Origin of the sequence: Leucobacter sp. PH1c, assembly GCF_000633415.1 — a bacterium.
Lineage (GTDB): Bacteria > Actinomycetota > Actinomycetes > Actinomycetales > Microbacteriaceae > Leucobacter.
Genome location: NZ_AYMV01000018.1, coordinates 1 through 113355 on the forward strand (window position 1 = coordinate 1; position 113355 = coordinate 113355).

Here is a 113355-nt window from a genome sequence, read left to right on the forward strand (position 1 = left end):
GATCCCGACGGCGCAGCGGGTGCCGCTCCCCGGAATGCAAGAAGCCCCCTTCCGAAGAAGGGGGCTTCTTTGTTCACGTGCGCGGAGGGGGACTTGAACCCCCACGCCCTAATACGGGCACTAGCACCTCAAGCTAGCGCGTCTGCCATTCCGCCACCCGCGCGAACACTGTGACTTGTTCTTCCCGGTTTCTCACCGGCCGAACAGATAGTAATTTAGCACGGAATCGCGGCGGGCTTCCAATTCGGCCGGAAACTCGCGCGCGTCGCGCATGATTCCGCCGTTCTCCGCGATCACCCTCGCGGGCCGATCCGGGCGCGGGCCTCAGCGTCCGATCTCGGCGAGCACCGCATCCGTGGCACGCTGCAGGTCCGCGGGCGCAAGCTCCAGGTCGAGCCCGCGCCGTCCGCCGGACACGAGCACGGAGGGGTGCGCGAGCGCCGAGGCGTCGAGCACCGTGCGCAGGCGGGTGCGCTGACCGAGCGGGCTGATCCCGCCCACCACGTAGCCCGTGCGGCGCTCGGCGACGGCGGGATCCGCCATCTGCGCGCGCTTCCCGCCGAGCGCTGCGGCGAGCGCTTTGAGGTCGAGCTTGCCCGAGACGGGCACGATCGCGACGGCGAGTGCTCCGTCGACCTCGGCGAGCAGGGTCTTGAACACGCGCTCCTCGGGGACGCCGAGCGCCTCGGCGGCTTCGCCGCCGAAGTCGGTGACCGCGGGGTCGTGCGTGTAGCTGCGCGACTCGAAGGGGATACCGAGAGCGGTCAGTGCGACGGTCGCGGGCGTGGATCCCGCTGCGGTTTTCTTCGCCATGCCCCCACTCTAGGGGCGGAGTCGGCGCCTCAGCAGGTCGATGCGCTTCTGCAGCTGGGTGACGGAGGACTGCGCGACCGGGGGGCCGCCGCACACCCGGCGGAGCTCATTGTGGATCTCCTTGTGCGGCTCCCCCGACACCTTCGAGTACATGCCCACGAGGCTGTTCAGCAGCTTGCGCTGCTCACCGAGCGTGCGGTGGAGCGCTTCGGGCTGCTGGGCCCGATCCGGCGCGTGCTCGAGGATCCCCTGCTTCTCCGCGCTCGATCGCGCCTGCCGCGCCTGCCGCTGCTGCAGGAGGGCGCGTACCTCCTGCGGTTCGAGCAGGCCGGGGAAGCCGAGGAACTCGAGCTCCTCCTCGCTCTCCACCTCGGCGTAGCCGCCAAACTCGGCGCCGTCGAAGACCGCGCGGTCGAAGTGCGCGTCGGAGGAGAGCGCCTGGTAGACGAAGCCCTCGCCCTCGGCGAGTTCCTCGGAGGCGCGGTCCTCGCGCTCCGCGTCGGCCATGAGCGCGGCCTCGGCGTCCCACATCTCCTCGGCGCTCTTCGGCCCTTCGAGGACGTGTCCGCGCTCCTTCTCGAGCTCTGCGGCGAGCTGCATGAGGGCCGGCACGTTGGGGATGAAGACGGAGGCCACCTCGCCGCGTCTGCGAGAGCGCACGAAGCGGCCGATCGCCTGCGCAAAGAAGAGCGGGGTCGAGGAGCTCGTGGCGTACACGCCGACGGCGAGGCGGGGCACGTCAACGCCCTCGGACACCATGCGCACGGCGACCATCCAGCGGGAGTCGCCCTTCGAGTACTCGTCGATCCGCTCCGAGGCCCCGCTGTCGTCCGAGAGGATAAGCGCGACCTCCTCCCCCGTAATCGCCTGCAGCTGCTGCGCGTACGATTTCGCCGCAGCGTGATCCGTGGCGATCACGAGTCCGCCCGCGTCGGGGATCTGCTGCCGCACCTCGGAGAGCCGGCGATCGGCGGCGCTCAGCACCTTCGCGATCCACTCGCCCGCGGGATCGAGCGCGGTGCGCCACGCCTGCGAGGTGATGTCCTTGGTGTTGCCCTCGCCGAGGGCGGCCTCCATCTCCTCGCCGGCGGAGGTCTGCCAGCGCATCTTGCCGGCGTAGACCATGAAGATCACCGGGCGGACGATCCCGTCGGCGAGGGCGCGACCGTAGCCGTAGTCGTAGTCGGTGAGCGACACGCGCGAGCCGTCGCCCTGCGGCGCATACTGCACGAACGGGATCGGCGCCTCGTCGGAGCGGAACGGGGTTCCCGTGAGCGAGAGCCGGCGCTTCGCGGAGCCGTATGCTTCGCGGATCGCGTCGCCCCAGCTGAGCGCGTCGCCGCCGTGGTGCACCTCGTCCATGATGACGAGCGTGTCGGTGCTCTCGGTGAGGAGACGGTGCTGCACGGGTTTCATCGCGACCTGCGCGTACGTCACCGCGACGCCGTGGTAGTGCCGACCGTAGCCGAGGCCGTCGGCGTTCGAGTAGTCGGGGTTCAAACGGATGCCCGCTCGCGCGGCGGCGTCCGCCCACTGCTTCTTCAGGTGCTCGGTGGGCGCGACGACCACGATCTGGTTGACCGTGTGGTTGGCGCGCAGGATCGACGCGAGGCGGAGCGCGAAGGTGGTCTTGCCTGCGCCGGGGGTCGCGGAAGCGAGGAAGTCCCGAGGCGCCGCCTCCAGGTACTTCCTGATCGCCTCCTCCTGCCAGGCGCGCAGCGTGCCGGCGGTGCCGTGCGCCGCGCGCTCAGGATAGGCGGGCGGCAGGTGCTCGGCGGCGCTGGTCCCCGGCAGGTGGAGGCCCGGGTCCGAATCTGTCACAGCGCCCTAGACTATCGGTACTACGTGCGCGCCATTCCCGGTGCGCCGCGGGAGAATCAGGAGTTTCGCATGGCACAGGATGGGACGGGAGTCGAGCTTCCCTGGTCGCGTTTCGTCGCTATCGGCGATTCCTTCACCGAGGGCGTTGGCGATCCGGACGCGGACAGCCCGGGCGGGTTGCGCGGCTGGGCAGATCGATTCGCCGAGGTACTCGCGAGCAACGACCCTGAGTTCTCGTACGCGAACCTCGCGGTGCGGGGGAAGCTGATCCAGCAGATCACGGATGAGCAGGTCGCGGTCGCGCAGGATCTCCGACCCGACCTCATCAGCGTCTGCGCGGGCGGCAACGATGTGATCCGTCCCGGCACCGATCCCGACGAGGTCGCCGAGAAGCTCGAGCGGATCGTCGTGCGTCTCGCGGAGACGGGCGCCACGATCCTCCTTTTCACGGGCGTGGACACGGCGTTCCAGCCGGTCTTCCGGAGTATCCGCGGCAAGGTCGCCATCTTCAACGAGAACGTGCGCAAGGTCGCGCAGCGGCACGACTGCGTGGTGGTGGATCAGTGGTCCCTCTCCGAGCTGCAGGACAGCCGCTTCTGGGCGGGCGACCGCCTGCACCTGAACGCGCTCGGGCACCACACGATCGCGCGCGCGGCGCTCGACGCACTGAACGTGCCGCACACGCTCGGCCCGCTCGATCCGCCTCCGCTCCCCGAGCGCAACTGGCGCGAGGCACGCAAGGAAGACGTCGTGTGGGCTCGCGAGCACCTCGTCCCGTGGGTGATCCGGCGCATCAAGCACGTGTCCTCGGGCGACGGGATCGAGCCGAAGCGACCGCAGCCGGGGACGGTACTTCAGCCCCGCCACGGGGCTGACGCGGCGGAGGATGCGCGCTAGGCTGGCGCCATGGCATCTCTCACGAAGCAGCTCGCAGACACCGTGACGCAGGTCGGGGTGCACTCCGCATACGGTGATCCCGTCGAGGTCGACGGCACCACGATCATGCCCGTCGCCTGCACCACCTACGGGTTCGGTGCCGGCGAGGGCTCCGGTGACGGCGAGGGCGACCTCTCCGGCACGGGCGAGGCCTCGGGCGGCGGGGGCGGTGGCATGTCGATCCCCGTGGGCGCGTACGTCACGCGCGAGGGGCAGACGCGCTTCGAGCCGAACGTCATCGCGCTCATCGTCGTGGCGGTTCCCTTCGTCTGGGTCGCCGGCCGGGCCCTCTCCCGGATCATCCGCGCGCTCAAGCGCTAGCCGCCGAAGCGCGGTCGCAGGATCACCTCCGAGCCCTTCGCCGCGCACTCCCGGCTCAACTCAGCCACGGCGAGGGCGTAGTCCTCATTGGTGTTGAGCTCACCCCGAGCCGCGGCGTCGCCCACCGCGGCGAAGCCGGCACGGAGGACCATCGTGTCGTCTTCACCGTAGACGGCCCAGTGCTCGGCCAGGCCCGCATCGCGTTTCCGCAGCGTGTCCTCGGTGATCTCCCCCGCGGCGAACTCGGAGAGATCGTCGGAGCGCCAGGACAGCAGCTTCCCGACCAGCTCGCACTCCTCACTCAGCGGGATCGGCAGGGCCGCGGCGTGTGCCACGGCCTCCTCAGATTCCGGCGCGGAAGCGACGCCGCACCCCGTGAGGAGGAGCGCTGCGGCGGAAAGGGCTGTGGCCGAGCGGGCTGCGAGCGCCCCGGCGGTTGTGGGGCGGCGGGTGGCAGCGGGGACGTTCGGGACGTGCTTCATCAGAGACCTCAACTCGTATGACGGAAGTGCCCAGTCACGGGTCGGTCCCCCCGCAGCTGACCATAGCAAGCGCGGGTTTCGGCGGCAAGCGGGTCAGCGCGTCACGGCAACTCCGCACCAGGTGCGACCGGTGCGACCGGTCTTCCAGGCGCTCCGAGCTCCTCGGTCTCATCCGGCTCCCCCGGCAGCCAGATGAGCGGTTGCCGCGGCAGCAGATCCGGATCGAAGCGGGGCACCAGCTGCTCGGCGGTGACGCGCTCGCCGGGCGCCGCGAGACCGAGCGCGACCGCGAGCTCCGTGAGCACCTCGGCAGGCTCCGCCCCATGCGCCTCAAGTGCCGCGAGCGTGACCGCGCCATCGCGCTTGGCAAGGCGCTTCCCGGTCGGCCCGAGCACGAGCGGCACGTGCGCGTACTCCACGACGGGCGGGCTCGGCAGCTCGAGCAGGCGCTGGAGCAGGATCTGCCGCGGCGTCGAGGAGGCGAGGTCGTCGCCGCGAACCACCTGGTCCACCCCCATCGCGGCGTCGTCAACGACGACCGCGAGGTTGTACGCGACCGTCCCGTCCCCGCGCCGGAGCACGAGATCGTCGATCTCACCGTGCGCCTGCTCGCCGAGCACGAGGTCCCTGAACCACGGTGCCGCGGTGCCCTCCGGAACGCGCAGACGCAGCGCGGGCGTGCGGGGCAGGATCCGCTCTCGTGCGGCCTCCCGCTCGGCCGGGCCGAGATCCCGGCACGTGCCCGGGTAGGCCCCGGGCGGCGCGTGGGGCGCGGTCGGCGCGGCGAGGATGTCCTTCCGTGTGCAGAAGCACTCGTAGACGAGGCCAGCGTCGGCGAGCCGGGCGATCGCCGCCTCGTGGTCGGCGCCGCGCTCGGACTGCAGCACGGGCGCGCCGTCCCAGTCGAGCCCGAATGCGGCGAGATCCCGGAGCTGCCGCTCGGCGCTTCCGGCGTCACGCGCGCGGTCGAGGTCCTCGATCCGGATGAGGAAGCTCCGGCCGCTCGCACGCGCGAAGAGCCATGCGAGGAGCGCCGTGCGCAGGTTGCCGAGGTGGAGGTCTCCGGACGGGCTCGGCGCGTAGCGGCCCGCCCCCGTGGCGCGTTCTGGCATGCGCCCATCCTCCCACGCCACCGGTTGGGCGACACGCCGCCGGGATCCCTAGACTCGGAGGCAGTGCGCCGCGCGCCGGAGCCCCCGGCTCCGCCCGGCGCCGCACCGTGCCGACAAGGGAGACGACCATGGCTGACCTGCAGGATCTCGAACGACGCTTCGGCGACCGCCTCATCCGCGAGCCGGAACGGCTCGCCGAGCTCGCGCACGACAGCTCGCGCGTGGGCCCCGAGGGCGCGCCGATCGCGGCAGTGCTGGCGGAGAGCACCGAGGATGTCTCCGCGGCGCTCGCCTGGGCCGATGCCCGCGGCGTGCGGGTGAGCGTGCGCGGCGCGGGTACGGGGCTTGCGGGCGGCGCGAACGCGTACCCCGGCGGGCTCGTCGTGTCGCTCGAGCGCATGACCCGGGTGCTCGGGATCGATGCCGCGAACCGCACCGCGACCGTGGAGGCCGGCGTCATCACCGCGCAGCTCGATGGGCGGGCGCGCGAAGTCGGCCTGTTCTTCCCGCCGGATCCCGCGAGCGCGCGCACCTCGACCGTGGGCGGCAACATCGCCACGAACGCGGGCGGCCTCCGCTGCGTGGCCCACGGCGTCACGAGCGACGCCGTCGCCGCGCTCGTCGTGGTGCTCGCCGACGGCCGCGTGATGCGCACGGGCGCGCGCACGCGGAAGAACGTGGTCGGCTACGACCTCACGAGCCTGTTCGTGGGCTCGGAGGGCACGCTCGGCGTCATCACGGAGGCCACCGTTCGGCTGAAGCCGATCTCGCCCGGCGCGCCCCGCACGTTCCGGGCGAGCTTCGACACGCTCACTGCCGCGGGTGCCGCCGTGACCGCGATCGTGAACGGTGACGCCCAGCCCGAGGTGCTCGAGCTCATGGACGCGCTCAGCGTGGAGATCATCGAGTCGTTCCAGCCGAGCGGGCTCACGGTGCCGGCCGGAGCGATGCTCGTCGGCCAGACCGTGGGGCTCGATGCCGCGGCGAAGGCCGAGTCGATCACCGCCGTGTGCCGCGAGCTCGGCGCGAGCGACACCGAGGTCTCGGAGACCGACGCGCTGCTCGAGGCCCGCCGACTCTCGAACCCGGCACTCAACGCGCGGGGGCTCAAGATCGGCTGCGACGTCGGGGTCCCCGTGGCCGCTCTCGCGGAGGTGTTCGCGGGGATCGCCGAGATCTCGGAGCGGCATGGGAAGCGCGTGTCGACCGTCGCGCACGCCGGCGACGGCAACCTCCACTGCACCGTGGAGGCGCCCGACGACGCGACGGGGATCGCCGCGGCCGATGCCGTGATCGATGACATCACCCGCCTCGCGATCTCCCTCGGCGGCACGATCTCGGGCGAGCACGGGATCGGCTCGGTGAAGCGGCACGAACTCCCCTGGCAGCTGGACGCGACGGCGATCGACGTGCAGCGCGCCATCAAAGCGGCGCTCGACCCCCGCGGCACGTTGACCCCGGACCGCGCCATCTAGGGCGCGACCCGGGCCCGGCAGTGGTCCACTCGGCGGAAGCGATACTGGTCCATACGCTGGGCCAGTGGGAGGATCGGCGCATGCGCATCCTCTCGATCCAGTCCGCGGTCTCGTACGGCCACGTGGGCAACTCCGCAGCCGTCTTCCCGCTCCAGCGCCTCGGGGTCGAGGTGATGCCCGTCTTTACCGTGTGCTTCTCGAACCACACGGGCTACGGGGCATGGCGCGGGCCTATGCTCACGGGCGATGACGTGCGCGAGGTCGTGCTCGGCATCGAGGAGCGCGGCGGGCTCGCGGGCGTCGACGCCGTACTGTCGGGCTACCAGGGCGGCGACAGCATCGGCGACGCGATCCTCGACGCCGTTGAGCGGGTGAAGCGCCACAGCCCCGAGGCGATCTACGCGTGCGACCCCGTGCTCGGCAACGCCGTCTCCGGCTGCCACGTCGCCCCCGAGGTGCAGAACCTCATCCGGGATCGCGTGGTGCCGCGGGCCGATCTCATCACCCCGAACCAGTTCGAGCTCGGCTTCCTCACGGGCACCTCCCCCGACACGCTCGAGTCGACGCTGGCCTCCGCCGACCTGGCCCGCGCGCAAGGCCCGAGCACGGTGCTCGTGACGAGCGTCGCCCGGCCGGAGGCGCCGGCGGACACGATCGAGATGCTGGCCGTGACGCCCGAGGGCGCGTGGATCACCCGGACGCCGCGGCTGCCCATCACGGCGAATGGATCGGGCGACGTCACGGCTGCGCTCTTCACCGCGCACCTGCGCCGCACCGGCGATCCCGCCGAAGCGCTGACGCGGACCGCGGCGAGTGTCTACGAGCTCCTCGAGACCACGCTCGCCTCGGGGCAGCGGGAACTGCAGCTCGTCGCCGCGCAGAACGCCTACGTCGAGCCCCGGCACCGCTTCACGGCAGAGCGGGTCCGCTAGCGCGCGGCCGCGAGAGCTCGTCCGCTCGCGCGCGGCCGCCCGAGCCCGGCAGGCGCGCAGCCCCTAGAGCCGACTCAGCGCGTCGCCGAGCAGGATCCCGAGCAGCGCGAGCCCCACGCCCGCCGCGAGCACGCCGATGCCGTTCAGCAGGGCACCGATCGGCCGCCGCTCGAGCACCATCCGCGCCGTGTCGAGGCTCGCGGTGCTGAACGTCGTGTACCCACCGAGCACGCCTGTCGCGAGCACGGCGAGCCACGGCTCCCCGAGCGCCAGCCCCACGAGGACCCCCATGAGGAGCGAGCCCGTGAGGTTCACGACGAGGATCCCCCACGGGAACCGCTCGCGGAGCGGCACCGGGACCGCCTGGTCCACCGCGTAGCGCGCGGCGGCACCCACGCCGCCGCCGAGCGCGATGCCGAGCGCCGCGAGCCAGCCGGCGCCCCCGGCGCCCCCGGCGCTCACGCCGCTCCCTCCGCACGGGGGCGCAGCTGACGGCCGACCCAGATGCCGAGCAGGCTCGCGAGCAGCCCGCCGAGCACCGTCACGGCGGCATAGGCGAACACGAGCGCGTGCTCCCCCGCGATGAGCCGCTCCGCGAGCTGCGCGGCCAGCAGGCTGAAGGTGGTGAAACCGCCCAGCACGCCCGTGCCGAGGAAGAGCTGGGCGCGCCGGAACCGGGGTCGCCCGGCGACGGTCTCGACGAGCACCCCGAGCAGGGCGGCGCCGAGCAGGTTGACCGCGAGCGTGCCGAGCGGCCAGCCGCCGCGCTCGCCGAGCCAGAGTGCCACTCCCGCGCGCGCGAGCGAGCCGAGCGCCCCACCAAGAGCGACGAGCGCCAGATCAGCCGGGCGCGGGCCGCGCCGCGCCGCAGCACCCGGGGCCAATCCCCTACTGCCCCGTGTTCCGCCGTTCATCAGCCCCTATCCTGCCACCCGCACCGCTCGCGCGCACGGCTCGGGTCGGCTCATCCCGGCGAGGCGCCCCCTCTCGGAGCGCCTCGGATTCGCTTTTTCGCGCCTTCGATGTTTAAAGTTAGACACGCCTAACTTTTCACTTCGACTACAAGAAGGACGTTCACATGCCCCGCACCCGCCCCCACGGCGCCGCCCTGCTCGGCGCGACTCTCCTCGCCGCGAGCGGCCTCCTCCTCGCCGGCTGCGCGACGCCCGGCGGCACCGGATCCGGCGCGGGCGCGGCGGACGCCCCGCACGCGGGAAGCTCCTCGACCCGCGACGACGACCGACCGGTCGTGCTGACCACGTTCACGGTCCTCGCGGACATCGCGCAGAACGTCGCCGGCCCGCACCTCCGCGTCGAGTCCATCACGAAGGTGGGCGCCGAGATCCACGGCTACGAGCCCACGCCGGGCGACATCGCGCGCGCCACGGAGGCCGATCTGATCCTCGACAACGGGCTCGGCCTCGAGGCCTGGTTCGCGAAGTTCGTCGACCAGCTCGACGTCCCGCACGTCGTGGTGACCGAGGGGATCGAGCCGCTCGAGATCACCGCAGATGCGGACGCCGGCAAGCCGAATCCGCACGCGTGGATGAGCCCGCGCGTGGTGCAGCAGTACGTCACCGCGATGGCCGACGCCTTCGTGGACCTCGATCCCGCGCACGCCGAGGCCTACCGCGCGAACGCCACCGCGTACCAGGCGGAGCTGCAGGCGGTGCAGGACGAGCTCGTCGCGGAGCTCGCCACGCTGCCCGAGCAGCAGCGGGCGCTCGTCACTTGCGAGGGCGCGTTCTCATACCTCGCCCGCGACGCGGGCCTCACGGAGCAGTTCATCTGGGCCGTGAACGCGGAGCAGCAGGCCACGCCGCGCCAGATCGCCGCCACGATCGAGTTCGTGCGCGCGAACGAGGTCCCCGCGGTGTTCTGCGAGTCGACGGTGTCGGACGCCCCCATGCAGCAGGTAGTCTCCGCGACCGACGCACGCTTCGGCGGCACGCTCTACGTCGACTCCCTGTCGGAGCCCGACGGCCCCGTGCCCACGTACTTGGAGCTCATCAGGCACGACGCCGACACCATCACCGCGGCGCTCACGGGTGCCGAGCGATGAGCGGGGCTCCTGCATCGCGCTCATCGCTCGCGCAGGACCCGCCCGCGATCAGCGTGCGCGACGTGACCGTGCGCTACGGCGAGGTGCTCGCGCTCGATGGCGCGAGCCTCGCGGTGCACCCCGGCCGGGTCACGGGCCTCATCGGGATGAACGGCTCCGGGAAGTCGACCCTCTTCAAGTCGATCATGGGGGCCGTACGCCCCGATCGCGGCGAGGTGCGCATCGCCGGCAGCACGCCGAGCGCGGCCAGGAAGAACGGACTCGTGGGCTACGTCCCGCAGTCCGAGGCGGTCGACTGGGCATTCCCCGTCTCCGTGCGCGACGTCGTGATGATGGGCCGATACGGCCATCTCGGGCCTGCGCGGCGTCCCCGCAGCGTCGACCACGAGGCCGTCGCCGAGGCGCTCGCGCGAGTCGAGCTCACCGAGTTCGCGGAGCGGCAGATCGGGCAGCTCTCCGGCGGCCAGAAGAAACGCGCGTTCGTCGCGCGCGGCATCGCGCAGGGCGCCAGGATCCTGCTCCTCGACGAGCCCTTCGCCGGCGTCGACAAGCGCTCGGAGGCGATGATCGTGCGCCTCCTGCGTGAGCTGGCGGCCGACGGGAGCACGGTGCTCGTGTCGACGCACGATCTCCACGCCCTCCCCGCGCTCGCCGATGAGGCAGCCCTGCTGCAGCGCCGGGTGCTCTTCCACGGCGATGTGCGCGAGGCGCTCACGCCCGAGCGGCTCGCCCTCACCTTCGGCCTCGGCGCCCACACCCCCGATCTCGACCCCCGGAGCCTCGTATGACCCCCCTCGATTTCCTCCTCGAACCGCTGCAGTACGAGTTCATGACGCGCGCCCTCATCACCACGGTGATCGCCGCCGTCGTCTGCGCGCTGCTGTCCTGCTGGCTCGTGCTCGTCGGCTGGTCGCTCATGGGCGACGCGGTGTCGCACGCCGTGCTGCCCGGCGTCGTGCTCGCCTACGTGGTCGGAGCGCCCTTCGCGATCGGCGCGCTCGTGTTCGGCTTCCTCGCGGTGGCGCTGATCGGGGGGATCCGGAACACGAGCCGGGTGAAGGAGGACGCGGCGATCGGGATCGTGTTCACCACGCTCTTCGCGCTCGGCCTCGTGCTCATCTCCGTGACCCCGAGCGAGACCGACCTCAATCACATCATCTTCGGCAACATCCTCGGCGTCGCACCGGCCGAGCTCACGCAGATCGCGATCCTCGCGGCGGTCGCGTTCACCGTGCTCGTCGTGAAGCGCCGAGACCTCACGCTCTACGCGTTCGACCCCACGCACGCGCAGGCGATCGGACTCAACCCGCGCATGCTCGGGGCGCTGCTGCTCGGTCTCCTCGCGCTCACGGCCGTTGTTGCGCTGCAGGTGGTGGGCGTGATCCTCGTCGTCGCGATGCTCATCATCCCCGGCGCGACCGCCTACCTGCTCACCGACCGCTTCGGTCGCATGCTCGTCATCGCACCGATCCTCTCGGCCGGCTGCGCGGTGCTCGGGATCTTCCTGAGCTACTGGCTCGATGCGGCCTCGGGCGGGCTCGTGGTCCTGGTGCAGGGGGCCGCGTTCGCGGTGGTCTACCTCCTGAGCCCGCGGCACGGCCTGCTCGGCAAGCAGCTCACGCGCGCCCGGGCCCGGCGCGCGGAGGCGAGCCGGGCCGACGGCCCCGAGCCGGATCTCACCGCGCGCGCCGAGCACCCCGCTCAGGCGTGATCCGCGTCCGCACGGCGGCACCCGCGCAGAGGATCACGGCGACGCCTCCGAGCAGCGTCGCGACGCTCACGGCTTCGCCGAGCAGGAGCGCGGCCCACGCGATGCTCAGCACGGGCTGCACCAGCTGGACCTGGCTCACGCGGGCCATGGGCCCGATCGCGAGCCCCCGGTACCAGGCGAAGAAACCGAGGTACATGCTCACGATCGCGAGGTAGGCGAACGCGAGCCACTGCACCGGGGTGGCCGCGGGGATCCCGTTCGGAACGGAGACCAGTGCGCCGATCAACATGACCGGGAACGCGAGCACGAGGGCCCAGGAGACCGTCTGCCAGGCGCCGAGCTCGCGGGCGAGCAGGCCGCCCTCCGCGTAGCCGATCGCCGCGAGGAGCACGGCGCCGAAGAGGAGCAGATCCGCCCAGCCCGGGGTACCGAGGCCGCCGGCGTGCACGGCGACGAAGGTCACCGCCGCGAGCACGCCGAGCACGGTCGCGATCCAGAAGCCCCGGCTGGGCCGCTCCCCCGTTCGCCAGACCGTCACCACCGCGGTCGCCGCGGGCAGGAGCCCGATCACGACGGCGCCGTGGCTCGCGGGAACCGAGGTCAGCGCGTACGAGGTGAGGAGCGGGAAGCCCACCACCACGCCCAGGGCGACGAGCGCGAGGCGCGCCCACTGCGCCGCACGCGGAAGCCGCTGGCGAGTCAGCGCGAGCGCCGCCGCGGCGAGACCGCCCGCGACGACCGCGCGCGCACTGCCGACGAAGAGCGGCGGGAGCCCCTCGACCGCGACGCGAGTGAGCGGCACCGTGAACGAGAAGGCGACAACCCCGAGGAGGCCCCAGCCGATTCCCGCCCAGCCACCGCCGCTGGCGATGCGGCCGCCGTCGCTCCGCGCGGAGTCGGTGGATAGCACCGGGGACACTGATTCGATAGCGCTACTATTGCTTTTCATGCACCAGAGTAGCACCGAGCGGATCGTCGCAGCACTCGAGCGCTGGATCGCAACCGCACCACCGGGAGCGCGCCTGCCCTCGAGCCGCGCGCTCGCCGCAGCGCACGGCGCGGGCCCCGTCACCGTGCAGCGCGCGATGCACGCGCTCACCGAGCGCGGGCTCATCGAGAGCCGCCCGGGCGTCGGCACCTTCGTGCGGCGGAGCGCGGCGCCCGCCCCCGCGGACTACTCCTGGCAGACGGGAGCGCTCGGCCCGGCACAACCCGGCGACCCCGTACTCCCGCACACCCAGCGAGCCGTCGCCCCCGGCACGATCGAGCTCCACTCCGGCTACCCCGCGCCCGAGCTCCTCCCCGCCGCGCTCGTGCGCGCCGCCGCCGGCCGCGCCGCGCGCTCGCGCTCGGCACTCACCCGTGCCCCGGCAGCCGGGCTTCCCGAACTGCAGGACTGGTTCGCCGCCGAACTCGGAACCGATCCCGCAAGCGGAGCGACGCACGCGGCCCGGGAAGCGCTCATCGTGCCGGGCAGCCAGGCCGCACTCAGCTCGGTGTTCCGCTCGCTCGTCGGCCGCGGCGGCGCACTCGTCATCGAGTCACCGAGCTACTGGGGCGCGCTCCTCGCTGCGCAGCAGGTCGGGGTGCGACTCGTGCCGCTCCCCGTCGGCGCAGCCGGCCCCGACCCCGCGGAGTTGGATCGCGCACTGCGCGAGTCGGGGGCACGCGCCTTCTACGCGCAGCCGACGTTCGCCAACCCGATCGGTGGGCAATGGGGACCCGAGCGCGGGCGCGCCGTGCTCGACGTGCTGCGCACGCACGGCGCGTTCCTCATCGAGGACGACTGGGCGCGGGACTTCGGGATCGCACCCCCGGCGCCACCGCTCGCGCGGGCCGACGCGGAGGGGCGGATCGTGTACATCCGCTCGCTCACGAAGAGTCTCTCCCCCGCGATCCGCGTGGGAGCCGTGATCGCCCGCGGCCCGGCCCGCGAGCGCATCCTCGCCGCGCTCCTCGCCGAGACGATGTACGTGAGCCCGCTCCTCCAGGCGACGGCGCTCGACGTGGTGACGAGTGCGGGCTGGCGCACCCACCTCCGGAGCCTCCCCGAGAAGCTGCGCGAGCGCCGCGACGCGCTCCTCGACGCGCTCGCGAGCCACGCGCCGAGCGCACTCCCCGTCGCCGTCCCCCAGGGCGGCCTCAACATCTGGCTGCGTCTCCCCGACGGCGCGGAGGCCGCCGCGGTCGTGCGCGACTGCGAGGCACGCGGCCTCGCGCTCGCCGCGGGTGAGGCGTGGTTCCCCGCCGAGCCACCCGGCCCGCACCTCCGCCTGAACTTCGCGGGCCCCGAGCCCGAGCGCTTCGCGGATGCCGCAGGGATCCTCGGCGCCGTGCTCGCCGCGGGCTAGGCTGGGCCCATGACCGCCGACGCCGGGCGCACCGCAGCGCCGCTCACCGCCCTGCTCTCCTTCCGCGCCGACCCCGCTGTCGCAGCCCCCGCGGGCCAGCAGCTCCGCGAGCGCATCCTGGCGGACGTGCAGAGCGGGGCGCTCCCGCCCGGCACTCGACTGCCGACCGTGCGTGCGCTCGCCGAGGCCGCAGGCCTCGCACCGAACACGGTCGCCGGCGCCTATCGCGCGCTCGACGCGGGAGGGGTCATCGAGGGGCGCGGCCGGGCCGGGACCTTCGTGTCGCTCGCGGCGCGCGGTGACGCCGCGGCGAACGCCGCCGCACACGACTTCGCGGAGCGCGCGCGAGAGCTCGGCCTGAGCGACGAGGACGCGGTCACGCTCGTGCGGGAGGCGCTCGCCGCGCGCCGCACCACAGATAGTTAGGCGCCTGATAATCTGGGGCCATGGAACCCCGGATTGACATGAAGCACGAGCTCCTGCTCGAGCACGCGGGCGAGCGCTCCCCCGCGGCGCGCGCCGTGATGGCCGTACTCCAGACCGCCCAGCTCATCGACCGCGCGTGCGCCGCACGGCTCGCCCCGCACGCGCTCTCGGAGGGGCGGCTCGCGGTGCTCCTCGCGGCGGCGCGCCGAGGCACCGCGACCCCCGCCCAGCTCGCGGAAGACCTCGGGGTCACCCGCGCCGCGATCACCGGCCTGTGCGACAGCCTCGCGCGCGCCGAGCTCATCACGCGCGCGCCTCACCCGAGCGACCGACGATCGCTCACGATCGCGCTCACCCCCGCGGGTGATCGCGTGCTCGAACGGCTCCGGCCCGAGTACGGCGTGTGGCTTGCGGAGCTCGCCGAGGCGCTCGACCCGGCGGACCTCACGAGCGCACTGCGCGCACTCGGGGCGCTGCAGGCGCGGCTCGAACAGCAGCTCGCCGCGCCGAGCGAGGCCCGGGCGTGAACGCCGGAGCGCGCAGCACCACGACCGTGCCGCCCGAGCACCTTCACGCCCTCGAAGCCGGAACTGCCGAGGCGCGCACCCTGAGCGAGGCACTCGCGATCGACCACCGCGCACTCCTCGCAGCCGCGGTGCCGCACGCCTCGCGCGAGCTCACCGAGGCGACGGCGGCCGCGCAGCAGCTCGGGATCCTGCGTCGCATGAGCGCGATCGGCGACGCGCTGCGACTCGCGCTGCCGAACGACGAGCTCGCGGAGCTCGCCGATCATCCCTCGGATACGGTGCGCGGCTGGTGGTGCTTCGCACTCGGCGCCGAGCCCGACCTCCCGATCCCAGCGCGCCTCGAGCGGGCCGCCCCGCGGGCCGACGACGCCTGCTTCACGGTCCGCGAGTGGGTGTGGATGGCCCTCCGGCCACGGCTCACCGAGGATCTCCCGCTCGCGGTCGAGGTGCTCGCCACATGGACGAAGGATCCCTCGCCCCGGATCCGCCGCTTCGCGAGCGAGTCGCTCCGGCCACGCGGGGTCTGGGCCCGCCAGATCCGGGAGTTCACCGAGCGGCCCGAACTCGGCGAGCCCCTGCTCGAGCCGCTCCGAGCGGATCCCGAGCGGAGCGTCCAGGATTCGGTGGCGAACTGGATCAACGACGCCGCGAAGACCCGCCCCGATTGGGCAGGCGCGCTGACCGAGCGCTGGCTGCGCGAGAGCCCGGGCGCCGCGACGGAGCGCATCGTCGGCCGTGCCCTGCGCTCGCTCCCCGAGACCCGAGAGCGGCTGCTCGGCCGCTGACCGCGGGGGCCCGGCGACCGGGCGCGCTCGGCGACCGAGTGCGCCCGGCGACCGAGTGCGCCCGGCGACCGAGTGCGCTCGGCGACGGGGGGTTACCCCGCCGGGAGCGCCACCTTCGGCTTCGCCCAGGAGCGCCCCTGCGTGTCCTTCAGGATGTCGTACTCGACGTCGACGTGCGGCTCGATCGCGCTGTACTTGTCGTTGGGCGCGCCGATGATCAGCTGGAAGCCGAGCCCCCGCCAGGCGCCGATCGCGCGCTTCGTGAAGTGGGCATCTGCCTTGATCAGGGCTTCATCGAGGAACACCGGGGCGTAGCGCGGCCGCTCGGCATCGGCGTCGCCGAGCTGGTAGCGCAGCGCGGCACCCACGATGAACGCGATCAGCTCCTGCGATTCGCCGCCGGACTTCTCGCCGATGTGGTCGTAGAGCGCCGCGTGCTCCCGCGTCACGGCGTGCACCTTCTCCGCGCTCACCCGCACGTGGTTGCGCACATCGATGAGGTCGGCGAAGTCGGGCGCCGTGCGGCGGATCCGGGCGATCAGCCGGGCCATCCGCTCGTAGACATGGGCCCGCTCGGCGTCGGTGCCCGCCGCATCGATGAGCGCGCGCACTTCGCGGAGCTCCGCGCGGAACCGCCGGCGCGGTTCCGTCTGGTGCTCGCGCGGCGTGATCTGGAGCCGGTGCTCGTCGTCGTAGAACGGGAGGTCCTGCATGATCCGGTTGACGGGCTCGATCCGCTCGCGGATCTCGCGCAGCGCGCGCCCGAGCGCCGAATCGAGGTTGGCGAGGTCATTCCCGGAGAGCCGCAGCAGGCTCTCCTTCCACTCCGCCTCGAGCTCGTGCAGGCCGCTCGTCTCGAGTTCGGCGAGGATCCGCTCGAAGTCGGCGAGCGAGGCGTCCGGATCCGCGCGCAGCGTCGGATTCGGCCAGGCCTCGAGGAACGACTCGAGCGTGCGCCGCAGCGCCTCCCGCTGCTCCTCGAGCGTCGCCTGGGCGACCGCCTGATCCTCGATCATGCGCCGTCCCGCCGAGTCGAGGGCCGCGTCGAAGCGCGCGAGCGCGGACGCGCTCCCCGCGGGCGCGCCGTCCTCCAGCTCGAAACGCGAGCGCAGATAGTCGAGGTGCCCCGAGCCGACGACGCGCTCCGCGTCCTCGGCCTCGTCGAGTGCGAGCTGGGCCGCATCGACCTCATCGGTGATCCTGGCCCACTGCTCGGCGACGCGCTCCTGCTCGCCCTTGGCACGGCCCGTCTGCTCCTGCAACCCGGCGACGCGGGTTCGGAGCGCGGCGAGCTGCTGCTGCACCGCCGCGATCTCCGGGTTGCCGTCGGTCACTTCCGCGATGATGCCGGCCCACCGCTCCTGCTCCCGCTCCACGGCGGCGACGTCGAGCTCGTCCCAGGTGGCTTCCCGGACCGCGGCGTACGCGGCGAGCCGAGCCTCGAGCGCATCGAGTGCACCATCGGCGTCCTGCTCGGCGCGGGCGGCTACCGTAAGTTCCGAGTCGATCGCTGCAATCTCCTCGTCAAGTTCCGTGATCCGGCGCTGGCTGGAGAAGCCGAGCACGTTGCGACGCCCCTGCCCGCCGTGCGCGCCGCGGCTGCCCTGAGAGAGCTGCCCCGTGAGCGTGAGGGCCTGCGCGTGCTCCGCGAGCTCCGCCGCGCGGTCGACGCACACGAAGTCGTACTGGCGTTCGAGGCGCTCCTGCAGCCACCCGGTGAACGGCGTGTCCCGGTAGTCGAGACGGCCGGGGAGCGTACCGGGAGCGAGCCGAGCGCTGCGGGGTAGCCCCGTCGGAACGCCCTCGTAGCGGAGCCGCACGGGGGTGCGCACGGTGTCGATCGCCGCGCGGAACTCGGGCAAGCGCGCCTCGTCGATGAGCACGGTCGTCGCGAAGCCGCCGAGCGCGAGATTGAACGCGTCGCGCCAGGGCTCGAACTCCGTGCGGACCTCGACGAGCTCGCCGACGAACGGCAGATCTGCGGCGGGGATGCCGGCGGCCTCGGCGAGCAGCTCCCGACTCTCGTGGAGGATCGGGGAGATCGCGTCGCTGCGGTCGAGCGTCTGCTCCCGCTCGCGCACGAGCGCATCGCGCCGTCGCCGGAGCACGTCCGCCGCACCGCGGGACTCGGCGTAGGCGGCGCGGGCGGCGCTCTTCGCGGAGGCGTCGGAGAGCGCGTCCCGGGCGCGCGTCGCGAGGGCCGCGAACGCCCGCGCGGAGGAGATCTCCTCGCCGAGCACGGCGGTCGCCTCGTCGAAGCGCTCGCGCTGCAGACGGACGGCGGCGATGCGTCGCTCCACGCGACCGAGCTCCCGCTCCGCCGTCTCCAGGCGGTCGCCTCCCGAGTTCCGGAGGACCTCGGCGAGGGCGCTGCGCTCGGCCTCGGCGGCATCGGCGAGGGCGAGCTGCGCGCGCACCTCGGCATCAGCGTCGCGCTTGCGCTGCTGCAGCTCCGCCTCGACGTCGCGGAGGAGCTCCAGCCGGCGACCCGTGCGCCAGAGCGCCGCGATCGACGCCGGGTCCGTGAACCGCCCCACCTCGTCGATGAGCCGCAGTCGCTCGGCGGCGGCCTCGATCCGGCCCCGCATGTCGCGCACCGGGCGCAGCGCGCGCACCTGCTTCTGCGCCGTCACCATGCGTGTGCGGGTGCTCTCGAGCTCGTCGAAGTGGCTCACGACGGCGTCGGCGATCGCGAGCGTCTCGGGCTCTTCGAGCACCATGCGCTTGTACAGCTCGTCCACCGTGGTGATCTGCTGGCCCGCCTGGATTCGTGCGAGCAGGCTCATCGCCTTGGCGCCGGCCCCCGCCGCACCGATCCCGAGTACCGAGTGGATCCGGGCGGAGAACTCGCGGTCCGTCGCGATCGATTCGAGCCCGGCCGCGCGTACCGCGGCGTCGGAGAGCCGCTGCGCCGCCGCGGCCTCGAGGCTCGCGAGATCAAAGGGACCGTCGATCACGGCGCGCACCTTCACCGTGTCCTCGAGCACGCGCGCTGCGGCGGGGATGTACCAGGCGCGCACGGCCGTGAACCGGGAGCCGTCGTGATCGAGCCAGGTCATCGAGATCGCGGTCCAGGTGTCGCTTCCGTCGCCGCGGAGCACGCGCACCTGCGTGCCCTCCTCGGTGCGCGACTCGTCGATCTTGCCGCGCCCGTAGGAGAGCACGTTGCGCTGCTCCTCGCCGCGGGGGCGGCCGGCCACGCCGCCGTTCGACGCCCCGTTGAACGGCGTCGTGTGCGGCATCATGAGCGCGATGTAGGAGTCCATCAGCGTGGACTTGCCGGATCCCGATCCGCCACAGAGCAGCGTCGCGGTCGGCGAGAAGCGCACGCGGTGCGCCCCGTCGTACCCGCCCCAATTCACGAGCTGCAGCTCATCGGCCGCCCACTGCTGCCCCCGGGACTCGGCGGGGATGAGGCCGAAGAGGGTGTCGAGCATGGTCACAGTGCGGCGTCTCCTTCGTCGGATGCGGTGGTCGAGGCGTGCCCGGCGTTCTGCGCGCGCAGCCACTCCGCGAGCTCGCGCAGCCGCTCGGCGCTCAGCACGATCTCGATGAGCGAACTGATCCGGAAGCGTCCCTCGGACTCCTCCTCGATGATGCCCTCGTGCCGCAGCCGGCCGAGCGCCGTGCGGATCGCCTTCTGCCTGCGGGCGACATCGCCGTCCGCCGCGGTGAAGTAGCTGAGCACGGTCTGTTCGACCTCCTCGACGTCCACGCGCACCGCGGGCTCCCCCGCCGTGGACTCGCGCTGGTACACCGTGCGGAGGTACACGAGGACGAGGGTCTCGGCACGGGTGTAGGCCTCATCGCGGAGCAGGATCGGCGCGTCGAGCTCGTCCGAGCGGATCTGCTGCTTGTACGCCACGCCGCGGGCCGGGTCGACCACGAGGCGCACGAACAGGTCGTGCAGCCGCGACTCGATCACCTGCTGGTGCTCGAGCAGCACTCGCCACTCGTCGGGGTTGCGCTCGGCGAGCAGGAAGCGGCGCTGTAGGAGGCGCACGAGCACCCGGCGCACCTCCAGGTCGAGCACGCCACGGTCGCCCGCGAAGCTCTCGTCGGGGTCGCGCTCCATCGCGACCGCAGCGATGAACGCGTCATCGGGATCCTGGGCGGCCGGCTCGTGCTCGGGTGCGGGGGTGTCGCTCATGCGGTGCGGTCTTTCTGGGTGCTGGCGGTCACGGCGCCGAAGGCGAAGGAACGGACAGTGCCGTCGGGGCGGAGCGCTTCGACGATCGACACGTCGCTGCCCTCCGTCATCCCGTTCCGGTGGGCGATCTCGAGCAGACCGAGCAGGTCGACGGGACGGCGCGTGTCCGCATCCGTTCCGGCGAATGCCGTCGCGAGATCGAAGCTGTCCGCGTCGAGCCCGGCCACGTAGGCCTCGAGCTCCGGGTAGCGGGGCCCGCCCCACGCGCGCGTGTCGGCGTCGACGAACTCGACCCCGCTGTCATCGGCGCGCAGGGGCTCGGGGCCCGCGGGCGGGCGGGGATCGCTGAGCGACTGCCGCAGGTGCCCGATCTGCGCGGCGGGCAGGCTGCGGAGGGGCTCGGCGCGATCCGCCGGCCGAGAGTGCTGCATCCAGCTCTGCAAGCCGGACATGACGTTGCGAAGCAGCTCGTCGACCTCGCGATCGCGCACCGGGTCGTGGGTGCGCACCTGCGCGGTGATCACGTGCGACGCGCGCCGCTGCGCCGTCAGTACCTCCTGGACGCCCTGCTCGACGCGGCTCGCGATGGCGCGGAGCTCGCTCCGCTGATCCTGCGCGAGCATGCCGGCGAACGGCTGTGCGAGCACCCCGGTGAGCTGATCGGTGAGCTGATCGATGTGCTCAGCGTCGCCGATGAGCGTGAGAGCTCCCGAGAACGCGCGCCCCTCGGGCGTCGCCTGCATCACGTGCTGTCCGCGTCGCAGGTACTCGCGCAGCACCTCGCCCGCCGGGCGCACATCGCGGCGCAGCTCGGCAACGACGTCTCGCTGCATGGCGTTGATCGACTCGGCGACGCGGGCGAAGTCGGCGGGCAGCTCGCGCGAGAGGTGGAGCACGTTCTCCGCCTCTTCGAGCAGCAGCTCGTCGTCGACCGGGTCGATCTCGCCCGCCCGCAGGCGCGCGATCTCCTCGTCGATCGCATTGCGCTCGGCCTGGAGGGCCGCGAGCCGCTGCTCGGGATCTGTTTCAGCGCTCTGCACGAGCTGTTCGACCGAATCGAGCAGGGTGCGCACGCGCGACCGCGACACGCGCGCCCGCCCGGCGCCGGCCCGGCCGACGATCTCGAGCGCCCCGACCGCCTGCGCGGAGAGCCGGTAGACCTCGACGCCGTCGTCGATCTGCGGCACGAGCCACCCCACCCGCACCCAGTACCGGCAGATCTCCCGGCCGCTCCCGGCGGGGAGGCGCCGCTCCCCCTCGTCGAGCCCCGCGGCGCGGAGTTCATCGACCGCGTCGCCCACCTCGACGTGCGCGTCCGAGATCGCCACGGTGGGCCGCTCCGCGGTGAAGATCTGCGAGAGCGCGGCCACGACGAACGGGGCGTAGCGCCCGTGCAGCAGCTCGAGCATCGGGTTCTGGAACGCCGCCGCCGCCTGGCGGTAGCTGGTCGTGGCCCGTGAGTGTGACATATCCCTCCAGAATACCGCCCGGTGGGGCCGCGGCGCACGTCGGCGGGGGCCGACTCCGTGCTTGCCGGGCGCCGCCGCGAGTCGCTAGGTTGGGTGCACCGGTGACCACGCTGGCTTCCCTTCGCCCCAGATCACTGTCAACACCACAGCCGTCTAGGGAGCCAGAATGCACAGAAACGCACGAATCAGCGCGGGAGCGAGAGTCCCCGAAGACATGGAGTTCGTCCCGCAGCTCGATCCCCGGTGCCTGCGGCGTGACGCACAGTAGAGACCGCGCACCGGCATCGCGCGTGGGGACTCGCCCTTCAACCGCACAGCGGCCTGCGGGCCGGCCTCGACCCCGGGGCGCGCAGTTTCTCGGAGTGCTCCTCCTCGGACTGCTGGCCGCTGGGGCGCTCGGCACCTCGGTGGGTTGCTCCGCGACACCTCGAGGCGCGACGAGCGCGCAGGCATCGGAACCGAGTTTCTCAGGCCCGTACGCCGCCGAGTATGCACGGAACTACCGGGAAGCCCCGAATGACGAAGTCCGCCAGATCCTCTTCGATGAGCATGTCAGCGAGGCGGAAGCCCAACAGATCATCGAGGAGTATCGGGACTGCCTCGAAAGCCGCGGGATCACACTCGTGAAGTACGACGACACGGGTTCTCAGCTCGAAGGAGATCCGGCGCGCATGGAACCGGGCGACATGGAGGACCTCATCGAGGGATGCAGCGAATCATCGGGTGAACGGCACGTGCTCTCACTCTTTCAGATCACTCGCAGCGTTCCTGGCAACGACTTCTCCCCCGCGCTACTCGTCTCATGCCTCATCCGCGCGGGGATCGTTCCCGAGGATTTCACCGCACAGGACTACGAGGAAGGGCTGCTCGACAGCATCCATCCGCCGGCGGAATTGTACGAGCCGGCAGGGCAGGAGACCCGCGAGAAGATCGAGGCGTGCAGCGCTTCGCCGGAAACGTCGTTCAGGTAGCCCTGCCGCGATGCGTGGCAGCGCACACAGCTCGGCCCGCCGCACCACCCCGAATAGGGGCTGGTGCGGCGGGCCGAGCTGCGCGGATCGCTGCCGCTGTCGCCTAGCGGTTCTCGGCTGTCTCGCCGCCCGCAGCTGCCTCCTGCTCGGCAGCCTGCTTCGCCACCTGGGCGCGCACATCGTCCATGTCGAGGCCGCGCACGCCGTCGATCAGCTGCTCCAGCGCCGGCGCGGGCAGCGCGCCCGCCTGCGAGAATACGCCGATGCCGTCGCGGAACGCCGCGATCGTGGGGATCGAGGTGATCTGGAACATCGCAGCGATCTCTTGCTGCGCCTCCGTATCGATCTTGCCGAAGACGATGTCCCCGTGCTGCTCCGATGCCGCCTCGTAGACGGGTGAGAAGGAGCGGCAGGGGCCGCACCAGTCCGCCCAGAAGTCGAGCAGCACGATACCGCCCTGGGTGAGGGTCTCCTCGAGGTTGTCCTTGGTGATCTCAATCGTGCTCATCGTGTGTCGCGCGGAACGCGCTCCCCTTCCTTCTGCGTGATCGGGTGTCTCGCGCACAGCGCACGGCCCCCGCTCTGCCGCTCCCACCCAGTGAAACGGGCGCGGACACGCGGGTCAACCGTTTCCCGCGGCGCGCCCGAAACGCACGGGCGGCTCCCAGCCCGTACCGACAGCATGGGCGGAGGGGCCCGGGCCGCGTCTGCACCGGCACTCTGCCCCTCCCGCGTCCGCCTCATCACCCCGCACAGGAGCCACCGTGAGCCTCACCGCCCCCGCATCCCGCCGCGTCGCTCGACCGCGAGCGGCGGAGCTCGTGTTCCTCGGCCTCGGCGCAACGGTCTTCACTGTCGCAGTCAGCGCCGCCGCAAGCTATTGCGTGGCGTGCGTGGCGCCGGCCATCGTCAGCTCGGTCGGCTGACGACGGACAGACCGAAGGCGCGCTTCCCGGCGTCGCGAGCTGGGAACCGCGCACACTCGTGAACGTCAACCACATGTTGACAGTCACACGCCCGGCCCACTAGCCTCGGGGGCATGACCCGCCCGACCGACCCCTCGTCCGAGCCGAGACTCGACGTGCTCGCCGCCGAGGTGAGCGCTGCCCTGAGCGAGCACACGCCCCGGGACGACGCGGCAGCGGGCGAGGCGATCCGGTCCGCTGACGCGCTCACACGCGCGTCCCACTCCGCCCTGACGACGATCGTCGTCGCCGCGAGGCACGCCGGCGTCTCCTGGCAGGTGATCGGCGATGCCCTCGGCGTCACCCGACAGGCCGCGTTCAAACGATTCGGCCCCGCCACGGAGGCCACGAAGGAAGGAACAGACATGACTGATCAGTCCATCAACCTCATGGAGCGCACCCGGGACGTCTTCGAACGACTCAACGCGGGCGACTACGAGGCGGTCCGCGCCGAGATGACGTACACCTGCGCGCGCAAGCTCACGAAGCGCACCGTGATGGCCGTCTGGGATCAGGTGGTGCGCGACACGGGACAGCTCGAAGCCTGCGACGAGCTCACGGTCCGCACGCCGGATGGCACGAACGCACTCGGCAAGTTCGCGAATCGGCACCTCAGCACGGGGGCGATCGTGCAGACCACCCTCCGCCACGAGGCGGGAGACTGGCTCGGACGCGTCGCCTACAACGGCTCCGGCAAGATCACGGGACTGCTCATCGCGCCGCTCGGCGCGGAGGACCTGCCGTTCTAAGGGCGAGTGCCCGCGCAGTCACCAGTCGCGCGGGGCGATGAGCTCCTCGACGTCAGCGTGCTCGAAGCCGTAGGCCCGGGCAATGAACTCGAAGTCGCTCGCAATCGTCTCGCGCGCGACAGTCTCGATCTCGCTGCCCTCGTCATCGAAGGCCTCCTGGAGCCGATTGAACGACTCGGTGGCCTCATGGGTGAGTCGCGTGAGCGCGACGAGGTCCGCCGGCTGCTCGAGCTCGATCCGCTCGCAGAGTTCCCGGAGCACGGCGACCCCTCGCCCGACCAGGTGGTTGGGGAAGTAGGGATCACGGACCATCTCGGCCAGGAACTCGCGCTTCGCGAGGATCGGATGCGCGATCATGTCAGTGTCCTCCCCTGCTGTGGTGCGTTCACCGATTCAGGATAGCCTCCAAACCGTTCTCACTGAGTACCGAGGACGCACCTCACTCATTGACGGGCGGGAACCGAGCCCCGTACAGTGCGGTGCAGTTGCCCGGTGTGTCTCGTCCGCCCCGCGTACGCCAGGTGCGCGGGTTCGGGCGTCCACCGGTTTCCCTTCGCCCCGTGACCGCACGAGCCCTCGTGCAGGAAACGGAGGAGCAATGACCCACACGAATACCCTGCTCGCGAAGCACCCCGCCGGCGGATGCAGCGTTCGCCGCACCGGGATGCGGAACGCGATAAGACGACCCCGTCAGCGCCCTGAACTCGAGCCCCGGCTGCGCGCAGTCGAGGGGGCTCTCGTGGAGCACCCAAGCAACTCCGCAACTGCACAGATCACGAGCCCGGTGACCGAGCAGTTCGAACCGATGTGCGCAGATCGGGTTACCGCAGAGCCTCATTCTCACGGACTCCCCACGCTCGAACGCCTCAGCGCACCAGCCCGCTCTGTCACGCTCCCCTCCGGGCACCTGGATCGTCAACGAGCGAGGAACTTCTGGCAACTCGAAAACCAGTTCCGCGAGCGGTGATCACATGTCCCAGACGCGAGGTTTCACCCGCGCAATTGATCTGGAAACCCCTGTTCACCAAGTACCTCCACATGGGACGGGTCTGGCCGCAGCTCCGCGCGCCACTGGCGTGCGTGGTGATCGCCGAGTGCCCACCGCGTCGACACCTGTCCCCGCTCGACGTGCTCCCCCATGAGCTTCCCGCTGGACTGACCCAGAGAGCGCTCGACGCCGCGGAACGCATGCATCGCGCATACAAGATTGAGGCACCCCGGGTGACTGCGGAGCGCGTTCAACATGAGTGGCAACGCTCAGTTAGCGCGGCGCACGACATCATGCGCACCGCCACCGGGGACACCCGTGCACGGACCGAGCACGTTCTCTGCGCGTCGACTGATGATCAGGAGCCTGTTCTCCAGACATGTCACGTGTGCACGCGTCAGCATTCACTCATGACGGACCTCCGAACCGGCGCCAGAGCCTGCGTCACGCTGTTCGAGACGGAGCGTCGTCTCGCTGCAGCCTGGAGATCGACGTTCCTCGACCGTGCTCACAGAACAGCCTGGCTCCATTCTCACCGCGCAGCATGGTCGGCAGGCCTGCACGCACAGCTGAACGACTCCGAGGCGTGCACGAGAGACCTGCGGGCGCTGATCATCGATGAACTGAGGTGTCACCTCAACACCCGAGCGCCCAACCCCAAACAGAAAGTCGTCCAGCTCGTCGCCGCGAGCATGCGCTGTCCTCGGTGACAACACCCCGCGCGGCGTATCCGAACTCAGAAGGGAGCGGAAGTGCGGCAGAACGATCCAAAACCTTCCGTCCCGACGGGCCGGATACTCGAGGAGCGACAAGCTACCCTCCGATGAAGATGAGAACAGCACCACAGGCCGAAACGGCCGATGCCAGGAGTTTCGGCCGGATCCCAACACGTTCCTTCAACACGAGAATTCCGGCAACCACGAAGATGATCTGGCTGCTCTGCGACACCGGCACGACCACGCTGAGCGGCCCAGACGCCATCGCCAACAAGAGACAGTAGTAGCCAGCAGAGCCCGCGATTGCAGCACGCAGAGCCGACGGTGCGAGCCGCCGCAGGTGCAACCAAGCGGTCTGTCGGTTGAGCGCAGCACCAGTGATCGAAGAACCGGCAAAGCCGAGAAAGAGCACAACAGGTGCGCTCAGAGATTCAAGCAACAGCTTGTCAAGCGCGAGCGCCATCGAGAGCGCGAACGCCGCGAGTGCGGCGTACAGCGTGCCCGCAGTACCGAACCGCACCAGTGGAGCTCGCTGGAGGACAACCTGCGCACCCACCACGGTGAGGAGGCCCAACACCTGAATCCACGACAGAGACTCCCCGAAGAGCACGACCCCCAAGAGCGCGGCCCAGATGAGCTTCGAGCTCCCGATGGTGGCGGTGATGGAGAGATCAAGCACCGAAGCGCTTCGAAACGTCGCCACTCCGTACAAAGACCATGCCGCCATGGCTGCAATCACGAGAAGCCATGCGCTGGGAGCAAGCTCGCCGAGTGGGCGCCGGGCCGCATCAGGAGAGAGCACTGCAATGATTGCCCCGGGGAACGAGATGGCGAGACAAGCAAGTTGGTAGACCAGCAAGTATGCGTCAGGGCGCGCCGAGGAGCTCAACGCGCGGCGAGAAGCAAGCTTGTCAATTGTGTTGCAGAGGATCGCTCCCCCAAGCGGTATCAGATAGTTCACCCAGGAAACCGCTCATCGACATGCACCGCTGACGACGACAAGTACAGATCACGCACGCGGAATGGAGCTCCGGCAGCACCCCCCAGGGCCGCCGGTCCTTTGTAGATCGCCACGTGGTGGGCATCGATGTGAACACGCTCGATGAGGCTGGGGTGTCGGCACTGGATCAAGAGAACTTCAAGTACGAGTTTGCTCAGCGGCTCCCCGACAAACCACTCGTGCTCAGTGAACGCGCGAGGCCAGTGCGCCCACCCCCAGTCCTCGATGATGTAGACGCCGCCTGGGCGCAGGAACGGAAAGGCGAGCTCAAACGTCGCAAGGCTCTTGGCATAGAGATGGCTCGCGTCATCAATGATCAAGTCGGCAGGAGCGTCGAGGAAGTGGCGCACCAACACAGATCTCACTTTCGCGCGATCCGCTTGGTCAACTTCGAGATAGGGGAACAGGCGGTGTTCTGCGTCCCGAGCGCGAACATATGAGTCAAACGCACTCATCTCTGAGCGCGCATCGACCCCAACCGCAAGTTCAAGACCGTAGAGAGCGTCCAAGAGCACCAGGCTTCCGCCCTGGTAAAGCCCGAACTCAAGAACTCGCTGCACCTCGATGCCGTCGAGAATCGCGCGCATCGACTGTGCGAAGGGAGCATCTTTGACGAGAACAAACCGATCGGCAGTGCTCCGCCGCTTCGGGCTCCCCCACGTCACAAGATCGAATCGGAGGTCTTCGACCTGGAGACGATCGGGCGCGATCCATTCAATCCGGTCCCACTCATTGCGCACCTGATGCTCTCGCGATCCCACTTCGGCTCCCTTCGGACGCTCGCTGCAACGCAGCCATCAGCCTGAGGCTAACTCGCGCATCGGCGCACCTAGCGGCGAAGGGACACCGCAGTAGGTGCCGGGGGGGCGGACGCGTATCGCCGCGCGAAAGCGGAGCGCGGATCAGGCCACACGAGTGCGCGGACACCGGGATCGGCGGGCCCGCCATCCACCTCCCGATCCGCGGCAGAAACGAAGAAATCCCACCTGCGGCCGGATGACCGAAGATGGGATTTCTTTTCCGAGTGGATCTGAGGGGACTCGAACCCCTGACCCCCTGCATGCCATGCAGGTGCGCTACCAGCTGCGCCACAGACCCGTGGAAGTCGGAGGAATGCTCCCCCGACAACTCCTCTACTCTACCGCACACGGCCCGGGTGAGCGCAAATCGCAGGATCCCGGGCGTGCCCCGCGGCGGAGGCTAGGCGTCCGAACCCGCGGGCGCCGAGGCGGCAGCAGCGGGCGTCTCGAGCATGCCCGAGACGTCGATCACCGGGCAGTCCTGCCAGAGGCGCTCGAGCTGGTAGAAGTCGCGCTCCTCCTGGTGGAAGACATGGACGATGAGGTCACCGAAGTCGAGGAGGACCCAGCGGCCGCTCTCACGTCCTTCGCGACGGATCGTGCGCACGCCTGCGTCGTTGAGCGCGTCCTCGACGGCGTCCGAGATGGCCTGCACGTTGCGCTCGACGGCGCCGGTCAGGATGAGAAAGGCGTCCGACAGCCCAAAGTGCTCGGTCACCTCGAGCGCGACCGGGGCGATCGCGCCCTTGCCGTCTGCCGCGCGGACCGCGAGCTCGAGGTCAGCGCGAACATCGGTGCGCGGAGTGGTCTGCGTGTTCAGTTCAGTTCCTTTGATCGTGTGGGCGTCGGCCGACTAGCCGAACATCCCGTTGCTCGCACCCCAGATGCCGAGCGCAACCACGGCGAGCAGCAGCCCGCCACCGGTCAGCGAGAGGATCAGGGGCAGTTTGCTCCGCTCCTTCGCCGGCTTCGCGACGACGGGGATCGTCGAGTCCACGCGCGCGCTCACGGCGTGGCGTGCGGACACGGGCGCGGGGCCCTGTCCGGTCGTCTGCGGGTCGCCCGTTTCGACGCCCGTGATGGGGTCGAGCTCGATCGAATCGTGCAGGCTGGAGTGGCCGCCCGTCTCGCCGAGCGACTTCGGAAGCTTCAGCGAACCCGTGACATACAGGTCGCCCGTCCCGCCGAGCGGGCCAGTAAGGCCGCCGGTGGTCTCCTCCGGCATGGTGGGGAGGATCAGCGCGGAGGTGTTCGTGGTGCCTGCCGCTCCCTCCTGCGCGACGGCGCGGGAGATGAGGTCGTCGAAGCCGCCCTGCGCATCACCGTTCTGAGCGGGCATGCTGCGGGTGGCGGGATCGTCGAAGACCGAGCGCCACTCCTCCGGCGGAGCGATGTCGGGGAACGAGTAGCTCGGCTTCGCCTCGACGGCGGGAGCCGGGGGCTCCTCGTCGATCGTCGGTTCAGTGGCCGGGGCCTCGGGGAGGTCGGCGGGCTCGTCCACGGGCACGATGACGTCCGCGACCTGGTCGGTCTCGGGGACGGTCGGCTCGGCGTCCTCAGCCACGGCGTCGGCGGCAGGCGCGTCGGCGTCCTCTGCCTCTGCCGTGTCCTCGGCAGCGTCCGCCTCGGACGCACGACCGCGCGACCAGGGGAAGCGTCGCTTCGTCTTGCCTGCGGGCTCTTCGTCCTCGTCAGCCGGGGCCACCTCGGCCGCTTCCTCGGGCTGCTCGGGAGGCTCGACTGCCTCCGACACGTCCTCGGCGGCCGGGGCCTCTTCGGTCTCGGCGCTCTCGCGCTCTGCCTCGGCGTCGCGCAGCTCGTCAACCGTGAACGGCTCGGTCGGCGGGGAGATGAGCGAATCGAAGTCCATCTCGCCCGTCAGCGGGGCGGCGGGCTCTGCGGGCTCCGTTTCGGCAGCAGCCTCGGGAGCCTCGGCGGCATCTGCGGGAGCCTCTTCAGGGCTCTCCGCGGGAGCAGCCGGCTCCGCGTTCGATGCAGCGGTCTCGTCTTCCGAGGCCTCGGTCGAATCCTCGGCGGGAGCGGGATCGGTGTGATCCTCCGTACGCTGCGCGGGGACCGCCTCGGCCTGGGCCGCTGCGCGCGCGGCGAGCGCCTCCTCGCGGAGCTGCCGCATCTCGCGGCGGCTCCGCGGCGTTCCATCCTCGTTCACCGGCGAGATCTCGATGTCACCGGTCGCCTCAGCGACGGGCGCAGCTGGCGCCTCGCTCGCGGTGGGCTCCGGAGCCGCAACCGCGTCCGAGACCTCGGAGAGGTCAAGCGCACCGGTCTCGCCCATCTCCCGCAGACGCAGCTCGCGCCGCGTCAACGGTCGTTGTTCGTCGTGTTCACTCATCCTCTGTCGCTTCCTCGGTGTACAACTCGTGCTTCGCAATGTACTGCACGACACCGTCCGGCACGAGATACCACACCGGATACCCCCGAGCTACCCGCGCACGACAGTCCGTCGAAGAGATGGCCAGCGCGGGAACTTCCAACAAGCTTACGTGCTCGCCCGACAAACCCGAAAGCGAGAGCTCATGCCCCGGCCGTGAAACGGCGATGAAGTGAGCAAGCTCCCAGAGCTTGTCGACATCCTTCCAGTTCAGGATCTGCTCGACCGCGTCCGCCCCCGAGATGAAGTACAGCTCGGCATCGGGCATCTGGGCCCGCAGATCGCGCAGGGTGTCGACCGTGTAGGTGGGGCCGTCGCGATCGACGTCGACGCGGCTGACGGTGAACCGGGGGTTCGAGGCCGTCGCGATCACCGTCATGAGATACCGATGCTCGCTCGGCGAGACGTTGCTTTTCTGCCAGGGGCGGCCCGTGGGCACGAAAACAACCTCGTCGAGGCCGAAGCTCTGGGCGACTTCACTGGCCGCGACGAGGTGTCCGTGATGGATCGGATCGAACGTTCCGCCCATCACCCCGATCCGGCGCTTCGAAGTCACCATCCGGGTCCGTTCTGTCAGTGCTGAGCGGCGCCGTGCTCGCGCGCGTACGCCTCGGCCTTGGCCGAGTGGCGGTTCGCCACGTCACGGAACGAGAAGGTGACCGCACCGAGCACGACGAAGATCGTCAGGGTAATCAGACCGAAAACGGGTGCCGGGAAGGGCAGCTCGTTGACGACGTGCGAGCCCGCCTCCGAGGCGACGGCGATCGTGGCGAGAAGTGACATGGAAAACCCCTGCATTCTAGACAGATTGGATACTCGGAACCAGTGTACCGGGTTCGACTAGCGGATCTGGCCGCCGCCACGCACCAGCCACTTGGTGCTCGTGAGCTCCGGCAGGCCCATCGGGCCGCGCGCGTGCAGCTTCTGCGTCGAAATGCCGACCTCGGCGCCGAAGCCGAACTCGCCGCCATCGGTGAAGCGCGTCGAGGTGTTCACCATCACGACGGCCGAGTCCACCTCCGCGAGGAATCGCTCAGCATTGGCGTAATCCTGCGTGACGATCGACTCCGTGTGGTGGCTCGAGAACTGCGCGATGTGCGCGATCGCCTCGTCGATCGAGTCGACCACGCGCACGCCCATCTCGAGCGCGAGGTGCTCCGTCGCCCAGGTCTCCTCGGTCGCAGCCGAGGCCTCGGGGACGGCCGCGCGGGTCGCCTCGTCGCCCCAGAGCTCGACGCCCGCCCCGAGGAGTTCGCGGGCGAGTCGCGGCAGCATCCGCTCGGCCGCGTCGCGGTGCACGAGCAGGGTCTCGGCCGCGTTGCAGACGCTCGGCCGATGAGTCTTCGCGTTGCCGACGATCGCGGCGGCCATCTCCTCGTCGGCACTGGAGTCAACGAACACGTGGACGATGCCCGAGCCCGTCTCGATCACGGGGACCGTGGACTCCTGCACCACCGTCGCGATGAGCCCGGCGCTGCCGCGCGGGATGAGCACGTCGACGTAGCCGCGGGCGCGCATCAGGCGACCGGCACCCTCGCGACCGAACTCGTCGATCGTCTGCACCGCGTCGCCGTCGAGGCCGACGCTCGCGAGCGCACGCTGGATCAGTGCGACGAGCACCCGGTTGCTGTTCTCGGCGGCGGTGCCACCGCGCAGCACCGCACCGTTGCCGCTCTTGAGCGCGAGCGCTGCGATGTCGATCGTGACGTTGGGCCGCGCCTCGTAGATGGCGCCGACCACGCCGAACGGCACACGCACCTGATTGATCCGGATCCCGTTGGCGAGCGTCGATCCGCGCAGTACTTCCCCGACCGGGTCGGGCAGGGCGATCACGGAACGCACGGCCTCCGCGAGACCGCGCAGCCGGGCCTCGTCGAGGCGGAGACGGTCGAGCAGGCCCTCGCCGATGCCCGCGCGCTCCCCCGCGGCGAGATCCTTCGCGTTCTCCGCGACGACCTCTGGCACGCTCTGCTCGAGCTCCACCGCGATCGCCTCGAGCGCGGCGTTCTTCTGCGCGGTCGTGACGGTGGCCAGGGCCTTCGCCGCAGCGCGAGCGCGCTCCAGCTTGAGGAGGAAGGGATCAGCGTGAGACATGGCCCAAGCTTACCGGTTCCTCCGGGGTCACGTCGCGGGGAGAGCCGCCGCCTCGGTGACGGGATCCGCGGTCGGGCGGCCATCGAATCGGGTACCGTGATCCGCCCCGTCGAGCACCCCGGCGAAGAGCCGGGTCTCCGTGAGCAGCACATGAGTGCCCGCGTCCGCCGCGAGGCGCGCCGCCTGCACCTTCGTCGCGGCGCCTCCCGTGCCCCACCCGGACTGAGCGGCGCCGATCTCGATGCCGTGCAGCTCGTCGCCGTAGGGCACGTGCGGGATACGGGTCGCGCCGACGACGGTCGGCGGGGCCGTGTAGAGGGCATCGACGTCGGAGAGCAGCACGAGACGATCGGCGCCGACGAGGCGGGCGACGAGCGCCGCGAGCCGGTCGTTGTCGCCGAAGCGAATCTCGTGGGTCGCGACGGTGTCGTTCTCATTGATGATGGGCAGGATCCCGAGCTGCAGCAGACGCTCGATCGCCCGGCGCGCGTTCCCGCGGTGCGTCGGGTTCTCCATGTCGTGAGCGGTGAGGAGCACCTGTCCGGCGATCACGTCGTGACTGCTGAGCGCGCGCTGGTAGCGATTGACCAGGATGTTCTGCCCCACCGCCGCGGCGGCCTGCTGCGTCGCGAGATCCGCGGGCCGCTCGTCGAGGCGGAGGAACGGGACACCGGTCGCGATCGCGCCGCTCGAGACGAGGATCACCTCGGCCCCGGCGGCGTGCAGCCGCGCGAGGGAGGTGACGAGCGTCGGAATCTGGGCGGCGTTGTCCCCGCTCACGGACGAGGAACCGACCTTGACGACGACGCGGCGAGCCGCGAGCAGTTCGGTTCCCGTGCTCACGACTCCTCGCTCCAGAGCCCCGCCTCGCGCTCGCGCTCGAGCTCGGCGCGCGCCTCGGCCTTCGCGTCCATCATGTCGTGGTAGTCCGCGCGGCGCTCCTTGTTGGTGCGGCGCTGGTTCGGATCCACACGCAGGTCCGTTCCGCGTGCGCCCATCTGCACCTCGGCGGCGCTCGTGACGGTGGGCTCCCAGTCGAAGACGACACCGGCGCCCGGGCCGATCACGACGGTCGAGCCGGCGACGGCACCGGCCTTGATGAGCGCATCGTCGATCCGGATCTTCTGCAGGCGATCGGCGAGGTAGCCGACGGCCTCGTCGTTCTGGAAGTCGGTCTGCGCGACCCAGCGCTCGGGCTTCGCGCCCAGGATGCGGTAGATCGTGCCGTACGTGCCGCCCTCGGGCACGACGCGGAAGCCGCTGTCGTCCGCCGCCTTCGGCTTGAGCACGATGCGCGGCTGCTCGGGGGCTGCCGCGAGCTCCTTGGCGCGCGCGTCCTCGACGAGCTCCGCGAGCGCGAAGCCGAGCTCGCGCAGGCCCTCGTGCGACACCGTCGAGATGAGGAAGACGCGGTAGCCGCGCGCTTCGAGATCCGGGCGCACGAACTCCGCGAGCTCGCGCCCCTCGGGAACGTCGATCTTGTTCAGCGCGATGAGCTGCGGGCGCTCGAGCAGCGGCACCTGCCCCTCGGGAACGGGATACGCCTCGAGCTCGCGCAGGATCACGTCGAGATCGGAGATCGGATCGCGCCCCGGCTCGAGCGTCGCGCAATCGAGCACGTGCAGCAGTGCGCTGCAGCGCTCGACGTGGCGGAGGAAATCGAGGCCGAGGCCGCGGCCCTCGCTCGCGCCCTCGATGAGCCCGGGAACATCGGCCACGGTGAAGCGGGAATCGCCCGCCTGCACCACGCCGAGGTTCGGGTGAAGGGTGGTGAACGGGTAGTCGGCGATCTTCGGCTTCGCCGCGCTCATCGCCGCGATGAGGCTCGACTTGCCCGCGGACGGGTAGCCGACGAGCGCGACATCGGCGATCGTCTTCAGCTCGAGGGTGAGCGATCCAGCGTCACCCTCGGTGCCGAGCAGCGCGAAGCCGGGGGCGATGCGCCTGGCGCTCGCGAGCGCGTTGTTCCCGAGTCCGCCGATGCCGCCGCGAGCGGCGATGAAGCGCAGACCGGCCTCGTTCAGATCGACGAGGGTCTCCCCCGCCGTGTTCTTCACGACCGTGCCGACGGGGACGGGCAGCACCATCTCCTCGCCGCTCGTGCCGGCGCGGTAGCCACCGGCACCGTAGCCGCCGTTCTCGGCGACGCGGTGCGGACGGCGGTGGTACTCGAGGAGCGTCGTCACCTGGGGGTCGGCGACGATGACGATGTCTCCGCCATCACCACCGGCTCCGCCGTCCGGGCCCGCGAGTGGCTTGAACTTCTCACGCCGGACCGACACGCAGCCGTTACCGCCGCGCCCCGCCTGAAGGTGCACCTGCACCTGGTCAACGAATGTCACCATGCTGAGAAATCCTTCGCTAGATACGGCAAAAGGCGAGCCGAAGCCCGCCTCGCCGTTGATCGCCTGAGTTAGGCTGCGGAAACGATGTTGACGACCTTGCGGCCGCCCTTCGCGCCGAACTCGACCGAGCCCGCTGCGAGAGCGAACAGGGTGTCGTCCTTGCCACGACCGACGTTCGCGCCGGGGTGGAAGCGGGTGCCACGCTGGCGGACGATGATCTCGCCGGCGTTCACCTGCTGGCCGCCGAAGCGCTTCACGCCGAGGCGCTGCGCGTTCGAGTCGCGACCGTTCTTGCTGGAGCCCACGCCCTTCTTGGATGCCATGAGTCTCTACTCCTTCGGTAGTGCCTGGAAAGTGTTACTTGATGCCGGTGACCTTGAGGCGCGTCAGATCCTGACGGTGCCCCTGGCGGCTCTTGTAACCGGTCTTGTTCTTGTAGCGCTGGATGACGATCTTCGGACCGCGGAGGTCATCGAGGACCTCAGCCGTAACCTTGACCTTCGCGAGCGCCGCGGCGTCGGTGGTCACCTTGTCGCCATCGACGAGCAGCACCGCGGGAAGCTCGAGCTTGCCCTTGGCGTCACCCGAAACACGGTTGACGGTGATGATCGAGCCGACCTCGACCTTCTCCTGACGGCCGCTTGTGCGCACAACTGCGTAAACCACTTCTCACCCTTTTTCTTAGAGGATTGTTTTCGTGTCGAAGCGCGGCCGTGCCGACTTCGAAGTCTGAGGTAACGCCGCCGGAGCGGCACCAACGCTCAATAATATCTCGGAGAACCGCACCTGGTCAAATAGGCGCGGCCGCGTGTCACTGACGCTCGCTCTCCTTGCGACGCACCGTGGCCTCGAGTGCCTCGGCGAGCGCGAGCTGGGCGGCCTGCGCTTCGTCCTTCGGCTGCTCGCCGCCGGCACGGAGCGGAGCGGTCGTGACGCGCCGGCTGCGCGCCCGCCCCGCCCCGGCGCTCGGCGCCTCGGGAAGTGCATCAAGAACGGAGTCGAGCAGGTTGCCCGCCCCGGATCCCGCCTTCGCGGGAAGTTCTGCGGCGCGGCGCTCGCCGTGCTGCGGCGCAGCCGTCTCGGCAGCGCTCGCGGGCGCCGCCGAGCGGTCGGCCGCGGGACCGTCGCCCGCCGCGCGAGACGCACGGGAGGAGACCCGGCCGCTCTGGCGCGGTGCGCCCTGCCCGTCGCGCGAGCCGGCACCCCGGTGCTCGCCGCCGCGGGGCTCTGCGCTACGGGGCTCTGCGCCGCGGGGTTCTGCGCCGCGAGCATCTGCGCCGCCCGCCGGCTGCTCAGCCTCGTGCTCGCCCGCCTTTGCCGCGGGGATCGTCGAGGCTGCGACCTGCGCGAGCATGTTCTTCGCACCGTCGGTGATCGCGTGCGCCTTCGCGTCGTGCTGCGGCTGGGGCTGCGCCTGGCCGTTGCCCCCGCGCCCGCCGCCGCGCTTCGAGTTGCGCGCGGGCGCCTCGCTGCGGTGCTTCGAGACGGGCTCGTGGTGCACGATGACGCCGCGGCCCGCGCAGACCTCGCAGGGCTCGCTGAACGACTCGAGCAGTCCGAGGCCGAGCTTCTTGCGCGTCATCTGCACGAGGCCGAGCGAGGTCACCTCGGCGACCTGGTGCTTCGTGCGGTCGCGGCTCAGGCACTCGACCATCCGTCGGAGCACGAGGTCGCGGTTCGATTCGAGGACCATGTCGATGAAGTCAACGACGATGATGCCGCCGATGTCCCGGAGGCGCAGCTGACGGACGATCTCCTCGGCTGCCTCCAGGTTGTTCTTGGTGACGGTCTCCTCGAGGTTGCCGCCGGAACCGACGAACTTGCCCGTGTTGACGTCGACGACGGTCATCGCCTCGGTGCGGTCGATCACGAGCGAACCGCCCGAGGGCAGCCAGACCTTCCGGTCGAGCGCCTTCGCGATCTGCTCCGTCACCCGGTACTCGTCGAAGACATCCCGCTCGCCCGTGTAGCGCTCGACGCGCTCGAGCAGGTCGGGAGCCACCTGCGACAGGTAGTTCTCGATCACCGTGAAGGTGTCCTCGCCGGAGATCAGCAGCTTCTGGAAGTCCTCGTTGAAGACATCGCGCACGATCTTGATGAGCATGTCGGGCTCGGAGTGCAGCAGCACGGGGCCGCCGCCCTTTGCGACGCGCTTCTGGATCGACTCCCACTGGCGCGTGAGGCGCTGCACGTCGTGCGTCAGCTGATCCTCGCTCGCGCCCTCGGCGGCGGTGCGCACGATGACACCGGCGCCGCTCGGGAGCACCTCCTTGAGGATCTTCTTGAGACGCGCACGCTCCGTGTCGGGAAGCTTGCGGGAGATGCCGTTCATCGCCCCACCGGGCACGTAGACCAGGAAGCGGCCGGGCAGCGAGATCTGGCTCGTGAGGCGCGCGCCCTTGTGCCCGACCGGATCCTTCGTGACCTGCACGAGCACCTGATCACCGGGCTTCAGCGCGTTCTCGATCTTGCGTGCGGTGTTCCCACCCTCGAACTCGGACCAGTCGACCTCACCCGAGTAGAGCACAGCGTTGCGGCCGCGGCCGATGTCTACGAACGCGGCCTCCATGCTGGGGAGGACGTTCTGCACGCGGCCGAGGTACACGTTGCCGATGAGCGACGACTCGCTCGAGCGCGCCACGTAGTGCTCCACGAGCACCTTGTCCTCGAGCACGCCGATCTGCACGCGGTCGGCGGTGGTGCGCACGATCATCTCGCGGTCCACCGACTCGCGGCGCGCGAGGAACTCGGACTCCGTGATGACGACCCGGCGGCGGCCGGCGTCGCGCCCGTCGCGGCGGCGCTGCTTCTTGGCCTCGAGACGGGTGGAGCCCTTGACCTTCTGGGGCTCAGTGATGACCGGTGCCTGGCGCGGCTGGCGCCGGGGGACCTCGTCTTCGTGCGGAGCGTCTCCCCCACCGGAGCGACGGCGGCGCGTGCGCGAGCTCGATACGGGCTCGCGCTCATCGGAATCGGCCTCGGGATGCAGGTGCTGATCGAGGATGTCGTCGAGCTGGCGCAGCTCGCTCGGGCGGATCTCGCTGCGGCGCGGGCGCGGAGCGATCGGCGGCACATCCGGAGCGAGGAAGATGAGGCGCGTCGTCGCGCGGAAGCGCTCCTCCGGCGTCATGTCCGCGAGCGGAAGCACGAGCTGCGGAGCCTCGGGCTTCACCGGAGCCGCGGCCTCAGCGGTGTCCTCGGCAATGCCGGGAGCGGGCGTCTCCGTGTCCGACTCGGTCGCCACCGCCTCGGTGGTGTCCTCCGCTGCGACGGGTGCCGTCTCGCTCGTCTCGGCGGACTCCCCCTCGGACGCCGCGAGGGCCTCCTGCACCGGCTCGTGCTGTTCTTCTGTCGTCTGCTTCACCATTCCTGGTGTCTCCTTCGATCCGGAGAAAGCATTGCTCGCTCCGGCAATTCTTTTCGGCGGGATCTCCCGCGAATCCTGTTCCCCGCGGATGCCTGCACCCGCGCTCGGTCGTTCCTCGACCGGTGGCGACCTGGCGGCCGCCAAAAGACTGTGCGTGCGGTTCCCGTTCCAGGGCAACCTGCACTGCGGTACTCATTATGTCACGCGACGCTCCGTTTCCGCAGGATTCCACCCACCTCGGGCAATCTCGCGTCATCTGCCGGGCGTGGGAGCGCACTTCGCAGGATTCGACGCAGGCGGGCGCGTTAGGATCGCGGCATGAGCTCTGCACTCGAGACTGCGCGTCGGCCGGTCGGTTTCGCCGTATTCACGATCATCGCCGGCGCTGTCGGCTGGTTCGCGTCCTGGGAGCTCCTCACCGAGTACATCAAGACGCTCGCACAGCCCGGCTACGTGCCCAACTGCGCCGTCAGCATCCTCGTCACCTGCGGGCCGAACATGGGCTCCTGGCAGGGCTCGCTGTTCGGCTTCAGCAACACCATCATCGGCGTCGCCGCGTTCATGGCGCCGATCATCGTGGGCGTCGCCCTCCTCGCGGGGGCCCGCTTCGCCCCGTGGTTCTGGCGGGTCTACCAGCTCGGCCTGCTCGCCGGCTTCGTCTTCGTGTGCTGGCTCTTCACGCAGAGCGTCTACTCGCTCGGCACGCTGTGCCCGTGGTGCATGGTCGTCTGGTCGGCCATGATCCCGCTCTGGTGGTTCAGCGCGTTCACCCCCGATGCGACCGGGCTCGTGCCCGCGAGCGCCGGCCGGAAGCGCGCGTTCCAGCAGCTGAACTCGTGGGCCTGGGTGCTCGTGCTCATCACGGTGCTCGTGATCGCGTTCCTCGCGCAGATGCAGCTCGACTGGCTCGCGGAGTTCGCGCGCAACTAGCGGGACCCCGCGGCGCTCCCCCGCAGGCGGTCCCACAGGGCGTCGACCTGCGCGAGTGTCTCGGCCTCCGTGCCCGCGGTGTCGATCACGACATCGGCCACAGCGCGCCGCTCGGCGTCGCTCGCCTGGTTCGCGATCCGGCCGCGGGCGTCGGCCTCGGACATGCCCCGCAGCTCGACCATGCGCGCCACCCGGACTTCGCTCGGCGCCTCCGCGACCACGACCAGATCGAACGGCAGCTCTCGCGCAGCTTCGACCAGCAGCGGAATCTCGTACACGACCACCGCGTCCGGATCCGCCGCCAGTGCTGCCGCCTGCGCCTCCGCGAACAGGCGCTGCACCTCGGGATGGACGATGCCGTTGAGCCGGGCGAGCGCCTCGGCGTCCGCGAAGACGATCGCTCCGAGCGCTGCGCGATCGAGCGAGCCGTCGCTCCGGATCACGCGGTCGGCGCCGAACGCCTCGGCCACGCGGGCGAGTCCGGGCGAACCCACCGCGACCGCGTCCCGCGCGAGCTGATCCGCGTCGATCCGGATCGCACCGAGCTCGGCGAGGCGCCGCCCGATCGTCGATTTGCCCGCGGCGATCCCGCCCGTCAGTCCGATCAGCGTCATGCTCCCAGGGTAGCGCGGGGCTCGCGTATGCTGGCGCCAGGGAGGCACGCATGCTCGAACTCATCACCGGCACGGTGCTCGCCGCGTCCGCGGGCCTGAACGCCTACATCCCACTGCTCGGACTCGGCCTCCTCTCCCGCTTCACCACGTGGGTGCAGCTGCCCGACGGCTGGTCGTGGCTCGAGAACGAATGGGCGCTCGGCATCCTCGCGGTGCTCCTGCTCATCGAGGTGATCGTCGACAAGGTGCCCGCGCTCGACAGCGTCAACGACGTGCTGCAGACCGTGATTCGGCCGGCCTCTGGCGGCATCGTGTTCGCCGCGGGCTCGGCGAGCGACACCGTGGCGGTGTCGGATCCCGCGGCGTTCGTCACCTCGGCACAGTTCTGGCCGGTGCTGCTCGGCGTGCTCGTGGCGCTGGTCCCGCACGCGCTCAAAGCGATCGCGCGACCCGTGCTCAACGTCCTGACGGCCGGTGCCGGGGCGGCGATCTCGAGCACGCTGGAGGATCTCGGCGCCGTCGCGCTCACGATCCTCGCCGTGCTCGTCCCCGTCGTGGCGCTCATCGCGCTCGGGGTGGCCGTGTTCCTCCTCGTGCGGCGGCTCCGCCGCGTGCAGCGCCTGCGCGCAGAGCAGCGGCTCGCGGCCCCCTGAGCCCGGCGGCGGCGCGTGCGGGCGCGGCCGGGTGGGGTGCGGCGGCGCCCCTGCACCCCCACCCGGCCGCGCCCGGTGTGCGCCCGGTGTGCACCCGAGAACGCCGAAGGCCCGGCCACCCCGTGGGGTGACCGGGCCTTCAGGACTCGGGGTTAGTTGCCCTCGAGCTGCGCCTTCAGCGCGGCGAGTGCCGCGTCGTCAGCGAGTGCGCCGGTGGACGCGGAATCGCTCGAGAAGCTCGAAGCGCCTGCGTCGGCAGCCGGGGCCGCGATGACCTCGGTGAGCGCCGCGGCGACCTGCTTCTTGTGAGCCTCCCAGCGCTCCTGGGCAGCAGCGTACTCCTGCTCCCACTTCTCGCGCTGCGACTCGAAGCCTTCCTTCCACTCCTGCGTCTCGGGATCGAAGCCCTCGGGGTACTTGTACTCGCCGTTCTCGTCGTACTCCGTGGTCATGCCGTAGAGCGCGGGATCGAACTCGGTGCCCTCGGGATCGACGCCGTCGTTCGCCTGCTTGAGGCTGAGCGAGATGCGGCGGCGCTCGAGATCGATGTCGATGATCTTGACGAAGACCTCCTGGCCGGCCGACACGACCTGCTCAGCGAGCTCGACGTGCTGACCCGACAGCTCGGAGATGTGCACGAGGCCCTCGATGCCGTCCGCAACGCGAACGAACGCGCCGAAGGGGACGAGCTTCGTGACGACACCCGGGGCGATCTGACCGATCGCGTGGGTGCGTGCGAAGACCTGCCACGGATCCTCCTGCGTCGCCTTCAGCGACAGCGAGACGCGCTCGCGATCGAGCTCGACGGAGAGCACCTCGACGGTGACCTCCTGGCCGACCTCGACGACATCCGAAGCGTGCTCGATGTGCTTCCAGGACAGCTCGGAGACGTGCACGAGGCCGTCCACGCCGCCCAGGTCGACGAACGCACCGAAGTTGACGATCGACGAGATGACACCCTTGCGCACCTGGCCGGGCTTGAGCTCGGCGAGGAACGAGGAGCGGGTCGCCGACTGCGTCTCCTCGAGGAGCGCACGGCGCGACAGCACCACGTTGTTGCGGTTCTTGTCGAGCTCGAGGATCTTCGCCTCGATCTCCTGGCCCAGGTAGGGGGTCAGGTCGCGCACGCGGCGAAGCTCGATGAGCGAAGCCGGGAGGAAGCCGCGGAGCCCGATGTCAACGATGAGGCCACCCTTGACGACCTCGATGACGGTGCCGGTGACGACACCCTCGTTCTCCTTGATCTTCTCCACGTCGCCCCACGCACGCTCGTACTGCGCGCGCTTCTTGGACAGGATCAGGCGACCTTCCTTGTCCTCCTTCTGGAGCACGAGTGCCTCAACGGAATCGCCGACCTCGACGACCTCATCGGGGTCGACGTCGTGCTTGATGGACAGCTCGCGCGAGGGGATGACACCCTCGGTCTTGAACCCGACGTCGAGGAGGACCTCGTCGCGGTCAATCTTCACGACGGTGCCCTCGATGAGGTCGCCGTCGTTGAAGGACTTAATGGTCTCTTCGACCGCAGCAAGGAAGTCTTCGGCCGAGCCGATGTCGTTGATCGCGACCTGCTTGCTGGTGGTCGTTGCGTTCGTCATGTAAATGGTCTCCAGAATGGACAGGATATTCAGGCGCGGCGTGCAGAATTCAGTCTCGGGTCGTTTCCGACTCGAGCGCATGCCGCGCATGTGGACATGGTTGAGTCGCCACAAATGTGACGCTTCAGTCTATCCCCGCTTCGGCGCGGGAGGCAAGCGCAGAATCGCGGCGTTTCCCCGCCGCACCGATCGCTGCCACGAACACGCCGATCACGGCAATGAGGATCCCGCCGATGAGCACGAGCAGCTTGATGTTTGCGTCGATCGTGTCGTCGGACCAGGTGCGCAGATCCGGCGCGAAATCCCAGGGCTGCCCGAGCACGCGGGCGACCGCCCAGTCGACCCCGACTCCGGCGGCGCCGAGGATCGCGGCCACGATCGAGATCCGCAGGGCCGCGGGTCCCGGGACGTAGCGAATCGCGAGCGCGACCGCCCAGACGAGTGCCGCCCCGATGCCCGCGAGCGGCAGCATCGGGTCGAGCCAGCGCGCGGGCTCGCCGATCGCGACGGCGACGACGCCGAGGAAGAGCGCCAGCGCGACCGTGTCGATCGCGAGGGCGAGCACTGTCCGGTGCCGCCGCAGCCCGGCGCCGATCGGCGCGAGCGAGAGCAGAATCGGCGTGAACACGAGCAGCAGGCCGAGCAGCACGGCGGCGACCGCGATCCCGAGCCACGCGCCCGGTGCGCTCTGCGCCCAGACGACGAGCAGCAGCACGAGGAGGGAGACCGTCGCGCCGCCGAGCGCCCACCAACCGGGGCGCGGGACCCCGAGCAGCGGCAGGGTGGTGAGCGAGAAGGCGATGCCAACCGCGGGGAGCACGATCCAGAACCAGCTGAGCGTGTGCGACACAGAGAGGTTCACGATGAAACAGGTGAGGATCGTCGCGGCGTACGCGATGGCGGTGCTCCAGAGAATCGATGCGCGCCAGCCGCGGTAGACCCGCGCGTCGCGCTCGGCGGCGCGGCCCTCGTGGTCCTCGCTCGCGCTGATGAGTTCCTGGCCGGTGACGCCGAGCTCGGCGGCCAGGGCCTGGACCATCGTGATGTCGGGATAGGACAGGCCGCGCTCCCACTTCGAGACCGCCGATTCGGTCACGTGGAGGCGCGTGGCGAGCTCGCGCTGGGTCAGCCCGAGGGCGCGGCGCCGCTCGGTGACGAAGCGGCCGAGGTCCCGCTTGGTGATTTCCGTGTGCATGGAATCATCGAACCACGCCCCGCGGTCGGCGCGGGCCGCTTGTCCACAAGATCCGCGGATTTCCGCCACTCGACTGTTTGGCCAGTGGGTGTGGAGGGGTGTTGGGGGTCGGGTCCTGCCCGGGAAAAAGTTTGAGTTTGATCCGGATCCTGCTGCTCTTCGTCGCCGGGCGGTCTTCGCTCACAGCCCTCATCCGGAACCGGGCGACGCCCCGATATCCACGGATCCTGTCCGTAAGGAGATTCGCCGCCGGCCCCGGGGTGAGATTGGGCGCATGAGTCGCTCTCCGATCCCACTCCCGCCCGCACTCGGGCGCACGTTCTCCTCCGGCGAGGCCCGCGCGCACGGCGTGCACTCGAGGCGGCTCGACGGGCCGGATGTCGTTCGGATCGCGCGCGGACTGTACGCGCGACGCTTCGCCGTCGCTCCGGATCCGGAGCCCCCGCTCGGCGGGCAGCCGCCGCACTCCGACGAGCTCTGGCGGCGCGAGGTGCGCGCCCGCGCCGAAGCCCTCGGCCCGATGCTCCCGGACGAGGTCTTCTTCTCCCATCGAACCGCGGCGGCGCTTTGGGGACTCCCCATCGGCCCACCACCTGTGCACCCGGAGCGGCTCGACGCATCGGCATTCGGGAGACGACCAGGGCTCCCCCGCTTCGGAGTGGCGCCGCGGTCGGTCTCACCCAGGCTCGTCGCAGTAACCGCGCTACGCGGCGTGCGACTCACCGACCCGGCCACGACCTGGGTGCAGCTTGCCCCGACGATCAATCGGTTCGAAGCGATCGCGCTGGGCGATGCGATCCTGCATGCGGACCGCCTGCCGGGCACCGATGAACTCACGGCGCCGCCGCTCGCCACACACTCGGAATTGAGCGATGCGGTTCGCACTCCCTATCGTCGCGGTCGCGCCCAACTGCTCGCCTTGCTGCCGAGACTCTCGGCGCACGCGGCGTCCCCACCAGAGAGCCACCTCCGAGCGCTGCTCGAGGAGTGGGACTTCCCTCAGCCGTGGTTGGACTTCGACGTTCGGGACGGAGCCGGCAGGCTGCTGGGCTGCAGCGAGATCGCCTACCCAGAGCATCGGCTTGCCCTCGAGTATGAGGGCGCCCACCATTTCACCCTGGCGCGGCAGTACGCCCGCGATGTGGAGAAGGTGCAGCTGTACGCCGACGCGGGGTGGCGCGTGCTGCGGGTCACCGCTGAGCTGCTCTATCGGCGCCCGCAAACGCTCCGCACACGGCTCCGTGCGGCGCTCGCAAGCCCGCTCATCGAGCACACAGCGTCAGCGCATCGGCGGTTGCCAGACGGGCCGATCGGGCCAAGATTCGAGCGAGTTTGATCCACTATGGGGTGCGAAAAGTGGATCAAACTCGACCGAACTTGGGGGCGGGGTGGGCAGAACGGGCGCGCGGGGCGGGGCGGGCGCGCGAGCGGCGCGCGAGCGCCCGGGCGCGCAAGCGCGGGCACAGGCACACGCGCGGGCCCAGGCGCACGCGCGGGACCGCGGGGCCCGCAGGGACCGCGGGGCCCGCAGGGACCGCGGGCCCCGCGGGCCCACCTGAGACCGCTAGTGCGCGGCCGCGTTCCAGTTCGCGCCGCGGCCCACCTGGACCTCGAGCGGCACGGAGAGCTCGGCGGCGCCCGCCATCTCCTCACGGACGATCGCCTCGAGGGCGTCCCACTCGCCGGCGGAAACCTCGAACATGAGCTCATCGTGGATCTGGAGCAGCATCCGCGAGGTCAGGCCGGCCTCGCGCATGCGCCGCTCCACACCGATCATGGCGAACTTGATGATGTCCGCTGCGGAGCCCTGGATCGGCGCGTTCAGCGCTGCGCGCTCCGCGTTCTCCCGGAGGATGCGGTTGGGGCTCGCCAGGTCCGGGAACGGGCGGCGGCGGCCGAAGATCGTCTCGGTGAAGGTGTCGCGCTTCGCCTGGTCGACGACCGAGCGGAGGTAGTCGCGAACACCGCCGAAGCGCTCGAAGTAGTCGGTCATGAGCTGCTTCGCCTCGGCGGCCGAGATGCCGAGCTGCTTCGACAGGCCGAATGCCGACAGGCCGTAAGCGAGGCCGTACGACATCGCCTTCACCTTCGAGCGCATCTCGTTCGTCACTTCCTCGGGCGGCACGCCGAAGATGCGGGCGCCCACGAAGCGGTGCAGATCCTCCCCCGCGTTGAACGCCTCGATCAGCCCCTCGTCGCCCGAGAGGTGCGCCATGATCCGCATCTCGATCTGCGAGTAGTCGGCCGTCATCAGGGTCTCGAAATCGCCCGAGTGGATGAAGCCCTCGCGAATGCGGCGCCCCTCCTCGGAGCGGACCGGGATGTTCTGCAGGTTCGGATCGGTCGACGCCAGACGCCCCGTGCTCGCGCCCGTCTGCACGAACGTCGTGTGGATGCGCCCATCGGGCTGCACCGCCTTGATGAGCGTCTCCACCATCTGGCGCAGCTTGTTCGCGTCGCGGTGCGCGAGCAGCGCACCGAGGAACGGGTGCGGGTTCTTCTGCTGCAGCTCGGCGAGCGCGGCCGCGTCCGTCGTGTAGCCGCTCTTCGTCTTGCGCGTCTTCGGCATGTCGAGCTCCTCGAAGAGCACCACCTGCAGCTGCTTCGGCGAGGACAGGTTGACCTCGTGGCCGATCGCGTCGAACGCCTCCTGCTCGAGCCCCGCAACGCGCGCCGTCAGCTCCGCGTGATGCGCTTCGAAGAGCGGAAGGTCGATCTCGACGCCGCGCTCCTCGAGGTCGGTGAGCACAGAGACGAGCGGCAGTTCGATGTCCGCGTAGATCTCGCCCGTGCGATCCGGGAAGCGCTCGAGCGCCGCGGCGTGCGCGCGCACGACGTACCAGGCGAGCGCGGCCGCGTCGGCGACGCTCCCCTCATCGGGAACGAGCTGGTTGGGGTCGCCCTCGGGCACCTGCTCGCCGAGGAAGCGGAAGACCGCCTCGGGGATGTTCTTCTCCGCGGTCGCGGGGCGGAGCAGCCAGGCGGCGATCAGCAGGTCGCCGGCGATGCCGCCGATGCGCACGCCCGCTTCGTCGGCAAGACGGAGCTGGTGCTTCGCATCGAAGAAGATCTTGGGCGCATCGCTCGCGAGCCACTCCTCGAACTGCGCGTAGTCGCGGCCGCCGGGCTGCCAGTGGAAGAGCACCGAGGATTCCGCGGTGGCGAGGCCGACCGTCGTGCCGGCGTCGCTCGACTGGATCACCACGGCGGGGCACTCCGCCTTCGCCAGCCAGTCGCCCAGCTCCTCGTCGATCAGCAGCTTCGCGACGGGCTGCTCGGGCGCGAGCGGCGTCGCGCTCGTCGTGGCGCCGCCCGTGGGCACCTCGGCGCCGGCGAGCTTGCCCACCCGCTGCAGCAGCGTGCGGAACTCAAGCTTCGCGAAGACCTCCTGCACCGCGTGCATGTCGATCTCGCCGCGCTTCAGCTCATCGATCGTGACGTCGAGCTCGACGTCACGCACCAGCCGGTTCAGCCGGCGGTTGCGCTCGGCCAGGTGCGCGTGCTCCCGCAGGCTCTCGCCCACCTTGCCGCCCACCTCGTCCTGGCGGCGGAGGATCTCCTCAAGCGAACCGAACTGGTTGATCCACTTCACGGCGGTCTTCTCGCCCACGCGCGGGATACCGGGGAGGTTGTCGCTCGTCTCGCCGACAAGCGCCGCGATCTCGGGGTACTGCTCCGGGCGCACGCCGTAGCGCTCCATCACCTTTTCCGCGTCGTACCGGGTGAGCTCGCTCACGCCCTGCTTCGACGGGTAGAGCAGCGTGATCCGATCGTCGACGAGCTGGATCGTGTCGCGGTCGCCGCTCACCACGAGCACTCGGTACCCGGCGTCCGCGCCGCGCGTCGCGAGGGTGGCGAGGATGTCGTCTGCCTCGTAGTTCTCCTTCTCGAGGGTGGTGATCCCCATCGCGTGCAGCGCCTCCTGCAGCAGCGGGATCTGCCCCTTGAACTCGGGCGGGGTCTCGCCGCGCGTGCCCTTGTACTCGGGGTACTCCTCGGTGCGGAACGAGTGCCGCGAGATGTCGAACGCCACCGCGAGCGAGTCGGGTGTCTCGTTGCTGAGCAGGTTGATCAGCATGGCGATGAAGCCGTGCACGGCGTTGGTGTGCTGCCCGGTCTGGGTCTGGAAACTATCGACCGGGAGCGCGTAGAACGCTCGGAAGGCCAGCGAGTGGCCGTCGATGATCATGAGGGTAGGCTGAGGCGTATTCGACACATGCCCAGCCTACAAGCCGCCACCGACATCCACACGGGGGAATCGCGCGCGGGCGAGGCGTGGTCCCCGGCCGCGAGGCCCCCGAGAAAGGCATGCTCCGCACGATGAACGCACAGGATCCGGCAGCGCTCCGCCCGAGCGACGTCCACCCCGACGACGCCCTCGAGTACATCCGCAGCCGCGGCGTGGGCGCGCTCGCTGACCGGATGGGGATCGAGTTCGTCGAGTTCTCCGCCGAGCGGGCCGTCGCCACGATGCCGGTCGAAGGGAACACGCAGCCGATCATGCTCATGCACGGCGGCGCGTACGTCGTGCTCGGCGAGACGCTCGGGTCCATGCACGCGAACCTCGTCGCGCCCGAGGGCACCGTCGCCGTCGGCGTCGACATCAACGCGACGCACACGGGCTCCGCGCGCTCCGGCCGCGTCACCGGCACGTGCGTGCCGATCAAGCTGGGCCGCTCGATCGCGGTGCACGAGATCGCGATCGACAACGAGGACGGCGAGCGCTGCTCGACTGTGCGGATCACGAACTTCTACAAGCGCGTCGCGCAGTAGCGCGCCTCGTTCCCCCAGACGCCAGAGCGCCCCGGGTCCGCGAGGATCCGGGGCGCTCTGGCGTCAGGCGAGTCGGAAAACTAGTCCTTCTTCGGCCCGAGCTGGTCGATGATCGTCTTCGCGACGTCCTGCATCGTGAGACGGCGATCCATCGAGGCCTTCTGGATCCAGCGGAACGCCTCGGGCTCGCTCAGGCCCATCTTGTCGTTCAGGATGCCCTTGGCGCGGTCGACGAGCTTGCGCGTCTCGAAACGCTCGGCAAGATCCGCCACCTCGTTCTCGAGGGTGACGATCTGCTGGAAGCGCGAGAGAGCGATCTCGATCGCGGGGAGCAGGTCTGCGGGGGTAAAGGGCTTCACGACATAGGCGAGCGCGCCAGCCTCGCTCGCGCGCTCGACGAGCTCGCGCTGGCTGAACGCCGTGAGCAGCACGACGGGGGCCAGGTGCGTCTTGTTGATGCGCTCCGCGGCGGAGATGCCGTCGAGCTGGGGCATCTTCACGTCCATGACCACGAGGTCGGGGCGGAGCTCCTCAACCAGCTTCACAGCGGTCTCGCCATCGCCGGCCTCGCCGACCACATCAAATCCGTTGTCGCGCAGCGTCTCGACGATGTCGAGGCGGATCAGGGACTCATCCTCCGCGACGACGACGCGGCGCGGGGTGTTCGGGGTAGTGCTCTGGTCATTCACCCTCCCAGCTTACGTCATCCGGCGACACGATTCCCTGAACCGGCACTGTGTTCCTCCGCCCCGCGCGCGCCGGATCCCGCTGGCGAAGCGCCCGGGCACCCGCAGCGCACGTCTGCGCGCGCGGCTGCGCTAGGGTGGTTCTGTTGTTCCACCGCTCCTCCGGGATGCGGCGATCCACTCAGCCGGATTGGCGGAATTGGCAGACGCGGCGCACTCAAAATGCGTTGTCGAAAGACGTGCGGGTTCGAGTCCCGCATCCGGCACCAGAATCATCCCGGGCGGGCGCCTGAACACGCGTCAGCGCCCCAGCCCCCGAGCGCCTGGCAGCACCCGAGCACGTACTCGCCCGAGCCCCAAGGCCCCGAGCCCCAAGGCCCCGGGTCCCGGGCGCTAGCCGAGCAGCGTGCGAATGCGCTCCACCGAGATCAGCCCCTCGAGCACGGGCCCGGCCACCACCAGGTAGATGAGCGCCAGGAAGACCGCGTAGCTCAGCGTGAAGCCCGCGCAGGCGGCGATGTTCTCGCGCTTCCCGAAGTGCTCGCCGAACTTCCTGAGGAACGAGATCGGGTGGCGCAGGTCCCAGCTGTTGAAGCGCGGGTACCGGCCGAGGTACATGCCGAAGCCGAGGAGAAGCATCACCACGCCCACGGCCGTGAGCGGCAGCGGGCTGAGGAGCGCTGAGGCCCGATCGCCGTACAGGGTGAGGGCCACGCCGAGGTGCACGATGAAGACGTTGAGCACGGTGTTCACCACACCGGACATCGCGAGCGTGATCACGAGGATGATGTCGTACCAGAGCGGCACCTCATCGTCCTCGCTCCGATGCGACTGGTTCAGCTCGGTGATGAGGTAGCTCGCGTTCGGCAGGAGCAGGAGCCAGACGAGGCCCGTGACGCCGAGCACCACAAAGCCCGAGATGGGCGACACGACCGTGAGCGTGAGGCCGACGAGACCGCCGACGCCCAGCACGAGAACGGGCAGGATCGAGAGCCAGATGTTCCAGAGCATCGGCCGGTACAACCGGGTGCGGTAGACCGCCGCGCGGAGGAGCACGAGCAGCAGCGCGTACGCGTTGAGCGCGACCGCGCCGAGGATCAGGAAGAACATGCCGCAGCGCGCGCTAGGAGTCGCGCTCCTCGCGCTTCCGCTGGGCGTTGCGCCACAGGGTGACGCCAACCACAACTCCGGCGCCAACGAACACGGCCCAGGAGATCACCGCTCCGAGAATCATCACGGAACCACCGTAGCAGCGGAGCGGTGCCCCGCGCGCGGACGCTCAGTTCCCGGCACGCACGCGCTCAATGCCCGGCACGCGGGCGCTCAGTTCCCGGCGTCGCCGTTCCCCTCGGCGTCGCCGCTGCCCGGGGCACCGCCGATGAAGCCGACGATCGCGCCGATCGCGAGCCCCACGCCGATGCCCATGCCGACCCAGCCCATCGCGATCCCCGCGACGAGGCCGAGCCCGCCGCCGATCACGAGCCCGCCGGTCATCCACGCGATGGAGGCGGCACGGGACGGGGTACGGTTCTCGCTCATGCTTCGAGGGTACGCCCGCTGCGGCTCGATGCCGAATCGCCGAGCCGGGTCAGCCCGCCGCGACGGGAGTGTTCGCCAGGCGGAGCGCGGAGAGCGCCGCGTCGGCGAAGGGGTGCTGGGGCTGTCCGAACTCAGCCACCCACACGTCGCCGGAGAAGAGGTACCCCTGGGTGACGCTCGAGATCCCGCCCGATACGGTGAGCGTGTACGCCGTGACCTCGTCGCCCGTCTCCTTCGCGAAGTCCGAGGCATCGAGCGCCGCGCGGAACTCGTCGCGCGCGGCGGGATTGAGCACCGCGACGATGAGTACGGTGAGCGAGCCACTGTTGGGCACGCCCCACGCGCAGGCGCTGCTCGTGGTCGCGCCGTCGAGCGCGGCGACCGCAGCCGGGCCCATCACCCCGTCGCGCATGACGCCGCGAAGGCGGGTGGCGGTTTCGGCGTCGAGCAGTTCGTACCCGGGCCCGCCCAGCTCGGTCACGTGCTCGCCGCTCACCAGCTCGCCGCACGCCGGCACGGTCACGGGGGCCGTGAGCGCAGGCCGCGGCGGCGCCGTCTCCTCGGGGCTCGGCTCGGGCGACGGCTGCGGAGCGGTCGTGGGAGCGGGCGCTTCGGTGCTCGGAGCCGGCTGCTCCCCCGGCTCGGGCGCGCAGGCGGCGAGGCCCAGCACGCCGAGCGCCGCGAGCGCGGCAGTCGCGGCGCGAAGACCGGTGCGGCGCCAGGTCGGCCGCGGCCCGAGCGCGCGAGCGCCCGCGCGGGTCACGGTGATCGGCACTGCACTCCCCTGCCGGGTTCCGGATGCTCGGAGGCGCTCGGCGCCGGCCGTCGTCTGCTCGCTCGTCATGCCGCCCAGCATAGCGAGAGCCCGCGACACCGGAAATCTCCGGTGTCGCGGGCTCTCCCGCTCCGCCTCGCGGCGGCAGCGCGCGACTCCGCTAGGCCTCGCGGCGGCCGAGCGTGTGCTTCCGCGGTCCGGCCTCAGGCAGCTTGCCCGTGGTCTCGCCCATGCGGTGAATGCGCAGCGTGTTGGTCGTGCCGACGATCCCAGGAGGGGACCCGGCGATGATCACGACCTTATCGCCGATCTCCGCGCGGGAGTGCTCGAGCAGCAGCTCGTCCGCCTGGGTGAACATCTCGTCGGTGCTGTCGACCCGGGGCACCTCGTAGCTGCGCGCACCCCAGGTGAGCTCCATGCGTCGGCGCGTGTTCGGGTCGGGGGTGAACCCGATGATCGGGATCGGCTTCCGCAGCCGCGACATCCGGCGCACGGTGTCGCCGGACTCCGTGAACACGCAGATGTAGCGCGCACCGATGAAGTCGGCGACCTCGGAAGCGGCAAGGGTGAGCGCGCCGCCCTGGCTCCGCGGCTCGGCGCCGAGCGGCTCGATCCGGTCGAGCGCGTGATCCTCCGTGGCCTCGATGATGCGCGCCATGGTCGCGACGGCCTCGACCGGGTACGCGCCGACGCTCGTCTCGCCCGAGAGCATCACGGCGTCGGCGCCGTCGAGGACGGCGTTCGCGCAGTCGGAGGCTTCGGCACGCGTGGGGCGCGGGTTCTCGATCATCGATTCGAGCACCTGCGTGGCAACGATGACGGGCTTCGCGTTGCGGCGCGCGAGCGCGATCGCCTCGGTCTGCACGAGGGGCACCTGCTCCAGCGGCAGCTCGACGCCGAGGTCGCCGCGGGCGACCATGATGCCGTCGAACGCCGCGACGATCTCCTCGAGGTGCTCGACGGCCTGCGGCTTCTCGATCTTCGCGATGACGGGGAGGCGCACGCCCTCCTCGTCCATGATCTCGTGCACGCGGGTGATGTCGGCGGCGTCGCGCACGAAGGAGAGGGCGATGTAGTCGGCGCCGAGGGCGATCGCCCAGCGCAGATCCTGCTCATCCTTCTCCGAGAGCGCGGGCACGTTCACCGCGACGCCGGGCAGGTTGATGCCCTTGTTGTTCGAGACAGCGCCCGGGATCTCGACGGTGGTGTACACCGTGTCCTCGGTCACCCGAACGGCGCGGAGGCCGACCTTGCCGTCGTCCACGAGCAGCGGATCGCCGACCTTGACGTCGCCGGGGAGCCCGCCGTGCGTGGTGCTCGAGATCGTGCGGTCGCCCACAATGTCGCGCGTCGTGATGGCGAACTCGTCGCCCACCTCGAGCTCGTAGGGGCCCCCCTCGAACTTACCGAGCCGGATCTTCGGCCCCTGCAGATCGGCGAGCACCGCGATCGGGCGTCCGACCTCGATCTCCGCGCGCCGGATGTTGCGGTAGATCCCCTCGTGCACGTTGTAGGTGCCGTGGGACATGTTCAGGCGGGCGACGTTCACGCCCGCACGGATCAGCTCCAGGGTGTGGTCGTAGCTGGAGACCGCGGGCCCCCAGGTGGCAACGATCTTTGCGTGACGCATCTGCTCTCCTTGCTTAGCGGGGTGACGTCGCGGGGGCGGCGGCGGGCGCCGGTGCGTCCCCGTGATCGATCACGTGGAAGAACTGCTCGGGATCCGCCGTGTCGCGCAGCACCGAGTCGAGCGGGTTGCTGCGACCGGGCAGGTAGACGGAGGTCTCGATGCCGACGTGGCGGCGGCGCTGGACGATGATCACGATCAGGCCGACCACGATCGCGAGGAGTGCGGCGAGCACGTTCGTGCGGATACCCAGGAAGAGGAGGCTCGGATCGACGCGGAGCGACTCCGTGAAGGCGCGGCCGATGCCGTACCAGACGAGGTACATGCCGAAGAAGATGCCCCAGCGCGGGCGCCACTTGCGCTCGATCGCGAGCAGCACGATGATCCCGAGAATGTTCCACAGCGCCTCGTAGAGGAAGGTGGGGTGGAACAGCGTGCCCTCGGGCAGGCCGATGGGGAACGCCGGGTTCGACGCCTCGATCTCGAGCCCCCAGGGCAGCGTCGTCGGGCCGCCGAAGAGCTCGTGGTTGAACCAGTTGCCGAGGCGACCGACGGCCTGCGCGAGGAGCAGACCGGGCACGAGCGCGTCCGCGAAGGAGGCGAAGCGGATGCCCGTGATGCGCGAGGCGATGAGCACGCCGATGCCGCCGCCGAGCAGGGCGCCGAAGATCGCGATGCCGCCGTTCCAGAAGGCGAAGATCTCGAGCGGGTTCTTCCCCGCGCCGAAGTAGTCTCCCCAGTGGGTGACGACGTGGTACAGGCGCGCCCCGATGATGCCGAGCACGAGCGACCACACGAGGAAGTCGAGCGTCGCGCCCTTCTCTCCCCCGCGTCGGCTCAGACGGCGAGCCGTCCAGATCCCCGCGAGGATGATCCCCACGATGATGCAGAGCGCGTAGAAGTAGATCCGCAGGGGGCCGATCTGCAGGAACTGCAGGTCGGGGCTCGGGATGCTCATTGGGAGAATCATTCACTCCTCTTTCGCCCGCGGCTAGGCCGCCGGAAGCTGCTGGTGGTGCTGCCCCGGATCGGAGCAGCGGTCGAAAATCATCCTATCGCGGGGCGGTTCCCGCGGCGATCGCGCGCACGGTCGCACCGAGCTGCGCCACGCCGCCGTCGCGCAGCGCGCGCACGAAGGCGGTGCCCACGATGGCCCCGTCCGCGTACTCGAGCGCGGCGGCGACCTGCTCGGCGGTCGAGATGCCGATGCCGACGCACGCGAGCTCGGCGCCCTGTGCGCGGAGGCGCTCGGTGAGGCCGCGTGCGGCCGCGTCGAGCTCGGCGCGCTCGCCCGTGATCCCCATCGTGGAGACGGTGTACACGAAGCCGGTGCTCGACTCGGCGACGAGCGCGAGGCGGGCGTCGCTCGAGCTGGGGGCAGCGAGGAAGACGCGGTCGAGGCCGCTCGCCTCGGAGACGGCGATCCACTCGGCCGCGGCGTCCGGGGTGATGTCGGGCGTGATGAGCCCGGCGCCGCCCGCGGCGGCGAGGTCGCGCGCGAAGCGCTCCACGCCGTACTGCAGCACGGGGTTCCAGTAGGTCATCACGAGCACGGGCACGTCGACCGCCTCGCGCACCCGGCGCACCGCCTCGAAGACGTGCGCCACGCGGAAACCGCCGGCGAGCGCGGTCTGCGTCGCCTCCTGGATCACGAGGCCGTCCATGACCGGGTCCGAGTAGGGCAGCCCGAGCTCGAGCACATCGGCTCCTGCGCGGGCCATCTCGATCGCCGCGGCGATGCTCGTGTCGAGATCGGGGAAGCCGACCGGCAGATACCCGACGAGCGCGCCGGCGCGCTCCTCCTTCGCCGCGCGGATCGCCCGCGCTACCTGCGACTCGGTGCCGCTCATCCCTCGACTCCTGCTTCGCCGTCGAGCAGGCCGAAGTAGCGGCCCGCGGTTGCCATGTCCTTGTCGCCGCGCCCAGAGAGGCTCACCATCACGAGCCCGTCCGGGCCGAGCTCGCGCCCGATGCGCAGCGCGCCGGCCAGCGCGTGCGCCGACTCGATCGCGGGGATGATGCCCTCGGTCTGGCTCAGCAGGCGCAGTGCCTGCATCGCCTCGTCGTCGGTCGCGGGGATGTAGCTCACGCGGCCGATGTCCGAGAGCCAGGCGTGCTCGGGGCCGACGCCCGGGTAGTCAAGACCCGCGGAGATCGAGTGCGACTCGATCGTCTGCCCGTCCTCGTCCTGCAGCACGTAGGTCTTCGCGCCGTGGAGGATCCCGGGGCGGCCCCGCTCGATCGAGGCGGCGTGCCGCTCGGTGTCGACGCCATCGCCCGCGGCTTCGACGCCGTAGAGCCGCACGTCGGCGTCATCGAGGTACGCGTCGAACATACCGATCGCGTTCGAGCCGCCGCCCACGCAGGCCACGACCGCGTCGGGCAGGCGCCCCTCGCGCTCGAGGAGCTGCGCGCGGGCCTCCTCCGAGATGATCTTCTGGAAGTCGCGCACCATCGCCGGGAACGGGTGCGGCCCGGCCGCGGTGCCGAAGATGTAGTTGGTGCGATCGACCGTGGCGACCCAGTCGCGGTAGGCCTCGTTGATCGCGTCCTTCAGCGTGCGCGACCCCGTGGTGACCGGGATCACCTCGGCGCCGAGGAGGCGCATGCGCGCCACGTTGAGGGCCTGACGCTCGGTGTCGACCTCGCCCATGTAGATCGTGCACTCGAGCCCGAACAGCGCCGCCGCCGTCGCCGTGGCGACGCCGTGCTGGCCCGCGCCGGTCTCCGCGATGACGCGCTGCTTGCCGAGGCGCTTCGTGAGGAGCGCCTGGCCGAGCACGTTGTTGATCTTGTGCGAGCCCGTGTGGTTCAGATCCTCGCGCTTGAGGAAGACCCGCGCGCCCCCGGCGTGCGCGGCGAAGCGCGGCACCTCCGTGATGGGCGAGGGGCGCCCCGCGTAGCTCTCGAGCAGTTCGACGAGCTCCGCCCGGAACTCGGGATCGGCCTGCGCCGCCTCGTAGGCCGCGGTGAGCTCGTCGATGGCGGCGATGAGCGACTCGGGCATGAACCGGCCGCCGAACTCGCCGAAGAACGGTCCGTGCTGCTCGCGCAGGCTCGTCACCGACCCCGGCTCGGTCCCGGCGGGCGTCGCTGCGGATGCGGGGAGGTCTGTCATGGTCTTCCTCGGGGTCAGACGCTGAGGTAGGACTGCAGCGTCGCGACGGGGTCGTTGGTGACGAGCGCTTCGCCGACCAGGACGACGTCGGCCCCGGCCTCCCGGTAGTGCGCCACGTCGGAGACGTCGAGCACCGCCGATTCCGCGACGCGGATCACGCCGGCGGGGATCTGGTCGGCCACCCGGCCGAACAGCTCGCGGTCGAGCTCGAAGGTGCGGAGGTCGCGCGCATTCACGCCGATGAGCTGCGCGCCGAGATCCACGGCGCGGGCCACCTCGTCGGCGGAGTGCGCCTCGACGAGCGGCGTCATGCCGAGCTCGCGGATCATGGCGTGCAGCGTCTCGAGCCGCTCCTGCGGCAGCGCGGCGACGATGAGGAGCACGAGGTCCGCACCCGCGGCGCGGGCCTCGAGCACCTGGTACTCGTCGCCGATGAAGTCCTTGCGGAGCACCGGGATGCTGACGGCCTTGCGGACCGCCTCGAGGTCGGCGAGGGAGCCCTTGAACTTCCGCTCCTCCGTGAGCACGCTGACCGCGCTCGCGCCGCCGGACTCGTACTGCGCTGCGAGCGTCTGGGGCTCGGCGATCTCGGCGAGGTGGCCGCGCGACGGGCTCGCGCGCTTCACCTCGGCGATCACCTTGATGTGATCGGCCGGGGCGAGGGCGGCGAGGGCGTCAAGGGCGGGAGCACGACGGAGAGCTTCGGCCTCCACCTGAGCGGCGGACCGAAGCTCTCGGCGCGCCCGCGCGTCCTCCAGGGACCCCGCGAGCAGTTGATCGAGCACGTTAGTCGTGCGTCTTGGGGCTGAACTTCGGGCCGTTGACGCCGTAGCCGGCCTTCGCCAGGATCCACCCGAGGATGGCGCCGACGACGACGATGCCAGCGCACACCCACACCATGGTCGACATGTGCAGGAAGAAGAAGACGGTGCCGGCTGCGATGCCAAGCAGCATCACCACGACCGCCGTCCATGCGGCGGGCGAATCACCGTGACCGGGGTCTCCGTGCTGGGTACTCATGAATCTCCTCTGAACGGGTGTGAACGCTTCAAGCCTAGCGGATTTCCGCGGTGGGGTCGTCGCCGTCACTCAGCGCGTCCCAGTCCGAGATGCGATCGGGCGCGCCGCCGCGGCTCTTCGTGGCGGCGCCGGAGTCGTACTTCCGCCCGCCGGTGGCCCAGCGGCCGCCGGTGAGCACGACGAGGACGCCGAGCAGTGCCGCGAGCAGCCCCGCGGCGAGGCTTACCCAGACCCAGGCCGAGACCTGGCTCCAGACCACCATCGTCGTGCTCGCGCCGCCCGCGATGCCGGTGATCTCCGTGATCCGGCCGGACACCGCGGCGAGCGGCGCCTGCGCGACGTTCAGGGTGAGCGCGACGAGCCCCGCGCCGAGCAGCGCGACGAGCACGCCGAGCACGCGGCGGAAGACCGGGCCGGCGATCGTGAGCGCCAGAGCTGCGGCGACGATCGCGATCGCGACGGGCGAGAGCGCGGGGTTCAGCGCGTGGCCCGTGACCGGCTCGATGTCGTGGGTGCCGTCGAGCATGAACGAGACCCAGGTCTGGGCCCCGGCGAGCAGGCCGGCTCCGCCGACGATGGCGATCCCGCCGAGCGAGAGGAGCTTCGGGCTCATGATGCGGACTCCTTGGTGTCGTGGGAAGCGCGGGGTGCGGACGCACCGTTCGGGGCGGAGAGCTCGTGCAGGGTGTTCGCGATCGCGATCGCCCGGAGCGGGGCCGCGGCCTTGCTGCGGCACTCAGCGTCCTCGGACTCTGGAACCGAGTCGGCAACGATCCCGGCGCCGGCCTGCACCATCGCCACGCCCGCCTTGATCGTCGCGGTACGGATCGCGATCGCGAGATCCGCCGCGCCCCCGAGGCCGAAGTAGCCGACCACGCCGCCGTAGACGCCGCGCTGCACGGGCTCGAGCGCGTCGATGATCTCGAGCGCTCGGGGCTTCGGGGCGCCCGAGAGGGTGCCAGCCGGGAAAGTGGCGCGGAAGACGTCGATCGGCGTCTGCCCGTCGCGGAGCTGTCCCTCCACCGTCGAGACGATGTGCATGATGTGGCTGAAGCGCTCGATCCTCATGAACTCCGTCACCTCGACCGAGTCGGGGCGGCAGGCCCGCAGGAGGTCGTTCCGCGCGAGGTCCACGAGCATCAGGTGCTCCGCGCGCTCCTTCTCGTCGGCGAGGAGGTCGCGCTCGTGCTGCTGGTCCTCCTCGACGCTCACACCGCGCGGCCGCGATCCGGCGATCGGGTGGGTCATCACGTGCCCGCTCTCCTGCACCGTGACGAGCGCCTCGGGGCTCGAGCCGACCACCGCGAACGGGGTCCCGTCGGCGTCCTCCAGCTGCAGCAGGTACAGATACGGGCTCGGGTTCAGGTGGCGGAGCACGCGGTAGACGTCGAGCGGATCGGCGCTGCACGCCTGGTCGAAGCGCTGCGAGGGCACCACCTGGAAGATGTCGCCGTCGACGATGTGGCGCTTCGCGACCGCGACCGCCTCGATGAACTCGGGTGTGCTCGTGAGCCGGTGCGGCTCGGGGAGCGCGTCGCGGTCGAAGGCGCCGAGCGGAGAGGAGACGGGACGCGCGAGCGCGGCCTGCAGCGCGTCGAGCCGGGCCTGCGCGTCGGCCCACTGGGCATCCGCGTCGGCGGGAGCGGGACCGGCGCCTGCGGGATCAGTCGCTCCCCCGCTCAGCGCCGCGTCGTTCAGCACATTGGCGAGCAACACCACGCTGCCCTCGCGGTGATCGATCACGACGAGCTCCGACACGAAGCTGAGGCCCTGCGTGGGCAGCCCGGGCCCTGCGGCCGGGCCGTTCTCGAGCTTCTCGAACTGCCGCACCGTCTCCCAGCCGAGGTAGCCGACGAAGCCGCTCGCGAGCGGCGGCAGGCCGGGGACCTGCGGGGCGCGCCAGCGCTCGTAGGCCGCGCGGAGCGCTTCGACGGGCGCGTGCTGCGCGACGCCGCCCGGGAGCAGCCGCTCGGCGGTCACATCGCTGCCGGGCGCGGGCGCCCAGTGCGCGCGCCCCTCGCGCTCGCCGAGCACGCCGAAGCTCCCGGCGCCGACGAAGCTGAAGCGGGTCCAGACGCCGCCCTGCTCGGCGGACTCAAGCAGGAACGTGCCCGGCCGCGAGTCGGCGACCTTGCGGTAGATGCTCACGGGGGTGTCGGCGTCGGCGAACACCTCCCGGCAGACGGGAATCACGGCGTGGGTGGCTCGCGCGGCGTCGAACGCTGCGCGCGTGGTCGTCAGGGTCACCCGCTCAGCCTATCGCGCGGCGCGGGCGCGACGGACGCGCAGCACTCAGCTGCGCGCCCGGTCACTCGCCTGCGGGATCGGCGTCGTCCTCGCGGCCCGCGACGGCCGGGATCCCCCGGTCGGTGAAACAGCTCCGCGAGCCCGTGTGGCAGGCCGCCCCGATCTGCTCGACGCGGACGAGCAGGGTGTCGCCGTCGCAGTCGCGCGCCACGCTCCGCACGTACTGCCGATGCCCCGAGGTGTCGCCCTTGCGCCAGTACTCCTGGCGGGACCGGGACCAGAACGTCACGCGCCCCGAGGTGAGCGTGCGCCGCAGCGCCTCGCGATCCATCCACGCGAGCATGAGCACCTCGCCCGTCGCGTCGTCCTGGATGATCGCGGGGGCGAGACCGTCGGCCCCGAACACGACGTCCGCGGGAATCGGATCGTCTGCGGGTGCCGGATCGACCGCGCTCATGCGCCGCTCCGCTCGCTCGCGGCCGCGCCCGGCAGCCGCACGGTGTGGCCGGCTTCGGCGAGCGCGCGCTTCACCTCGCCGATCGTGAACTTGTTGTAGTGGAACACGGACGCGGCGAGCACCGCGTCGGCGCCGGCATCGACCGCGGGCGCGAAGTGCGCGAGCTCGCCCGCGCCGCCCGAGGCGATGACGGGGACGCTCGCCACCTCGCGCACGAGGCGGGTGAGCTCCAGGTCGAAGCCGTCCTGCGTGCCGTCGGCATCCATCGAGTTGACGAGGAGCTCGCCCGCGCCGCGTTCGACGGCCTCGCGGCACCACTCGATCGCGTCGAGGTCGGTCTCGCGCTTGCCGCCGTGCGTCGTGACCACGAAGCCGGAGGGCGTGCGCGGGCTGCGCTTCACGTCGAGCGAGAGCACCACGACCTGCGCGCCGAAGCGGTCGGCGATCTCGTCGATCACCGCGGGGCGCGCGATCGCGCCGCTGTTGATGCCCACCTTGTCCGCGCCGACGCCGAGCAGCCGGGCCACGTCCTCGGCGCTGCGCACGCCACCGCCGACGGTGAGCGGGATGAAGACCTGCTCCGCCGTGCGCTGCACGACATCGTAGGTCGTGGAACGGTCGTCGACGGTCGCCGTGACGTCGAGGAAGGTGAGCTCGTCGGCGCCCTGCGCGGCGTAGCGCGCGGCGAGCTCGACGGGATCCCCCGCATCGCGGAGGTTGAGGAAGTTGACGCCCTTGACGACGCGGCCATCGGCCACGTCGAGGCACGGGATCACCCGGGTTGCGACACTCATGCTGCGCGCCCCGCTTACAGCCGTGCCGCGTGGATCGGCGTGACGAGGATGGCGCGGGCGCCGAGGTCGTAGAGCTCGTCCATGATCGTGTTCGCCTCGTCGGCGCGCACCATAACGCGAACGGCGACCCAGGCCTCGTCCTTCAGCGGCGAGACCGTCGGCGATTCCATGCCGCCGGCGACCTGCGATGCGGCGTCGAGCTGATCGGCGGGGAGGTCGTAGTCCATGAGCACGTACTTGCGCGCGACAAGGACGCCGCGCAGGCGGCGCAGGAGGCGCTCGATGCCGGGGTGCTCGTTGGGGCCGCCGATGAGCACGGCGGTCGACTCGAGGATGACCGGCCCGAAGATCTCGAGGCCGGCGGCGCGCAGGGTCGCACCGGTGGAGACGACGTCGGCCACGGCGTCGGCGACGCCGAGCTGCACCGCCGACTCGACGGCGCCGTCGAGCTTCACGAGGACCGACTCCACGCCGCGGGCGCGGAGGAAGTCGTCCACGAGCTTCGGGTAGCTCGTTGCGATGCGCTTGCCCGCGAGATCGGCGAGCTCCGCGAATCCGCCGCCCACGGGCGCCGCGAAGCGGAACGTCGAGTCGGCGAACTCGAGCGACTCGATCTCGCTCGCGGTCGAGCCGGAGTCGAGCAGCAGGTCGCGGCCAGTGATCCCGACATCGAGCGCACCGGATCCGACGTACGTCGCGATGTCGCGCGGGCGGAGGTAGAAGAACTCGACGTCGTTGCGGGTGTCCGCGTGGACGAGCTTGCGGCTGTCGCGGCGGCCCGAGTAGCCCGCCTCCGCGAGCATCTCGGCGGCGATCTCGGAGAGCGATCCCTTGTTCGGGACGGCGATGCGAAGCATGAGTGGAGGGGTTCCTTCCGTGGTGGCAGCCGAATCTGCAGCGTGCCGGGTGATGTGAGGTCAGCGGCAAGCGTCGGCGCCGGGAAGGGCACCGACGCTACAGATGCGTGTACACGTCCTCGAGGCTCAGCCCCTTGGCGAGCATGAGCACCTGGAGGTGGTAGAGCAGCTGGCTGATCTCCTCAGCGCACTCGGCGTCCGACTCGTGCTCGGCCGCCATCCAGACCTCGGCGGCCTCCTCCACGATCTTCTTGCCGATCGAGTGGATGCCGGCGTCGAGGCGCGCGACGGTATCGCTGCCCTCGGGCCGCGCCGCGGCCTTCTCGGAGAGCTCGGCGAAGAGCGTGTCGAAGGATTTCACGGTTCTACACTACCGGGTTTCGCGGGCGGCGGCTGCCACGCGGACGCCGGTTTCCGGCAGCCGGGTGGCCGCGGCGCCGGAGCAGGGCGGCCGCACAGCGGCGGGCCGGGCCGCCTGGAGCGGCACTGCTGAGCGACTCAGCGCGCGCAGACGCGCCGCGCGACGGCGACCAGGCCGAACGCTCCGGCGACCGCTGCGGCGCTCAGCGCGATCCCGCCGGGCAGCGCCGCCGTCTCCCCCGCGAGCCCCGCAGCGAGCACCCCCGAGAGCAGTGAGCTCGGCAGCAGTTCGCAGGCGCGCGCGAGACCGGGCAGCAGTTCGTCGAGCGGCAGGATCCCGCCGGCGAGCACCACGAGCGCGGGCGCCGCGATACTGATGGCGCGGGCGCGCGCAGTGCCGCGCACCCGGGCGGCCACGAGCGCCGCGACCGCGATGCCCAGCGCGAGCAGCCCCAGCGCACCGCACAGGATTCCCGCCGCCGAGAGGAGGAGCCCCGATCCCCCGCCCCCGGCGAGACCGGCGGCCGCTCCGGGGACGAGGAGGACCGCGGCCAGCGCGGCCGCAATCGCGGCGGCGCCCACCGGCAGCACGGATCGGACGTGCGCGTCGAGCAGGGCGCCGCGCGGCACCGGGGTCGTCGCAAGGAGACGCAGCACACCCCGCTCACGGGCCTCGACCACGGGGGCGGCGACCAGCGCCAGCGGCAGCATCAGGAGGACCACGGCGAGGAGGCCGGGCAGGCCTGCCCGCAGTACGCTCCCGTGCGCCGCGAGCACACCGTCCGCGAGCGCGAGCAGCCCGACCACGAGGAATGGCGGTGCGGCGGCGACCAGGGTGCGCAGGGGCGCCCGGCGCCGGCCCGCGCGGACAAGCCCGGCAAGCGTCATGTCCCGCCGCCGACCGCGGCGAGGTACACGTCCTCGAGCGTGGCCTCCCGGACGGTCACCCCGGAGGCGTGGAGGCCGCGCGTGAAGGTGATGCGGCGCAGCGCCGCATCGGGGTCGCTGCTCGCGACGGTGACCCGCGATCCGCCGCCCGCGACCGGATCGGCGCTCCATCCCTCGTCCACCGCGGAGGCGATGAGCTCCCGGGGCGTGCCCGGAGGGACGGTGAACGAGAGCTCCGCCGTCGCGCCGTGCGCACGGATCAGCGCATCGGGGGCGCCCTCGCGGGCGACCCGCCCGTCGACGAGGATCAGGATCCGGTCGCAGAGCGACTGGGCCTCGTCGAGGTGGTGCGTCGTGAGCAGCACGGCCGTCCCGGCGGCGCGGATCTCCCGGATGAGCGCGGCGATGCCGACGCGGCTCGCGGGATCGAGCCCGGCTGCGGGCTCGTCGAGGATGACGAGGCTCGGGCGCCCGACGAGCGCGATCGCGATGAGCAGCCGGCGCAGCTCGCCCCCGGAGAGGTGCCGCACCCGGGTCGCCCGGCACGCGTCGAGCGCAACGAGCGCGCGCAACTCGGCGAGCGCGACCGGCCGCTCGTGGAACGACGCGAAGAGCTCCAGCGTCTCATCGACCGTGAGCATCGGGAAGAGTGCGGCTTCCTGGGGCTGCACGCCCACCGCGGCCGTGATCGTTGCGCGCTCGCGCACGGGGTCGACGCCGAGCACTCGAACGCTCCCCTCGCTCGGCGCAGCAAGGCCCGCGAGCAGATCGACGGTCGTGCTCTTCCCGGCCCCGTTGGGGCCGAGCAGGCCGATGATCTCCCCCGGCCTCACGGTCAGGTCGATCCCGTGCAGGATCTCGATCGCGCCGAAGCGCTGGCGTGCGCCGGCGAGCGCAATGATCGGGTCCGGGTGCGCGCTCATCGCTTCCCCCCGGAGGGCGGCGCGTCGGACGCGTCGGGGGTGAAGATCTCCTCGATCGGCTGCCCGAACAGGTGCGCGATGCGGAAGGCGAGCGGGAGCGAGGGATCGTAACGGCCCGTCTCAAGCGCGTTGATGGTCTGCCGCGAGACGCCGAGCGACTCGGCGAGCTGCACCTGCGACCAGCCGGCCGCCGTGCGGAGTGCGCGTACCTCGTTCTTCACCGCGCACCCCGCCGCGTCAGCACCATCGCTGCGAGCCCCCAGGCAGACATGCCGGTGACGAAGACGCCCCACACGAGGTGCGGGATCCCGCCGACCACGCCCTCGATCATGCCGAGCACGACGGCGGCCAGCATCGCCGCGACGAAGCCGACCCCCGCCGCCGTCATCATCAGGGGGCGCAGGTACTCGTCGAGGCCGCGCACGAAACGGAGCGCGGCGAGCAGCATCCACACCACGGGGATGATCGGGAGGAGCTCGAGCACGGCGCCGGCCGGGCTGTCCGAGTCGGCGAGCGCGCCGCCGCCCACGATGAGCCCCACGTACAGGGCCGCCGCGGCGGCCATCTGCCAGGTGTAGCGGCGCACGTTGCTGCGCTCGGCTGCGGTCTGTTCGGTCATGGGCGGGCCTCCTGCGGGCGGTCGGATGCGATCAGGTGGGTGCGCGCGCGTTCGGGGCGGGGCTCCCAGGTGAAGCGGCGCGCGGCGAGCATGAAGCAGGCGAGCCCCGCGGCGAGACAGAGGCCCCAGTACGCGGGAACGGGGAGCAACGGGCTCGTCCCCGCGAGGTCCGCGCTCGCGGGTTCGACGAGCCAGGCGCCGGGCAGGAGACCGCTCGCGATCCGAAGCGGCTCGGGCAGCAGCGTGACGGGCAGCACGGATCCCGCGCTCGCGAGCAGGGCGAAACAGACGCCGACCAGGAGGCCCTGGCTCGCCTCGGGGTCGCTCGCGCGGGAGGCGGCGAGCGCCGCGAATCCGAACAGCAGCACCAGGGCGCAGCAGACGCTCACGAGCAGCCGGGGAAGCGACGCCGGCTCCATCGCGCGAGTGAGCACGGCGATGCCGATCACGCCGCTCACGCTCACGAGCACGAGCGCCAGGCGATTCGGCACGCGCGAGAGGAGCATGAGGCTCCGGGGCAGCGGGGTCGTGCCGAGCAGGCGCAGCGTTCCTCGTCCGCGGGCGGCGATGAGCGGCACGGCGGTGCCGAGGAGGGCGATGGACGCGAGCGCGGCGACGAGGATCGTGCCCAGGTTGAGGCGCAGGAAGTCGGGGATGGGCTCACCGTCCCGGCCGAGCACATCGATCTGGCCGGCGGGCACGCCCGCGGCGCGCACGGCCCGCCACACGGGATCCCAGCCCACGCGGGGCTCGTCGACGGCGATCACGATGCGCTCGCCCGCACTCTGGACCCGCACCGTGTGCGCCGGAGCGTTCGGATCGTTCGGACCGTTCGGGCCGTTCGGGCCGTGCGCGGCCGGCGCGCCGTCCCCGCGGAGCTCGTCGAGCGCCGTCGCCACCGCGCTCGCGTGCGGCCCCGCGAGCCCACTCGCGTCGACGCGCGGGGTCGCACCGGCGACCGAGAACGCGAGCCACATGCACCCGTGCAGGATGAGCAGCACGAGCGCCATCGTGAGCGTCGACACGCCGACGAAGCGGTCCCGTCTGAGTTCCCGCGCGTCGGCGCGCACGAGCGCCCGAAACGCTCGGAAAGATTGGCTCCGTGCCCGCAGCTCCATGACACCCCCTCGTAAAGTTTCCTTTACATCCAGGGAATCACGAGCGCACTCGGATGTCAAGCACACTTGACATCAGCGGGCGGGGTGCAGCGGGCGGGCCGAGCGGCGGCGCGGGCGGGAAGCGCGCGGCGGGTCGCGCAAGCCCTGGCCGAGCGCGCAGGACCGGCCGAGCGCGCAGGCCCGGCCGAGAGCGCGGACCTAGTGCGTGTGCGTGGCCGCGGCTGCGCGGAGCGCCGCGATCCGGTCCTCGGGGACTCCCCCGTAGACGGCGGAGCCGGCGACGAAGGTGTCCGCGCCCGCCTCGGCCGCGATCCCGATCGTGTCGACCGTGATGCCGCCGTCGACCTGCAGCCACACGTCGAGGCCGAGGCGGGACTTCGCCTCCGCGAAGCGGCGCAGCTTGGGCATCATGTCGGGCATGAACGACTGCCCGCCGAAACCGGGCTCGACCGTCATGACGAGCACCTGATCGAACTCGGGGAGCAGCTCCAGGTACGGCTCGGGGTCCGTGCCGGGCTTGAGCGCGATACCGGCGCGCGCGCCGATCTCGCGGAGGCGCCGGGCGAGCGCGACCGGGTCGGCCGCCGCCTCGGCGTGGAACGTGACCGAGTACGCGCCGAGCTCCGCGTAGCCCGGCGCCCAGCGATCCGCGTCCGAGATCATGAGGTGCACGTCGAGCGGCACGGGCGAGACGGCCTGGATGCGCTCCACGATCGGCGGCCCCATCGTGAGGTTCGGCACGAAGTGGTTGTCCATCACGTCGACGTGCACGAGATCCGCGGAGCGGATGGCCTCGAGCTCCGCCTGGAGGTTCACGAAGTCGGCGGACAGGATGCTGGGGTTGATGCGCTGCGCGGTCACCCCACCAGTGTAGGCGGGGGCCGCGTCGGACGGCGCATCCGGCGCGGTCTAGGCGTCCTCCCGCTGCAGGAGCGCGACGAACATCGCGTCCGTGCCGTGCCGGTGCGGCCACAGCTGCGCGCTCAGGGCTTCGCCCGCCAGGTCGATCTCCCCGCGAGCGACGGCGCCCACCGCGGCACGGGCGTCGAGCTCCACGATGCCGGGGGTGCGGCGCAGCAAGCGGTCCACCGCGATCCGGGTCTCTGCGAGGTGCGGCGAGCACGTCACGTAGGCGAGGATGCCGCCGGGCGCGAGGTGCGCGACGGCTGCGTCAAGCAGCTCCGACTGGAGCGCCGTCAGCACGGGGAGGTCCGCCGGCTGCTTCCGCCAGCGGGCCTCGGGGCGCCGCCGGAGCGCGCCGAGCCCGGTGCAGGGCGCATCGACGAGGATCCGGTCGAACGTCTCGCCGCCGTAGGCGGCATCGTCGCGGCCGTCGTGCGAGACGACCTCCACGGTGTCCGACACCGCGGTGACGGAGCGGCGCACGAGCTCGGCCCGGTGCTCGGAGACCTCGTTCGCTCGCACCGTCGCCCCGCCCACGCGCGCTTCGGCGCCGAGCACGGCGGTCTTCCCGCCGGGGCCCGCGCAGAGGTCGAGCCACCGCTCCCCGCGGCGAACCGGGCGGACCCGGCTGAGCGCGAGCGCCGCGAGCTGCGAGCCCTGATCCTGCACGCGCAGCTCCCCCTCGGGGAGCCCGGCCTCGGAGATCGCGCGCGCGGGGTCTCCGCCGGCGAGCTCGAGCCCGATCGGCGAGGGTCCGCGGAGCGCCAGCAGCGGGTCGGGAGTGGACGCGTGCTCGTCCTCGACCAGGCGCTCGGGATCGGCGCCGCTTCCCGGCAGCACGACGAGACTGACGCGCGGCGCATCGTTGTCGGCCGCGAGCAGCGCATCGAGTTCTTCCTCGCGCCCCTCGCTCCGCAGCGTCTCGCGCAGCGCGCGGAGCACCCAGGCGGGGTGTGACCGGACGGTCGCGAGAGCGGCGTCGGCGGAGTCCGCGGTGCTCCGGATCTCGGCGTCCCACTCCTCGTTCGAGCGGCGGCCCACGGCGCGCAGCACGCCGTTGACGAAGCCCGCGGCGTTCTGGTTCGCGACGCGGCGCTGCAGTTCGACGCTCTCGTTCACCGCGGCGTGCGCCGCCGTGCGCATGCCGAGCAGCTGGTGCACGCCGAGGCGCAGCACGTTGCGGGTGCGGGGATCGACATCGTCGATCGCTCGCCCCGAGGCGAGCTCGATGATCCGGTCGTAGCGGCCGCGCCAGCGCAGTGCCCCCGCGACGAGCTCGGTCGCGAGCCCCGCATCGCGGGAGTCGAGGCCGGCGTCGCGCACGCGGGCGGGGAGCGCGAGATTCGCGTAGGCCTCACGCTCGTCGACATCGCGCAGCACGTCGTAGGCGACGAGTCGGGGCGCGGAGATCCGCGCGCGGGGCTGGCGCTGGTCCTGACCTCGCTGACCACGCTGGCCGCCCTGGCCTCCTCGACCGCGCTGGCCACCGCGGTCATGCGAGCCGCGGCCGCCACGGCCGCCGCTGCGGTCGTTGCGTCCGCCGCGGTCGTTCCGGCCGCCGTCGTTGCGGTCGTTCCGGCCGCCGTCGTTGCGGTGCTGACCGCCCTCGTTCCGGCTCATCCGAGCACCGCCGATCCCCCGCGGCCGCGCAACCAGGCGGCGGCGTCCATGGCGGGCTTCCCGGCGGGCTGCACCCGCTGCAGTTCGAGCACGCCGGGCGAGCCGTCACCTCCCGAGCCGGTCGTGAGGAGCACGCGCCCGTCGACGAGCTCGACGCTGCCCGGAGCCGCCGCGGTCCCAGCGTCCGTTGCGGCATCCGTCACGGTGGGCGCCGGTGCGAGTTCGAGGAGCTTGATCGGCTGCTCCTCGTGCAGCGCGAAGGCGCCGGGCTCCGGGGTCATCCCGGCCCAGCGCGCGAGCACGGTCGGCGCGGGCTGCGTGAGGTCGATCTTGCCGTCCTCACGCGTGAGCTTGTGGGCGTAGGTTGCGTCGCCCTCCTGGGGCTGGCCGGCGCCCGGCTGCTCTGCGAGCAGGGCGACCGCGTCGCGCACCGCGCTCGTGCCGAACTCGGCGAGCGTCGTGAGCGCGGCCCCGGCGGAGGTGCCCGGCGCGAACTCGCGCGCATCGCGGGTGAGCACGTCGCCGGCGTCGAGCGCGGCGACGAGGCGGAACACCGTGACCCCGAGGGTCTGCTCCCCCGCTTCGAGGGCGCGCTGCACGGGCGCGGCGCCGCGCCAGCGAGGCAACTCGGAGAAGTGGAGGTTGATCCAGCCGTGGCTGGGCAGGCTGAGGAGCGGCTCGCGCACGAGTCCGCCGTAGGCCACGATGACGCCGAGCTCGGGCGCGAGCGCCGCAACCCATTCGGTGGCGGCGTCGTCGAGGCGGTTCGCGCGGAGCACGGGGATCCCGAGCTCCTCTGCGGCGACCGCGACCGGCGAGGGGGTGAGCACGCGCTTCCGGCCGAGCGGCGCGTCCTCTCGGGTGATGACGCCCGCCACCTCGTGGCCGGCCTCGACCAGCGCTCGGAGGCTGGGGACGGCGAACTCGGGGGTTCCGGCAAAGACAATCCGCATCCCGCTATTCTCGCACCTTCGCACGATGCACCTCAGCCGAGCAGCTCGGCCCGCAGGGCTCGAGCTTTCACGAGTGCCGCCTGCGAGCCCTTCCGCTCCGCGAGCTCTGCGAGGCCGGGCCACGCGGCGGCGGCTGGCGGGATCGCGCCGCGCTCGGCCGCGGATCGGAGGGCGGGAGCGCGAAGCAGCGCCGCGTCAAGCACCCGGTTCAGCCAGCGGGGCGGCGGCGTGCTGCCGGCCCCGGCCCGGATCCCTTCGACGAGCACCGGCCACAGGGTGCCGAGCGTGTCCGGCTCAGCCTCAATCATGCCGGCGAGCTTCACCGGAGTGAAGTCTGCGCTCTCGAGCAGTTGCTGCACGGCGCGCTGCACGCCGGCGGCGTCGAGGAGACCGCTCCGCACGGCCTCGCGCACCGTGAAGCCGTGCCCGTTGTCGTGCTGCATTCCGCTGATGAGCACGGCGATCATTCCCGTGGTCAGCGGGCCGACGGCGGGCGCTGCCGCTTCGCCGTCTCGGCTGAGCGGGCCCGCGCTCCCGCCGCGCCAGTCGCGGTGCGGCGACACGCGGATCCCTCCGGCTTCCGGGTCCCACCGGAGCCACTCGCGCCCCGCCGGGTCGATGTCTTCGACGCCCGGCAGGATCTCGGTCATGCCGCACTGCCCCTCGTGTTCGATGTCGTAGAACCAGGAGGTGCGGGTGCGGAACCGGCGAGGGGCCTCCGGCGTTTCGGCGAAGCACTCAGGCGAGAACAGGAGCTCGATCTCAAGGAGCCTCGTCGACGCCGCCGGGTCGTGCCAGCGGGCGGTGATCCGCGCACCGTCGTCGACGGTCGCGCGAGTCTCCCTCCCCTGCGGCCAGAACGCGGCGAACGCGGCGTCATCGAGCCCGTGCGCGGGCGGCGCCGCCGCGGGGCCCGGGGCGGCGCCCGTGTCGGGGCCCTGCCCCGATGAGGCCAGGGACGCGGGGGCTGGCGCGGTGCTCCGCTCCGGTCGGGTCGCGGGCTCGGATCCCACGCTCGGATCCGGGTCCGGCGCGGGTTCCGGGAGCCGGGCCACGATCTCGCGGGCTCGCTGCACCGCGCGAGAGGCGCCGCCCGCCGCGGCGATCGCTCGCGTGCCGGGCAGCGCGAGCGCCTCAGCGCTCGCCTCCCCCGCGCGCACCGCGTGCTGCACGGTCGGCAGAAGCTCACCGATCGCTTCGAGCAGTTCCGCGGTTCCCGAGAGTCGTCGCGGCGCCGCGTTCGAGCGGACGACGCACGCGTCGAGCAGCGGCCAGACGAGCGACAGCAGCCCCTCGTCGGCGAGGTCGAGGCACGCGCGAGCGAAGGCGGCCAGCTTCCCGGGGGTCTCCTGCCAGTCGAGCAGCGCCACGTCGGGGACACCGGGGCGCAGGAGGCCGCGTTCCCAGGCCTCCGAGATCGCGAGCGCACCGTCGGCGATCGCGCGCTCGTGGAAGCCGCGCTGCGCTCCGATCAGGTTGATCGCGAGCCCCGGCGTGAGCGGCGTCGCACGCCGCACCAGCTGCCGCAGGTCGCGGCCGAGCCCGGCCAGGTCGCTGTGCGCGATCCCGGTCCCGACGCCGTCGCCGCCGCCAGGAAGCGCGTCGAGTTCGAGGCCACTGAACAGCACGTCGGAGCGCAGCCGCGGGGGAAACTCCGCGAGCGACGCCGGGACGACGAACGGGCTCGGTGCCCACCAGTGGCGTTCCGGGTCGAGTACCCGTGCGGGCTCGACGACGGGGTCCGCGAAGTAGCGCACGGCCGCGGGGCCCGCGGCCGTGGCCATCTCGCTGCCGTCCTGCAGGAGCACGGGCACGCGCAGCGCCTCCAGATCGCCGAGAAGCTCTGGGGTGAGAAGCAGCCGGTCAGTGCGCAGCAGGGCGAGGAACAGGTCCGCCTCGCTCGCGGCCGCACCGGAAGCAGCGTAGGCGCGGAGCCGGTCGCGCAGCTCGACGGGATCGATCCGCAGGTCGTCCCAGCTCGGCGTGGACAGGAGTGCGGGGACCTCTCCGAGGCGCTGCAGCACTGCGGCGTCGCGGGCCGGGACCGGGCTGTAGTGGGTGGGGCTCGACCCCGGGATGCCCGGGTGCGGGGGTCGGTCGAGCATCGGCAGTGGCTCGGAGGCGCACCACTCCGCGATGCCGCGGATCCCGGGCACCCACGCCGCGCGCACCCCGCGGAGTGCGGTCCGTGCAGCCGCGGCATCCGCGGCCGCGACCTGGTTCGCGAGCGCGAGCAGCCGCTCCGCCTCTGGCGTGGACAGCGTGCTCTCGGGGAGCCCGGTCAGCGCCGCTGCGGCCGCCGTGAGCGCGGCCGGCGAGGCCTCTCCCACGTCGAATCTCGGCACCGACCACAGTTCCGGCGTCGGGACCCAGCGCCCCCGGGATTCCGCGGGCGCCTCCGGAGCGCGCTCGCCACGGATCCCCCACGCGTCGAGCACGGCGGTCGCGGCGCGCGCGAGGTCGCGGTCGCGGCCGTCGGCCAACGGAGTGAGCAGTGCAGCCAGCTCGGTCGCGTTCTCGGGCGCGGGGCGTCGTGCCGCCGCAGCGAGGAGTGCGCGCTTCGCTTTCTTCGTCCGGGACGCGAGCCCGAGCTCGAGCGTCTCGCGGAGGATGTCCGCGTCGGCGTGCTCGATGAGGCTCGGCCCGAAGGCCTCGGCCAGTCCCGCATCCCCCGTGGCGATCGCAGAGACGAGGGCGTCCGCGTGCCGGAGCAGCTCCGCGGTCCGCTCGGGTCGCGTGAGGCCGAGCTGCTCAGTGAGGAACGCTGCCCACACCTTCCGGTCGCCGGGGCGCTGGGCGGCGTCGAGGCCGGAGAGCGCTGCGGCGAGCGCCTCGCTCTCGGCGAGCCAGCCGCGCTCGAGTGCGGCGGGGAGGAGCGCGCCGAGCGGGCCGGTCACGCTCAGCCCGAGCGCAACGGCCTCGCGAAGGTGCTCGGTGAAGCGCGGGGCGAGCAGCTCGGCCGGCACGGGCTCTCGCTCGGGCGGTTGCACCCAGCCCCGGTTCGCGGGGTCGCCCAGCGCGAAGACCGCCCAGTCCCGCAGGTAGTCGAGCGATGCGGGGATCGGGAGTTCGAGGTCGTGCACGAGGCGCACGCTCACGCTGCCGAGTCGTGAGGAGGCGTCGAGCCACATGCGCCCGCTGCCCCCGGAGGCGCGGGCCGCGAAATCGCCCGCGTAGGCAGGGCCGCGCTCGCGCACGACGTGCACGATCGCGGCGTCGTCGATCCCGCGCGCCGATCGGAGCAGCGCGACCGCGCGCTGCGCGGACACTCCGACGCGGACGGCGAAGAGCGCGAGCACCGTCTCGTTCACCGCCGCGCCGAGGAAGCTCTGCCACCCGAAGGTGGCGGGGTTGAGCGCAGCGAACACGCCCCATTCGCCCGACGCGAGGCCGGTCTTCGCGATCCGGCGATGCTCCGCGCTGCCGAGCGGGCGCGACACGGCCTCGTTCGGTGTGGCATCAAGCCAGCCCAGTTCGGCGAACACCTCCACCGCGCGCCGGAGCTTCGCGGGGGCGGCTGACGTGGTGAGTTCGGTCACAGCGGCTCCTCGGTGACGATGGCGACGGCGAGTACGTGTTTGCAGGGACCCCGATCGGTTCCGTGGCGGAGGCCCCAGGCACAGCTGCAGCTGAGGCTCTCAACGCCTGGTGCACCGTGCGGATCGCGCCGCACCACGGAGTCGGATCCCGGGTCCGCGCCGCGCACGGTCCAGCTCTCGGCCCCCGGGGAGGCGGCGACGACGCGCCCCGCGGCGGCCAACGCCCGCGCCGCCGAGAGCCGAGGGTGATCCCGGTCCACCCGCGCGGGATCGTCGGGCAGCTCGCGATGGAAGTATGCATCCTCGGCGAGGTCCCAGCCGACACGGCCGGATGCGGCGAGCACCGCGACGGCGCCGCGCACGCGTGCCGGGCTGAGCCCGGTGCGCCCCGCGAGCCGAGACAGGTCGAGGATCGCTTCGAATCCGAGCTCCGCCGAGACCCGCTCCGCGTCCGCGAGCACGCTGTCCCCCGCAAGCGCGGTGAGGAGCGCGCCCTCCCCCGAGTGCCCCCGCCAGGGCTCGGCAGTGAGCCCCAGGGTCAGGCGGGCACCGGGGAGCCTGATCTCGATCGCGCTGGCTCCTGCCGCGTCGAAGCCGTAGAGCGCCAAGCCGGTGACGTGCGGGAGGAGTCGACGTGCCGCGCTCAGCCGGTGCAGGCCGGCGACGCTCACCGCGCCCGCTGCTGGCCGGTGCGCGATGCGAATGCCACCCCGGGAGGGGACGAGCCACACTGTGCGCCCGGAGGCCGTCGCCGGGGGCACCGCGCCCAGGAATGCGCGCGCAGCGGCGGCGTCGAGCGTCGCGCGCACCGAGAGCCGGCGGTGGAGCTCAGCCACGTTGCCGAGCGCCCGGATCCACCGCTCGGGCATTTCGACGGGCCGCTCCCGGCTCTGGTGCTCCGGTGTGGCGATTCCGAGGCCGTACTCCCCCACGGCGAGGTGCAGCAGTTCCGTTCGCCGCACGGCGGAGAGCACGGACCGGGAGGCCACGCCGAGGTCGACGTTCGTGGTGCCGAAGCCGATCTCCCCGCTCTCGAACCCCGCGCTGAGCAGATCGAGCCGCGCGTACACGCCGTTGCAGGCGGAGAAGACCTCGGCGCGCAGCCGATCCCCGTGGGCGGTGAGCACCGGATCGCGCTGCGTCGTGGGAACGTACTGGAAGTAGCGGGTCGCCGCGACATCCGCGAGCGCGAGCAGCCCCCGGGCGAGCACCAGCGGATGCGCCACGAAGCCCGCGAAGAAACTCGGCGTCGCATCGAGGCCCGCCGGGGTGAGCGCCGGAGCGAGCGCGAGCTCCAGCGCGGTGCCCGAGCGCCCCGCGGCTGCGCGCGCCTCCGCCACGCCCTCCGTGCGCCCAAGCGCCACCGGCAATGCGTGCGCGCGCGTGTGCCCCAGGAACTGTCGCGGGGCAGACGTCGGGGTGTGCATGCTTCGATGCTAGCGACGACCACCGACACTGGCGCTGCGCGATGCGGGGTGCGCGAAGCCCGGGCGCCCGGGCGCCCGGCGCCCAGTGCGCGGTGCGCGGTGCGCCGTGCGCCGTGCGCGATGCGCGGCTCCTGGATAGTGCTACACTCGCCCCATGCACAACGTGAATCAGTGGTGGGCCGCCTAGGGCGGTCACTCTTCACGCATTCTGCATGCACACGACACCGCCTCTCGGAGGCGGTGTTTTTTTGTCTCACGAGCGGCGCAACGAAGCGAAGGAACCCCTCCCATGACTCAGCAGTCCACGTCCCCCTACCGCGCCGATGAGGCCGGCTACTTCGGCGAGTTCGGCGGCGCCCCGCTGCCGCCGTTCCTGGTCGAGCCCATCGCCGAGGTCGCACGCGAGTACGCTGCGGCGAGCGCGGATCCCGCATTCCAGGAGGAGTACCAGGCGCTGCTCTCGAAGTACGTCGGCCGCCCCTCGCTGCTCTACTTCGCCGAGAATCTCACGCGCGAGCTCGGCGGCGCCAAGATCTACCTCAAGCGCGAGGACCTCAACCACACGGGTGCGCACAAGATCAATCACTGCCTCGGCGAAGCGCTGCTCGCGAAGCGCATGGGCAAGACGAAGCTGATCGCGGAGACCGGCGCGGGGCAGCACGGCGTTGCCCTGGCCACCGCTGCGGCGCTCGTGGGGCTCGAGTGCGAGATCCACATGGGGGCCATCGATGTCGCCAAGCAGCACCCCAATGTCGTGCGGATGGAGCTGCTCGGCGCGAAGGTCGTCTCGGTCGAGGAGGGTGGGAAGACGCTCAAGGAGGCCGTCGATTCTGCGTTCGCCGTCTACGCCGCGCACCCCGAGGAGTACTTCTTCGCGATCGGCTCCGTCGTCGGCCCCCACCCCTACCCGTCGATGGTGCGCGATTTCCAGTCTGTCGTGGGCCGCGAGGCGCGCGCGCAGGTGCTCGAGGCCGAGGGCAAGCTGCCCGACGTGCTCGTCGCAGCGGTCGGCGGCGGCTCGAACGCGATGGGCCTCTTCGACGCGTTCCTCGGCGACGAGTCGGTGCGCATCGTCGGTGTCGAGCCTGCGGGCGAGGGGCTCGACGGGGATCGCCACGCGGCGACCATGACGCTCGGCACCCCGGGCATGCTGCACGGCATGCACACCAAGGTGCTCCAGGACGAACACGGCGAGCCCTCCCCCGTGCACTCGATCGCGTCGGGGATCGACTACCCCGGTGTCGGGCCGCAGCACGCCCACCTGGAGTCGATCGGGCGGGCCGAGTACGTGACGGCGAGCGACGCCGAGACGCTCGATGCGTTCCAGCTACTCACCCGCAAGGAGGGGATCATCCCCGCGCTCGAGTCGGCGCACGCCGTGGCGCACGCGATCAAGCTCGCTCCCACGCTTCCGGCCGACGCCGTGATCATCGCGAACCTGTCGGGTCGCGGGGACAAGGACGTCGATTTCGTGGCGGATCGCCTCCGGAACGCCTGAGCCGCACGCCGGGAGGGGCTCTGTGCCAGGGTTCCCTCCCGATCGGGGTGCTCAGCCGGAGGCTGCCCGCGTATTCGTCAGCCGCTCCCTCATTCGCAGGAGAAATCGCGTATCTCGGAGATTTCGCTGGGGCAGGCTCCGAGATTCCGGATTTCTCCTGCTGAATCGGAGGCGCGGCCGAGACACCTCACTCAGGACCCGCCAACTCGGAGCCGCAGCCGAGACACCTCACTCAGGACCCGCCAAATCGGAGGCGCGGCCGAGACACCGCACTCAGGACCCGCTAACTCGGAGGCGCGGCCGAGACACCGCACCCCACACCAGCTCACTCCCGCGCGGCGGGGACCGGGATCGTTCCCGTGACGCTGAGCTCGTCCTCCCAGCAGCTGATGCCGGTCACCCCGGGAAGGCGGTCGCGGGTGAACACGGGGTCGCGCCCCGCCCGCCGCTGCGCGGAGTAGTCGCGCATGAGACGGAACACGAGCCCGGAGAGCAGCGCGATCGCCACGAGGTTGACGAGCGCCATGAGGCCCATGATCGCGTCCGCGGTGTTCCAGATGAGGTCGGCGGAGGCGACGGCGCCGACGAAGATCGCGAGCACCGCGAGCACGCGGTACCCGAACAGCACGCGGGGGCGGGTGGAGATGAACTCGATGTTCGATTCGCCGTAGTAGTAGTTCCCGAGAATCGAGCTGAAGGCGAGCAGGAAGATGATGACGCTGAGCAGCACGCTCGCCCAGGGGCCGAGCGCGCCGACGATCGCGTTCTGCGTGAGCGCGATCCCGCGGGTCGCCTCGGACAGATCGGGCGCCGTCACGAGGATGATGAACGCGGTGATCGAGCAGATGAGGAACGTGTCGAAGTAAACCCCGAGGGTCTGCACGAGCCCCTGCTTCACGGGGTGGGTCACGGCCGCGGAGGCGCCCGCGTTGGGGGCGGATCCGAGCCCCGCCTCGTTGGAGAACATGCCGCGCTTGATGCCGGTCATCAGGATCATGCCGAACGCCGCGCCCACGACCTCGTTGAAGCCGAAGGCCTGCGTGTAGATCTCGGCGAAGACGCCCGGGAGCCGCTCGATGTTGAGGAACACGATCACGAGTCCGAGCAGGAGGTAGCTGAGCGCCATCGCGGGCACGACCGCCTGGGTGACCGTGGCGATCCGGCGCACGCCGCCAAACACGACGAGCCCGGTGAGGAGCGCCAGCACGGCGCCGATGAGGATCGTGACCCAGCCGCCGCCGGACGAGATCCCCGCCGTGCTCGTGAGTGTGGCGCTGATCGTGTTGGCCTGCAGCGAGGAAAACGCGAACGGGAAGCAGACGATGAGGATCCCGGCGAAGAGGGTGCCCATCCAGCGGGATCGGAGCCCGTGGAGCATGTAGTAGGCGGGGCCGCCGCGGAAGCCGTCGGCGTCGCGCACCTTGAAGAGCTGGCCGAGCGTCGACTCGACGAAGCTCGACGCGCCGCCGATGAACGCCATCGTCCACATCCAAAACACGGCCCCCGGCCCGCCGATCGCGATCGCGGTGCCCACGCCCGCGATGTTGCCGACGCCCACCCGCGAGGCCGCCGAGATCGTGAACGCCTGGAACGCCGACACCGACTGCGGGGTGCCGTCGCTGCGCACCGGTGTCTTGTCGGCGAGGGTGCGGAACATCTCCGGCAACCACCGGAACTGCACCACGCCGGAGCGCACCGTGAAGTACACGCCGAGGATCACGAGCACGGGCAGCACCGCGAAGGTCCACAGCCGGTCCCCCGCCGCGAGCACGAAGTCGTTGAAAGCGTCCATGCGTTCAGGGTATTTCACGCGGGCGCTCCTGTCGCGGATCCCGCGGCGCGTCAGTTCGCCGGGCAGACCGTGCCGGGCTCCGGCAGCTCCCCCTCCAGCAGGAAGGCGGTCGTCGCCTCGTCCGCGCAGCTCGAGCGATCGGTGAAGGAGGCGCCGTGCCCGTGCCCTTCAACGGTGAGGAAGCGGGTGTTCCCCATCTGGCGGGCCAGGTTCTTCCCGTTCTCGAACGGCGTCGCGTGATCCCCCTCGATCCCGATCACGAGGATCGTCTGGTCGTCGGGGGCCGTGAAGGCGTCGAGGTCGGTCCCGCTCTCGGGGAGCGCGTCGCACGAGAGGTCGGCGAAGGGGCGGAGCACGTCGTCGGTGATTTCGGGGCCGCCGAGCAGCCGCGGCACGCCCTGCTCCTCCACGTGCTCGAGTAGCTGCAGGATGCCCGGATCCTGGGGCAGCGAGTGGCAGCGGACGATCTGGCCGCCCGCGCTCACGGAGGCGCCGCCCTCGGCCATCGCCTGGATCACGGCGTCGATCTCCTCGGGATCCCGTTCGAACAGTCCGGCCACGTGGTTCAGCACCGTGACGCGCGTGACGGCGCGCCCGTAGAGCCCGGTCATGAGGTACCCGCGCAGCATCGCGCCGCTCACCTCCGTGCCGTCGCTGCCGACGAGCGGTTCGGCGTCGAGCGCTTCCTCGGCTGCGAGCAGCTGGTCCTCGGAGGTGATGGGGCAGGCGGTGACGCCCTCGGTCTCTTCGCAGTCCTCGAGCATGGCGACGAGCTCGTTCGCCATGCTGACGGCCTGGTCGAAGGTGCCCGCCGGCGCGGCCCAGGTCTCGTCGGGGGCGCTGTCGAGCACCATGCGGCCCACCCGCTCCGGGAACAGCGTGGCGTACGTCGCGCCGAGAATGGTGCCGTACGAGTAGCCGAGGTAGTTCATCTCCTCCTCGCCCTGCAGCGCACGAAGGAGGTCCATGTCGCGCGCGACCTGGGAGGTGCCCATCGAGCGGGCGAGGGGTTCCTCGTCGGCGCAGACCGCGAGCTGCACTTCGAAGATGCTGGAGATCGGTTCGCAGTCGACGGCGCTGGATCGGCCGATCCCGCGCGGGTCGAAGCCGATCACATCGTAGTGCTCGAGCAGGCCGCGGAAACCGGGCGACGCCGTCTGGTTCCAGGTGTAGTCGATGCCGGATCCACCGGGGCCGCCCGGATTGCCGAACAGCGAGCCGAGCTTCTCGGGCCCCGTCGCGGGGATGCGGACCACCGCAAGATCGATCGTCTCGTGCACGCGGGGGCGGTCCCAGTCGAGCGGCGCCTCGACGGTGGCGCACTCGAAGGTGTCGACCGGTGAGCCGAGCCCGTCGAGCCGTTCCGCGGTCTCGGCGTTCGGCCCGAAGCTCTCGTCGCAGGAGCCCCACGCGATCGTCTGCGCGTAGACGCCGGGGAAGGTCTCGCTCTGCAGCGCACTCGGGGTGCGCTCGGCGGGCGCGCACGCGGTGAGGAGTCCGAGCAGCGCTACGAGGCCCGCGCTCGCGGTGGCCGCGACGACGCGCCGGCCGGCGCCGCGGGTGCGAGCGGTCGAGCCGGATCGGTGCGGGCCCGCATCCGCGGGGGTCTTCGACGTCGTGTGCATGCTGCGTCCTCCTCGGCCGAGCGAGCGGCCGGGAGCGGCCCCCTCGCGAACGATGTCTCGAGGATCGCACGGTTCGCGCGCCCGGTGCGGTTCGGGTCCGGGATCCTGCGCGGATTGCCGCGCGGCTGCGCAGGATGATCGCGAGAGGCGCGGACCACCGGGAATCCGCCGGGACACCGGGAATCCGCCGGAGCGCCGTGGCACGCGGAGTCCGTGGCACACGGAGTCCCGTGGCACGCGGCGCTCAGGAGTCGAAGACCCCGCGATCGTCGAAGCGGAGCCGCAGCGCCTCGGGCCGGGCCCGGCCGGGCGGGCTCTTCGCCCGGGTGCGGGAGGCCGAGCCGGCAGCGTCCGCGACGAGCGCGCCGCGGAGCCGCCTCGCGACCTCCCCGCCCTGGGCGTAGTCGAAGCGGACGATCGCGCGGACGAGCCCGGCGGGGCGGCGGGCGACGCCGCCGGAGGGCAGCGGGGTGGGCCCCAGGAAGTCCACGCCCGGCAGCTCCCGGAGGGGCTGCAGGGCGCGCTCCACCTCGTCGGGCCCGCCGCTCACGCTGGCGACACGAACGACGGGCGGGTAGCGCAGCGCCTGCCGGTCGTGGAGCTCGGCGCGCAGCCATTCCTCGGTGCGGCCCGTGACGAAGGCGCGGACCACCGGGCCGCCGCCGGACGCCATGAGGCAGATCCCGTCGGGGGCGGCGAGCGCCGCCGCGTTCTCCCACCAGCGCAGGCAGTCCTCGCCCGCGCGGAGCGTCTCGATGCTGAGGAGGCGCTCCGCGTCGAGGAGCACGACCGCACGGTAGCCGCCGGCGGCGAGCGGCTCGGCGCCCCGGGTGGCCACGACGAGCGCCGGGCGCCCATCGACGCGCTCGCGCGGGTGCTCGCCGTCGCTCAGAATCACGCGGGCGCCCTGGAACTGTCGCTCGAACTGCTCGACAGTGCGCGCGGAGCCCATGCCCCGCTCCTCGAGCCGTCGACTGTCGCACGTACCGCAGCGCCAGTCGCTCGCGTACTCGCCGCACCAGCGGCAGGAGGCGCGGCCCACGACGCGGAAGCCGATCGGCCCGGCGCAAGCGCGGCAGCGGGCGAGGTCGCCGCACTCGCCGCACACGGCGACGGGCGCGTAGCCGGGAGTGGCCACCTGGACGAGAACGGGGCCGGATCGGAGCGCCTCGCGAATCGTGCGGGCGGCGAACTCCGGTACCCGCCCGGCGAACGCGTCGGGCGTGAGGGAGGCGTCGGCGTGGACGACGCGGGTGCGACGCGGCGGGTGCTCCTGCGCGCGCACGTAGCCGATCTCCACGAGGCGCTGCACCTCGGCGCTGCGGGTGTGCCCCGAGAAGAAGAGCCCGGCGCCCGCCTGTTCGGCGCGAACGAGGGCCGCATCGCGGGCGTGCACGTAGGGCGTGAGGGGCTCGGCGAGCACGGGGTCGCCGTCGTCCCAGAAGAGGATGGCCCCGAGCTCGTGCGCGGGCGCGTAGACGGCGGATCGGTTGCCGAGGATGATGCGCGGCTCCGCGTCGAGCGCGCGGAGGAACCCGGCGTAGCGCTCGCCGTTCGACTGCCGCGAGTCGACGCGCACCGCGTCCTCGTGGCCGAGCGCAGCGAGCGCGTCGCGGAGCTGATCGAGGTCGCGATAGTCGGGGGCGACGAGGATCGTGCTGCGGCCCCGCGCGTGGAGCGCGAGGGCGAGCCGGGCGAGCTGGGCGGCCCAGCCACCCACCCACTCCCCCGTGTGCAGGCGCTCCGGCCCGTGGGACGCGGTGAATGCCAGGCGGGCACCCGCGAGGAGCTCGTCGGCGACCTCGGCCTCGGGGCTGGGCTCAAGGCTCTGCTCGGGGCTGGCCTCGGGGCTCTGCTCAGAGCTCGGCTCGGCACTCGGTTCGGCGCCCGAGTCGGCGTCCGCAGCACCAGCGCGTTCCGCCGCCGCGAGATGCTGCTTCTCGACCCGCACCTGCCGGGTCGGGATCGCGAGGCGGAGGATGTCGCCCGCGGAGCCGCCCGCGCGATCCGCGACCGCGCGGGCGAGCTGCCACACCTCGGGCGTGAGCTGCGGCACCCGGCTCACGATGTCGGCGATCGGAGCGAGTTCGCCGCCGAACTCGCTCCGCGCCACGAACTCGATGACGTAGCCGAAGCTCTTCCGCTCGCGCGAGCGGAACGGCACGCGGACGCGCTGCCCCACCCGGATCTCCTCGGCGAGTTCGGGCGGGACCGCGTAGTCGAAGAGGTGATCGAGCTGCGGGAGCGCCGAGTCGAGCAGGACGCGGGCGACGGCGCGGCCCGCCGCCCCCTCGGCGCGCTCGAACGCGGAGCTCACGGCGGCTGCTAGAGGCCTGCGGCGGCCTGGAGCTCGGCGACGCGGGGCGTCGCCTCCCAGGTGAAGCTGGGCAGCTCGCGGCCGAAGTGACCGTAGGCACTCGTCTGCGCGTAGATGGGGCGCAGGAGGGCGAGGTCGCGGATGATCGCGAGCGGGCGCAGGTCGAAGACCTGGCGCACGGCCTCCTCGATGCGCTCACGCGGCACGGTCTCGGTCCCGAAAGTCTCCACGTACAGACCGACCGGATGCGCGCGACCGATCGCGTAGGCGACCTGCAGCTCGGCGCGCTTCGCGAGGCCGGCGCGCACCACGTGCTTCGCCACCCAGCGCATCGCGTACGCCGCGGAACGGTCGACCTTCGACGGGTCCTTCCCGCTGAACGCGCCGCCGCCGTGGCGGCTCGCGCCGCCGTACGTGTCGATGATGATCTTGCGGCCCGTGAGCCCGGCATCGCCCATCGGCCCGCCGACGACGAAGGGGCCGGCCGGGTTGATGAAGAACTCAGCCCCGTCGCTCGCGAGCTCAACGCGATCGAGCACGGGTCGGATCACTTCGCGCTCGACGGCCTCGCGCAGCGCGGGCTGCGTGATGTCCGCGTGGTGCTGCGTGGACACGACGACGGCCTCGATGCTGGCCGCGCGATCGCCGTCGTAGCCGATGGTCACCTGCGTCTTGCCATCGGGCCGCAGCTCGGGGATCACCCCGGCGCGCCGCACAGCGGAGAGCTGCTCGGCCAGGCGGTGGGCGATCCAGCTGGGCAGCGGGTGCAGTTCGGGGGTCTCATCGGTGGCGTAGCCGAACATGATGCCCTGGTCGCCTGCGCCCTGCCGGCTCAGCTCGTCGTCGAGTGCGCCGCTGCGCAGCTCGAGCGAGGAGTCCACGCCGCCCGCGATATCCGGGGACTGCTGCCCGATCGAGACGGACACGCCGCAGGAGGAGCCGTCGAAGCCCATGTCGGAGCTCGTGTACCCGATCTCCCGAACCGCGTCGCGCACGATCTGCGGAATCTCGACGTAGCCGGAGGTCGACACCTCGCCGGCGACGTGCACGAGCCCCGTCGTGACAAGCGTCTCGACGGCCACACGGGCGCCAGGATCCTGCGCGAGCATCGCATCGAGGATCGAATCCGAGATGCGGTCGCAGATCTTGTCGGGGTGCCCCTCAGTGACCGATTCCGAGGTGAACTGACGCAGCGACACAGTGGCTCCTTGAGCGTGGAAGATGAATGGTGATGCGGGGCGTGGCCAGAAAACGCCGGTGGCGCCGGCCCCCTCAGGGTATCCGACGCCACAGACACTGCTGCGAGTGCAACAGAAGATTACTCGGCGGCCTCCGGCGCGCGCTTGGTCATCGTGAGCTTGCCCTCGACGACCTCGTGCAGCGCGATCGACAGCGGCTTGTCGTCGACGGACGAGTCGACGAGCGGGCCGACATTGTCGAAGAGGTTTCCGTCGTGCAGATCCGTGTAGTAGTCGTTGATCTGACGCGCACGCTGCGAGGCGAAGATCACCAGCGCGTACTTCGAATCCACCTTTTCGAGCAGGTCGTCGATGGGCGGGTCGATGATCCCGTTGACATTTGCCATGTACACACTCCTCCGGTTGACCTCACCATCTTAGCCGAGGATTCGCGTTCCCGCACCGCGGGCCGCGATCCGCGCGGGGCGGATCAGCCGAGGAGCGAGCGCACGAGCACGTGGCCGCGCGGCGTGGAGAGCCGAGTCCAGGTCAGCGAGCGCGAGACCCGCACGGGCTCGGCGGCATCGAGAAAGCCGAGCGCCTCTGCCGCGAATGCCGCCGCCGCAGGGATTCCGGGGGCGATCTCGGCTCCCCACACCGACGCTCGGACCTTGTGCACGACGGCCTCGCCCGGATCCTCCGGGAGCGCTGCCGCCACGCGGGAGATGCCCTCGCGCGCCACCTCACCGAGCGAGGCGGTGTCGAGTGCCCCCACAGCGCTCCAGCCGGAGATCGGCGGCAGCACGCCGGCCCACGCCGCCATGGCGGTAACATCGGGCATCTCGAGCGCGAGCCCGATGATCCCGAGCCGCGCGATCCGGTCGAGCAGTGCGCGACCCTGCACGGTCTCGTCGAGGTCCTCAGCGGCCGGCTCGGCGAGCGCGAAGCCGCGCATCGCGAGCACGACCGGCACGGTGTCCGTGATCCCGCGCGGGGCCTGCGTGCAGCCGTAGACCGCGAGCACGGCGCCCCGCGTCACGAGCCGCACCTCATCCTGCCCCGCCCGCTGGAGGCGCTCGAGGAAGATTCGGAGGTCGTCTCGCGTCGCGTGATCCGCGAGCTGCAGTGTGGCACCCATTCCATGCAGTCTAGCGACCGCCGCGCTCCGGTCCCTGGGCCCGGCGCGGGCCTAGACTGGCTCACAGACCCCACCCGAGATGCCGCCAGGAGGACCCATGACCGCCGCAGATCTCCTCACGATGCTCGCCGTGCTCGACTCGGGTGCCCGCACCCGCGAAGACATCCTCACGGGCCCCGCGCTGCCCACGCCGCACGGCCGCTCCTTCGGCGGACAGGTCCTCGGCCAGGCGCTCGCCGCTGCCGGCACGACGACGCCAGAGGGTCGCACCATCCACTCGATGCACGGCTACTTCCTCCGCCCGGGGAACAGCTCCGAGCGCATGACCTTCGAGGTGGATCGCCTGTACGACGGTCGCTCGTTCTCCACGCGCCGCGTGCAGGCGTATCAGGAGGGCGAGGTGCTGATGTCGCTCATCTCCTCGTTCCAGGAGCCCGACTCGGGGCTCGAGCATCAGGAGGGCATCGACCTCGCGGGCCTGCCGGAGCCGGAGTCGCTCCCCTCGGTCTGGGAGAAGTACGGCCACCTCGCGGGCAACGGCCAGGCCTCGTGGGTGCTGAACCGGCCGTTCGACTTCCGCTACCTGGAGTCGGACATCATCCTCGACGTGCCCGAGCGCACCAACCGGCAGCGCGTGTGGATGCGCAGCCGCGACACGCTCGACGCGCCCCCGATGCTGCACGCGGCGGCGCTCGCCTTCGCGAGCGACTACCTGCTGCTTGAGCCCATCGCGCGGCAGCACGGGATCCCGTGGGCGACGCCGGGCATGCGCTTCGCGAGCCTCGACCATGCCATGTGGTTCCACCGCCCATTCCGCGTGGACGAGTGGCTGCTCTACGAGCTCGACTCCCCCACGGCTCAGGGTGGGCGCGGGCTCACGCACGGCCGCTTCTACGACCGGAGCGGGGCGCTCGTCGCGAGCGTCGCGCAGGAGGGCATGATCCGGCTCCCCGGCGGCCCGGACGCCTCGGGCGACTAGCGGCGCCCGGGGCACGCCGCCGACGGCACGCGCCGCGGCGGCGTGCCCCGCAGAGCCTGGCCGCGCCGCCTAGCCCCGGCGCATCCGAACGGGCTCGTCCATCCACTCGGACACCGAGGCCCGGCCCTCGTCGGAGAGCCGGATCGGGCGCATCGTGACGCCGTCCACGATCACGATCTGAGAGATCGCGCGGGCGACCACGGTGCGCTCCTCAGCGGCGCCGTCCACGATCTCGTAGTGGACCTCCAGGCTCGATCCGCCGAGCTTCCCGATCCAGAGCTCGATCGTGATCGGGCGCTCGCCATACTCGAGCACCCGCAGGAACTCGATCTGCTGGTTCGCGACGAGCATCTTGGGGCCCGCGGGGTCGTCCCCGCGGAAGTGGCGCTCCATGCCCGTGCGCTCGCGGCCCGAGCCGAGCCAGAAGGTGCGCACGCGCGCCTCCTCCAGAAAGCGCGCGTAGGCGACGTTGTTGACGTGCCCGTAGGCGTCCTGATCGCCCCAGCGGAGCTCGAGATCGATGTGCGTGCGCGCCATGGCGCCCCTCCCGTCCGGATCGTGAAACGAAGCGGGGCCCGGCTCCGCAGTGGAACCGGGCCCCGTGCGCGCTAGTCGCGCGTGAGCTTGCGGTAGGTGACCCGCGACGGCTTCGCCGCGTCGGCACCGAGCCGCTCGATCTTGTTCGCCTCGTACGCCTCGAAGTTGCCCTCGAACCAGTACCAGTTCGCGGGGTTCTCCTCGGTGCCCTCGTAAGCGAGGATGTGCGTCGCGATGCGATCGAGGAACCACCGGTCGTGCGTGATGACCACGGCGCAGCCGGGGAACTCGAGCAGCGCGTTCTCCAGGCTCGTGAGCGTCTCGACGTCGAGGTCGTTCGTGGGCTCATCGAGGAGCAGGAGGTTGCCGCCCTGCTTCAGGGTGAGCGCGAGGTTCAGTCGGTTGCGCTCACCGCCGGAGAGCACGCCCGAGGGCTTCTGCTGGTCCGGCCCCTTGAACCCGAAGGTCGAGACGTAGGCGCGCGAGGGGATCTCGGTGTTGCCCACCTGGATGTAGTCGAGCCCGTCGGACACGACCTCCCAGACCGTCTTCTTGGGATCGATGCCCCCGCGGGTCTGGTCGACGTAGCTGAGCTTCACGGTCTCGCCGATCTTCAGCTCGCCGCCGTCGAGGGGCTCGAGCCCCACGATCGTCTTGAAGAGCGTGGTCTTGCCCACGCCGTTCGGGCCGATGATGCCGACGATGCCGTTGCGCGGCAGCGAGAACGACAGGCCGTCGATCAGCGTGCGGCCGTCGAAGCCCTTCGTCAGCCCCTTCGCCTCGAGCACGAGGCTGCCCAGACGCGGGCCTGCCGGGATCTGGATCTCCTCGAAGTCGAGCTTCCGGGTGCGCTCCGCCTCGGCCGCCATCTCCTCGTAGCGCGCCAGACGCGCCTTCGACTTGGCCTGGCGGCCCTTCGTGTTCGAGCGGACCCACTCGAGCTCTTCCTTCAGGCGCTTCTGGAGCTTCTGGTCCTTCTTGCCCTGCACCTCGAGTCGTGCGGCCTTCTGCTCGAGGTAGGTCGAGTAGTTGCCCTCGTAGGGGTAGAGACGACCGCGGTCGACCTCGCAGATCCAGGTCGCGACGTGGTCGAGGAAGTACCGGTCGTGGGTGACCGCCATGACGGCGCCGGGGTACTTCGCGAGGTGCTGCTCGAGCCACAGCACGCTCTCGGCGTCCAGGTGGTTCGTGGGCTCGTCGAGGAGGAGCAGATCGGGCTTCTCGAGGAGGAGCTTGCAGAGCGCCACACGGCGCTTCTCGCCGCCCGAGAGGTGCGACACGACCGCGTCCGAGGGCGGGCAGCGGAGCGCGTCCATCGCCTGCTCGAGCTGGTTGTCGAGGTCCCAGCCGTCGACCGCGTCGATGGCCTCCTGCAGCTCGCCCATCTCGGGGAGGAGCTTGTCGTAGTCGGCGTCCGGATTCGCCATCTCGGCCGAGATCTCATTGAAGCGGTCGAGCTTGCCCTTGATGTCCGCGACACCCTGCTGCACGTTCTCGAGGACCGTCTTGTCCTCGTCGAGCTCGGGCTCCTGCATGAGGATGCCGACCGTGTACCCGGGGGTGAGGATCGCCTCGCCGTTCGACGGGGTGTCGAGACCGGCCATGATCTTCAGGATCGTCGACTTCCCCGCGCCGTTCGGGCCGACGACGCCGATCTTCGCACCGGGCAGAAACGCCATGGTCACGTCGTCGAGGATCACCTTGTCGCCGTGCGCCTTGCGCGCGCGGACCATCTGGTAAATGTACTCAGCCATATGCTTTCCAGGCGCTACTCGCGCCCCGAACTCCCTGCTCGTGGTCGATGATGAATGCCACTACTCTACCGGGCGCATCCGTGCGCCCGGGGCGGCGATCCGGAAGTGCCGCGGGCGCTGTGCCAGAATCGCCTGCATGACTCCGACCGGCCCCCTCGCGATGATCCCCGATGCCCCGATCGCCGTCCCCGCCCGGGTGCGCGAGCTCGCCGCGGGCCGCCCGCTCACTGCGGTCTGGGTGAACGGGCTGGGCGGGATCACGTTCCGCGACCCCGGCGCGGCGCCGGGGACGCGCTCCGCCGAGGGAGCGGGCGAGCGGTTCATCAAGTGGGCCGCGGCCGGCGCGCCCGCAGAGGACCTCGGCGCCGAGGCCGAGCGGCTCGCGTGGGCGCGCGGGCACGGCGCCGCCGTCCCCGCCGTGCTCGACGTCGGCGCCGACGCGCAGGGCGCCTGGCTCATCACCCGCGGCATTCCCGCGCAGTCGGCAGTGACCCCGCGCTGGCGCCGCGACCCCGAGCGCGCGGCCCGCGGAATCGGGGCGGGGCTCCGTGCCCTGCACGAGACGCTCCCCGTTTCCGCGTGCCCGTACTCCTGGTCGGTCGAGACGCGGCTGCCCGAGTTCGAGGCGCGCCTCGCCCGCGGCGAGGGGCCCGAGAGCTGGGACCGGGCATTCCGCGGGTTGAGCGTCGCCGAGGCGCGCGCCCGGCTGCGCGATGCGCCCGAGCCGGATCGCCTCGTCGTCTGCCACGGCGACGCCTGCGCCCCGAACACGCTCCTCGACGCGCACGGCGGCTTCGCGGCGCACGTCGATCTCGGCGCGCTCGGCGTGGCCGACCGCTGGGCCGACCTCGCGGTCGCCGCCTGGAGCACCGAGTGGAACTACGGTCCCGGCTTCGCGCACCGCGTGTACGAGGGGTACGGGATCGACCCCGATCCCGAGCGGATCGCCTACTACCGGCTGCTCTGGGACCTGAGCTAGCCGGCTACTGGCCCGCGATGGGCGCCGTCGTGCCGATGAGGCAGATGTCCTGCTGCGGGCCGACGGCCGGCTCGGTCACGGCGACGAAGCTGCGATCGGCGGCGACAACCTGGCCGATGAGGCACTCGGCGCCCGCGCGCACGGAGACGAAGATGTTGTCGGCGTCGAGGTTCGTCTTCGTGCGGTCGAAGCTCACCTGCATGAGCGCGGGATCGAAGCCGGCATCGGTCACCGCCTGCACGATGGGGGCGCCCTGCACGGGGCCCTCGCCTGCGGTGTAGGTGCGCAGCACCTCGGTGAAGTACGGCAGGTTCTCCTCCGCCGTGCCACCGGGTACGAGCTCGGGGGCGATCTCCGGGGCCGGGGCGGAGGCCCGCGGCGGCGTCTCGGGCGAGGGGCCCTCGAGCAGCGAGCAGCCCGCGAGCAGGGGCAGCAGCAGGGCGATCGCGGCACCGGCGATCGCGCGGCGTCGGGGCAGGGCTCCAGGAGTCACGGGAACAGTCTATGCGCACCCGTTCCGGCGCGGCTGGCCGTCCGCTCACAGCCGTGCGATCCCCGTCCGCGGGGCGCTGCTCTCCACAGCACGGGGCAGGCGTGCCCACCGGGGTGGGCAGCGAGGGAAGCTGATGGCGGGCGAACGGCCCGTCACCCCCGCACGGCACGGGCCGTTCGCCCCCTTCCCCAACCGCGACCGAGCGCGGCCCATCAGAGAAAGCGAGCCCCCATGTCCGCACACTTCAGCGTCGTCGGTACCGTCGGCACCTCTCCCCGTCTCCTTCGCACTGCGACGGACGTCGCTCTGTGTTCGTTCCGTCTCGCCCACACCACGCGTCGCTACGACCGTTCGAGCGACTCCTGGGCGGACGGGGAGACGAGCTGGTTCACGGTGAACGCGTTCCGCGGTTTGGGCGAGCACGCGGCGGCCTCGCTCACGCGGGGCGATCGCGTGCTCGTCGCCGGCAGGCTGCGCATGCGCGCCTGGCAGAGCGGCGACCGCTCCGGGATCACCGCCGAGATCGAGGCGGACGCCGTCGGTCCGGATCTGCGCTGGGGCACCACGCAGTTCACGCCCGAGACCCCGCCCGTCACCGACCAGAACGATCCAGCGCAGCCGGACACCGCGCAGCCGGACGCCGCGCAGAGTGCCGCCTCGGGAGCGTCCTCGGCCCCGGCAGCTGGCCTCACCTCGGGTGACGCCGACGAGCGGGCAGCGGCCTGATGCGGGGCAGGCTCAGCGCAGGTACGCCGAGAACGCTGCGCGCACCTTGTTCACCTTCGGCACCGCGACGGCGAGGCAGTAGCCCTGCGTGGGGTTCTTCGCGAAGAAGTCCTGGTGCGCCTCCTCGGCGGGGTACACCTCACCGAGCGGCTCGATCGTCGTCACGATCTCCCCCGGCCACCACTCCGCGGCGCGCGCCCGCGCGGCCTCGAAGCGCTCGGCCTGCTCGGCGTCGGCCGGGAACATGGCGGAGCGGTACTGGGTGCCGACATCGTTGCCCTGGCGGTTCAACTGGGTCGGATCGTGCATCGTGAAGAACGCGTCGAGGATCACCTCGGCGGGAATCGTCTCCGGATCAAACGTGACCGCCACCGCTTCGGCGTGGCCCGTCGTCCCGGTGCAGACCTGCGGGTAGCTCGGGTTCGGCAGCGTGCCGCCGGTGTAGCAGGAGAGCACCTCGGAGACGCCGCGCAGCTGGCGGTACGCCGCGTCGAGGCACCAGAAGCAGCCGCCCGCAAGGACGTATGTCGTCTCGGTCATGCGCTCGTCTCCGTTCCATCGGCCTCGGGCCGCCACCAGGTGTCCTGCGGCGTCACCGGGAGCTGCCGCTTGTGCTCGGTCATGCGGTAGCGACGCTCGAGGTTCTCGGCCGCCTCCACCGCAACCTCTTCACCGCGCAGGTAGGCGTCGATGACGGGATAGCTCACGCCGAGGCTCGCCTCGTCCGACTGGCCCGGCTGGTCGTCGAGCAGGTCCGCCGTCGGCACCTTCTCCCAGAGCCGCTCCGGCGCATCGAGTGCGCGCAGCATCGCGGCACCCTGGCTCTTCGTGAGGCCGGCGAGCGGCACGACATCGGCCGCACCATCGCCGAACTTCGTGAAGAAGCCCGTGATCGCCTCGGCGGCATGGTCGGTGCCGATCACGAGGAGCCCGCGGTCCCCCGCGATCGCGTACTGGGCAACCATGCGCATGCGTGCCTTCACGTTGCCGCGCGTGAAATCGCTCACGGGCTCCCCCATCGCCGCGGCGACCTGCGCGACGATGCCGTCGGTGCCCGGTGCGATATCGACGGAGACCGCCCGGTCAGGGGCGATGAACGACAGCGCCAGCTGGGCGTCGTCCTCATCGCGCTGCACGGCGTAGGGCAGCCGCACCGCGACGAACTCGGCCTCGGCGCCCTCGGCACGGAGCCGCTCGACGGCGAGCTGGGCCAGACGCCCCGCGAGCGAGGAGTCCTGCCCGCCCGAGATGCCGAGCACGAAGCCACGCACGCCCGGGATCGAGCGCGCGTACTCCACGAGGAAGTCCACACGGCGCGCGACCTCGGCCGCCGGATCGATCTCGGGAACCGGCCCGAGCTGACGGATGATCTCCTGCTGCATCTCGCTCACGGTTCCACTCTACTCCGGCAGCCCGGGAGCGGCTCAGGCCATGACCTCTTCGAGCGGCATCAGGCAGCGCGGGCCGAGCAGGCCCTTGAGCTCACCAAAGAGATCCGCGGAGACGCGCACCTGCACCGGCAGCTCGAACACCCGAATCGCCATCGACGTGACGAGGTTCAGCCGTACCTCGCTCTCGCCCCGGTGCCGCAGCAGCGTGCGCTTGAGCTCGTCCATCAGCTCCTCGGTGGCGCGGGTGTCCGAGATCGTGAGCACGAGCGTCTCCGCGTCCTCCTGCACGGCCGCGTCGATCGGGCGCACCCCGTACGCGTGCATCGACATGCCGTCGTCGCGCGCGTTCATCTTGCCGCGGATCGCGACGATCGAGTCTGGCTGCAGCAGGCTGCCGAACTCCTGGTACGACTTGCCCATGAAGAGCGCCTGGATCTCGCCCGTGAAGTCCTCGATCGTCACCATGCCGTAGAGGTTGCCCGACTTGGCCGTGCGGTGCTGCACGCTCGTGAGGAGACCCGCGATCGTCACGATCTCGCCGTCGAAGCCGGGCGAGGCATCGGGGTTCGTCACCTGCTGCACGGTGGCGCTCGCCTCCTTCGCGAGGGCCGAGTCGAGGCCCCGAAGCGGGTGATCCGAGACGTAGAGCCCGAGCATCTCGCGCTCGAAGGAGAGCTTGTCCTTCTTTGTCCACTCGGGCCGGTCCGGCACCTGAGAGGCCGTCTCCGAGCTCTCCCCCGCGGCCTCGGCCGCCTCCGCGAAGAGGCTGTCAAAGTCAAACCCGACGTTGCCGTTCTCGGCGTCGCGCTTCTCCTTCACGGCGCTCTCGATCGTCTGCTCGTGGATCTCCACGAGCGCGCGGCGCGTTCCGCCGAGCCCGTCGAAGGCGCCGGCCTTGATCAGCGACTCGATCGTGCGCTTGTTGAGCACGACGAGCGGCACCTTCTTGAGGAAGTCGTGGTAGCTCTCGAAGCTGCCCTTGCCCTCCCGGGCCTCGCGGATCGCCTCGACCACGTTCGTGCCGACGTTGCGGATCGCCCCCAGGCCGAAGCGGATGTCGTCGCCCACGGCCGAGAAGTTCGCGAACGAGTCGTTGACGGCGGGCGGGAGCACCTTGATGCCCATGCGGCGGCACTCGTTCAGATAGATCGCGAGCTTGTCCTTCGAGTCGCCGACGCTCGTGAGCAGCGCGGCCATGTACTCGCCCGGGTAGTGCGCCTTCAGGTAGGCGGTCCAGTACGAGACCACGCCGTATGCGGCGGAGTGGGCCTTGTTGAAGGCGTAGTCCGAGAACGGGAGGAGGATGTCCCAGAGGGACTTGATCGCGGCGTCCGAGAAGCCGCGCTCCTTCATGCCGCCGGAGAAGCCGGCGTACTGCTTGTCGAGCTCCTCTTTCTTCTTCTTACCCATCGCGCGGCGAAGAATATCCGCCTCGCCGAGCGAGAAGCCCGCCACCTTCTGGGCGATCGACATCACCTGCTCCTGGTAGATGATGAGGCCGAAGGTGGTGTCGAGGATCTCTCGGAGCGGCTCCTCGAGCTCCGGGTGGATCGGCGTGATCGGCTGCAGGCCGTTCTTTCGGAGCGCATAGTTCGTGTGCGAGTCGGCGCCCATGGGGCCCGGTCGGTACAGGGCGAGGACGGCCGAGATGTCCTCGAAGTTATCGGGCTTCATGAGTCGCAGCAGTCCGCGCATGGGGCCGCCATCGAGCTGGAAGACACCGAGCGTATCGCCGCGCGCCAGCAGCTCGTACGACTCTGTGTCGTCGAGCTCGAGCCGCTCGAGGTCGAGCTCGACGCCCCGGTTGAGGCGGATGTTCTCGAGCGCGTCGGAGATGATCGTCAGGTTGCGGAGCCCGAGGAAGTCCATCTTGATCAGGCCGAGGCCCTCGCAGGTCGGGTAGTCGAACTGCGTGACGATCTGGCCGTCCTGCTCGCGCTTCATGATGGGGATGATGTCGATGAGCGGATCGCTCGACATGATCACACCGGCCGCGTGCACGCCCCACTGGCGCTTCAGCCCCTCGAGGCCGAGGGCCGTCTCGTAGACCTTCGCCGCGTCAGGATCCTCCTGGAGCACCGAGCGGAACTCCGCGGCCTCCTTGTACCTCGGGTGGTTCGGGTCCGTGATCCCGGAGAGCGGGATGTCCTTCGCCATGACGGCGGGGGGCATCGCCTTCGTCAGCTTCTCCCCCATGCCGAAGGGGAAGCCGAGCACGCGGGAGGAGTCCTTGAGCGCCTGCTTCGACTTGATCGTGCCGTAGGTGACGATCTGCGCGACGCGCTCGTCACCGTACTTCTCGGTCACGTACTTGATGACCTCGCCGCGGCGACGATCATCGAAGTCGACATCGAAGTCGGGCATGGAGACGCGGTCCGGGTTGAGGAAGCGCTCGAAGATGAGGCCGTGCTGCAGCGGATCGAGGTCCGTGATGCGCATCGCGTAGGCGGCCATCGACCCGGCGCCCGAGCCGCGACCGGGGCCCACGCGGATCCCGTTGTCCTTCGACCAGTTGATGAAGTCGGCGACGACGAGGAAGTAGCCGGGGAAGCCCATCTGCGTGATGACCCCGGTCTCGTACTCCGCCTGCTTGCGCACGGGATCCGGGATGCCGTTCGGGTAGCGGTAGTGGAGGCCCTTCTCGACCTCCTTGATGAACCAGCTCTCCTCGTTCTCGCCCTCGGGAACGGGGTAGCGCGGCATGTAGTTGGCCGAGGTGTTGAACTCGGAATTGCAGCGCTCGGCGATCAGCAGCGTGTTATCGCACGCCTCGGGCATCTCGCGGAAGATGTGCCGCATCTCGGCCGCGGTCTTCAGGTAGTAGCCGGAGCCGCTGAACTGGAAGCGGTTCGGGTCGTCGAGCCGCGAACCGGACTGCACGCAGAGGAGGGCCGAGTGCGACTCGGCATCCGCCTCGTGCACGTAGTGGAGGTCATTCGTCGCGACGAGCGGGATCCCGAGATCCTTCGAGATCGCGATCAGGTCCTTCTGCACGCGGCGCTCGATGTCGAGACCGTGATCCATGATCTCGCAGAAGTAGTTCTCCTTGCCGAAGATCGCCTGGAACTCCGCGGCGGCTTCGCGGGCTTCCTTGTACTGTCCGAGGCGCAGCCGGGTCTGGATCTCCCCCGAGGGGCAGCCCGTCGTGGCGATGAGGCCGTTCGAGTACTGCTGCAGCAGCTCGCGGTCCATGCGCGGCTTGAAGTAGTAGCCCTCGATGGAGGCGTAGCTCGACAGCCGGAAGAGATTGTGCATCCCCTCCGTCGTCTCCGAGAGGAGCGTCATGTGCGTGTAGGCGCCCGCACCCGAGACGTCGTCACCGCCGCCGTCGCCCCAGCGTACGCGCGTGCGGTCGCTGCGGTGCGTGCCTGGCGTGACATACGCCTCGATGCCGATGATCGGGTTGACGCCGTGATCGCGCGCCGTCTTCCAGAAGTCGAACGCGCCGAACGTGTTGCCGTGGTCGGTGACCGCGATCGCGGGCATGCCCTGCTCCGCGGTTGCTTGAATGAGCGGTTTCACCCGAGCCGCACCGTCGAGCATCGAGTACTCGCTGTGCACGTGGAGGTGAACGAAACCGTCTTTTTCTGACACCGAATGGGCCCCTTTCGCCGACCCATCCAGGGTACCGCCTGCGGATCAGCGCCGGGTCAATCCCGGGGTCCCGGCGGCGTTTCCGAGCGCGGCGCGATCAGCGCACGTCGCCCGCGCACCAGGGGCACGCGTACTCGGCGTCGGGGTTCGTGATGCGCTTGAACGAGGTGTGGAATCGCTCGCACACCGCGCGCAGGTTCCACCGGCCGACGGCCACCTTCGATGCCTGAGTCTTCGTCGCCATTTCGATCGTCCTCCCCGGTTCGACCACGGAGCGGGTCCGAGGAAGTCCGAACCCGCCGATGCCTCCGAGTGAAGCACCTCGGCGAGACGGGTGCATCCCCGGCGGGGGTATTCGATCGAATCCGAACAGCGCGCAGCGCGGGCACTGCCCGCGCCGCGCCTCAGCCGCCCCGCCTCAGGCGCCGGGCGTCACGCCTGCGAGCACGTCGAGCGCGTGCTGCAGATCCGCGGGGTACCGCGAGGAGTACTCCACAGCCTCGCCCGTGCCCGGATGGCGGAACCCGAGCCGCATGGCGTGCAGCCACTGACGGCGGAGCCCGAGCCGCTCCGAGAGCGTGGGGTCCGCGCCGTACATGCCGTCGCCCACGCACGGGTGGCGCTGCGCCGACATGTGCACGCGGATCTGGTGGGTGCGGCCCGTCTCGAGTTCGATCTCGAGCAGCGTCGCGTACGGGAACGCCTCGAGCGTCTCGTAGTGCGTGACGGAGGGCTTGCCGTCCCGGGTCACCGCGAACTTCCACTCGTGTCCCGGGTGGCGGCCGATCGGCCCCTCGATCGTGCCCGAAAACGGATCCGGGTGCCCCTGCACGACCGCGTGGTAGATCTTCGAGACCTCGCGCTCCTTGAACGCGCGCTTCAGCTCGCTGTACGCGCGCTCGCTCTTCGCGACCACCATGAGGCCGCTCGTGCCCGCGTCGAGGCGGTGCACGATGCCCTGACGCTCGGGCGGACCCGAGGTCGCGATGCGGTACCCCGCCCCGGCGAGCGCGCCGAGCACGGTCGGGCCCTCCCAGCCGAGCGAGGGGTGCGCCGCGACACCCGCGGGCTTGTCGATCACGACGATGTCGTCGTCGTCATGAACGATCCCGAGCTCGGGCAGGTGCACGGGGATGATCTCGGGGCCGCGCTTCTCCTCCCAGGTGACCTCGAGCCAGCCGCCCGCCGCGAGGCGATCCGACTTGCCGAGCGTCTGCCCGTCGAGGGCGACGCCGCCGCCCTGCGCGATCTCGGCCGCGAAGCTCCGCGAGAATCCGAGCAGCTTCGCGAGCGCGGCGTCGACGCGCTCTCCGGCGAGCCCGTCGGGGACGGGCAGGCTACGGTGCTGCATCGCCGCGCTCCTCGCGTTCGTTCGTGTCTGACTCGGATGCGGCGGGCTCGGGATCCGACGCTGCGGCTCCCTCCCCCTGCGCCGGCTTCGCGGCCCGGGCCTCAGCAGTCGAGGCCTGAGCCCCGGCCTTGGCGGCCTGGGCCTCGGCCTTCGCTTCCGCCTTGGCCGCCTCGGCGGCCGCTTCGGCGGCGCGCGCCTCCGCGCGGGTGCGCCCGTCGATCGGCAGCCCGAGCAGCGTGATCACGATGAAGAGGATCATGCCGCTGACGATCCCGATGTCGGCGATGTTGTAGATGGCCTCGGAGAAGCCAAGCCACATCCACGGCGTCGAGATGAAGTCGATCACGTGGCCCTCGGGGAAGCCGGGCTCCCGGGTGAGGCGATCGGTCAGGTTGCCGAGCACCCCGCCGAGCAGGAGGCCGAGGAAGAGCGCCCAAGGCAGCGAACGCAGCCGGCGGATCTGCCACAGGATGACGAACACGACGACGGCCGCGAGGATCGTGAAGATCCAGGTCTGCCCTGTCGCGAGCGAGAACGCCGCGCCGGGGTTGCGCACGAAGTGCCAGCGCAGCACATCGCCGAGCACGGGCACCGTGACGCCCTCGGGCAGCTCAGCGACGACCCAGTTCTTGACGAGCTGGTCCGCGGCGAAGACGGCGAATGCGACGACAAACAGCACGAGCGGCACCCAACGGCGCCACGGCCGAGAGGCCGTGGCGCCGGGTGCCGCGGAAGCGACGGGGGTCACGCGGGACGACTACTGCAGGCCGTCGGGTGCGCCGGCCGGCTCGGGCGAGCCGTCGAGGCCGCGCAGCTGCGACTGGATGTAGGAGCGCAGGGTCGAGCGGTACTCGCTCTCGAACTGGCGGAGGTCCTTGATCTTGAACTGCAGGTCGCTGCGCTCGTCGCCCAGGAGACGCAGCTCCTCGGCGCGCTGCTGCTGGGCTTCCTCGACCAGCTGCTTCGCGGTGCGCTCGGCGTCCTGGATCATCTGGTCGCGCTTCGACTCGGCTTCCGAGATGAGCTCGTCGCGGGTGTTCTCGCCCTCGCGCACGTGCTTGTCGTGCAGCTCGAGCGCGAGCTGCAGCATGGCGCTCGACTTCACGGCGTCCGGGCGGGTGCCCTCGGCTGCGGCCGCCACGGGGGCGGGCGCGGGCGCTGCGGGGGCGGCGACGGGCGCCTCGACGACGATGGTCTGCTCCGAGGGGGCGGCGTCGGCGTTGCCGTCGTGCCCGGCCCCGGCCTCGCACTCGGCGAGCTTCGCGGTGAGCTCGTCGATCTTCGCGCGAAGCTCGTCCTTCTCCTGCTCGTGCTGACGGAGCTCCTCGACGATCGTGTCGAGGAAGTCGTCGACCTGGTCCAGGTCGTAGCCGTCACGGAACTTGGTGATCGTGAACTTCTGGTTCACGACGTCTTCGGGAGTCAGGGCCATCGTTTCGTCTCTTTCGATTCGGGACCACTGACGTGGTCTGTGACAACGCTCGAACGCACGCGGTCTATCACCACGCTAGCAAAGAATGCCGGGTTCGCGCAGAAACCGCCTCACCACCGGCCGGGGATGATTGCGAGGAGGATGATGCAGACGAGCATCGTGAGCATCCAGCCCAGGTCGATCGAGACCTGACCGAGCCGGATCGGCGGGAGCAGCCGCCGGAACATGCGGATCGGCGGATCGGTGATCGTGTAGACGAGCTCCACGATCACGGCGAACGCACCGCGGGGGCGGAAGTTCCGGTTGAGCACGGTCACCCAGTCGAGGATGAAGCGCGCCCAGAGCACGAGGGTGTACACCCGCAGTGCGATCCGGAGCACCAGGAGGAGGACGGCGAGAACTGCCACCGCTTACGCCGAGGGCGAGACGAAGAACGAACCGCTGTCGTTCTGACGGGACTCGTCGCCCGCGATCTCGATGTGCTCCGGCGAGAGCAGGAACACCTTGCTGGTGACGCGCTCGATGCGGCCGTTCAGCCCCATCGTGAGGCCGCTCGCGAAGTCGATGAGCCGCTTCGCGTCGCCCTCGTCCATGCGGGAGAGGTTGATGATCACCGGAACGCCCGCGCGGAAGCTCTCGGCGACGACCTTCGCGTCGCGGTACTCCGTCGGGTGGACCGTGAGGATCTCGTTGAGCGGCTGCGCGACCGGCTGGCTGGTGGGCGTCACGCGGCGCAGCGGCGTGACCGATGCGCGCGGCGCCGGAGCGGCGCGCACGGGCTCGGGCTTCGCCGCGGCAGGGGTCTGCGCGGCGCGGGGCGCGGCGGTCTCCTCGGACGCGGCCGACTGCTCCTCGAGCTCCTCCTCGGCGAGGCCCAGGAACACCATGGTCTTCTTCAGCGGATTGCTCATTTTCTCTCCCAACGGTGCGGTGCTCCGAGACTATCGGGGCTCCGGTCGATTCCCGGTGATTGCGCTGCCGATTCGCAGGTGTGTCGCACCGGCGGCGATCGCCTCGGCGTAGTCGTGCGTCATCCCCGCCGAGATCGCGGTCGCCTCGGGCGCGACGCTGCGGACGCGCTCGGAGTACCCGGCGAGCCGTGCGAAGGCGCGCGCGGGCTCCTCGTCGAGCGGGGCGACCGCCATCACGCCGCGCAGCCGCAGCGACGGGTTGCCGAGCGTGTGCTCGGCGAGCGATTCGAGTTCGTCCGCGGGGATTCCGCCACGGCCCGGATCGTCGGTGAGGTTCACCTGCAGGAACGCGTCGATCGGCCGCTCGAGCTCGGTGAGCGCGTCGACGAGGCGCGCGCGGTCGATCGAGTGGATCGCGTGCGCGTAGCGGGCGGCCTGCCGCGCCTTCTTCGTCTGCAGCTGACCGATGAAGTGCCAGTTCAGATCGAGATCCGCGAGCTCGGCGGCCTTGGCCTGCGCCTCTTGGTGGCGGTTCTCCCCCACGTCGCGGACGCCCAGCTCGGCGAGCGCGGACACGAGCGACGCGGGGTGGAACTTCGTCACGACGATCGTGGTGACCGATTCAGGGGCGCGGCCCGCGGCGCGGCAGGCGTCCTCGACGCCCGCCCGCACCGCGGCCAGCCGCTCGGCGAGCCCGGGGTGGGCCGCCTGCGTCGCCTCGCTCATCACGACTACTTCAGGAACTCGGGGATGTCGAGATCGTCGTCATCGCCGTCGAACGCGGGATCCTTGATCTGCGCCTCGACCGGCGGGTTCGCGAGGATCTCGCCGAACTGGCCCGTCGCGGGGGCCTCGGAGGCCTTCTCGCTGTTCGCGTTGAAGCCGGGGAAACCGAGGCCCGTGGCGTCGGCGGTCGCACCGGCGGACACCGAGCGCGCACCGGGCACCTCGTCGAGGCTCTCGACGTGGCTGCCGCGACGGCCGCGCTCGGGCGACGGGGCGGCAGCGACGGCCTGATCGGCGTCGAAGCCCGCGGCGATGACGGTGACGCGCACCTCGTCGCCAAGGGTGTCGTCGATCACGGTACCGAAGATGATGTTCGCCTCGGGGTGCACGACGTCCTGCACGAGCGTGGAGGCCTCGTAGATCTCGCTGAGCGCGAGGTTCGAGGAACCCTGGATGGAGAGCAGCACGCCGTGGGCGCCCTCGACGGAGGCTTCGAGCAGCGGGGAGGCGACGGCCAGCTCGGCGGCCTTGATCGCGCGATCGGCGCCGCGCGCGGATCCGATGCCCATGAGGGCGGCGCCCGCCCCCTGCATGACCGACTTCACATCGGCGAAGTCGAGGTTGATGAGGCCGGGCGTCGTGATCAGATCGGTGATGCCCGAGACGCCCGCGAGGAGCACCTGGTCGGCGGCCGCGAAGGCCTCGATCATGCTGATGCCGGGCTCGCTGATGTCGAGGAGGCGGTCGTTCGGCACGACGATGAGCGTGTCGACGGCCTCGCGGAGCGTGTTGACGCCCGCGTCGGCCTGCGCGGCGCGGCGCTTGCCCTCGAAGCTGAAGGGGCGGGTGACGACACCGATGGTCAGTGCGCCAATCGACTTCGCGATGCGCGCGACGACGGGAGCCGCACCGGTGCCGGTGCCGCCGCCCTCGCCCGCCGTGACGAAGACCATATCGGCGCCCGTGAGCGCCTCCTCGATCTCCTCGGCGTGGTCCTCCGCGGCGCGGCGACCCACCTCGGGGTCGGCGCCGGCGCCGAGCCCGCGGGTGAGCTCGCGCCCGACGTCGAGCTTCACGTCGGCGTCGCTCAGCAGCAGCGCCTGCGCGTCGGTGTTCACAGCGATGAACTCGACACCGCGCAGACCGAGCTCGATCATGCGGTTGACCGCGTTGACGCCGCCACCGCCGACACCGACGACCTTGATTACCGCGAGGTAGTTCTGGTTCCCTGACACCTGGATCCTCCGCCCCTAACCTTCAACCTCTACATGAAGTTTAAAGTTAGTATTGCTGAATACGTTTCTGGGGTCCACGGTAGGGCGCGGGCGCTCCCCCGTGCGGCAGACACGCCGCGCGCCGCGCCAGAATCGCGAAAGATCGGCGCGGCGCGCGAATGCGTCCCCGATTCCGCGGCCCCCGCTCCGAGCTAGCGGAAGACCGGCGCCTCCGTCGACGAGACATCGATGTGCGTGACCTCGCGGTCGCCGAGCGAGGCCAGCATCGTGCTCAGCACCGCCGCCTTCCGCCGCGACTGCTCAGCGTCGCCCCACATCACTTCGATGCCGCTCGCGAGCGTGAACGTCACGTCCTGCCCGCTCGACGCCGTCACGGCCGTGATCTGGGCGCGCAGCTCCGCGGGCATATCGCGCAGCGCACGCGTCGCTGAGCGGTACGCCTGCGAGGCGCGATCCGTGAGCGCCCCGCTGCCGAGCGGCACGCCGGCCGGCGCCTGCTCGGCGGTGCCGAGGAGCACGCCGGCCGCGTCGTACAGCGCGACCCCGTCGCCCTCCGGCAGCGAGACCACGGGCACGCGCTCTTCGATCCGGATCGTGAGCGTGTGCGGCGGAATCCGCTCCACCGCGTAGCGCTGGATCAGCGGGAAGGGCTCGAGCGCCCGGTGCACGTCGGCGTCGTCGACGAGCGCGAGCGGCACGCCGTCGAAGCGGGCGAGCGCCGCGCGCACCTCATCCTCGGGGACCGTCGTCGCGCCGACGAGCTGGATCTCGCGCACCGCCATGAGCGGGGTGAACACGCCCGCGGCGACGAAGAGGGCGAGCCCGCCGACCGCGGAGAGCACGACCAGCCAGATCCGCCTGCGACGCCGCGCGGCCACCGTGAAGCGCTGGCGCTCGCGGCGCAGCTGGGCCTTGCGCTGCCGCTCGGCGGCGCGCACCCGACGCTCGGCGGCGCGCACCGGATCGGCCTCGCGGCCGGCTCGCCACTGCGCCAGCACGGATCCGGATCCGGAACCCGATCCGCCGGCGGCAGCGCCGCCCGTGGAGTCAAGGAGTTCGCCCGCGGATGCACCGTCGGGCGAACCGCTCCCCGGCGCGGGCTCGTGCGCCTCGATGTCCAGGTCGTCGTAGGCCTCGGTCGCGAGCAGGTCCTCGTCCCCGCGGGGAGTCGCGGGGTCGACGCCGGCGCCGGCGCGGGACGCGCGGACGGCGGACAGGTCGACGGTCGCCGCCTCCGCCGCCTCGGGAGCGGCGGTTGCGGGAGGCGCGGTCGCGGGAGGCGCCGCCTCGGCACGCGCGGCCGCCGATCCCGAGCGCTCGCCCGGGAGGCCCGAGCGAAGTCGGTCGAGCACGCTGCGCCGGGGCGCTGCGCGCTGCTGGGCGGGCTCACTGGCTGCAGCACCGTCGGCCGTCACGTCGGGATCGTGAGGCGTCGACGGGGATCCAGCGCCGGATCCGGCGGATTCGAGCCCCCCGCTCAGCGGGAGCTGCGGTTCGACCGCGGGCGGGACGGCTTCCGGGCGCTCAGGCGCCCGGTCGAACCCGCTCGGCCGCTTCACTGCTCGGTGACCTCGAAGCGACCGCGCAGCGCAGCGACGACCTGCGGGATGATCTGGTAGACGGTGCCGCAGCTCATCGTGACCATGACGTCCCCCGGGCGGGCGATCTCCGCGAGGTACTCGGCCGCGCGGGCCCAGTCGTCGATGTAGGCGACCTTGCTCGCGTCGGCGAAGTCGTTCGACACGAGCGCGCCGGTCACGCCCTCGACCGGATCCTCGCGGGCGCCGTCGACCGAGAGCACGACGGTGTGATCCGCCCCGGCCTCGAGCACCTCGGCGAACTCCCGGTGGAAGAGTCTCGTGCGGCTGAACAGGTGCGGCTGGTGGATCGCCACGAGGCGCCCCTCGCCCACGACGGCGCGCGCCGAGTCGAGCAGGGCCGCCACCTCGGTCGGGTGGTGCGCGTAGTCGTCGTACACGCGCACGCCGCCCACCTCGGCGTGGAACTCGAAGCGGCGCTTCGTGCCGCCGAACTCGGAAATCGCGGCGAGCGCCGCGGCGGGCTCGAAGCCGAGACCCGTGAGAACTGAGAGCGCACCCACCGCGTTCACCGCGTTGTGGCGCCCGTACACGGCGAGCTGGGCGCTGTACTCGGCACCGTCGATGGCGACCGTGAAGCGAACGGGCCCCGAATCGTCGATCGCGGTGATCCGCACGTCCGCGTCGGCGGCCTCCCCGAAGGTGCGGATGGGGGCGTGCGCCGCCGCGTCCGCGCGCAGGGCGCCGAGCACCTCGAGCGCGCCGGGGTCGTCGGAGGAGATCACGATCTGCTCGCGGGCGCCGCGGGCGAAGTCGACGAAGGCCTGCATGAACGCCTCGCGTGAGCCGTAGAAGTCGAGGTGCTCGGGGTCCACGTTCGTGATGAGCGCGATCGCCGTGTCGTAGAGGAGGAACGATTTGTCCGACTCGTCGGCCTCGATCACGAAGAGATCGTCCGTGCCGGGACCCGAGCTCACGCCGAGCGATTCGATGATGCCGCCGTTCACGAACGAGGGATCCGCGCCCGCACCGAGCAGGCCGGTCACGATCATCCCCGTCGAGGTGGTCTTGCCGTGCGCACCCGCGACCGAGACGACGCGCTTGCCCCGCGCGAGCCAGGCGAGCGCCTGCGAGCGGTGCAGCACGGGCATGTCCGTGGCGAGGGCCCGCTGGTACTCGGGGTTGTCCTGCCAGAGCGCTCCGGTGACGACGAGAGTGTCGGCGTCTCCGACGTTGGCGGCGTCATGCCCGATGAACACGGGGATCCCGATTTCCTCGAGCGCTGCGGTCGAGTAGTTCGCGCTGCGGTCGGACCCCGTAACCGTGACACCCGCCTGGTGCATCATCCGCGCGATCCCGCTCATGCCGGAACCGCCGATGCCGACGAAGTGGACCTTTCCGAGCTCATCGGGGATGGTCAGTTCGAGATCGGGGTAGATCATGGATCCTCCTAGCGGGTCGACAGTCAAGCGTACCGCGCGGACCCTGCGGGGCGCCCGGTCGCGTGCGGCGCGGCGCGCGGTGTGCTCGGGACTCGCTGGTCGACTCTGCCTCGAGCCTTGGATCCCGCGGGTCGCCGCTCCGCGCCTCCGGCCGCTCGGCTCGCCGTCCGCGCCTCCGATCTCTCGGCTCGCCGTCCGCGCCTCAGAACTCTCGGAGAAATCGCGGATCTCGGAGCGAAACCCGCGAAAACGTCCGAGATTCGAGATTTCTCCGAGGAAAGCGGTGCGTGTGGGGGCCGGGCGCGGGGCGCACGGACCACCCGAGCCGTTGCCGCCCTCGCGACGCAGATCGGCTCGACTCTGATCCGGTATCGACCCCGGATACCGGATCAGAGTCGATGCGATGTTCTGCGAGATGCGGGCGGCGCGAGCGACCCCGAGCCGGACGGTGCAGACGGCGCGGACGGTGCAGGCGGCTCTGCCGGGGCGCGCTCCGCCGAAGGCGGGGGGACCACCGGGACCGCAAGCGCCGGGGCCAGCGCCACGAGGGCGAGCGTGGCGGGGATCCCGAACAGGCCGATCGCCGCGCCCACGACCGGGCCCACCGCCGCAGCCGCGAGGAACTGCCCCGTGTTCTGGATGCCGAGCGCCCGGCCCGCCCAGGACGGCCCCGCGAGTTCGGCGACGGCGGTGAATGCCAGCCCGTTGTCGGCCACGCTCACGCAGCACGCGATCACGTAGGCCACGGCCGCCGGGATGCCCCACTCGAGCCACCCGCACGCGGCCGCGGTGAGCAGCGTGACGATGCCCGCGATGGCCACGATGCGGAGGGGGCGGAGGCGCGAGCCCGCGCGATCGCTCCACACCCCGACGAGGATGCGCCCCGCGGCCCCGGCGAACTGCGCGCCCGCCACGAGCGCGCCAGCGGCGAGTGCGCTCCAGCCGAAGCCGACCGTGAACCAGACGAGCCCGAACGTCGACAGCGCGAACTGCGGAACGACGAGCAGCACGGAGGCCGCGTGGATGCGGAGCAGGGTCGCGGAGCCGCGATAGGGGGTGCTGGGGCGCGCGGGGGCGGCCGCCACCCCGGTCCCGGACGGTGAGCCCGAGCCGGATCCCGCTCCCCGCGCCGGGCGCGGAGCGCGCTCCGGGTCGCGCACCACGGCGACAACCGCGACGAGGCTCACGAGCACGAGCACGCCACCGAGCGCGAGCGCCGCACCCATGCCGAAGCCCGCGGCGAGGGGCGGCACGCCGAGCGCCGCCACCGCCATGCCGAGCGGCTGACAGGTCTGCCGGATCCCCATGGCGAGCCCGCGCCGCTCCGCGGGGAACCACCCCGTGATCAGTCGCCCGCTGGCGCTGTTCGTGCAGGCGGAGGCCGCGCCGCAGGCGACGAGCGCGATCCCAAGCGGGAGGAGCGCAGCGATGCCGGCCGAGCCGGCATCAGCACCGGCACCAGCACCAGCCCCGGGGCCGCCGCCCACGACCGCCGCAGCCATCGCCGCGGCGACCGTGAGCACCGTCGCCGCGAGGCCGATGATGAGCACGCGCCGCTCCCCGAAGCGGTCGGTCGCCGCGCCCCAGAGGACGAGGGCCGCGACGAGCCCGAGGTTCGGGGCACCCGCGAGGAAGCCTGCCTCGGCGAGGCTCAGCCCCGCGGCGTGCAGGTGCGGGATGAGGAAGGCGGGCGCCGCCGCGACGACGGTGGTCGCCGCCTGGGCGACGACCATTACGGCGAGCATGATCCAGAGGCGGGCGGGGACGTGCATGCGGAAACTCCAGACGAGGGTCGGAGACCGGCAGGACGCTGCCGCCGCGGACGGGGAGCCGGTCGGCTCAGACCCCGCCGCGGCTCCGAAGGAGGAGCATCACGCGCATGAGACGAGCTTAGCGGGTCGGAGCCGCCGCGACGGCCTCGTGCACAAGGGCGAGCAGCCGCTCGGTGCCGTCGAGGCTGCCGGCGCTCCGGGCACGCTCCCCCATGTCGGCGAGACGCGCGTCGTCCGCGAGGAGCGGGAGCAGGGTGCCGCGCACCCACTCGGGCGTCAGTTCGGCGTCCTCGACGAGCAGCGCGCCACCCGCGGAGACGACGCCGGCCGCGTTGAAGCGCTGCTCGCCGTTGCCGACGGCGTAGGGCACGAAGACGGCGGGGACGCCGAGGCCGGCGAGCTCGCTCACGGTCGTCGAGCCGGCGCGGGAGACGGCGAGGTCGCACGCCGCGAACGCGAGGTCCATGCGGTCGCAGTACGGGATCACGTGGTATCCGTCGACACCGGGATCCTCGATCTCGGTGAGTCCGCCCCAGACGTGCAGCACCTGCACGCCCGCGGCGACGATCTCGGCAGCCGAGCCGGAGATGCCGCGATTGATCGCGCGGGCGCCGAGCGATCCGCCCGTGACGAGCAGCGTGCGCCGCGCGGGATCGAGGCCGAAGTGCGCGCGCGCCGAGGCGCGCAGGGCGGGTCGGTCGAGCCCGGTGATCTCGGGGCGGAGGGGCATGCCGGTCACGCGGGCGTTCGGGATCGGCGTGCCCGCGAAGGTGACGCCGACGTAGGGGGTACGGCGGGCGCCCATGCGGTTCGCCATGCCGGGGCGCGCGTTCGCCTCGTGGATCACGACGGGCACCTGCTCCTTCGCGCCGGCGCGGTACGCGGGCGCTGCGGCGTAGCCGCCGAAGCCGACGACCACGTCGATGCGGCGGGCGCGGATCAGCTCGCGCACCTCGCGCACGGCGCGGGCGAAGCGCGCGGGGAACTGCAGCGCGGCGAGGTTCGGCCGGCGCGGGAACGGCAGGCGTGCGATCGTGACGAGCTCGTAGCCGCGCTCGGGCACGAGGCGGGCCTCGAGCCCCTCCTTCGTTCCGAGCACCACGATCTCCGCGTCGGGCTCCGTGCCGCGGATCAGGTCGGCGAGCGCGAGCAGCGGGTTCACGTGGCCGGCGGTGCCGCCTCCGGCGAGCAGGTAGCGGGTCATCGCTTCTTCCGAGTCCTTTCGTGGGGCCGGGCTCCCCCGGCCGCGGCCAGTTCGGCCTGGTAGATGGCGCCGTCGCGGGCGATGGAGATCACCACGCCGATCGCGGCGAGGCAGACGACGAGGGCCGTTCCGCCGGAACTGATGAGGGGCAGGGGGACGCCGAGCACGGGGAACACCTCGAGCACGACGCCGATGTTGACGAGCGCCTGACCGACGATCCAGACGAGGATGCCGCCGACCACCGCCTTGCCGAAGCGGTCGCGGGCACGGGAGATGACGCGGAGCATCACGACCGTGAGCGCGACGAACATGGCGATCACGAGCAGCGCGCCGATGAGGCCGAGCTCCTCGCCGATGATCGCGAAGATGTAGTCGTTGTCGGCTGCGGGGAGCCACGACCACTTGGCTTTGGATCCGCCGAGGCCGACGCCGAAGAGGCCGCCGCCCGCGAGCGCCCAGCGTCCGTGGAGCGGCTGCCAGCCGAGACCGGAGTAGTCGGTGTTGCCCGCCGCGTGCCCGAACAGCCGGTCGAGCCGGTTCTGACTCGTGACGACGAAGAACACGACGGCGAGCAGGCCGCCGATCGCCGTGACCGTGAGGCTCTTCCAGCTCACGCCGCCGAAGTACATCGCGCCGAAGACCATGCCCGCCATGATGAGCACGGTGCCGAGGTCCTTGCCGAGCAGCACGACGCCGAGCGCGAGCAGGGCGCCGGGGATCACCACGGGGATGAGCTCGTGTTTCATGTCGCCGAGCAGCGGCTCCTTGCGCAGCAGCACCGTGCCGACCCAGACCACGAGCGCGAGCTTCAGCGCTTCGGAGGGCTGCGCACCGAAGCTGCCGATCTGGATCCAGTTCCGGTTGCCGTACACCTCGATGCCGAGCGGCGTGAAGACGAGCATCTGGAGCAGCAGGCCGAAGCCGAAGAGCCACCAGGCCCACTTCTTCCAGAAGTCGATCGGCATGGCGGCGGCGAGCAGCATCATGGGCAGGCCGACGATCGCGAACGTCGCCTGCCGCCAGAATCCTCCGAAGAAGCCCTGATCGTTCAAGTACGAGGTGATCGAGGACGAGGACAGCACCATGATCAGCCCGAAGCCGACCAGGAGGAGCGTGATCGCGTACAGTGCGATCACGGTGCGGTCGGTGCCCGTGCGCAGCACAGCGCCGAGGGAGATCCGGGCGACCCCGGAGGCGCGTTCGCCGCGCGCCGTCTGCCCCGCCGCCATTCGGGTCACCCGAGCTCAGCGACGGCGGCCTGGAACTGCCGCCCGCGATCCGCGTAGCTCTCGAACTGGTCCATGGATGCCGCCGCGGGCGAGAGCAGCACGGTGTCGCCCGGCTGGGCGATGCCCGCGGCCGCGGAGACGGCGGCGCCCATCACGGAACCGCTGGCGTCGTCTGAGCCGGTCGCGTCGCTGGCGTCGCTCGCGTCGATCTCGATGATCGGCCGCTCCCCCAGGTGGGCGCGGAGCGCCGCGAGGACGGGTTCGCGGTCGACGCCGATCACCACGGCCCCGCGGAGGCGGTGCGCGTGCGCGGCGACGAGCTGATCGATGTCGACGCCCTTGAGGAGACCACCGACGATCCACACGACGTCGTGGAGCGCCCGGAGCGACGCGTCGGCGGCGTGCGCGTTGGTCGCCTTCGAGTCGTCGATCCAGTGCACGCCTGCGCGCTCGCCGAGGCGCTGGGTGCGATGGGGATCCGGTTCGAAGCTCAGGATCGCGCGCGCGATCTCGGCGGGCTCGACCCCGCGCGAGCGGGCGAGCGCGGCGGCGGCGAGCACGTTCTGCACCATGTGGGGAGCCGCGAGGTCGCGCTCCGCGAGCTCGTCGATCGTGACGAGCTCGTAAGCCTCGCCCCGGCGCTCCGCGTGGAAGCCGCGGTCGACGAGGATCCCCTCGACGATGCCGAAGCCGCTCGGCGGGGGCGTGTCGAGGCCGAAGCTGATGGCGCGCGCGCCCTCGACGACGTCGGCCTCCTCGACCATGCGCTCGGTCGCGGCGTCGGTGCGGTTGTAGATGCACGCGACCTGCGTGCCGGCGTACACCTTGGCTTTCGCGGCCCAGTACGCTGCGGCGCTGCCGTGCCAGTCGAGGTGGTCGTCCGCGAAGTTCAGGCAGGCGCTCGCGTACGGAGAGATGGCGCCGAGGCGCTCCAGCTGGAAGCTCGACAGCTCCACCACGATCGCGTCGTAGCCCTGCGGGTCGCGGAGCGCATCGAGGACCGGCGTGCCGATGTTGCCGGCGGGAGTGACGCGCAGGCCGCCCGCGGCGAGCATGTGCGCCGTGAGCTGCGTGGTGGTGGTCTTCCCGTTCGTGCCGGTGATGCAGATCCAGTCGGCGATCCGCCCCGTCTTGTCGCGGAGGCGCCAGCCCAGTTCGATGTCGCCCCAGACGGTCACCCCGGCGCCCGCGGCCCACTCCGTGAGCGGGTGGTCGGGGCGGTATCCCGGCGACACGATGACGAGCTCGGGATCGAACTCGATGAGGTCGGCGAGCTGGGCGGCGTCATCGCTCGCCGAGAACCGCTCGGAGCCGATCACGTCGAGCAGGCGCTCCCGATCCGGATCCGGCGCGCCGAAGATCACCCGCACGCGGGCGCCCAGCTCGACGAGCGTGTCCGCAACGGAGAAGCCGGTCACGCCGAGGCCGAGCACCGCGACGCGCAGGCGCGTCCAGTCGTGGTGCCAGCTGCTCAGCCCCTGCACGCGCGCCGCGACGGTCGCCGCGTGATCCTGCGCCTCGGTCATGTCTGCTCCTGTCCGATCGTCCGACGTCACTGCTGCAGCAGCCATTCGCCGTAGAAGGCGCCGACGCCCGCGACGACGAAGAGCCCGGCGATGATCCAGAACCGCACGACGACGGTGACCTCGGCCCAGCCCTTCAGCTCGAAGTGGTGGTGGATCGGGCTCATGAGGAAGATCCGCTTGCCCTTCGTCGCCTTGAAGTAGAGGCGCTGGACGATCACGGAGCCGGTCTCGATGATGAAGAGGCCGCCGATGAGCACGAGGAGGAGCTCCGTGCGGCTCAGGATCGCGAGGGCGGCGATCGCGCCGCCAATGCCCATCGAGCCCGTGTCGCCCATGAAGATCTGGGCGGGGTTCGTGTTCCACCAGAGGAAGCCGGCGACGCCGCCGAGGAACGCCGCCGCGATCACGGCGAGGTCCATGGGGTCCCGGGTGGCGTAGCAGCCGGCCTCGTAGGCGGTGGTCGCGCAGTTCTGCGAGGCCTGCCAGAAGCCGATCACGAGGTACGCGCCGAAGGCGAAGATCGCGGAGCCCGCGGCGAGGCCGTCGAGGCCGTCCGTGACGTTCACGGCATTCGTGGTCGCGGTGACGATGAGCATCACCCAGACGATCACGAGGATCACGCCGACGACAGCGCCGAGGCTCATGAAGTCGAACGGCAGATCGCGGAAGAGCGAGATGTGCGTCGAGACGGGGGTGAGCCCGGACTCGTTCGCGAACTGGAGGCCGAGGAGCGCGAAGGACACCGCGATGATGACCTGGCCCGCGATCTTCGCCCAGCCGCCGAGTCCCGCGGACTGCTGCTGCCGCGTCTTCATGAAGTCGTCGATGAAGCCGACGAGGCCGGCGCCAACAGCCATGAGGATCACGAGCAGGGCCGACGGGGTCGGCGTCTCCCCCATGATCAGCTTCCCGAGGAAGTAGGCGAGGACGGAGCCGGAGAGGAAGATGATGCCGCCCATGGTGGGCGTGCCCCGCTTCACCTCGTGCTCCTTGGGCCCGTCGACGCGGATCGGCTGGCCCCACTTGAGGCGGTTGAAGATGCGCACGAACACGGGCGTGAGCAGCAGCGAGTAGAGCAGCGAGAACCCGCCGGCGATCAACAGGGCGATCATGCGAAGGCCTCCCCCAGGCGGTCGCCGAGGAAGCGGAGGCCCGCGGCGTTCGATGACTTGACGAGAACGGTGTCGTTCGGCTGCAGTGTGCCCTCGAGGTACGCGAAGGCCGCGTCCTGATCCTCGAAGAACACGCTCTCGCCGTCCCAGGATCCCTCGTTGATCGCGCTGATGTGCAGGTTGCGCGCCTCGGCGCCGACCACGACGAGCTCGGAGATGCGCAGGCGGACGGCCTGGAGGCCGATCCGGATGTGCTCCTCGATCGAGTACTCGCCGAGCTCGCTCATCGCGCCGAGCACGGCGACCGTGCGGCCACCCGGCTTCGCGATCTGCGCGAGCGTGCGCAGCCCCGCACTCATGGAGTCCGGGCTCGCGTTGTACGCGTCGTTGATGATGGTCACGCCGTCACGGCCGCCCATCACCTCCATGCGCCAGCGCGCGGCGCGGGTCGCGCCCTCGAGCGCGGCGACGATCTCGGCGAGCGACAGTCCGAGCTCGAGGCCCACCGCCGCAGCGGCCAGCGCGTTCGTGACGTGGTGCTCGCCGAGCACGCGGAACACGACGGGCAGGGCCTCGCCGTCGGCGTGGATCGTGAAGCGGGTGCCCGACGCGTCCGAGTCGATGTCGCTTGCGCGGACGTCGGCCTCCGGGTGGCGGCCGAACCAGCGCACGCGCGCGTTCGTCAGCTCGCCCATGCGCGAGACGTAGGCGTCGTCGCGGTTCAGTACGGCGACGGCGGTCTCCGGAAGGTCGCGCACCATCTCGCTCTTCGTGCGGAACGTGGTCTCGATCCCGCCGAACTCCCCGGCGTGTGCGAGGCCGACCGTGAGCACGACGCCGATGTGCGGCGGGGCCATTCCGGTGAGCCGGGCGATCTCGCCCTCGGCGCTCGCGCCCATCTCGGCGACGAGGGTGCGCGTGTCGTCCTCGACCCGCAGCATCGTGAGCGGACCGCCCACCTCGTTGTTGAAGGACTTCTCGGAGGCGACGTACGTGCCCACGCGCTCCGCCATGGCGGCCACGAGATTCTTCGTCGTCGTCTTGCCGTTCGAGCCCGTGATGCCGACGATCGTCAGCCCGCCCGCGGCGCGCACCCGGCGCACCACCTCGGTCGCGAGGGCGCCGAGCGCGTCGGTTGTGTCTGCCACGATGATCTGGGGTACCCGGTCGTCCGTCTCGCGCTCGGCGACGACGAGGGCGGCGCCCGCGTCGATCGCCTGCGGCACGAAGCGATGGCCGTCGGTCTCCTCGCCGCGGCGGGCGAAGAAGATCTGGCCGGGGCCGACCTCGCGCGAATCGGTCTGGGACGCGCCCAGCACGGTCGTTTCCGGAGCGGCGCCGGAGGCGCCAGGCACCAGGCGTCCGCCGGTGGCGGCCGCGATCTCAGCGAGCGTCAGTTCAATCACTGGAGCAATCCTGCCTCGCGGAGCGCGCCGCGTACTTCGTCACGCGCCGAGTAGGGAAGAAACTGCCCGGCGATTTCCTGGTGATCCTCGTGTCCGGGACCGGCATACAGGATAACGTCCCCCGCTTCAGCGAGCGAAATGGCGAGCCGCACGGCACGGCGCGGATCGCCCTCCTCGATGACCTCGGCGTGCTGGGCGGAGCGCGCCCCCGCGAGCAGCTGGGCGCGGATCGCCTCCGGCGGCTCGGAGCGGGGGTGGTAGTCGCAGATGATGACGGTGTCGGCGCCCGCGGCGGCGATCCGCCCCATCTCCTCGCGCTTCGTCGTGTCGCGGTCGCCGTCGGCGCCGAACATGAAGATGATCTTGCCGGGTGCGACCTCGCCGAGCGCGTCGAGCATCGCCTCGAAGGAGCCGGGCGTGTGGCCGTAGTCGACGAAGAAGCGGGGGCCGCGCGAGCCCGGCTCGGTCATCTCCTCGAGCCGCCCGGGGATGTAGACGGGGATCCGGCCGCGGTCGAGGCCCGCGGCGATGCGCTCGAGCGGCACGCCCGCCTCGTGGAGCATGATGAGCGCGAGCGCCGCGTTCTCCGCCATGAACCGGCCGAACACGGGCACGCTGCCGCGGAAGTGGGCGCCCTCGGGGCCCTGGAGCACGAAGGAGACGCCGTCGAGCGTCTGCGAGGTGATCGCGAGGTGCCAGTCGGCCTGCTGGCCGTACTCCGTCGCGAGTCGGGTGACCGGGATCTGCGACTCGCGGGCGACCCGCTGGCCCGCCGGCGAGTCGACGACGACTACACCGCGGCTCGCGCGCTCCGGGGTGAAGAGCGCGAGCTTGGCGGCGAAGTACGACTCGAGATCGCCGAACTCGTCGAGGTGGTCCTGGGAGAAGTTGTTGAAGGCGACCACGTCGAAGTGGACGCCGTCGAGGCGGTGCCGCACGACCGCCTGCGCGGAGACCTCGATCGCGACCGCGTCGACGGAGCGCTCGCGCATGCGGGCGAGGAGCCCGTGGAGCTCGGAGGCCTCGGGGCTCGTGAGGTTCGCGGGGATGACCTCGTCGCCCACGCGGCGCTCGGCGGTGGAGCTGAGCCCCGGGGTGAGGCCCGCGGCGTGCATGAGCTCCGCGAGGAGGTACACGACGCTCGTCTTCCCGTTGGTGCCCGTCACGCCGAGCATGGCGGGCGCGAAGTCGTCGGTGCGGTACACGGCGGCGGAGACCGCGCCGAGCAGTTCGCGCGGGTGGGCCGCGGAGACGAGCACGGGGAGCTCCACGCCGGCAGCCCGCGCGCGCTCGGCGCCCGCCGCGTCCGTGAGCATCGCGTGCGCGCCGAGCCCGGCGGCCTGCGCCGCGAACTCGGCGCCGTGGCGCTTCGCCCCGGGCATGCCGATGTACAGGTCCCCCGCTCGCACGTCGCGCGAGTCGAGCGAGACGCCGGTCACCGTCGCATCGTCGAGCGCGCCGTCCGGTACGAGCGCGAAGCGCTCGACGAGCTCGGCGAGCGGGAACGGGGCGGGGGTCTGCGGGCGAATGCTCAGCGCATCTCCGGTACTCACGTGGGTGTGCCTCCTGCGGGCGATGTCTAGTACTCCGTGGGGAGCGGGGTGTACTCCCCGGTGGACGGCGGGATGTGGAACGTGCGGATGGTCGCTTCGGCGGCCTCGCGGAAACTGTTGATCGCCGCGACACCGCCGTTTTCACTCACCGACGGGAACGCAATCGATGCTACCGCGACGTACTGCGGGTCGTCGGCCGGGAAGATGCCCGCGAAGGAGTGGACGTAGTCCTCGCGGTACCCGCCCTGGCCGTCGGCCTGCTCGGCCGTGCCCGTCTTTCCGGCGATGCGGTAGCCCGGGATCCTGATGAGGTCCTTGTACCAGCCCTCCCCCACGACGGTCTCGAGCATCTGCATCACCTGCGCGGCGGTGTCCTCCGACACGACCCGGACCTCCTCGCCGTGGTCGAGTTTCTCGGTCTTCCCGTCGGGCGTGGTGCAGCCGCTCACGACGGCGGGGGGAATGCGCACGCCGCCGTTCGCGAGCGCCTGGTAGGCACCGGCGGTCTGCACGATCGTCGTGGAGAGCCCCTGCCCGAACATGGTGTTGTAGGAGGTCTGCGGATCCCACTCGTCCACGGGGAGCAACCGGCCCGAGTCCTCGAGCGGCATGCCCGCCTCGGTCTGGGTGCCGACGCCGAACTTCTGCAGGTACTCGTAGCGGGTCTCCGCGGGGAGCACGCTGCCGAGCGTCGCGATACCGACGTTCGAGGACTCCTTCAGGATGCCGGTCAGCGTCCACGGCATGGGCGCGTGGGAGAACGAGTCGCCGAAGCGCGCGTCTGGCACGGGCTCAAGGTAGTCGGGGGTGAGGTTCTGCGTCAGCGGGGTCGCCGCGCCCTCCTCGATCAGCGTGGCGGCCGTCAGCGGCTTGAAGGTCGAGCCTGGCTCGTAGGGGGCCACGAAGGAGCGGGCCTCCCGCTTCAGCGGGTCCGACGCGTCCACGTCGTTCGGGTCGACGGAACCGTCCTCGGCGACGGCGACGAGCTCCCCCGTCTTCACGTTCATGATCACGAGGTAGCCGTACTCCGCGCCGACCGCCTGCACCTGCGCATTGATCGTCTGCTGCGCCTCCCACTGGAGGTCCCGGTCGATCGTCAGCTCGACCGTGCCGCCGTTCTCCGCCTGCCGCGTGACGACGACGCTGCCGGGCAGCGGGACGCCGTCGGCGCCGCGCTCGTAGGTCTCGGATCCGGCGACGCCCGTGAGGCACTCGTCCTGCGACACCTCGACGCCGGACTGGGGCACGTCCTCGAAGCCCGAGAAGCCGACGATGTTGCCCGCGACGGCACCGTTCGGGTAGGTGCGCGTGTGGTGGCTCTCGAACGTGAGCCAGGGGATGTTGAGCTCCTTGAGCGCGTTCAGCTGCTGGAGGTCGACCCCGCGCTGCACATAGGCGAAGTCCGACTTCGGATTGATCTCGAGGGCGTCGTCCACGATCTTCTGGATCTCGTCGGCGCTCTGCCCCGTGATCTCGCCGATCTCGGTAAAGGCCTGCGTCGCGGTGACCTCGACGGTCGCCGCGCCGCCGCGCTCGGGATCCGGCCGCCAGAACCGCCCCTGCTTCACCTTCGTGTTCTTTGGCGAGAGATTCACGTCGTAGCGCTCATCGGTCGTGGCGAGCACCTCGCCGTTCCGGTCAACGATGTCGCCGCGGAGGCTCGGGATCGCGACCGGGACCGCGCGCTTGTCCTTCGCGTCCTCCGTGAGCTGCGGCGCGGAGATCACCTGCACGTCGACGAGCCGGATGAGGAACACCGCGGCCGTCGCCACGACGATGATGAGCGCGATGAGGCGCCGCAGGGCACCGCCGCGCAGACTCCGCATTCCGTTCCTCCCGTCGTCGCGGCCGGGCTAGTGCGTCTCGGGCGCCGGCAGCTTGCCCTGCCACCGTACCGCCGGTGTGCTCGGGTCCGGCTGAGCGC

The 113355-nt window shown here is 71.2% G+C and carries 107 protein-coding genes and 3 tRNA genes (1 of these 110 only partly in view); 23 read left to right on the forward strand and 87 right to left on the reverse strand.

Annotation, left to right across the window (positions count from 1 at the left end; translation table 11 throughout):
• Window positions 1–78: 78 nt before the first annotated feature.
• From U874_RS0105660 to U874_RS0105670, 3 genes are all read right to left on the reverse strand, one after another.
• Window positions 79–163, reverse strand: a tRNA-Leu gene (locus U874_RS0105660).
• Window positions 164–324: 161 nt separating this feature from the next.
• Entirely contained in the window at window positions 325–813 is a 489-nt protein-coding gene (gene ybaK, locus U874_RS0105665; RefSeq protein ID WP_025133572.1) for a Cys-tRNA(Pro) deacylase, read from the reverse strand.
• A gap of 9 nt (window positions 814–822) precedes the next feature.
• Window positions 823–2634, reverse strand: coding sequence for a DEAD/DEAH box helicase (locus U874_RS0105670; RefSeq protein ID WP_025133573.1), 1812 nt, complete (start codon window positions 2632–2634; stop codon window positions 823–825).
• Between the two features lie 69 nt (window positions 2635–2703).
• On the opposite strand from U874_RS0105670, the gene U874_RS0105675 reads away from it, so the two are divergent.
• Both U874_RS0105675 and U874_RS0105680 read left to right on the forward strand, forming a co-directional pair.
• Window positions 2704–3531 carry an SGNH/GDSL hydrolase family protein gene (locus U874_RS0105675; protein ID WP_025133574.1) on the forward strand — a complete coding sequence of 276 codons (828 nt, stop codon included), beginning with the start codon at window positions 2704–2706 and terminating at the stop codon, window positions 3529–3531.
• 9 nt (window positions 3532–3540) lie between these two features.
• Window positions 3541–3891: a spore germination protein GerW family protein gene (locus U874_RS0105680; RefSeq protein ID WP_025133575.1), complete on the forward strand. Its 351-nt coding sequence runs from the start codon at window positions 3541–3543 to the stop codon at window positions 3889–3891.
• On the opposite strand, the gene U874_RS0105685 is transcribed toward U874_RS0105680, so the two are convergent.
• Window positions 3888–4226, reverse strand: a complete 339-nt coding sequence (locus U874_RS0105685) for a hypothetical protein (protein WP_157834213.1) — start codon at window positions 4224–4226, stop codon at window positions 3888–3890. The genes U874_RS0105680 and U874_RS0105685 overlap by 4 nt on opposite strands.
• 248 nt (window positions 4227–4474) lie before the next feature.
• Entirely contained in the window at window positions 4475–5485 is a 1011-nt protein-coding gene (gluQRS, locus tag U874_RS0105690) for a tRNA glutamyl-Q(34) synthetase GluQRS (RefSeq protein WP_025133577.1), read from the reverse strand.
• Window positions 5486–5613: 128 nt separating this feature from the next.
• Here gluQRS and U874_RS0105695 point away from each other — a divergent pair, with 128 nt between their 5' ends.
• Window positions 5614–6960, forward strand: coding sequence for an FAD-binding oxidoreductase (locus U874_RS0105695; RefSeq protein WP_025133578.1), 1347 nt, complete (start codon window positions 5614–5616; stop codon window positions 6958–6960).
• A gap of 80 nt (window positions 6961–7040) precedes the next feature.
• A complete protein-coding gene (pdxY, locus tag U874_RS0105700; RefSeq protein ID WP_025133579.1) occupies window positions 7041–7892 on the forward strand; it encodes a pyridoxal kinase PdxY in 852 nt (283 codons plus the stop codon).
• 63 nt (window positions 7893–7955) lie between these two features.
• Here pdxY and U874_RS0105705 read toward each other — a convergent pair whose 3' ends face one another.
• Together U874_RS0105705 and U874_RS0105710 are read right to left on the reverse strand one after the other, a co-directional pair.
• Window positions 7956–8354 carry a CrcB family protein gene (locus U874_RS0105705; RefSeq protein WP_025133580.1) on the reverse strand — a complete coding sequence of 133 codons (399 nt, stop codon included), beginning with the start codon at window positions 8352–8354 and terminating at the stop codon, window positions 7956–7958.
• Window positions 8351–8776 (reverse strand): CrcB family protein, encoded by a 426-nt coding sequence (locus tag U874_RS0105710; protein WP_025133581.1) that lies wholly within the window; start codon window positions 8774–8776, stop codon window positions 8351–8353. The genes U874_RS0105705 and U874_RS0105710 overlap by 4 nt, the downstream gene beginning before the upstream one ends.
• 194 nt (window positions 8777–8970) lie before the next feature.
• On the opposite strand from U874_RS0105710, the gene U874_RS0105715 reads away from it, so the two are divergent.
• From U874_RS0105715 to U874_RS0105725, 3 genes are read left to right on the forward strand one after another with little or no spacing between them, the layout of a single operon-like run.
• Window positions 8971–9954, forward strand: coding sequence for a metal ABC transporter substrate-binding protein (locus U874_RS0105715; protein ID WP_025133582.1), 984 nt, complete (start codon window positions 8971–8973; stop codon window positions 9952–9954).
• Window positions 9951–10742 (forward strand): metal ABC transporter ATP-binding protein, encoded by a 792-nt coding sequence (locus U874_RS0105720; protein ID WP_025133583.1) that lies wholly within the window; start codon window positions 9951–9953, stop codon window positions 10740–10742. The genes U874_RS0105715 and U874_RS0105720 overlap by 4 nt, the downstream gene beginning before the upstream one ends.
• A complete protein-coding gene (locus tag U874_RS0105725) occupies window positions 10739–11665 on the forward strand; it encodes a metal ABC transporter permease (protein ID WP_025133584.1) in 927 nt (308 codons plus the stop codon). The genes U874_RS0105720 and U874_RS0105725 overlap by 4 nt, the downstream gene beginning before the upstream one ends.
• On the opposite strand, the gene U874_RS0105730 is transcribed toward U874_RS0105725, so the two are convergent.
• Window positions 11631–12614 carry a DMT family transporter gene (locus tag U874_RS0105730; RefSeq protein WP_025133585.1) on the reverse strand — a complete coding sequence of 328 codons (984 nt, stop codon included), beginning with the start codon at window positions 12612–12614 and terminating at the stop codon, window positions 11631–11633. The two genes, U874_RS0105725 and U874_RS0105730, sit on opposite strands and share 35 nt — an antisense overlap.
• Between U874_RS0105730 and U874_RS0105735 the strand changes: the two genes are divergently transcribed.
• Genes U874_RS0105735 through U874_RS0105750 form a run of 4 tightly spaced genes read left to right on the forward strand, consistent with a single transcriptional unit; the run spans window position 12613 to window position 15754 of the window.
• Window positions 12613–14016 (forward strand): PLP-dependent aminotransferase family protein, encoded by a 1404-nt coding sequence (locus tag U874_RS0105735; RefSeq protein ID WP_025133586.1) that lies wholly within the window; start codon window positions 12613–12615, stop codon window positions 14014–14016. The genes U874_RS0105730 and U874_RS0105735 overlap by 2 nt on opposite strands.
• A gap of 9 nt (window positions 14017–14025) precedes the next feature.
• On the forward strand, window positions 14026–14442 hold the full coding sequence (locus U874_RS0105740; protein WP_025133587.1) for a GntR family transcriptional regulator: 417 nt from the start codon (window positions 14026–14028) through the stop codon (window positions 14440–14442).
• A 20-nt stretch (window positions 14443–14462) separates the two neighbouring features.
• The gene (locus U874_RS14220; protein WP_081809912.1) at window positions 14463–14969 is read left to right on the forward strand and encodes a MarR family winged helix-turn-helix transcriptional regulator; all 507 of its coding nucleotides are present in this window, start codon (window positions 14463–14465) and stop codon (window positions 14967–14969) included.
• Window positions 14966–15754 (forward strand): DNA alkylation repair protein, encoded by a 789-nt coding sequence (locus U874_RS0105750; RefSeq protein ID WP_025133589.1) that lies wholly within the window; start codon window positions 14966–14968, stop codon window positions 15752–15754. The genes U874_RS14220 and U874_RS0105750 overlap by 4 nt, the downstream gene beginning before the upstream one ends.
• A gap of 92 nt (window positions 15755–15846) precedes the next feature.
• On the opposite strand, the gene U874_RS0105755 is transcribed toward U874_RS0105750, so the two are convergent.
• The 3 genes from U874_RS0105755 to U874_RS0105765 are packed head-to-tail and all read right to left on the reverse strand — an operon-like array spanning window position 15847 to window position 21373.
• The gene (locus U874_RS0105755) at window positions 15847–19197 is read right to left on the reverse strand and encodes an ATP-binding protein (protein ID WP_025133590.1); all 3351 of its coding nucleotides are present in this window, start codon (window positions 19195–19197) and stop codon (window positions 15847–15849) included.
• Window positions 19194–19904 (reverse strand): DUF4194 domain-containing protein, encoded by a 711-nt coding sequence (locus U874_RS0105760; protein ID WP_025133591.1) that lies wholly within the window; start codon window positions 19902–19904, stop codon window positions 19194–19196. The genes U874_RS0105755 and U874_RS0105760 overlap by 4 nt, the downstream gene beginning before the upstream one ends.
• Window positions 19901–21373, reverse strand: a complete 1473-nt coding sequence (locus U874_RS0105765; RefSeq protein ID WP_025133592.1) for a DUF3375 domain-containing protein — start codon at window positions 21371–21373, stop codon at window positions 19901–19903. Before U874_RS0105765 ends, U874_RS0105760 begins: the two co-directional genes overlap by 4 nt.
• 362 nt (window positions 21374–21735) lie before the next feature.
• On the opposite strand from U874_RS0105765, the gene U874_RS0105770 reads away from it, so the two are divergent.
• Window positions 21736–22344: a hypothetical protein gene (locus U874_RS0105770; protein ID WP_025133593.1), complete on the forward strand. Its 609-nt coding sequence runs from the start codon at window positions 21736–21738 to the stop codon at window positions 22342–22344.
• A 103-nt stretch (window positions 22345–22447) separates the two neighbouring features.
• On the opposite strand, the gene U874_RS0105775 is transcribed toward U874_RS0105770, so the two are convergent.
• The gene (locus U874_RS0105775) at window positions 22448–22852 is read right to left on the reverse strand and encodes a co-chaperone YbbN (protein ID WP_025133594.1); all 405 of its coding nucleotides are present in this window, start codon (window positions 22850–22852) and stop codon (window positions 22448–22450) included.
• A gap of 256 nt (window positions 22853–23108) precedes the next feature.
• Here U874_RS0105775 and U874_RS15500 point away from each other — a divergent pair, with 256 nt between their 5' ends.
• Together U874_RS15500 and U874_RS0105785 are read left to right on the forward strand one after the other, a co-directional pair.
• Window positions 23109–23270 (forward strand): hypothetical protein, encoded by a 162-nt coding sequence (locus U874_RS15500; RefSeq protein ID WP_157834214.1) that lies wholly within the window; start codon window positions 23109–23111, stop codon window positions 23268–23270.
• A 113-nt stretch (window positions 23271–23383) separates the two neighbouring features.
• Window positions 23384–24058, forward strand: coding sequence for a DUF3887 domain-containing protein (locus U874_RS0105785; RefSeq protein ID WP_025133595.1), 675 nt, complete (start codon window positions 23384–23386; stop codon window positions 24056–24058).
• A gap of 18 nt (window positions 24059–24076) precedes the next feature.
• Here the strand turns inward: U874_RS0105785 and U874_RS0105790 are convergent, their stop codons facing one another.
• The 14 genes from U874_RS0105790 to U874_RS0105855 all read right to left on the reverse strand — a co-directional run bounded on the left by U874_RS0105790 (window position 24077) and on the right by U874_RS0105855 (window position 37760).
• Window positions 24077–24415, reverse strand: a complete 339-nt coding sequence (locus tag U874_RS0105790; RefSeq protein ID WP_029987759.1) for a DUF5713 family protein — start codon at window positions 24413–24415, stop codon at window positions 24077–24079.
• A 1444-nt stretch (window positions 24416–25859) separates the two neighbouring features.
• Complete coding sequence (locus tag U874_RS0105795) at window positions 25860–26723, reverse strand: hypothetical protein (RefSeq protein ID WP_198525819.1); 864 nt, start codon at window positions 26721–26723, stop codon at window positions 25860–25862.
• On the reverse strand, window positions 26720–27523 hold the full coding sequence (locus U874_RS0105800; protein ID WP_157834215.1) for a class I SAM-dependent methyltransferase: 804 nt from the start codon (window positions 27521–27523) through the stop codon (window positions 26720–26722). Before U874_RS0105800 ends, U874_RS0105795 begins: the two co-directional genes overlap by 4 nt.
• 264 nt (window positions 27524–27787) lie before the next feature.
• Window positions 27788–27860 (reverse strand) — tRNA-Ala (locus tag U874_RS0105805).
• Window positions 27861–27962: 102 nt separating this feature from the next.
• Complete coding sequence (rsfS, locus tag U874_RS0105810) at window positions 27963–28382, reverse strand: ribosome silencing factor (protein ID WP_051582817.1); 420 nt, start codon at window positions 28380–28382, stop codon at window positions 27963–27965.
• Window positions 28383–28415: 33 nt separating this feature from the next.
• The gene (locus tag U874_RS14225; RefSeq protein WP_157834216.1) at window positions 28416–29915 is read right to left on the reverse strand and encodes a hypothetical protein; all 1500 of its coding nucleotides are present in this window, start codon (window positions 29913–29915) and stop codon (window positions 28416–28418) included.
• Window positions 29908–30513, reverse strand: a complete 606-nt coding sequence (gene nadD, locus U874_RS0105820) for a nicotinate-nucleotide adenylyltransferase (RefSeq protein ID WP_029987761.1) — start codon at window positions 30511–30513, stop codon at window positions 29908–29910. The genes U874_RS14225 and nadD overlap by 8 nt, the downstream gene beginning before the upstream one ends.
• Window positions 30514–30527: 14 nt before the next feature.
• Window positions 30528–30737 (reverse strand): hypothetical protein, encoded by a 210-nt coding sequence (locus U874_RS0105825; RefSeq protein WP_025133602.1) that lies wholly within the window; start codon window positions 30735–30737, stop codon window positions 30528–30530.
• 57 nt (window positions 30738–30794) lie between these two features.
• Window positions 30795–32048 (reverse strand): glutamate-5-semialdehyde dehydrogenase, encoded by a 1254-nt coding sequence (locus U874_RS0105830; protein WP_025133603.1) that lies wholly within the window; start codon window positions 32046–32048, stop codon window positions 30795–30797.
• Window positions 32049–32075: 27 nt separating this feature from the next.
• Complete coding sequence (gene proB, locus U874_RS0105835; RefSeq protein ID WP_025133604.1) at window positions 32076–32891, reverse strand: glutamate 5-kinase; 816 nt, start codon at window positions 32889–32891, stop codon at window positions 32076–32078.
• Window positions 32888–34393 carry a GTPase ObgE gene (gene obgE / locus U874_RS0105840; RefSeq protein ID WP_025133605.1) on the reverse strand — a complete coding sequence of 502 codons (1506 nt, stop codon included), beginning with the start codon at window positions 34391–34393 and terminating at the stop codon, window positions 32888–32890. Before obgE ends, proB begins: the two co-directional genes overlap by 4 nt.
• Window positions 34394–34461: 68 nt before the next feature.
• Window positions 34462–34716, reverse strand: a complete 255-nt coding sequence (gene rpmA, locus U874_RS0105845; RefSeq protein WP_025133606.1) for a 50S ribosomal protein L27 — start codon at window positions 34714–34716, stop codon at window positions 34462–34464.
• Window positions 34717–34750: 34 nt separating this feature from the next.
• Window positions 34751–35059, reverse strand: coding sequence for a 50S ribosomal protein L21 (gene rplU, locus U874_RS0105850; RefSeq protein ID WP_025133607.1), 309 nt, complete (start codon window positions 35057–35059; stop codon window positions 34751–34753).
• Window positions 35060–35204: 145 nt separating this feature from the next.
• On the reverse strand, window positions 35205–37760 hold the full coding sequence (locus U874_RS0105855; protein WP_025133608.1) for an Rne/Rng family ribonuclease: 2556 nt from the start codon (window positions 37758–37760) through the stop codon (window positions 35205–35207).
• 318 nt (window positions 37761–38078) lie between these two features.
• On the opposite strand from U874_RS0105855, the gene U874_RS0105860 reads away from it, so the two are divergent.
• Complete coding sequence (locus tag U874_RS0105860) at window positions 38079–38690, forward strand: vitamin K epoxide reductase family protein (RefSeq protein ID WP_025133609.1); 612 nt, start codon at window positions 38079–38081, stop codon at window positions 38688–38690.
• On the opposite strand, the gene coaE is transcribed toward U874_RS0105860, so the two are convergent.
• On the reverse strand, window positions 38687–39304 hold the full coding sequence (gene coaE / locus U874_RS0105865) for a dephospho-CoA kinase (RefSeq protein ID WP_025133610.1): 618 nt from the start codon (window positions 39302–39304) through the stop codon (window positions 38687–38689). The genes U874_RS0105860 and coaE overlap by 4 nt on opposite strands.
• Window positions 39305–39354: 50 nt before the next feature.
• Between coaE and U874_RS0105870 the strand changes: the two genes are divergently transcribed.
• Window positions 39355–39957 (forward strand): DUF4126 domain-containing protein, encoded by a 603-nt coding sequence (locus tag U874_RS0105870; protein ID WP_025133611.1) that lies wholly within the window; start codon window positions 39355–39357, stop codon window positions 39955–39957.
• A 152-nt stretch (window positions 39958–40109) separates the two neighbouring features.
• Here the strand turns inward: U874_RS0105870 and rpsA are convergent, their stop codons facing one another.
• Window positions 40110–41555, reverse strand: coding sequence for a 30S ribosomal protein S1 (gene rpsA, locus U874_RS0105875; protein ID WP_025133612.1), 1446 nt, complete (start codon window positions 41553–41555; stop codon window positions 40110–40112).
• A 124-nt stretch (window positions 41556–41679) separates the two neighbouring features.
• A complete protein-coding gene (locus U874_RS14725; protein ID WP_025133613.1) occupies window positions 41680–42750 on the reverse strand; it encodes a helix-turn-helix domain-containing protein in 1071 nt (356 codons plus the stop codon).
• A 712-nt stretch (window positions 42751–43462) separates the two neighbouring features.
• Here U874_RS14725 and U874_RS15505 point away from each other — a divergent pair.
• Window positions 43463–44086 (forward strand): hypothetical protein, encoded by a 624-nt coding sequence (locus U874_RS15505; protein WP_157834217.1) that lies wholly within the window; start codon window positions 43463–43465, stop codon window positions 44084–44086.
• A 228-nt stretch (window positions 44087–44314) separates the two neighbouring features.
• On the opposite strand, the gene polA is transcribed toward U874_RS15505, so the two are convergent.
• A complete protein-coding gene (gene polA, locus U874_RS0105890; RefSeq protein WP_025133615.1) occupies window positions 44315–46939 on the reverse strand; it encodes a DNA polymerase I in 2625 nt (874 codons plus the stop codon).
• Between the two features lie 131 nt (window positions 46940–47070).
• Here polA and U874_RS0105895 point away from each other — a divergent pair, with 131 nt between their 5' ends.
• Window positions 47071–47523, forward strand: coding sequence for a hotdog fold thioesterase (locus U874_RS0105895; RefSeq protein ID WP_029987765.1), 453 nt, complete (start codon window positions 47071–47073; stop codon window positions 47521–47523).
• Window positions 47524–47603: 80 nt separating this feature from the next.
• On the opposite strand, the gene U874_RS0105900 is transcribed toward U874_RS0105895, so the two are convergent.
• Window positions 47604–48212: an ANTAR domain-containing response regulator gene (locus tag U874_RS0105900; protein ID WP_025133617.1), complete on the reverse strand. Its 609-nt coding sequence runs from the start codon at window positions 48210–48212 to the stop codon at window positions 47604–47606.
• A 181-nt stretch (window positions 48213–48393) separates the two neighbouring features.
• Between U874_RS0105900 and U874_RS0105905 the strand changes: the two genes are divergently transcribed.
• Window positions 48394–48478: transfer RNA gene (locus tag U874_RS0105905), tRNA-Leu, on the forward strand.
• Between the two features lie 124 nt (window positions 48479–48602).
• On the opposite strand, the gene U874_RS0105910 is transcribed toward U874_RS0105905, so the two are convergent.
• The 25 genes from U874_RS0105910 to U874_RS0106035 form a co-directional block, all read right to left on the reverse strand.
• Window positions 48603–49319, reverse strand: coding sequence for a DUF1361 domain-containing protein (locus tag U874_RS0105910; RefSeq protein ID WP_025133618.1), 717 nt, complete (start codon window positions 49317–49319; stop codon window positions 48603–48605).
• Between the two features lie 213 nt (window positions 49320–49532).
• Complete coding sequence (locus U874_RS0105920) at window positions 49533–49748, reverse strand: hypothetical protein (protein WP_025133619.1); 216 nt, start codon at window positions 49746–49748, stop codon at window positions 49533–49535.
• Window positions 49749–49797: 49 nt separating this feature from the next.
• Window positions 49798–50592 carry a hypothetical protein gene (locus U874_RS0105925; protein WP_157834218.1) on the reverse strand — a complete coding sequence of 265 codons (795 nt, stop codon included), beginning with the start codon at window positions 50590–50592 and terminating at the stop codon, window positions 49798–49800.
• Window positions 50593–50683: 91 nt separating this feature from the next.
• The gene (gene pyk, locus U874_RS0105930; protein ID WP_025133621.1) at window positions 50684–52153 is read right to left on the reverse strand and encodes a pyruvate kinase; all 1470 of its coding nucleotides are present in this window, start codon (window positions 52151–52153) and stop codon (window positions 50684–50686) included.
• A 13-nt stretch (window positions 52154–52166) separates the two neighbouring features.
• Entirely contained in the window at window positions 52167–53120 is a 954-nt protein-coding gene (gene lgt, locus U874_RS0105935; RefSeq protein WP_025133622.1) for a prolipoprotein diacylglyceryl transferase, read from the reverse strand.
• 82 nt (window positions 53121–53202) lie between these two features.
• Complete coding sequence (trpA, locus tag U874_RS0105940) at window positions 53203–54000, reverse strand: tryptophan synthase subunit alpha (protein ID WP_025133623.1); 798 nt, start codon at window positions 53998–54000, stop codon at window positions 53203–53205.
• Entirely contained in the window at window positions 53997–55268 is a 1272-nt protein-coding gene (gene trpB / locus U874_RS0105945; protein ID WP_051582818.1) for a tryptophan synthase subunit beta, read from the reverse strand. The genes trpA and trpB (U874_RS0105945) overlap by 4 nt, the downstream gene beginning before the upstream one ends.
• Before the next feature lie 14 nt (window positions 55269–55282).
• Window positions 55283–56053 (reverse strand): indole-3-glycerol phosphate synthase TrpC, encoded by a 771-nt coding sequence (gene trpC / locus U874_RS0105950; RefSeq protein WP_025133625.1) that lies wholly within the window; start codon window positions 56051–56053, stop codon window positions 55283–55285.
• Between the two features lies 1 nt (window position 56054).
• Window positions 56055–56288, reverse strand: coding sequence for a DUF6704 family protein (locus U874_RS0105955; RefSeq protein WP_025133626.1), 234 nt, complete (start codon window positions 56286–56288; stop codon window positions 56055–56057).
• Between the two features lie 34 nt (window positions 56289–56322).
• Complete coding sequence (locus U874_RS0105960; RefSeq protein WP_025133627.1) at window positions 56323–56901, reverse strand: Trp biosynthesis-associated membrane protein; 579 nt, start codon at window positions 56899–56901, stop codon at window positions 56323–56325.
• Window positions 56898–58535, reverse strand: coding sequence for an anthranilate synthase component I (locus U874_RS0105965; protein ID WP_025133628.1), 1638 nt, complete (start codon window positions 58533–58535; stop codon window positions 56898–56900). The genes U874_RS0105960 and U874_RS0105965 overlap by 4 nt, the downstream gene beginning before the upstream one ends.
• A 61-nt stretch (window positions 58536–58596) precedes the next feature.
• A complete protein-coding gene (gene hisI / locus U874_RS0105970; RefSeq protein ID WP_025133629.1) occupies window positions 58597–58992 on the reverse strand; it encodes a phosphoribosyl-AMP cyclohydrolase in 396 nt (131 codons plus the stop codon).
• Window positions 58989–59786 carry an imidazole glycerol phosphate synthase subunit HisF gene (gene hisF / locus U874_RS0105975; protein WP_025133630.1) on the reverse strand — a complete coding sequence of 266 codons (798 nt, stop codon included), beginning with the start codon at window positions 59784–59786 and terminating at the stop codon, window positions 58989–58991. The genes hisI and hisF overlap by 4 nt, the downstream gene beginning before the upstream one ends.
• Window positions 59787–59800: 14 nt before the next feature.
• Complete coding sequence (gene hisG / locus U874_RS0105980) at window positions 59801–60643, reverse strand: ATP phosphoribosyltransferase (protein ID WP_025133631.1); 843 nt, start codon at window positions 60641–60643, stop codon at window positions 59801–59803.
• A 97-nt stretch (window positions 60644–60740) separates the two neighbouring features.
• Window positions 60741–61004 carry a phosphoribosyl-ATP diphosphatase gene (locus U874_RS0105985; protein ID WP_025133632.1) on the reverse strand — a complete coding sequence of 88 codons (264 nt, stop codon included), beginning with the start codon at window positions 61002–61004 and terminating at the stop codon, window positions 60741–60743.
• A gap of 137 nt (window positions 61005–61141) precedes the next feature.
• On the reverse strand, window positions 61142–61891 hold the full coding sequence (locus tag U874_RS14230; protein WP_025133633.1) for an ABC transporter permease: 750 nt from the start codon (window positions 61889–61891) through the stop codon (window positions 61142–61144).
• Entirely contained in the window at window positions 61888–62814 is a 927-nt protein-coding gene (locus U874_RS0105995; RefSeq protein WP_025133634.1) for an ABC transporter ATP-binding protein, read from the reverse strand. Before U874_RS0105995 ends, U874_RS14230 begins: the two co-directional genes overlap by 4 nt.
• Window positions 62811–63035, reverse strand: coding sequence for a helix-turn-helix transcriptional regulator (locus U874_RS0106000; protein WP_025133635.1), 225 nt, complete (start codon window positions 63033–63035; stop codon window positions 62811–62813). The genes U874_RS0105995 and U874_RS0106000 overlap by 4 nt, the downstream gene beginning before the upstream one ends.
• Entirely contained in the window at window positions 63032–63433 is a 402-nt protein-coding gene (locus U874_RS0106005; protein ID WP_025133636.1) for a hypothetical protein, read from the reverse strand. The genes U874_RS0106000 and U874_RS0106005 overlap by 4 nt, the downstream gene beginning before the upstream one ends.
• On the reverse strand, window positions 63430–64458 hold the full coding sequence (locus U874_RS14235) for an ABC transporter permease (protein WP_157834219.1): 1029 nt from the start codon (window positions 64456–64458) through the stop codon (window positions 63430–63432). Before U874_RS14235 ends, U874_RS0106005 begins: the two co-directional genes overlap by 4 nt.
• A 291-nt stretch (window positions 64459–64749) precedes the next feature.
• Window positions 64750–65412 carry a ribulose-phosphate 3-epimerase gene (gene rpe / locus U874_RS0106015; RefSeq protein WP_025133638.1) on the reverse strand — a complete coding sequence of 221 codons (663 nt, stop codon included), beginning with the start codon at window positions 65410–65412 and terminating at the stop codon, window positions 64750–64752.
• A 48-nt stretch (window positions 65413–65460) separates the two neighbouring features.
• Window positions 65461–67074 carry an RsmB/NOP family class I SAM-dependent RNA methyltransferase gene (locus tag U874_RS0106020; protein ID WP_081809913.1) on the reverse strand — a complete coding sequence of 538 codons (1614 nt, stop codon included), beginning with the start codon at window positions 67072–67074 and terminating at the stop codon, window positions 65461–65463.
• A complete protein-coding gene (locus U874_RS0106025) occupies window positions 67071–68027 on the reverse strand; it encodes a methionyl-tRNA formyltransferase (protein ID WP_025133640.1) in 957 nt (318 codons plus the stop codon). Before U874_RS0106025 ends, U874_RS0106020 begins: the two co-directional genes overlap by 4 nt.
• A gap of 32 nt (window positions 68028–68059) precedes the next feature.
• Window positions 68060–71566 (reverse strand): hypothetical protein, encoded by a 3507-nt coding sequence (locus U874_RS0106030; protein ID WP_025133641.1) that lies wholly within the window; start codon window positions 71564–71566, stop codon window positions 68060–68062.
• A complete protein-coding gene (locus tag U874_RS0106035; RefSeq protein WP_115651498.1) occupies window positions 71563–72993 on the reverse strand; it encodes an SWIM zinc finger family protein in 1431 nt (476 codons plus the stop codon). Before U874_RS0106035 ends, U874_RS0106030 begins: the two co-directional genes overlap by 4 nt.
• A gap of 289 nt (window positions 72994–73282) precedes the next feature.
• Here U874_RS0106035 and trpB (U874_RS0106040) point away from each other — a divergent pair, with 289 nt between their 5' ends.
• On the forward strand, window positions 73283–74491 hold the full coding sequence (gene trpB / locus U874_RS0106040) for a tryptophan synthase subunit beta (RefSeq protein ID WP_025133643.1): 1209 nt from the start codon (window positions 73283–73285) through the stop codon (window positions 74489–74491).
• A 325-nt stretch (window positions 74492–74816) separates the two neighbouring features.
• Here the strand turns inward: trpB (U874_RS0106040) and U874_RS0106045 are convergent, their stop codons facing one another.
• The 6 genes from U874_RS0106045 to U874_RS0106070 all read right to left on the reverse strand — a co-directional run bounded on the left by U874_RS0106045 (window position 74817) and on the right by U874_RS0106070 (window position 82541).
• Window positions 74817–76283, reverse strand: coding sequence for a sodium:alanine symporter family protein (locus U874_RS0106045; RefSeq protein ID WP_025133644.1), 1467 nt, complete (start codon window positions 76281–76283; stop codon window positions 74817–74819).
• Between the two features lie 50 nt (window positions 76284–76333).
• Window positions 76334–77908: an alpha/beta hydrolase gene (locus tag U874_RS0106050; RefSeq protein ID WP_025133645.1), complete on the reverse strand. Its 1575-nt coding sequence runs from the start codon at window positions 77906–77908 to the stop codon at window positions 76334–76336.
• Between the two features lie 244 nt (window positions 77909–78152).
• Entirely contained in the window at window positions 78153–80225 is a 2073-nt protein-coding gene (locus tag U874_RS0106055) for a hypothetical protein (protein WP_025133646.1), read from the reverse strand.
• Window positions 80226–80233: 8 nt separating this feature from the next.
• Window positions 80234–81424, reverse strand: coding sequence for a methionine adenosyltransferase (gene metK, locus U874_RS0106060; protein ID WP_025133647.1), 1191 nt, complete (start codon window positions 81422–81424; stop codon window positions 80234–80236).
• Between the two features lie 119 nt (window positions 81425–81543).
• Window positions 81544–81810, reverse strand: coding sequence for a DNA-directed RNA polymerase subunit omega (gene rpoZ, locus U874_RS0106065; RefSeq protein WP_025133648.1), 267 nt, complete (start codon window positions 81808–81810; stop codon window positions 81544–81546).
• Between the two features lie 83 nt (window positions 81811–81893).
• A complete protein-coding gene (locus tag U874_RS0106070) occupies window positions 81894–82541 on the reverse strand; it encodes a hypothetical protein (RefSeq protein ID WP_025133649.1) in 648 nt (215 codons plus the stop codon).
• Between the two features lie 97 nt (window positions 82542–82638).
• On the opposite strand from U874_RS0106070, the gene U874_RS0106075 reads away from it, so the two are divergent.
• Window positions 82639–83520 carry an acyl-CoA thioesterase II gene (locus U874_RS0106075; RefSeq protein ID WP_025133650.1) on the forward strand — a complete coding sequence of 294 codons (882 nt, stop codon included), beginning with the start codon at window positions 82639–82641 and terminating at the stop codon, window positions 83518–83520.
• 69 nt (window positions 83521–83589) lie between these two features.
• Here U874_RS0106075 and U874_RS0106080 read toward each other — a convergent pair whose 3' ends face one another.
• Window positions 83590–84057, reverse strand: coding sequence for a thioesterase family protein (locus U874_RS0106080; protein WP_025133651.1), 468 nt, complete (start codon window positions 84055–84057; stop codon window positions 83590–83592).
• A gap of 71 nt (window positions 84058–84128) precedes the next feature.
• Window positions 84129–85811: an energy-dependent translational throttle protein EttA gene (gene ettA / locus U874_RS0106085; RefSeq protein ID WP_025133652.1), complete on the reverse strand. Its 1683-nt coding sequence runs from the start codon at window positions 85809–85811 to the stop codon at window positions 84129–84131.
• Window positions 85812–85947: 136 nt separating this feature from the next.
• On the opposite strand from ettA, the gene U874_RS0106090 reads away from it, so the two are divergent.
• Complete coding sequence (locus tag U874_RS0106090) at window positions 85948–86790, forward strand: aminoglycoside 3'-phosphotransferase (protein WP_025133653.1); 843 nt, start codon at window positions 85948–85950, stop codon at window positions 86788–86790.
• Window positions 86791–86794: 4 nt separating this feature from the next.
• Here the strand turns inward: U874_RS0106090 and U874_RS0106095 are convergent, their stop codons facing one another.
• A complete protein-coding gene (locus U874_RS0106095; RefSeq protein ID WP_025133654.1) occupies window positions 86795–87283 on the reverse strand; it encodes a hypothetical protein in 489 nt (162 codons plus the stop codon).
• A gap of 231 nt (window positions 87284–87514) precedes the next feature.
• On the opposite strand from U874_RS0106095, the gene ssb reads away from it, so the two are divergent.
• Window positions 87515–88009, forward strand: coding sequence for a single-stranded DNA-binding protein (gene ssb / locus U874_RS0106100; RefSeq protein WP_025133655.1), 495 nt, complete (start codon window positions 87515–87517; stop codon window positions 88007–88009).
• Between the two features lie 12 nt (window positions 88010–88021).
• On the opposite strand, the gene msrA is transcribed toward ssb, so the two are convergent.
• The 22 genes from msrA to U874_RS0106215 all read right to left on the reverse strand — a co-directional run.
• Window positions 88022–88549: a peptide-methionine (S)-S-oxide reductase MsrA gene (msrA, locus tag U874_RS0106105; RefSeq protein WP_025133656.1), complete on the reverse strand. Its 528-nt coding sequence runs from the start codon at window positions 88547–88549 to the stop codon at window positions 88022–88024.
• Window positions 88546–89391 (reverse strand): ammonia-dependent NAD(+) synthetase, encoded by an 846-nt coding sequence (nadE, locus tag U874_RS0106110; RefSeq protein ID WP_198525820.1) that lies wholly within the window; start codon window positions 89389–89391, stop codon window positions 88546–88548. The genes msrA and nadE overlap by 4 nt, the downstream gene beginning before the upstream one ends.
• 42 nt (window positions 89392–89433) lie before the next feature.
• Window positions 89434–92943 carry a DNA polymerase III subunit alpha gene (dnaE, locus tag U874_RS0106115; protein WP_051582822.1) on the reverse strand — a complete coding sequence of 1170 codons (3510 nt, stop codon included), beginning with the start codon at window positions 92941–92943 and terminating at the stop codon, window positions 89434–89436.
• Window positions 92944–93091: 148 nt separating this feature from the next.
• Window positions 93092–93238: a hypothetical protein gene (locus U874_RS15510; protein ID WP_157834220.1), complete on the reverse strand. Its 147-nt coding sequence runs from the start codon at window positions 93236–93238 to the stop codon at window positions 93092–93094.
• A 174-nt stretch (window positions 93239–93412) separates the two neighbouring features.
• Window positions 93413–94345, reverse strand: coding sequence for an RluA family pseudouridine synthase (locus U874_RS0106125; RefSeq protein WP_025133659.1), 933 nt, complete (start codon window positions 94343–94345; stop codon window positions 93413–93415).
• The gene (gene lspA, locus U874_RS0106130; RefSeq protein WP_232755879.1) at window positions 94332–95093 is read right to left on the reverse strand and encodes a signal peptidase II; all 762 of its coding nucleotides are present in this window, start codon (window positions 95091–95093) and stop codon (window positions 94332–94334) included. The genes U874_RS0106125 and lspA overlap by 14 nt, the downstream gene beginning before the upstream one ends.
• A gap of 9 nt (window positions 95094–95102) precedes the next feature.
• The gene (locus U874_RS0106135) at window positions 95103–95777 is read right to left on the reverse strand and encodes a DivIVA domain-containing protein (RefSeq protein ID WP_025133661.1); all 675 of its coding nucleotides are present in this window, start codon (window positions 95775–95777) and stop codon (window positions 95103–95105) included.
• Between the two features lie 110 nt (window positions 95778–95887).
• Complete coding sequence (locus tag U874_RS0106140) at window positions 95888–96184, reverse strand: YggT family protein (RefSeq protein ID WP_025133662.1); 297 nt, start codon at window positions 96182–96184, stop codon at window positions 95888–95890.
• 3 nt (window positions 96185–96187) lie between these two features.
• Window positions 96188–96688, reverse strand: a complete 501-nt coding sequence (locus tag U874_RS0106145) for a cell division protein SepF (RefSeq protein WP_025133663.1) — start codon at window positions 96686–96688, stop codon at window positions 96188–96190.
• A 30-nt stretch (window positions 96689–96718) separates the two neighbouring features.
• Entirely contained in the window at window positions 96719–97414 is a 696-nt protein-coding gene (locus U874_RS0106150; RefSeq protein WP_025133664.1) for a YggS family pyridoxal phosphate-dependent enzyme, read from the reverse strand.
• A gap of 5 nt (window positions 97415–97419) precedes the next feature.
• Window positions 97420–98649, reverse strand: coding sequence for a cell division protein FtsZ (gene ftsZ / locus U874_RS0106155; protein WP_025133665.1), 1230 nt, complete (start codon window positions 98647–98649; stop codon window positions 97420–97422).
• Window positions 98650–98840: 191 nt separating this feature from the next.
• Entirely contained in the window at window positions 98841–100064 is a 1224-nt protein-coding gene (locus U874_RS14730; protein WP_157834221.1) for a cell division protein FtsQ/DivIB, read from the reverse strand.
• A gap of 140 nt (window positions 100065–100204) precedes the next feature.
• Window positions 100205–101629, reverse strand: coding sequence for a UDP-N-acetylmuramate--L-alanine ligase (murC, locus tag U874_RS0106170; RefSeq protein WP_025133667.1), 1425 nt, complete (start codon window positions 101627–101629; stop codon window positions 100205–100207).
• 389 nt (window positions 101630–102018) lie between these two features.
• A complete protein-coding gene (locus U874_RS0106175) occupies window positions 102019–103401 on the reverse strand; it encodes an MFS transporter (protein ID WP_025133668.1) in 1383 nt (460 codons plus the stop codon).
• Window positions 103402–103519: 118 nt separating this feature from the next.
• A complete protein-coding gene (locus U874_RS0106180) occupies window positions 103520–104605 on the reverse strand; it encodes a glycosyltransferase (protein ID WP_025133669.1) in 1086 nt (361 codons plus the stop codon).
• Window positions 104602–105834 (reverse strand): FtsW/RodA/SpoVE family cell cycle protein, encoded by a 1233-nt coding sequence (locus tag U874_RS0106185; protein WP_025133670.1) that lies wholly within the window; start codon window positions 105832–105834, stop codon window positions 104602–104604. Before U874_RS0106185 ends, U874_RS0106180 begins: the two co-directional genes overlap by 4 nt.
• Before the next feature lie 5 nt (window positions 105835–105839).
• A complete protein-coding gene (murD, locus tag U874_RS0106190) occupies window positions 105840–107360 on the reverse strand; it encodes a UDP-N-acetylmuramoyl-L-alanine--D-glutamate ligase (protein ID WP_025133671.1) in 1521 nt (506 codons plus the stop codon).
• 26 nt (window positions 107361–107386) lie between these two features.
• Window positions 107387–108472, reverse strand: coding sequence for a phospho-N-acetylmuramoyl-pentapeptide-transferase (mraY, locus tag U874_RS0106195; RefSeq protein WP_025133672.1), 1086 nt, complete (start codon window positions 108470–108472; stop codon window positions 107387–107389).
• Window positions 108469–109878, reverse strand: a complete 1410-nt coding sequence (gene murF, locus U874_RS0106200; protein ID WP_025133673.1) for a UDP-N-acetylmuramoyl-tripeptide--D-alanyl-D-alanine ligase — start codon at window positions 109876–109878, stop codon at window positions 108469–108471. The genes mraY and murF overlap by 4 nt, the downstream gene beginning before the upstream one ends.
• Window positions 109875–111431, reverse strand: coding sequence for a Mur ligase family protein (locus U874_RS0106205; RefSeq protein ID WP_025133674.1), 1557 nt, complete (start codon window positions 111429–111431; stop codon window positions 109875–109877). The genes murF and U874_RS0106205 overlap by 4 nt, the downstream gene beginning before the upstream one ends.
• A 26-nt stretch (window positions 111432–111457) precedes the next feature.
• On the reverse strand, window positions 111458–113257 hold the full coding sequence (locus U874_RS0106210; RefSeq protein ID WP_025133675.1) for a penicillin-binding protein 2: 1800 nt from the start codon (window positions 113255–113257) through the stop codon (window positions 111458–111460).
• Between the two features lie 27 nt (window positions 113258–113284).
• A protein-coding gene (locus U874_RS0106215) for a hypothetical protein (RefSeq protein WP_025133676.1) crosses the window boundary here: on the reverse strand, window positions 113285–113355 show its end. It continues 520 nt past the right edge of the window; the window shows 71 of its 591 coding nt (coding positions 521–591); the start codon falls outside the window, past its right edge; the stop codon is at window positions 113285–113287.

Coding starts and splice junctions, on each gene's coding strand:
- mraY (WP_025133672.1), bottom strand. CDS start 108,472: ATGATCGCCCTGTTGATCGCCGGCGGGTTCTCGCTGCTCTACTCGCTG.
- murD (WP_025133671.1), bottom strand. CDS start 107,360: ATGACCGAGGCGCAGGATCACGCGGCGACCGTCGCGGCGCGCGTGCAG.
- U874_RS0106150 (WP_025133664.1), bottom strand. CDS start 97,414: ATGAGCGAGGCGACGCAGGCGGCCCACCCCGGGCTCGCCGAGCGGCTG.
- U874_RS0105695 (WP_025133578.1), top strand. CDS start 5,614: ATGGCTGACCTGCAGGATCTCGAACGACGCTTCGGCGACCGCCTCATC.
- rpsA (WP_025133612.1), bottom strand. CDS start 41,555: ATGACGAACGCAACGACCACCAGCAAGCAGGTCGCGATCAACGACATC.
- U874_RS0106210 (WP_025133675.1), bottom strand. CDS start 113,257: ATGCGGAGTCTGCGCGGCGGTGCCCTGCGGCGCCTCATCGCGCTCATC.
- U874_RS0106045 (WP_025133644.1), bottom strand. CDS start 76,283: ATGGACGCTTTCAACGACTTCGTGCTCGCGGCGGGGGACCGGCTGTGG.
- ssb (WP_025133655.1), top strand. CDS start 87,515: ATGTCCGCACACTTCAGCGTCGTCGGTACCGTCGGCACCTCTCCCCGT.
- U874_RS0105740 (WP_025133587.1), top strand. CDS start 14,026: ATGACCGCCGACGCCGGGCGCACCGCAGCGCCGCTCACCGCCCTGCTC.
- U874_RS0105735 (WP_025133586.1), top strand. CDS start 12,613: ATGCACCAGAGTAGCACCGAGCGGATCGTCGCAGCACTCGAGCGCTGG.
- U874_RS0105720 (WP_025133583.1), top strand. CDS start 9,951: ATGAGCGGGGCTCCTGCATCGCGCTCATCGCTCGCGCAGGACCCGCCC.
- U874_RS0105680 (WP_025133575.1), top strand. CDS start 3,541: ATGGCATCTCTCACGAAGCAGCTCGCAGACACCGTGACGCAGGTCGGG.
- hisG (WP_025133631.1), bottom strand. CDS start 60,643: ATGCTTCGCATCGCCGTCCCGAACAAGGGATCGCTCTCCGAGATCGCC.
- rpmA (WP_025133606.1), bottom strand. CDS start 34,716: ATGGCATCCAAGAAGGGCGTGGGCTCCAGCAAGAACGGTCGCGACTCG.
- U874_RS0106145 (WP_025133663.1), bottom strand. CDS start 96,688: ATGAGCAATCCGCTGAAGAAGACCATGGTGTTCCTGGGCCTCGCCGAG.
- U874_RS0105730 (WP_025133585.1), bottom strand. CDS start 12,614: ATGAAAAGCAATAGTAGCGCTATCGAATCAGTGTCCCCGGTGCTATCC.
- U874_RS15510 (WP_157834220.1), bottom strand. CDS start 93,238: ATGGCGACGAAGACTCAGGCATCGAAGGTGGCCGTCGGCCGGTGGAAC.
- U874_RS0105920 (WP_025133619.1), bottom strand. CDS start 49,748: ATGAGCGAGAACCGTACCCCGTCCCGTGCCGCCTCCATCGCGTGGATG.
- trpB (WP_025133643.1), top strand. CDS start 73,283: ATGACTCAGCAGTCCACGTCCCCCTACCGCGCCGATGAGGCCGGCTAC.
- U874_RS0106185 (WP_025133670.1), bottom strand. CDS start 105,834: ATGGCGGCGGGGCAGACGGCGCGCGGCGAACGCGCCTCCGGGGTCGCC.
- coaE (WP_025133610.1), bottom strand. CDS start 39,304: ATGACGCTGATCGGACTGACGGGCGGGATCGCCGCGGGCAAATCGACG.
- U874_RS0105725 (WP_025133584.1), top strand. CDS start 10,739: ATGACCCCCCTCGATTTCCTCCTCGAACCGCTGCAGTACGAGTTCATG.
- murC (WP_025133667.1), bottom strand. CDS start 101,629: ATGATCTACCCCGATCTCGAACTGACCATCCCCGATGAGCTCGGAAAG.
- U874_RS0106125 (WP_025133659.1), bottom strand. CDS start 94,345: ATGCAGCACCGTAGCCTGCCCGTCCCCGACGGGCTCGCCGGAGAGCGC.
- U874_RS0105775 (WP_025133594.1), bottom strand. CDS start 22,852: ATGAGCACGATTGAGATCACCAAGGACAACCTCGAGGAGACCCTCACC.
- U874_RS0105895 (WP_029987765.1), top strand. CDS start 47,071: ATGAACGCACAGGATCCGGCAGCGCTCCGCCCGAGCGACGTCCACCCC.
- U874_RS0105910 (WP_025133618.1), bottom strand. CDS start 49,319: ATGTTCTTCCTGATCCTCGGCGCGGTCGCGCTCAACGCGTACGCGCTG.
- U874_RS0105715 (WP_025133582.1), top strand. CDS start 8,971: ATGCCCCGCACCCGCCCCCACGGCGCCGCCCTGCTCGGCGCGACTCTC.
- polA (WP_025133615.1), bottom strand. CDS start 46,939: ATGATCATCGACGGCCACTCGCTGGCCTTCCGAGCGTTCTACGCGCTC.
- U874_RS0105675 (WP_025133574.1), top strand. CDS start 2,704: ATGGCACAGGATGGGACGGGAGTCGAGCTTCCCTGGTCGCGTTTCGTC.
- U874_RS0105785 (WP_025133595.1), top strand. CDS start 23,384: ATGACCCGCCCGACCGACCCCTCGTCCGAGCCGAGACTCGACGTGCTC.
- U874_RS0106080 (WP_025133651.1), bottom strand. CDS start 84,057: ATGGCGCGCACGCACATCGATCTCGAGCTCCGCTGGGGCGATCAGGAC.
- U874_RS0106025 (WP_025133640.1), bottom strand. CDS start 68,027: ATGCGGATTGTCTTTGCCGGAACCCCCGAGTTCGCCGTCCCCAGCCTC.
- U874_RS0106035 (WP_115651498.1), bottom strand. CDS start 72,993: ATGCACACCCCGACGTCTGCCCCGCGACAGTTCCTGGGGCACACGCGC.
- U874_RS0105870 (WP_025133611.1), top strand. CDS start 39,355: ATGCTCGAACTCATCACCGGCACGGTGCTCGCCGCGTCCGCGGGCCTG.
- U874_RS0106135 (WP_025133661.1), bottom strand. CDS start 95,777: ATGGCCCTGACTCCCGAAGACGTCGTGAACCAGAAGTTCACGATCACC.
- U874_RS0105825 (WP_025133602.1), bottom strand. CDS start 30,737: ATGTCACTTCTCGCCACGATCGCCGTCGCCTCGGAGGCGGGCTCGCAC.
- nadD (WP_029987761.1), bottom strand. CDS start 30,513: ATGGTGACTTCGAAGCGCCGGATCGGGGTGATGGGCGGAACGTTCGAT.
- U874_RS0105765 (WP_025133592.1), bottom strand. CDS start 21,373: ATGTCACACTCACGGGCCACGACCAGCTACCGCCAGGCGGCGGCGGCG.
- U874_RS0105830 (WP_025133603.1), bottom strand. CDS start 32,048: ATGTCTCACGCTGATCCCTTCCTCCTCAAGCTGGAGCGCGCTCGCGCT.
- ettA (WP_025133652.1), bottom strand. CDS start 85,811: ATGGCTGAGTACATTTACCAGATGGTCCGCGCGCGCAAGGCGCACGGC.
- U874_RS14725 (WP_025133613.1), bottom strand. CDS start 42,750: ATGCACACGGAAATCACCAAGCGGGACCTCGGCCGCTTCGTCACCGAG.
- U874_RS14230 (WP_025133633.1), bottom strand. CDS start 61,891: ATGACGCTTGCCGGGCTTGTCCGCGCGGGCCGGCGCCGGGCGCCCCTG.
- obgE (WP_025133605.1), bottom strand. CDS start 34,393: ATGGTGACATTCGTTGACCAGGTGCAGGTGCACCTTCAGGCGGGGCGC.
- nadE (WP_198525820.1), bottom strand. CDS start 89,391: ATGCAGCAGGAGATCATCCGTCAGCTCGGGCCGGTTCCCGAGATCGAT.
- U874_RS0105790 (WP_029987759.1), bottom strand. CDS start 24,415: ATGATCGCGCATCCGATCCTCGCGAAGCGCGAGTTCCTGGCCGAGATG.
- U874_RS0105860 (WP_025133609.1), top strand. CDS start 38,079: ATGAGCTCTGCACTCGAGACTGCGCGTCGGCCGGTCGGTTTCGCCGTA.
- U874_RS0106070 (WP_025133649.1), bottom strand. CDS start 82,541: ATGGGTGCCACACTGCAGCTCGCGGATCACGCGACGCGAGACGACCTC.
- U874_RS0105955 (WP_025133626.1), bottom strand. CDS start 56,288: ATGAGTACCCAGCACGGAGACCCCGGTCACGGTGATTCGCCCGCCGCA.
- dnaE (WP_051582822.1), bottom strand. CDS start 92,943: ATGCTCGACGGTGCGGCTCGGGTGAAACCGCTCATTCAAGCAACCGCG.
- U874_RS0106090 (WP_025133653.1), top strand. CDS start 85,948: ATGACTCCGACCGGCCCCCTCGCGATGATCCCCGATGCCCCGATCGCC.
- U874_RS14220 (WP_081809912.1), top strand. CDS start 14,463: ATGGAACCCCGGATTGACATGAAGCACGAGCTCCTGCTCGAGCACGCG.
- hisI (WP_025133629.1), bottom strand. CDS start 58,992: ATGAGCGCGGTCGATCCGGCACCCGCAGACGATCCGATTCCCGCGGAC.
- U874_RS0106175 (WP_025133668.1), bottom strand. CDS start 103,401: ATGCACGTCCCCGCCCGCCTCTGGATCATGCTCGCCGTAATGGTCGTC.
- U874_RS0106005 (WP_025133636.1), bottom strand. CDS start 63,433: ATGACCGAACAGACCGCAGCCGAGCGCAGCAACGTGCGCCGCTACACC.
- hisF (WP_025133630.1), bottom strand. CDS start 59,786: ATGAGTGTCGCAACCCGGGTGATCCCGTGCCTCGACGTGGCCGATGGC.
- trpA (WP_025133623.1), bottom strand. CDS start 54,000: ATGAGCGGCACCGAGTCGCAGGTAGCGCGGGCGATCCGCGCGGCGAAG.
- ybaK (WP_025133572.1), bottom strand. CDS start 813: ATGGCGAAGAAAACCGCAGCGGGATCCACGCCCGCGACCGTCGCACTG.
- trpB (WP_051582818.1), bottom strand. CDS start 55,268: ATGACAGACCTCCCCGCATCCGCAGCGACGCCCGCCGGGACCGAGCCG.
- rpoZ (WP_025133648.1), bottom strand. CDS start 81,810: ATGGCAAATGTCAACGGGATCATCGACCCGCCCATCGACGACCTGCTC.
- U874_RS0106020 (WP_081809913.1), bottom strand. CDS start 67,074: ATGAGCCGGAACGAGGGCGGTCAGCACCGCAACGACGGCGGCCGGAAC.
- U874_RS0106075 (WP_025133650.1), top strand. CDS start 82,639: ATGACCGCCGCAGATCTCCTCACGATGCTCGCCGTGCTCGACTCGGGT.
- U874_RS0105960 (WP_025133627.1), bottom strand. CDS start 56,901: ATGAGCCCGAAGCTCCTCTCGCTCGGCGGGATCGCCATCGTCGGCGGA.
- pdxY (WP_025133579.1), top strand. CDS start 7,041: ATGCGCATCCTCTCGATCCAGTCCGCGGTCTCGTACGGCCACGTGGGC.
- gluQRS (WP_025133577.1), bottom strand. CDS start 5,485: ATGCCAGAACGCGCCACGGGGGCGGGCCGCTACGCGCCGAGCCCGTCC.
- U874_RS0106180 (WP_025133669.1), bottom strand. CDS start 104,605: ATGACCCGCTACCTGCTCGCCGGAGGCGGCACCGCCGGCCACGTGAAC.
- msrA (WP_025133656.1), bottom strand. CDS start 88,549: ATGACCGAGACGACATACGTCCTTGCGGGCGGCTGCTTCTGGTGCCTC.
- U874_RS14225 (WP_157834216.1), bottom strand. CDS start 29,915: ATGAGTGAACACGACGAACAACGACCGTTGACGCGGCGCGAGCTGCGT.
- pyk (WP_025133621.1), bottom strand. CDS start 52,153: ATGCGTCACGCAAAGATCGTTGCCACCTGGGGGCCCGCGGTCTCCAGC.
- U874_RS0105925 (WP_157834218.1), bottom strand. CDS start 50,592: ATGACGAGCGAGCAGACGACGGCCGGCGCCGAGCGCCTCCGAGCATCC.
- U874_RS0105760 (WP_025133591.1), bottom strand. CDS start 19,904: ATGAGCGACACCCCCGCACCCGAGCACGAGCCGGCCGCCCAGGATCCC.
- U874_RS0105995 (WP_025133634.1), bottom strand. CDS start 62,814: ATGAGCGCGCACCCGGACCCGATCATTGCGCTCGCCGGCGCACGCCAG.
- U874_RS0106050 (WP_025133645.1), bottom strand. CDS start 77,908: ATGCACACGACGTCGAAGACCCCCGCGGATGCGGGCCCGCACCGATCC.
- U874_RS0105855 (WP_025133608.1), bottom strand. CDS start 37,760: ATGGTGAAGCAGACGACAGAAGAACAGCACGAGCCGGTGCAGGAGGCC.
- lgt (WP_025133622.1), bottom strand. CDS start 53,120: ATGATTCTCCCAATGAGCATCCCGAGCCCCGACCTGCAGTTCCTGCAG.